The organism is Streptomyces sp. NRRL B-3229, from assembly GCF_000719505.1.
Taxonomy (GTDB): domain Bacteria; phylum Actinomycetota; class Actinomycetes; order Streptomycetales; family Streptomycetaceae; genus Streptomyces; species Streptomyces griseorubiginosus.
Window position 1 is genome coordinate 171,906 of the sequence record NZ_JOGP01000003.1, and the last position, 113,798, is coordinate 285,703.

Here is a 113,798-nt window from a genome sequence, read left to right on the forward strand (position 1 = left end):
GCTGCCGGACCGTGAACCAGACCCCCAGGTCGTGCGGGACCGAGTCGAAGCCGGCCGCGTGCACCAGCCGTGCGCCCGTCTCACGCGCGCGTGCGTCGTGCCGGACGTACATCAGGTCCACGAACTCCGGCTCCCCGCACAGGTCGAGATAGTCCGTACCGGCGTCCGCGCAAGCGGCGACGAGCTCCTCGCCGTACGTCAGATAGGGCCCCACCGTGGTGGCCACCACGCGCGCGTGCCCGGCGAGCGCGCGCAGCGAGCCCGGGTCGGACACGTCGGCGGTGAGGATCTCGACCTCGGTGCCCGCGGGCAGCCGCTCGCGCAGCGCCCGCAGCTTCTCCTCGCTGCGGCCGGCGATGGCCCAGCGCAGGTCCTTCGGGCCGTGCGCGGCGAGGTACTCCGCGGTGAGCGTGCCCGCGAAGCTCGTCGCTCCGAAGAGCACGATGTCGTAGGGACGGTCCGACCTCTTCAGCCTGCTCATGACACTCCTGGATCCGCCGCACGCGCCGTTGTCGGTGGCCGAGGCTAGCGTGAGGGGTGCGGAGCCCGAAGACGAGCCCGGAGGTGGGACGGTGGCCGTGCCCAGGAATGCCCTCAAAAAGTGGGAGAAAGTCCGCGAGTTCGCACTCGGGCTGCCCGGTGCCGCCGAAGAGTTCCCCTGGGGTGAGACCGTCGCGAAGGTCAACGGGAAGGTGTTCGTCTTCCTGGGGGTGAGCGACGGCAGTTACCCGATGGGCGTCACCGTGAAGCTCAAGGACGCGGAGGCCCACGCCCACGCGCTCACCTCTCCGGGTGCCGAACCCGCCGGGTACGGCCTCGGCAAGGCCGGCTGGGTGCGCGTCCCGCTCGCGGAGCAGGGTGCCCCGGCGGGGGAGCTGCTGTGCGACTGGGTCGAGGAGAGCTACCGTGCGATCGCGCCGAAACGGCTCATAGCCGAGCTCGACGGCGGATGACGGCTCGACGCCGATGACCGGCCGATAATTGGCTAAGCGCTTGCTCGTTCAAGTCTTGTGCCCGCTGGGGCCTGTTCATAGCATCACTGGTGTTACATCAGTTGTGTCATACCGATGGGGGCTGGATGACAACGGCGACGACGCCCGGGCGGCACGGCCCGCTCACCGGTGTGCGCGTGGTCGAGCTGGCCGGTATCGGCCCCGGCCCGTTCGCCGCCATGCTCCTCGCCGACCTGGGCGCCGACGTCGTCCAGGTCTGCCGCCCCGGCGGCAGCTCCCTCTCGATCGACCCCGCCTACGACATCACCAACCGCAACAAGCGGTCCGTGGTCGTCGACCTCAAGGCCCCCGACGGTCCCGCGCGCGTGCTCGACCTCGCCGCCCGGGCCGACATCCTCGTCGAGGGCAACCGCCCCGGCGTCGCCGAGCGGCTCGGCGTCGGCCCCGAGGACTGCCACGCCCGCAACCCCGCCCTCGTCTACGGCCGCATGACCGGCTGGGGCCAGGACGGCCCGCTCGCCCAGCGCGCCGGGCACGACATCGCGTACATCGCCCTCACCGGCACCCTCGGTCTCATCGGCGAACCGGGCCGTCCTCCGGCCGTCCCCGCCAACCTCCTCGGCGACTACGCGGGCGGCGCCCTCTACCTCGTCGTCGGCGTCCTCGCCGCCCTGCACCACGCGCGCGCGACCGGCACCGGCCAGGTCGTCGACGCCGCCATCGTGGACGGCACCTCCCACCTCGCCGCGATGCTGCACGGCATGACCGCGGCCGGCGGCTGGCAGGACCGGCGCGGCGCCAATCTCCTCGACGGCGGCTGCCCGTACTACGGTACCTACGAGACCGCCGACGGCAGGTACATGGCGGTGGGCGCCCTGGAGCCGCAGTTCTACGACCGCTTCCTGGACCTGCTGGGCCTGCCGGACTTCGCCGACGCCCGCAAGGACTGGACCCGCTGGGGCGACCTGCGCGGGGCGGTCGCCGCCCGCTTCAAGTCCCGTACGCGAGACGAGTGGACGGCCGTCTTCGAGGGCACCGACGCGTGCGTGGCGCCCGTGCTGTCCCTGCGCGAGGCCCCGCACCACCCCCACCTCGCCGCCCGCGGCACCTTCACCGACCATGACAGCATCACCCAGCCCGCCCCCGCGCCCCGCTTCTCCGCGACCCCCACGGCCGTGCGCACCGGGCCCGCCCGCCCGGGCGCCGACACCGCCGCGGTGGCCCGCGACTGGGATGCACCTGACCTCGCGAAGGGTCCCCTTCAGGAGCAGCCCAGGACGTCCCCGATGAAAGGCCCCGCATGAAGCGGCAGATCTTCGCCCCCGAGCACGACGCGTTCCGCACGACCGTGCGCGCCTTCCTGGCCAGGGAGGTCCTGCCGTACTACGAGCAGTGGGAGAAGGACGGCGTCGTTTCCCGCGAGGCCTGGCGCGCGGCCGGCAAGCAGGGCCTGCTGGGGCTCGCCGTGCCCGAGGAGTACGGCGGTGGCGGCACCGCCGACTTCCGCTACAGCGCGGTCCTCGCCGAGGAGTTCACCCGCGCCGGTACGCCCGGACTCGCCCTGGGCCTGCACAACGACATCATCGGCCCCTACCTCACCTCGCTCGCCACCGACGAGCAGAAGCGCCGCTGGCTGCCCGGCTTCTGCGACGGCTCCCTGATCACCGCCATCGCGATGACCGAACCCGGCGCGGGCTCCGACCTCCAGGGCATCCGCACGCGCGCGGAGGACCGGGGCGACCACTGGCTGCTGAACGGCTCCAAGACGTTCATCTCCAACGGCATCCTGGCCGACCTCGTGATCGTCGTCGCGAAGACCACCCCCGAGGGCGGGGCCCGGGGACTGTCCCTCCTGGTCGTCGAGCGCGGCACCGAGGGCTTCGAGCGCGGCCGCAACCTCGACAAGATCGGCCAGAAGGCCCAGGACACCGCCGAACTGTTCTTCCACGACGTGCGCGTGCCCAAGGAGAACCTCCTCGGCGAGCGCGACGGCGCCTTCGTGCACCTGATGACCAACCTCGCCCAGGAGCGCCTGAGCATCGCCGTCTCCGCGATCGCCGCCGCCGAACACCTCCTGGAGATCACCACCGCGTACGTCAAGGAGCGCGAGGCCTTCGGGCGGCCGCTCGCCACCAAGCAGCACATACGGTTCGAGGTGGCCGAGATGGCCACGGAATGCGCCGTCACCCGCACGTTCCTCGACCGCTGCGTCGAGGATCACTCGATCGGGCGGCTCGACGCCGTCCACGCCTCCATGGCCAAGTGGTGGGCGACCGAGCTCCAGAAGCGCGTCGCCGACCGCTGCCTGCAACTGCACGGCGGCTACGGCTACATGAGCGAGCACGCCGTCGCCAAGGCCTTCACGGACGGCCGCATCCAGACCATCTACGGCGGCACGACCGAGATCATGAAGGAGATCATCGGCCGTTCCCTGCTGGGATAAGAACCTTTTGCCCGGCTGACCCTCACCCCTGAAAGGCTTCCTCGTGAGCACCGAAGCGTACGTGTACGACGCGATCCGCACCCCGCGCGGCCGCGGCAAGGCGAACGGCGCCCTGCACGGCACCAAGCCCATCGACCTGGTCGTCGGGCTCATCCACGAGATCCGCACCCGCTTCCCGGGCCTGGACCCGGCCGCCGTCGACGACATCGTGCTCGGCGTCGTCGGCCCGGTCGGCGACCAGGGTTCCGACATCGCCCGGATCGCCGCGATCGCCGCCGGGCTGCCGGACACGGTCGCCGGCGTGCAGGAGAACCGCTTCTGTGCTTCCGGCCTCGAAGCCGTCAACATGGCCGCCGCCAAGGTGCGTTCGGGCTGGGAGGACCTGGTCCTCGCGGGCGGCGTCGAGTCCATGTCCCGGGTGCCGATGGCCTCCGACGGCGGCGCCTGGTTCAACGACCCGATGACCAACCTCGCCGTCAACTTCGTGCCGCAGGGCATCGGCGCCGACCTCATCGCCACCATCGAGGGCTTCTCCCGGCGCGACGTCGACGAGTACGCCGCACTCAGCCAGGAGCGGGCCGCCACGGCCTGGAAGGAGGGCCGCTTCGACCGGTCCGTCGTCCCGGTGAAGGACCGCGCGGGTCTGACCGTCCTCGACCACGACGAGCACCTGCGCCCCGGCACCACCGCCGACTCCCTGGCGGGGCTCAAGCCGTCCTTCGCGGACATCGGCGACCTGGGCGGCTTCGACGCCGTGGCCCTCCAGAAGTACCACTGGGTGGAGAAGATCGACCATGTCCACCACGCGGGCAACTCCTCAGGCATCGTGGACGGCGCCTCGCTCGTCGCGATCGGCTCCCGGGAGGTCGGCGAGCGCTACGGCCTCACCCCCCGCGCGCGGATCGTCTCCGCGGCCGTCTCCGGCTCCGAACCCACCATCATGCTGACGGGCCCCGCGCCCGCCACCCGCAAGGCCCTCGCCAAGGCCGGCCTGACCATCGACGACATCGACCTGGTCGAGATCAACGAGGCCTTCGCGGCGGTCGTCCTGCGCTTCGTCAAGGACATGGGCCTCTCGCTGGACAAGGTCAACGTCAACGGCGGCGCGATCGCCCTCGGTCACCCGCTCGGCGCGACCGGCGCGATGATTTTGGGCAGCCTCATCGACGAACTCGAGCGCCAGGACAAGCGATACGGCCTCGCCACCCTCTGCGTCGGCGGCGGCATGGGCATCGCGACGGTCGTCGAACGCATCTGACCCCCTCCCACGGATACGACGGATCACACGGAGCACTTCCACATGAGCACTCAGTCCACGACCATCCGCTGGGAACAGGACCGCACCGGCGTCGTCACCCTCGTCATCGACGACCCGAACCAGTCCGCCAACACCATGAACCAGGCGTTCCGCGACTCCCTCGCGGTGATCACCGACCGCCTGGAGGCCGAGAAGGACACCATCCGCGGTGTCATCATCACCTCCGCCAAGAAGACCTTCTTCGCCGGCGGCGACCTGCGCGACCTGATCCGGGTCACGCCCGAGACCGCGCAGGAGCTCTTCGACGGCGGCATGGCGATCAAGCGCAACCTGCGCCGCATCGAGACCCTGGGCAAGCCGGTGGTCGCCGCGATCAACGGCGCGGCCCTGGGCGGCGGTTACGAGATCGCGCTCGCCTGCCACCACCGCATCGCCCTGGACGCCCCCGGCTCCAAGATCGGCTGCCCCGAGGTCACCCTCGGCCTCCTGCCCGGCGGCGGCGGAGTCGTCCGTACGGTCCGGCTGCTCGGCATCGCCGACGCCTTGCTGAAGGTCCTCCTCCAGGGCACCCAGTACGCCCCGCAGCGAGCCCTTCAGAACGGCCTGGTCGACGACGTCGCGAGCACCCAGGACGAACTCCTCGCCAAGGCCCGCGCCTTCATCGAGGCCAACCCCGAGTCCCGGCAGCCCTGGGACAAGCCCGGCTACCGCATCCCGGGCGGCACTCCCGCCAACCCGAAGTTCGCGGCCAACCTGCCCGCCTTCCCGGCGAGCCTGCGCAAGCAGACCAACGGCGCCCCCTACCCGGCCCCGCGCAACATCCTCGCGGCCGCGGTCGAGGGCGCCCAGGTCGACTTCGAGACCGCGCAGGTCATCGAGGCGCGCTACTTCGTCGAGCTGGCGGCGGGACAGACGTCCAAGAACATGATCCAGGCGTTCTTCTTCGACCTCCAGGCGGTGAACTCCGGCGCCAACCGCCCCCAGGGGATCGAACCCCGCCAGGTCCGCAAGGTGGCCGTGCTCGGCGCGGGCATGATGGGCGCGGGCATCGCCTACTCGTGCGCCCGCGCGGGCATCCAGGTCGTCCTGAAGGACGTGACACCTGAGGCGGCGGCCAAGGGCAAGGCCTACTCGGAGAAGCTCTGCGCCAAGGCGGTCTCCCGCGGCCGTACGACCCAGGAGAAGGCCGAGGCGCTCCTGGCCCGCATCACCCCGACGGCCGACCCCCAGGACCTGGCCGGCTGCGACGCGGTCATCGAGGCCGTCTTCGAGGACACGGCGCTCAAGCACAAGGTGTTCCAGGAGATCCAGCACATCGTCGAGCCGGACGCGCTGCTGTGCTCCAACACCTCCACCCTCCCGATCACGGCCCTGGCCGAGGGCGTGGAGCGCCAGGGCGACTTCATCGGCCTGCACTTCTTCTCGCCGGTCGACAAGATGCCCCTGGTCGAGATCATCAAGGGCGAGCGGACGGGCGAGGAGGCGCTGGCCCGGGCCTTCGACCTGGTCCGGCAGATCAGGAAGACGCCGATCGTCGTGAACGACTCGCGCGGCTTCTTCACCTCCCGCGTGATCGGCCACTTCATCAACGAGGGTGTCGCGATGGTCGGCGAGGGCATCGAGCCCGCGTCCATCGAGCAGGCCGCGGCGCAGGCGGGCTACCCGGCGAAGGTCCTCTCCCTGATGGACGAGCTGACGCTGACGCTTCCGCGCAAGATCCGCAAGGAGACCAGGCAGGCGGTGGAGGAGGCGGGCGGCACCTGGACGCCCCACCCCGCCGAGGCGGTCATCGACCGCATGGTCGACGAGTTCGGCCGCACGGGTCGCAGCGGGGGCGGCGGCTTCTACGACTACGGCGACGACGGCAAGCGCGTCGCCCTCTGGCCGGGCCTGCGCGAGCACTTCACCCGCCCGGACGCGGAGATCCCCTTCCGGGACATGCAGGAACGCATGCTCTTCTCCGAGGCCCTCGACACGGTCAAGCTCCTGGAGGAGGGCGTCCTGACCTCGGTCGCCGACGCCAACATCGGCTCGATCTTCGGCATCGGCTTCCCGGGCTGGACCGGCGGCGTCCTCCAGTACATCAACGGCTACGACGGCGGCGCCGGGGCAGGTGTCGGACTGCCGGGCTTCGTGGCACGCGCGCGTGAACTGGCCGACCGGTACGGGGACCGCTTCACGCCGCCGGCGCTGCTGGTGGAGAAGGCGGAGAAGGGGGAGCGGTTCGGGGACGCCTGAGGTGTGGGGGCGAGTGCGGGCGCGTGGGGGGCTGGTCGCGCAGTTCCCCGCGCCCCTCGGTGGGTGACCCGGCCCTCTGCCGAGAGCACCGGTCGGCGACACGGGGTCCCCTTGCCCCCTCGTCCCCGCCTCCCCGAGGAGAGCTGCCGCGATGCGCAGGCCCTGGCGAGCGCGCCGCGATCCCGTCCGGTCACCCCGTCCCGCGGTCCATCTCCGCCGTCCACTCCCGCAGTTCCTCCTTCAATGACCGCTGAAAGGTCGTCAACAGGGCCTGGACGACCAGGGGTTCCATGTGCGCAGACAGCGACTTCACGTCCCGTGGGTCGCGCCGCGCCACCTCGCCGCGGAACAGCTCGGACAACTCGTGCGCGGCGGCCCGGGAATGCTCGATGAGCACCTTCCGCGAGGCCAGGATCGCCTCCTGCGACAGCGGCACGTCGAGCAGCCCGACGCCGAGCCGCAGCAGGCCCAGGTCGACCAGGCACGTGTCGCCGTCCCGCCGTACGACCCCCATCGCGGCGAGCCGTTCCACGTCGTCGTCGTCGAGCGGCCGCCCGGCCCGCCGCTGGAGCTCCTCCCGGGTCACCGGCTCCACCAGGTCGGGGGCCCAGGAGGCCACCACGGCCCGGTGGATCGCCAGGTCGTGGGCGCTCAGACCGGCGGGCAGCTGCTGCATGTACCGCTCGATCGCCGCCAGCGTCATGCCCTGGTGCTGGAGCTCCTCGATCAGCGCCAGTCGGGCCAGGTGCTCGCGGCCGTAGTGACCGACCCGGCGGGGGCCGATCACCGGCGGGGGGAGCAGCCCCCGTGTGCTGTAGAAGCGGACCGTGCGGACCGTGACCCCCGCCCGCGCGGCCAGCTCGTCGACGGTGAGGGCCGGCTCGGCGTCGTTCCGGGCGTCGTTCCCGGCGTCGGGGGAGGTGTCGGTCGTCATGTGCAGCAGTATCGCTGTCTCACCACTGCTGTGACATCCGCCACCGGTTGGGCGAGGGGTTCCCGGGCAGGTGATCGGTCGGTCCGTGCCCCCCGTCAGGAGGCAGGGGCCGACGCACGTCCGGACACCCGAGCGAGACCCGCCGGGGCGCACCAGAGAGTGGAACCACCTGTGAGCAAGGACGCCGCGCAACCGGCCACGGCCCCCGCCCGAACCACCCGCACCCCCGGGGCGCGGGTGCACGCCGACGCGGGCGACGCCGGCTACAGCAAGGACCTCAAGGCCCGCCACGTCAACATGATCGCCATCGGCGGCGCGATCGGCACCGGCCTCTTCCTGGGCGCCGGCGGGCGTCTGCACACCGCGGGGCCGGGACTCGCGCTGGCCTACCTGGTCTGCGGGATCTTCGCCTTCTTCGTCGTCCGCGCCCTGGGCGAGCTCGTCCTCTACCGCCCCTCGTCGGGCTCCTTCGTGTCGTACGCGCGCGAGTTCCTCGGCGAGAAGGGCGCGTACGTCGCCGGCTGGATGTACTTCCTCAACTGGTCGACGACCGGTATCGCGGACATCACGGCGATCGCGCTCTACACGCACTACTGGAGCCTGTTCACCGACATCCCGCAGTGGACGCTCGCGCTCGTCGCCCTCGCGGTGGTGCTGGCCGTGAACCTGATCTCGGTGAAGATCTTCGGCGAGATGGAGTTCTGGTTCTCGATCATCAAGGTGGCCACGCTCGTCGGCTTCATGCTGATCGGCATCTTCCTGCTCGCCACCCAGCACGAGGTGGGCGGCCGGACGCCCGGAGCGAGCGTGATCACCGACGGCGGGGGTGTCTTCCCGCACGGCCTGATGCCGGTCGTCCTCGTCATGCAGGGCGTGATCTTCGCGTACGCCGCGCTGGAGCTGGTGGGTGTCACGGCGGGCGAGACGGCGCAGCCGGAGAAGGTCGTGCCGCGCGCGGTGAACTCGATCATGTGGCGGGTGGGTCTGTTCTACGTGGGCTCGGTCGTCCTGCTGGCCCTGCTGCTGCCGGGTTCGCTCTACTCGGCCGACGAGAGCCCCTTCGTCACCGTCCTCTCGAAGATCGGTGTCCCGGCGGCGGGCGACGTGATGAACCTGGTCGTCCTCACGGCGGCGATGTCCTCCCTGAACTCCGGCCTCTACTCCACGGGCCGCATCCTGCGCTCCATGGCCATGGCGGGCTCCGCACCGAGGTTCACGGCGAGGATGAACCGCAGCCAGGTGCCGTACGGCGGGATCCTGCTCACCTGCGCGGTGTGCGTGCTGGGCGTCGGCCTCAACTACCTCGTGCCGAGCCAGGCCTTCGAGATCGTGCTGAACATCGCCTCGCTCGGTGTCATCAGCACCTGGGTGATCATCATGGTCTGCCACCTGGTCTTCGTCCGCCGGGCTCGCGCGGGCCTCCTGACCCGCCCCGCGTTCCGCCTCCCCTTCAGCCCGGTCACCGAGACCGCCACGATCGCCTTCCTCCTGGCCTGCCTGGGCATGATGTGGAACGACCCCGAGGTCGGCCGCAAGACCCTCCTCCTGATCCCCCTGATCGGCGCCCTCCTGCTCGCCGGCTGGTTCGCGGTCCGCCACAGGGTCCACTCCCCGCCCCCTCCCGCCCGGACGGACCACACGGCCTGACGGGGGGCCACTGTCAGTGCCGTCCCCTACCGTGGCGTCATGGGGGAGATCATCTACACCAGAGGAGACGCCACGGCCCCGTCCGTGAAGGGCGTCAAGCTGATCGCACACGTGTGCAACGACATCGGGGGCTGGGGGAAGGGGTTCGTGGTGGCGGTGTCGCGCCGGTGGCCGGAGCCGGAGGCCGCCTACCGCGCCTGGCACCGGGGGCGCGCGTCGAACGACTTCGGGCTTGGCGCCGTCCAGTTCGTGCAGGTGGAGCCCTATGTGTGGGTGGCCAACCTGATCGGCCAGCGGGGCATACGCACGGGCAGCAAGGGTGTCCCGGTCCGCTACGAGGCGATCGACGAGGCACTGGGGCGGCTGGCCGACAAGGCCCTGGAACTCGGCGCCTCCGTGCACATGCCCCGGATAGGGTGCGGGCTGGCCGGCGGAAAGTGGTCCCGTGTCGAGCCGCTGATCATGGCCCGGCTGGTCGGGCGCGGTCTCGCCGTCACCGTCTACGACCACGGTCAGGACGGGGCCACGGCGCTCGGCACATGACCGACTCCGGTGTCCGCGCCCCTCTTGCCACCGGCCGTCGGAGTCCAGGCCGGTGGAGGGGCGGCACCCGCCTCGACGCACGTCGAAGGACGGGGCCGCCCACCCGATCCGCGCTAGTCGGAGTGCACGTCGTTCGTCGCCGCGATCTTCGTCCACGACTTCGGCTGAACCGTGGCTCCCGCGGCTCCGGCGATGGACGCACCCCGCGCCGCCGGCGCCCCCGGCTTCGACGGCTGGAACAGCCACGTGTCGAACAGCGCGCCCAGCGGCTGACCCGACACCTCCTCGGCGTACTTCCGGAAGTCGGACACCGATGCGTTGCCGTAGGCGTGCTGTTGCGGCCACCCCTTCAGCACCGCGAAGAACGCCTCGTCACCGATCTCGTTCCGCAGCGCCTGGATGGCCAGCGCACCCCGGTCGTAGACCGCGATGTCGAACTGGTTCTCCGGCCCCGGATCACCCGGCCGCACCGTCCAGAACGCGTCGTCGGCCGGGTGCGAGGCGTACACGTAGTCGGCGAGTTCCTGTGCCGTCCCCTCGTCCTCGTGCTCGGACCACAGCCACTGCGCGTACCGCGCGAAGCCCTCGTTGATCCAGATGTCCTTCCAGCCGCTCACCGACACCAGGTCGCCGTACCACTGGTGGGCCAGCTCGTGCACGACCACCGAGGTGTTGGAGCCGTTCGCGAACTGGCGCGGGCTGTAGAAGGGCCGGGTCTGCGTCTCCAGCGCGTACCCGGTGTTCGTGTTCGGCACGTACCCGCCGAGCGCGTCGAAGGGATAGGGCCCGAAGTACGAGCTCAGCCAGTCGGCGATCTCCCCGGTCCGCTCGACACTCGCCCGCGCGGCGCCGTAGTTGGCACCCAGATCCTTGCTGTAGGCGTTGACGACCGGGATCCCGCCGTCGGTCGTGCCGGTCGTCAGGTCGAAGCGGCCGACGGCCAGCGTCGCCAGATACGTGGCCTGCGGCTTGTCGGAGCGCCAGTTCCAGCGCGTCCAGCCCAGGCGTGAACTCGTCGACTGGAGCGTGCCGTTGGAGATGGCCTGGCTGCCGTCCGGTACCAGGACCGATACGTCGTAGGTGGCCTTGTCGAGCGGGTGGTCGTTGCTCGGGAACCACCACCACGCGGCCTCGGGCTCGTTTGCCCCGACCCCGCCGTCCGGCGTGCGGTGCCAGCTGGTGAAGCCGTACGCCTGCTTCGACGACGGCACTCCGCTGTAGCGGACCACGACCGTGATCGCGGTGCCCTTGGCCAGTGGCGACTTGGGCGTGATCTCCAGTTCATGCTCGCCCGACGTGGTGAAGGACGCCTTCGTGCCGTTGACCCGCACCTCGCTCACATCGAGCAGGAAGTCCAGGTCGAACCGGGACAGATCCTGCGTCGTGCGGGCGAGGAGGGTCGCCGTACCCTCCAACTCATCCGTCGACGGCTGGTACTTGAGCCGCAGGTCGTAGTGCGAGACGTCGTAGCCGCCGTTTCCGTAGTCCGGGTAGTAGGGGTCGCCGATACCCGGCGCGCCGGGGGAGAAGCTCGCCGCCGACGCCGGGACCGCCAGCATCAGGGAGGCCGCCGCGAGGGCGCCCGGTGCGATGAGTCTGCGGTGCACGAGAACTCCAAGTCGTGGGGGGACCAAGTCGGTTCGCAGCCTATTCACCACCTGTGAGCTGGATGTGTCCACGACCACCCCTGTCACACGATCGCCATTCGGCCGACATGGTCTCAAGGGGCCCTCTTTTCCCCGGGAGTTGACCGCAGTAACGTCCGCGCATGCCGATAAGCACGCGCTTCACGATCTGGAGACCGCTCGCGACCGCCCTCGCGGCCACCGCCGCCCTGCTGGCGAGCTTTCTCGCACCCGCGACCGCACAGGCGCAGACAGCGCCACGCGAGAGCCGGCCCGTCTACTCCTACGAGCACGCGGTCCGCGAGGCCGTCTGGGTGGACACCCGGCTCGACGGCGACGGGGACGGGAAGTCCGACCGCGTCGCCGTCGACATCGTGCGGCCCCGCGAACCCGCCCAGAAGGGGCGCAAGGTCCCGGTCATCATGGACGCCAGCCCGTACTACTCCTGCTGCGGACGCGGCAACGAGAGCCAACTGAAGACGTACGACGCCAACGGACATGTCGTCCAGATGCCGTTGTTCTACGACAACTACTTCGTGCCCCGCGGCTACGCCTTCGTCGGCGTCGACCTGGCCGGAACCAACCGCTCCGACGGCTGTGTTGACGTCGGCGGCCGCTCCGACATCCAGTCCGCGAAGGCCGTCGTCGACTGGCTGAACGGCCGGGCCACCGCCTACACGACCCGCACCGGAACCCACAAGACCAAGGCCGACTGGACCAACGGCAAGACCGGCATGATCGGCAAGAGCTGGGACGGCACCATCGCCAACGGCGTCGCCGCCACCGGCGTGAAGGGCCTGAAGACCATCGTCCCGATCAGCGCCATCTCCACCTGGTACGACTACTACTTCGCCCAGGGCGCCCCGCTCTACGACTCCGGGCCCGACTGGCTCTCGGACTACGTCGACAGCCCCGACGCCCGCGCCAAGTGCGCCGCCGTCCAGCAGAAGCTCGTCGACCAGGCGCCCCGCACCGGCGACTGGACCCCGCTGTGGACCGAGCGCGACTACGTCAAGGACGCGCGCAAGGTCAAGGCCAGCGTCTTCCTCGTGCACGGCATGCAGGACCTCAACGTCCGTCTCCAGCACGTCGGTCCGTGGTGGGACGCCCTCGCGAAGAACGGCGTCCAGCGCAAGATCTGGCTCTCCCAGACCGGCCACGTCGACCCCTTCGACTTCCGCCGCGCGCAGTGGGTCGACACCCTGCACCGCTGGTTCGACCACGAACTCCTCGGCTACGACAACGGCATCGACCGCGAGCCCATGGCCGACATCGAACGCCACCCCGACCAGTGGGTCACCTCCAAGTCCTGGCCCCCGCGCGGGACTTCGGCCACCACGCTGCGCCCCGCGAAGGGCTCCCAGCAGGGCGTCGGCACCCTCGGCCTGACCAAGGCCAAGGGCACCGAGGTCTTCACCGACGACCCCGCGCTGAGCGAGACCGACTGGGCCGCCCGGATCGACACCTCGACCCCCGACAAGGCGGGCTTCACGACGGGAACCCTCACCAAGGACCTCCGGCTGTCCGGCCCCTCCGAGGTCACGGTCACGGCGACCCCGACCACCTCCACGGCCCACCTGTCCGCCGTGCTCGTGGACCTCGGCCCTGACACCATCCGTGACTACGCCGCCGGCGGGGAAGGCATCACCACGCTCACGAACCGCACCTGCTGGGGTGTCGGCACCACCGGTGACAGCGCCTGCTTCAAGGAGACCCGGGCGAAGACGACCGCCGTCGACTACACGGTGGTCAGCCGCGGCTGGGCCGACCTCGGCACCTACGCCGATGCCAGGAAGGGCGTCCCGCTCACCCCGGGCAAGGCCTACACCATCACCCTCGACCTGGGAGCCACGGACCACGTCGTGCCGGCGGGCCACCGCCTCGCCCTGATCGTCGCGGGCACCGACAAGGACCTCATCGACCCGCCGTCCACCCGGCCCACCCTGACGATCGACCTGGCCCGCACCTCGGCCCGGGTCCCGCTGGTCGGCGGCGCCGCCGCCTTCGCGCACGCCACGAAGGGCGCCCGGACCGCCGTTCCGCAGGAGGCCGGAGCGCTCGACGGTGTCCGGGCCCCGCGCACCGCCCACCGTGTCCCGGAGGGTGGATGAGCCGGCGAACAACCGGTGACGGAGCCGGACACCGGCTGGTGAACCGGCGCTGATCTGCGGCATCTGTGGTAGGTCCTGGGGAACTGTGTGAAAACAGGCGTATCCACCGCCCCAGGGGAAGGTGCCGCAGATGACTGAAGACCTGAAGAAGAGAGGTGGCCGGGAAGGTCCTATGGGCGTTCTCGGCCACCCGACCGACCGGGTGGTGTTCGGCGTCACCGCCGTCATCACCCTCGCCTTCGTGATCTGGGGCTGGGCGGCGACGGACTCCCTGGAGGACGTCTCCACCACGCTGCTCGACGGGCTGATCCACAACGGCGGCTGGGCCTTCATGCTGGCCGCCTCGTGCTTCGTGGTGTTCGCCCTGTGGCTCGCGATGAGCCGTTACGGCCGTATCCACCTGGGCGCCGAGGGCGAGGAGCCCGAGTTCAGGACCGTCTCCTGGGTCGCCATGATGTTCAGCGCCGGCATGGGCATCGGCCTGATGTTCTACGGCGTCAGCGAGCCGCTCTCCCACTACACGACACCGCCGCCGGGCACGGATCCCGCCAACTCCGGTGAACGCATGGAGACGGCGATGGCCACCACCCTCTTCCACTGGACCCTGCACCCGTGGGCGATCTACGCGGTGGTCGGCCTCGCCATCGCCTACAGCACCTTCCGCAAGCGCAGGCGCCAGACCATCAGCGCCGTCTTCACCCCCCTCATCGGGGAGCGGCACGCCAACGGCGCCGCCGGCCGGGTGATCGACATCCTCGCGATCATCGCCACCGTGTTCGGCTCCGCCGCCTCCCTCGGCCTCGGCGCCCTCCAGATCGGCTCCGGTTTCCAGGAACTCAAGTGGATGGACGACGTCAGCACCGGACTGCTCGTCGCGATCATCGCCGTACTGACCCTGGCCTTCGTGCTCTCGGCGGTCTCCGGCATCGAGCGGGGCATCCAGTGGCTGTCCAACACCAACATGGTGCTGGCCCTGGTCCTCGCGGTGTTCGTGTTCGTCGCGGGGCCCACGATCATCGTCCTCGACCTGCTGCCCACCTCGATCTTCTCCTACCTCGGCGACCTGCCCCAGCTGGCCGGCCGCACCGAGGCGAGCGGCGGCAAGGGCGTCGCGGACTGGCTCGGCAGCTGGACCGTCTTCTACTGGGCCTGGTGGATCTCCTGGACGCCCTTCGTGGGCATGTTCATCGCCCGCATCAGCCGCGGCCGCACCGTCCGCCAGTTCATCGGCGGGGTCATCCTGGTGCCCAGCACGGTCAGCCTGGTCTGGTTCGCGATCTTCGGCGGCACGGCCATGAAGCTGAAGGAGGGCGGCGCGCTCGGTGGCGAGGACACCCCCGAGGGCCAACTCTTCGCGGTGCTCCAGGAGTTCCCCATGGCCACCGTCACCAGCCTGCTCGTGATGATCCTGGTCGGCATCTTCTTCGTGTCGGGCGCCGACGCCGCGTCCATCGTGATGGGCACGCTCTCCCAGAAGGGCGCCCTCGAACCCGGCCGTTTCGTCGTCGTGTTCTGGGGCGTGGTCACCGGAGCGGTCGCAGCGATCATGCTGCTCGTCGGCAGCGGCCAGGGCGACGCCCTCACCGGCCTCCAGAACCTCACCATCCTGGCCGCCGCGCCCTTCGTCCTCGTCATGATCGGCATGTGTGTCGCCCTCATGCGGGACCTGCGCCGAGACCCGGTCATCGTGCGCGGCGAGATGGGCTCCGAGGCCGTCGAACTCGCCGTGATCGAGGGCCACCGCAAGTACGACGGCGACTTCGGGATCCAGATCGGCCCCGGCCCCGGCACCGAGACGGAGGGCGACCCGCTGGGCCACGACCACGCCTGAGAACGGCCGGTGCGCGGAGGGGACGGGCACGACGGCCTCGTCCGCGCACCGATGTCAGGGCCCCTCCCTCCGGTCCCCCTTCGACCACGCGTACGCCGCCCGCGCCCGGCCGAGCCCCCAACTCCTCCTCGTCGGGCGACCCCGGCGGCCCGGCCGTAGCGGAATGCCCCATGCCGTGCGCAGACCTGCCCAAAGCCGGGAATACTCACACCATGTCTGCCGCCTACGCGACCTTCGGCCTGGCACCGGCGATGCGTGCCGGTGGAGTCCTCGCCAACGGTGACTTCCAACTGCACCGCGACTTCGTGGACTTCATCGTCGACAGCCGCCCGCTCCTCTTCCAGCTCTCCGACCTCGACGCCGTCTCCCCCCTCGCCTCCGACGTGCCGCCCGCCATCTTCACCGCCCAGGTCCGCAGCCTCCTGGGCGAGACGGACGCCCCGCTGCCGGGCGGTCGTCACGTCATCTACGGCTGCCCCGAGTGCGAGGACCTGGCCTGCGGGGCCGTCACCGCCGTCATAGAGCGGGACGGCGACGACTTCATCTGGCGCGACTTCGCCTGGCAGACCGAGGAGACCGTGGACCTCCGCCTCAACGGCTACCACGGCATCGGCCCCTTCCGCTTCCAGGGCGCCGAGTACCGCGCGGCACTGGACTCCCTCCTCCAGGAGGAGACCCGGCGGGCCCGTCGCCGCGTCCTGCTCATCGGCGCCCGCGTCGCCGTCCTCGCCAAACTGGCCGCAGCCCTGCGCTCCATCGGCATCGGCGCCGACATCACCCACGGCGTGGGCGGGGTCCCCGCCGACGAACTGCGCGGCTACGGCGCCGTCGCCTTCGGCCGAGCGATCAGCGAGGAGGAACGTGCCGCCGTACGGCAGTCCTTCGCCCGCGCGGGCATCGACGTGGCCTACGTCGACGGCCTGGCCCCGATCGTCCCGCTGCTCGTGGCCCAGATAGAGCACGCCCTCGACCGCAGCCCCGTCGCACAGCGCCGACTGACCCGGCTGGTCGCCGCCGACGGCGAGGCGGGCGTCGAGGTCACCTCGCCGTGCCGGGTGCGGCTGACGGCGTACCGCCTCGACCGGCTCTACCGCACCCACGCCCAGGAAGTCTTCGACGGCGTCCTGGAAGCGGGCCGGCACCGGATCGCCCTGGACGCCAAGGCGGTGAAGGGAGAGTCCTTCGTGGTGGCACGGACCTCGGGAAGCGTCCTGGTGGAGGCGATGGCCCGGTGAGGAGGACAGGCGACGACCCTTGCGGAGCGCGGTAGACGGCCCGCTGAAATCCCGAGCGTCGGCCGTCCCGTACGGCCACTAGGATCGGCGGTCTGATGACTGCCACCCTCGTCGCCAAGAACCTCGCCGCCGGCCACGGCGACCGCTCCCTGTTCAGCGGGCTCGACCTCGTCGTCGCGCCCGGAGACGTCATCGGCCTGGTCGGGGCCAACGGCGCCGGCAAGTCCACGCTGCTCAGGATGCTCGCGGGCCTGCTCGCACCGGAGGAGGGCGAGCTCAGGCTCTCCCCGCCGACGGCGACCGTCGGTCACCTCCCGCAGGAGCCGGAGCGCCGCCCGGGCGAGACCGTCCGGGAGTTCCTCGCCCGCCGCACCGGGGTCGCCGAGGCCCAGCAGGTGATGGACGACGCGACCCAGGCCCTGGTCGACGGAGCCCCGGGCGCGGACGACGCCTACGCCACCAGCCTGGAGCGCTGGCTCGATCTGGGCGGTGCCGACCTCGACGAACGCGCCGAGGAGGTCGCCGACTCCCTCGGCCTCGCGGTTGACCTGGACCAGCCGATGACCTCGCTCTCGGGCGGCCAGGCGGCCCGCGCCGGCCTCGCCTCCCTCCTGCTCTCCCGCTACGACGTCTTCCTCCTGGACGAGCCGACCAACGACCTCGACCTGGACGGCCTGGAGCGCCTGGAGAAGTTCGTGAAGGGCCTGCGCGCGGGCACGGTGGTCGTCAGCCACGACCGCGAGTTCCTCACCCGCACGGTCACCAAGGTCCTCGAACTCGACCTGGCCCAGCAGCAGATCACCCTCTACGGCGGCGGCTACGAGGCCTACCTGGAGGAGCGCGAGGTCGCCCGCCGGCACGCACGGGACGACTACGAGGAATACGCCGACAAGCGGTCCTCGCTCCAGGACCGGGCGCAGATGCAGCGGTCCTGGATGGACAAGGGCGTCAAGAACGCCCGCCGCAAGGCGAGCAACGACAACGACAAGATCGGCCGGAAGTTCCGCAGCGAGGCCAGCGAGAAGCAGGCCGCGAAAGCCCGCCAGACCCAGCGCATGATCGAACGCCTCGACGTCGTCGAGGAGCCGCGCAAGGAGTGGGAACTGCGCATGGAGATCGCGGCGGCCCCCCGCTCGGGAGCGGTGGTCGCCACGCTGCGGGACGCCGAGGTGCGCCAGGGCGACTTCGTGCTCGGCCCGGTCTCCCTCCAGATCGACTGGGCGGACCGGGTGGCGGTGACCGGCGCGAACGGCGCCGGCAAGTCGACGCTGCTGGCCGCTCTGCTCGGCCGGGCGGCGCTGTCCGCAGGCCAGGCCGCCCTCGGCTCCGGCGTTCTGATCGGCGAGGTCGACCAGGCCCGCAAGCTGTTCCACGGCGAGGAGTCGCTGCTTGACGCCTTCTGCGCGGCCGTCCCCGACACCGAGCCGGTGGAGGTCCGCACCCTCCTGGCCAAGTTCGGCCTGAAGTCCGACCACGTCATGCGTTCGGCGGCGACCCTGTCGCCGGGGGAGCGGACGCGCTCCGCGCTCGCCCTGTTGCAGGCCCGCGGTGTGAACCTGCTGGTCCTGGACGAGCCGACGAACCACCTCGACCTGCCGGCGATCGAGCAGCTGGAATCGGCCCTGGACGCCTACGAGGGCACGTTGCTCCTGGTCACCCACGACCGCCGCATGCTGGACGCGGTGCGGGTGAACCGCCGCCTGGAGGTCGCCGACGGCAAGGTGACCGAGCGCTAGACCTGCCCGGAGCCGGAGCCGGAGCCGGAGCCGGAACCGGAACCGGAGCCGGGGCCCTCGGCCGTGAGGCGGCGGGCGAGCGAGGGATAGTCGACGACGAGTCCGTCCTCGTCGAACAGGAGGTCGCTGCGGAAGTCGCCGGAGGCGAACCGCACCCGCCCGCCCGTGTCCGTCCGTTCCAGATGGGTGTAGGTCTGCGACGACGGCCGTAGGGACAGCTCGGGCACCGACACCCACGCCATCACGAACTCCCGCTCCCCGGGCGCCCGATGGAGCCCGTGCCGCAGCACGGGCATGGCGTTGGTGAGCGGACACAGCCCCAGATCGCAGTCGAGCGCCCCGTCGAGCTCGGGCAGCGGCTGTCCGTCGGCGGCCCACCGGCCGTGTCCGTCGTGGGCCAGGTCCAGGGTGCGGGTCCCCGAACCGCTCTCCGCCGTGACCGCCAGCCGGCGGGTCACGAAGTCATCGCCGGTCTCGAGCTCGTACGAGATCCAGTACGGCTCGGGAGCGACCCCGACCGCTCTGCCCCGCGCCCGCAGCGAGCCCTCGCCGAACTCCGCCCAGGCGGTCTCGTAGCCCCGGCTCTCGAACACTTCCCAGGTGACGGTGCGCGAAGTGACCATGCCCTTCACCCTAGGCGCCCTTGACCCTGGCGCCCTTCACCCTCGGTGTGCGGGAGGCGGTGCGACCCTCCCGCACATGCCCGGTCGGGTCAGCGGCGGCCGTTCTTCGGATCGACGATCCCGGCCCGACGCAGGGCATCGGCCATCGCGCTGTTGGCCGGAGCGGGCGTCGACCGCTGCTGCTGGCGCGGCTGCTGCTGCCGCTGCTGGGGCGGCCGCCCGCCCCGCTGCTGACGGCGCTCCCCACCGGAGGGCTTCGCAGCCGCCTCGTCGTCGAGCCGCAGCGTCAACGAGATCCGCTTCCGCGGGATGTCGACCTCCAGCACCTTCACCTTGACGATGTCACCCGGCTTCACGACGTCCCGGGGATCCTTCACGAACGTCTTCGACAGCGCGGAGACATGCGCCAGGCCGTCCTGGTGGACACCGACGTCGATGAACGCCCCGAAGGCCGCCACGTTGGTCACGACCCCCTCCAGCACCATCCCGGCCACCAGGTCGGAGATCTTCTCGACGCCCTCCTTGAAGGTCGCCGTCTTGAAGGCGGGACGAGGGTCACGCCCCGGCTTCTCCAGCTCCTTCAGGATGTCGGTCACGGTCGGCAGGCCGAACGTCTCGTCCACGAAGTCCTGCGGCCTGAGCGACCGCAGCACGCCGGTGTTCCCGATGAGGGACGCGACCTCCTGCCCCGCGGTCTTCACCATCCTGCGCACCACCGGGTACGCCTCGGGGTGCACGCTGGAGGAGTCCAGCGGGTCGGAGCCACCGCGGATCCGCAGGAACCCCGCGCACTGCTCGTACGCCTTGGGGCCCAGCCGTGCCACCTTCTTCAGCTCGGTGCGGGAGGTGAACGGGCCGTTGGTGTCCCGGTGCGCCACGATGTTCTCGGCGAGCCCGGAGGTGATCCCGGAGACCCGGGCGAGCAGGGGAGCGGACGCGGTGTTGACGTCGACCCCGACACCGTTCACACAGTCCTCCACCACCGCGTCCAGCGAGCGCGACAGCTTCACCTCGGACAGGTCGTGCTGGTACTGGCCGACACCGATCGACTTCGGGTCGATCTTCACCAGCTCCGCGAGCGGGTCCTGGAGCCGGCGCGCGATGGAGACCGCGCCGCGCAGCGACACGTCCATGTCGGGCAGCTCCTGCGAGGCGAACGCGGAGGCCGAGTACACGGATGCGCCGGCCTCGGACACCATCACCTTGGTGAGCTTCAGCTCCGGGTGCTTGGTGATGAGTTCACCGGCGAGCTTGTCGGTCTCGCGGGACGCCGTGCCGTTGCCGATCGCGATCAGCTCGACGGCGTGCTCCTTCGCCAGCCGGGCCAGCTTGGCGATCGCCTCGTCCCACCGGTTGGCCGGGACGTGCGGGTGGATGACGTCGGTGGCGACGACCTTGCCGGTCGCGTCGACCACGGCCACCTTCACGCCGGTACGGAAGCCCGGGTCCAGGCCGAGCGTCGCGCGCGTGCCGGCCGGGGCGGCGAGCAGCAGGTCGCGGAGGTTCTTCGCGAAGACGTCGACCGCCTCGTCCTCGGCGGCCGTCCGCAGCCGAAGCCGCAGGTCGATGCCGAGGTGCACGAGGATGCGGGTCCGCCAGGCCCAACGGACCGTGTCCTTCAGCCACTTGTCGGCGGGGCGGCCACGGTCGGCGATGCCGAACCGGTGGGCGACGATCCCCTCGTACGACGAGGGACCGTCCGTGGGCTCCTCGGGCTCCAGGACGAGGTCGAGGACGTCCTCCTTCTCGCCGCGCAGCATCGCCAGGACGCGGTGCGAGGGGAGCTCCTTGAAGGGCTCGGAGAAGTCGAAGTAGTCGGCGAACTTGGCGCCCGCCTCCTCCTTGCCGTCCTTCACCTTCGCGACCAGGCGCCCGCGCACCCACATGCGCTCGCGCAGTTCACCGATCAGGTCGGCGTCCTCGGAGAAGCGCTCCGTGAGGATCGCGCGGGCGCCGTCGAGGGCGGCCTGCGGGTCGGCGACGCCCTTGTCGGCGTCGACGAACGCGGCGGCAGCGGCGAGCGGGTCGACCGTCGGGTCCCCGAGCAGGCCCTCCGCGAGCGGCTCGAGACCGGCCTCGCGCGCGATCTGCGCCTTGGTGCGCCGCTTCGGCTTGAACGGGAGGTAGATGTCCTCGAGACGCGCCTTGGTCTCCGCGCCCCGGATCTGCGCCTCCAGTTCGCCGGTGAGCTTGCCCTGCTCGCGCACCGAGTCGAGGATCGCGGTCCGCCGCTCCTCCAGCTCCCGCAGATAGCGCAGCCGCTCCTCGAGCGTGCGCAGCTGCGCGTCGTCGAGCATCTCGGTCGCTTCCTTGCGGTAGCGGGCGATGAAGGGAACCGTGGAACCGCCGTCGAGCAGTTCCACGGCCGCCTTGACCTGCCGCTCCCGTACGCCGAGTTCCTCGGCGATCCTGCCTTCGATGGATCCGAGGTGGGTGGACCCGCTGGACCCGGGTGTCGTCACGATCCGGTACCGCCTTCTCACTGAGGTTGCGCGGCAATTGTGGCAGGCGGCACCGACAGTCGGGGATCAGGGCGCGGTCGTCCCGGCCGCGGTCGTCAGGCCCTGCGACTCCTCGTCGAGCCGGACGCGCCGCCGAAGAGCCGGGCCAGCGCCCGGAAGGGCAGCGTCACGACGGTGGCGATGGCGCCACCGATCTGGCGCAGTACGTCTGCGATCGCGCGGAACATGTACTTCCCCTTTCCTCTCCCGGCCACCACGACCGGGAGAAGAACGGGTACCTCCGGGACGCCCCGGCAATCATCGTCGCCCGAAAAGTCCGGAAGTCCGGAAGTCCGGAAGTCCGGAAGTCCGGAAGTCCGGCAGCCTCGAAGTCCGGAAGTCCGGCAGCCTCGAAGTCCGGAAGTCCGGAAGTCCGGCAGCCTCGAAGTCCGGGCGTTCAGCGCTTGCCGATCAGGTCCGCCGGATACGCGCCCGCGGCCACCGCGGTCCGGGCGAACCCGCCCGCGAGCTCCGTCAGCCGCCGCACGCCATCGGCCCCGAGATGCTCGTACGGGGCCAGGTCCAGCCGGTCCGTCTCCGACTCGATCTCCTCGCGCAGCGCGGCACCCCGTTCCGTCAGCTCGCCGTCGGCGTCGAGGAGCCCGCGCTCCTGGAGCCGCCCGACGGCCGCGTCCCACTCCTCCCGGCTCCACCCACGCGTGGTGAACACCCAGGAGGGCGTCATGCCCCGGCCCGTCGCGGTGTGGGTGACCAGGGCCTCCAGGCCGTCGAGTTCCGCGGACATCAGGGCGGCGAGATGCCCGTCGCCCCGGTGCTCGCGCAGCAGCGTCGCCGCGTGCCAGAACGCCAGATGAGGTTCCTCGGGCACCGGCAGGTCGGCGTGCGCGGAGTACAGCGGGCGGGCGGCTCGCGAGCAGCCCTCGGCGGCGCGCAGCGCGAGCCGCGCGGCCTCGGCCATCTCGTCGCAGGCCAGGACCTCCTCGCCCAGCAGGCGGCGCAGTGTCGTGTCGACGGCACGCGCGCGTGCGGCCAGGACCTGCTCCGGCGCGGCGGTCCGCCACACCGCGGGCACGTGCTCGGCGACCAGGTCGTGCTTGTAGTTGTAGAACGCCGCCGTCACCGCCCCCGCGCCGACCGGTCCCAGCGCGGCGGCCCGCACCGCGAAGTTCACGGCCCTCGGATGGGTGACGCCCACCGAGGCCAGCTCCTTTCCCAGATCGGGGGAGAAGTAGTGCGTGGCGTGCAGCGAGTTGAGCGCGTTGTGGCAGCGGCGACCGGCACGGGGTTCCAGGGCGGCAGTAGTCATGCCCCGCAGGTTACCGACCGCTTGGTATCCACTTGTCGGGGGAGCGGGGCATGGCAGGAAAGGTGGGGAACTCGTCATTGCAGCCATCGCCGGCCACCCCAAGAATCGGAGGCATGGCCCAGCGAACCGTTCTCTTCGTCCTCTTCGACGGGGTGCAGAGCCTCGATGTCACCGGCCCCCTGGAGGTCTTCGCCGGCGCCGAGCAGCACACCCCGGGCACCTACCGCATCCGCACGGCCTCGCTGGACGGCGCTGCCGTGCGCAGCTCCAGCGGCCTGACCGTCGTACCGGACGAAGCGCTCGCGGGAGCGGACATCCCGCAGACCCTCGTCGTGCCCGGCGGCCAGGGCACCCGGCGGCCCGACGCCCGCCTCGCCGACTGGCTGCGGGAGCACGGGCCGCGGGCCGAGCGCCTCGTCTCGGTGTGCACCGGCGCCATCCGGCTGGCCGAGGCGGGCCTGCTGGACGGCCGCCGCGTCACCACCCACTGGGCGTACTGCGACAAGCTCGCCCGCGACCACCCGGCCGTCGAGGTGGACCCCGATCCCATCTACGTGCGCGACGGGCACGTCTCCACATCCGCCGGCGTCACCTCGGGCATCGACCTCGCCCTCGCCCTGGTCGAGGAGGACCTCGGCCGAGACGCAGCCCTCACCATCGCCCGCCACCTGGTCGTCTTCCTGCGCAGACCTGGCAACCAGGCCCAGTTCAGCGCCCAGCTCGCCGCACAGACCGCGCAGCGCGAACCGTTGCGCGAGGTCCAGCAGTGGATCACCGAGCACCCGGACGGTGACCTGAGCGTCGAGAGCCTCGCCGTCCGGGCCCGCCTCTCGCCCCGCCACTTCGCCCGCGCCTTCCAGACCGAGACCGGCATGACCCCCGGCCGCTACGTCGACCGGGTCCGCCTCGAACACGCCCGCCGTCTGCTGGAGGACACCTCCGACGGCGTCGAGGAGATCTCCCGCGCCAGCGGCTACGGCACCCCCGAGGGCATGCGCCGTGCCTTCGTCAGGGCCCTCGGCACGGCCCCGTCCGAGTACCGCCGCCGCTTCCACCCGGCCCAGTGAAAGGCCTCGCCATGCAGATCGCCGTCGTCCTCTTCGACCGCTTCACCGCCCTGGACGCCGTGGGGCCGTACGAGACCCTCGGCCGCCTCCCCGACGCGGAGACGGTCTTCGTCGCCGAACGGACCGGCCCTGTGCGCACCGACACCGGGGTCCTCGCCATCACCGCGGACAGGACGTTCGCCGAGGTGCCGAGCCCCGACATCGTGATCGTGCCGGGCGGCCCCGGACAGACCCCGCAGATGGAGAACACGGCGCTGCTCGACTGGCTGCGCACCGCGGACGCCACCAGCACCTGGACGACCTCGGTGTGCACCGGTTCGCTCCTGCTGGCCGCCGCCGGGCTGCTCGAAGGCCGCCGGGCGACCTCCCACTGGCTGGCCCTGGAGTACCTGGAGCGGTTCGGCGTCGAGCCCACCGGGGAGCGGGTCGTGTTCGACGGCAAGTACGTCACCGCCGCGGGCATCTCCTCCGGGATCGACATGGGGCTGACCCTGCTCGGCCGGATCGCGGGTGACGAACATGCCCAGGCCGTACAGCTGTTGACCGAGTACGATCCGCAGCCGCCCTACGACGCGGGCTCACCGCTGAAGGCTCCCGCGCACCTCGTCGAGGAGTTCCGCGCCAAGAGCCGCTTCATCCTGACGTAGTCCAGGTGAAGCGCGGCGCCCTGCGCTCCAGGAACGCGGCGACGCCCTCCGCGGTGTCGCCGCTGCCCCGCGCCTGTTCGGCCCAGTGCGCGTCCCGGTCCGTGCGCCCGTTCGCGAACTCCTTCGCCGCCGCCTGCGTCAGCTGCGACCGGGAGGCCAGGATCCGAGTGAACTCCCCGACGCGCTTGTGGAGTTCGCCCTCCGGCAGCACCTCGTCCACGAGACCGGTGCGCAGCGCCCGCTCCGCGTCGATCAACTCGCCCGAGTACAGCAGGTACTTGGCGGTCGCCGGACCGACCAGCGAGACCAGCCGCCGTGTCGAGGAGGCCGTGTACACGATCCCGAGCTTCGCCGGCGTCACCCCGAACAGCGCGCCCTCCTCCGCGAAGCGCAGATCGCACGCCGCCGCCAGCTGTGCCCCGCCGCCCACGCAGTGCCCCTGGATCGCCGCCAGCGTCGGCTTGGGAAAGGCCGCCAGCGCCTCCTCGGCCCGCACCGCGAGCCCCTGCGCCTCCTCGGGCCCCTCGCGCAGCGTGGAGATGTCGGCTCCCGCGCAGAACGTCCCGCCCTCCCCGGTCAGCACGAGCGCCCGCACCCCCGGGTCGGCGGCCAGGGTGTCGAGCAGCGGCGGCAGCGCCCGCCACATCGCGGCCGTCATCGCGTTGCGCTTGGCCGGATGGTGGACCACGACGGTGGCTACCGCGTCGGTGACGGTGTGCAGCAGCTGCGGCTCCGGGTACTCCATACCTCGGATGCTAGCCGTACCCCCCGACCGTACGATCAAGCCGGGGGCCGCAGCGCGAGGAGGCCCCGGATGGCAGTGAAAAGGGTGGACAGGACCGAACCGGCCCGGTTGAGCCGCGAGTTCGGATGGCTGGCGGCACTGGGCGTGATCCTGGTGCTCGCGGGGCTGGTCGGGCTCGTCTACACCGGGGTGGCCACGCTCACCTCCATGCTCCTGTTCGGCTGGCTCCTGCTGATCGGCGGCGTGGTCGGGCTGCTGCACGCGGTCCAGGCCCGCGACTCCGGCTTCTTCTGGCTCGGCGTGGTCGTCGCCGCCCTGAACATCGCGGCCGGCGTCGTCGTCATCGCCCGTCCGGACGCGGCGGCCGCGGCCCTGACCATGTTCGCCGCGCTGCTCTTCCTGACCGGAGGGGTGTTCCGGCTGGCCGGCAGCCTGGTGGTGCGCGGACCGCAGTTCGGCTGGACGCTCGTGCAGGGCGCCTTCGGCCTGCTGCTCGGCATCCTGGTGCTGGCCTCCTGGCCGAGCAGCAGCAAGTACGTGATCGGCTGCTTCTTCTCGCTCGCCCTGCTCTTCGACGGCCTCGGTCTCGTCGCCACCGGCTTCGGCGGCCGCAAGATCATCGGAATGGTCGCCGAGCGACAGGAAGCGCCAACTGAGCCGACAGAATCCGAGTAGTTCCGTGCGGAAACGGTCGCAGGTACTCGATATGCGCTGACTTCTGTTCAGCGCAGCGGGCCGGAGTGAGGCCCTGCCAACACTCGACGTGTGGTGACAATCGAGCGCAAGGGTGGCGACCGAAGAATGGACGACCATGGGCGTGGGTCCGGCCCTCGTCCAGCGGACAGCGGAGACGCCGGCAGAGAAGCGGACCACGGAGCAGACCCCCTCGCACCGGATCCCCACGGACCGGACGGCGCGGGACCGGCCCCTCTCGGATCAGCCCCACTCGGACCGGAACCTCTCGGACCGGACCTCTTCGCAGCGGCTCCGCCGGATCCGCTGCCTTACGAGGGCGTGTGGCGGTTCACCGCCCCCGCCGTCGACGCCTCCGTCCCGCAGGCGCGGCACGCCGTGCGGGACCTGCTGTACCGACAGGGCGTACCCGTCTCGCAGGACCTCGTCCAGGGCCTCCTGCTGATCGTGTCCGAGCTCGTCACGAACGCCGTCCGGCACGCGGCGCTGCTCTCGCCGATGCTCGCCGTGGAGGTGGCCGTGGGCGCCGAGTGGGTGCGGGTGTCCGTCGAGGACAACCACCCCTACCGGCCGACCGCCCTGGAGGCCGCGCACAGCGAGACCGGGGGCCGGGGTCTGCTGCTGGTGCGCGAGATCACCCGGGAGGCGGGCGGCGCCTGCGACGTCGAGCACACGGCCGGCGGCGGCAAGGTGATCTGGGCCGCCCTGCCGCTCACGACCGCGCCGGTGTCCTGAGGGCTGCTCCTGCGTACGGCCCCGGGGCGACGGCCGTCACCAGCCGGCCGACGGGCCCGTCAGCTCCCGGACCGCGGGCCGGGCCGCGTCGAGGACCGTCATGAACCACGAGGAGAAGGTGTCCTTCGCGTGCCGGTCCGCCAGCTCGGCCGGAGTCACGAAGGCGGTCGCGCCGACCTCCTCGGCGTCCGGGTCGAGCGGCGACTGCACCAGGCCGACGAAGAGATGGTTGTACTCCTGCTCGACCAGGCCCGAGTCGGGGTCCGGGTGGTTGTAGCGGACCGTGCCCGCCTCGGCGAGCAGCGAGGGGGAGACCCCCAGCTCCTCGTACGTCCGCCGGGCCGCCGCCGCGAAGGGCGCCTCGCCGGGGTAGGGGTGGCCGCAGCAGGTGTTGGACCACACGCCGGGGGAGTGGTACTTGCCGAGCGCCCGCTGCTGGAGCAGCAGCCGGCCGCGCTCGTCGAAGAGGAACACCGAGAAGGCGCGGTGCAGCTGTCCCGGCGGTTGGTGGGCGGCGAGCTTCTCCGCGGTGCCGATCGTCACACCGTGCTCGTCGACCAGTTCCAGCAGGATCGCGTTCGCGGCGCCGTTCGACGGAGTGTGCGTCGTGGTCGCAGGTGTGGTCGGCATACCCATCCTTCACATCGGTCTTCGCGCCCCAAGTGTGCCGCACCGGTCCGGCACTCCCGGCAGTTGATCGTGCCCGGCGCGGCGGGCGGGGAACCGCCCGGGGCGGGGCTGTGGGGTGGAGGACGCAAAGGTGCACCGGATCGCTGCGTTCCGTCAGAACAGGCGTTTCATGCACCGTACACGTGTGTTGGTGCTGCACGTGTACGGGTGACACGCGTGCGTCAGTGGCACAGATGCGCCTCGTGCTCCGCGTGCCCGACCGGCTCCAGTTGGAAGGTGCAGTGCTCCACGTCGAAATGGTCGCCGAGACAGCCCTGGAGCTCGTGCAGCATCTTCTCGTGACCGATCGCGCTGAGCACGTCGGAACGCACCACCACGTGTGCGGACAGCACCGGCATTCCCGAGGTGATCGTCCAGGCGTGCAGGTCGTGGACGTCCTCCACGCCGTCCAGGGCCAGGATGTGCGTGCGCACCTCGATCATGTCGACGCCCTTGGGCGCCGACTCCAGCAGGACGTCGAGGGTCTCGCGCAGCAGCTTCAAGGTGCGCGGCACGATCATCAGGCCGATGACGAGCGAGGCGATCGGGTCGGCGGCCTGCCAGCCCGTGGTCAGGATCACCACGGCCGAGACGATCACCGCGAGCGAGCCCAGCGCGTCCGCCGCGACCTCCAGGAACGCCCCGCGCACGTTGAGGCTCTCCTTCTGGCCGCGCATCAGCAGGGTCAGCGAGATCATGTTCGCGACCAGACCGATCGCACCGAAGACGATGGTCAGCCCGCCCTCGGTGGCGGCCGGCGTGACGAACCGCTGGATCGCCTCGTACAGGACGTAGCCGCCGACGACGAGCAGCAGCAGGCAGTTCGCGAGGGCGGCGAGGATCTCCGCGCGGGCGTACCCGAAGGTGCGGTTCCCGGTCGGCGGGCGGTTCGCGAAGTGGATCGCGAGGAGGGCCATGCCGAGGCCCAGCCCGTCCGTCGCCATGTGCGCCGCGTCCGCGACCAGGGCGAGGGAGTCCGCGACGATGCCGCCGACGATCTCGACCACCATGACGGTGAGCGTGATCGACAGCGCCACCCGCAGCCTGCCGACGTACGCCGCGGTCGCCGTACCGCCGGCCGGGGCATGCGAGTGCGCGTGGCCGTGATCGTGCCCTGCGCCCATGGAAGCCGCCTCCTGTGTCGATCCCGGACGATCCGTCCGGGATCACAGTGAACTACGGGTGGGGGGTATCGGGCAACGCGGCACTGAACACCGTTGTCATGTGCTCTGACCTGGGCAAACGATCCGCAGGTCAGGGGACCCTCACTGGTTGCGCGGCCTCTCTGGTGGTGCAGCCTCCTGCCGCCTCACCGGTGATGCAGCTGCCAGCCGCGCCAGGCGGAGTCGATCATCTCGCGCACCCCGCGGCGGGCGCTCCAGCCCAGCGCCTCGGCGGCCCGGGCGGCGGAGGCCACCGACACGGGGGCGTCCCCGGGGCGCCTCGGCTCCACGAGGGCGGGCCGGCGGTCCCCGGTCACCTCACCGATCGCCGTGACCATCTCGCGCACGGAAACGCCCTCGCCGCGACCGATGTTGACCGTCAGATCACCGCTCAGGTCACCCTCGGACAACCGCCGGGCCGCCGCGAGATGGGCCTCGGCGAGGTCGGACACATGGATGTAGTCACGGATGCAGGTGCCGTCCGGGGTCGGGTAGTCGTCGCCGAAGATGCGCGGGGCCTCACCGCGGGTGAGCCGGTCGAAGACCATCGGGACGATGTTGAACACCCCGGTGTCCGCGAGCTCCGGCGCGGCCGCCCCGGCGACGTTGAAGTAGCGCAGACAGACCGTGGAGATTCCGTGCGCCTGTCCCGCCGCCCGCACCAGCCACTCCCCGGCGAGTTTCGTCTCGCCGTACGGGTTCACGGGGGCACAGGGCGTCTCCTCCGTGATCAGTCCCACAGCCGGGTTGCCGTAGACGGCTGCCGACGAGGAGAAGAGGAAGCGCTCGATCCCGGCCTCCGCGACCGCCTCCAGCAGCGTCGCGAGGCCCCCGACGTTCTCCTGGTAGTAGCGGGTCGGCTGCGCCACCGACTCGGCGACCTGCTTGCGCGCCGCGAGATGCACCACACCCGTCACCGCGTGCTCGGCCAGCACCCGCTTCAGCAGGCCGCCGTCCAGCGACGAACCCCGGACCAGCGGCACCTCGGCGGGCAGCCGCGCGGGCACCCCCGCCGAGAGGTCGTCCAGGACGAGCACCCGCTCACCGGCCCCCGTCATGGCCCGCGCCACATGCGCCCCTATGTACCCGGCACCGCCGGTGATCAGCCACGTCATGGTCGCCCACCCTATGCCGAGGCCCTCGGGACCCGCCGAGCCCTCGGTGGCCGTGGCCTCCGTCACCTGCGATGTCCCGGATGTCCGCTCTGCGGGGCGCGGTTTGTGGGCGGGGGCCCGGATCACCGATGATGATCGCGGCAAAGGCCGGGGGAGGCGCTGTTGATCGACCCGTTAACGGGCGGTGAACGCAGCCTTCTTGGCATCCGATAGCCTCTGCCGACATGCCGCCCGCCTGGTCCACCCAAGGGGCGCCCCCATCGTGCACATGACCGGCGCCCGCGCGTCGGCACCCAGGGAGTGAGTTCGGTTGTCGACCGCCATCCTCACCGGTCAGCCGGTCCCCGGTTCGTCGATCGAGGCTGATCTGCGGTCCCTCGGCTTCGACGTGCTGATCGCCGCGGACGCCGCCGACGCCGAGCGACTGGTCGCCGAGGCGCCCGGCGACCGGCGCGTTGCCCTCGTCGACGCCCGGTTCGTCGGCCACGTGCACGCGCTGCGCCTGGGCCTCACCGACCCGCGCTTCTCCCTCGCCGCCGTGCCGGGTGCCGTCACCGCGCAGCCCGACGGCCGCGTGACGCTGACCCGGGCGCTGGCCCGCGAGAACTCCACCGGCGGCGGCACCGCGGTCGCCGTGGACAGCCTCCCCGACCGCATCGTCACCGCGCTGGCCGAGGACGGCGCCGACGTGCACCGCCCCGAGCTCGGCAGCCTGGTCGCCGCCGTCCCCGCCGACCCCCAGGCCCGCAACGAGGCACGGCAGGCCGTCGCGGAGGTCGACGACGAGGCCGTACGCCTGAAGTCGGCCGTGAAGTCCCGCGACGGCTTCTTCACCACGTACTTCATCAGCCCCTACTCCCGCTACATCGCGCGCTGGTGCGCCCGCCGGGGCCTGACCCCGAACCAGGTCACCACGGCGTCCCTGATCACCGCCCTGATCGCGGCGGCCTGCGCGGCCACGGGTACGCGCGGCGGGTTCGTCGCGGCCGGCGTGCTGCTGATCGCCTCGTTCGTCCTGGACTGCACCGACGGCCAGCTCGCCCGCTACTCCCTCCAGTACTCCACGCTCGGCGCCTGGCTCGACGCCACCTTCGACCGCGCCAAGGAGTACGCCTACTACGCCGGCCTCGCCCTGGGTGCCGCCCGGGGCGGCGACGACGTCTGGGCCCTGGCGCTGGGCGCGATGATCCTCCAGACCTGCCGGCACGTCGTCGACTTCTCCTTCAATGAGGCGAACCACGACGCCACCGCCAACACCAGCCCCACGGCCGCCCTTTCGGGCCGGCTCGACAGCGTCGGCTGGACGGTGTGGGTCCGGCGCATGATCGTTCTGCCGATCGGCGAGCGCTGGGCGATGATCGCGGTCCTCACGGCTGTCACCACCCCCCGGATCACCTTCTACGTGCTGCTCATCGGCTGCGCGTTCGCGGCGACCTACACGACCGCGGGCCGGGTGCTGCGGTCGCTGACGCGGAAGGCGCAGCGCACGGACCGGGCGGCGGGGGCGCTGGCGGATTTGGCGGACAACGGACCGCTGGCCGGACTCCTCGCCAGGGCCGGGCGCGCACCGCTCGGCGGGCCCCTCGTGGCGGCGGTGGCCGGCACGGTGATCCTGGCCGTGGCCCTCTTCTCGGGCGTCACCTGGGCACCCGTCGCCGGCGCCTTCGTCTACGCCGTCGCCGCCGGTCAGGCTCTCCAGCGCCCCCTCAAGGGCGCCCTCGACTGGCTCGTCCCCCCCCTCTTCCGCGCCGCCGAGTACGGCACCGTCCTGATCCTCGCGGCCAAGGCGGACGTGAACGGTGCCCTCCCTGCGGCTTTCGGCCTGGTGGCGGCCGTCGCCTACCATCACTACGACACGGTGTACCGCATCCGCGGCAACGCCGGAGCGCCCCCGGCCTGGCTGGTGCGTGCCGTCGGGGGTCAGGAAGGGCGGACGCTCCTCGTCACCGTGCTGGCCGCGGCCCTCACCGCCGCGCAGTTCACGGTCGCGCTCACGGTCCTGGCCGTGGCTGTCGCCCTGGTGGTGCTCCTGGAGAGCATCCGCTTCTGGGTGTCCGCAGGGGCACCCGCCGTACACGACGAAGGAGAACCCGCATGATCGGCCTCGTGCTGGCGGCCGGCGCCGGACGCCGACTGCGCCCCTACACCGACAGCCTCCCCAAGGCTCTGGTGCCGGTGGGCCCCGCGGGCATAGAGGGCGAACCCACGGTTCTCGACCTGACCCTCGCCAACTTCGCGGAGATCGGCCTGACCGAGGTCGCGGTCATCGTCGGCTACCGCAAGGAGGCCGTGTACGAGCGCAAGGCGGCGCTGGAGGCCAAGTACGGCCTCAAGCTCACCCTCATCGACAACGACAAGGCCGAGGAGTGGAACAACGCCTACTCCCTGTGGTGCGGCCGTGACGCCCTCAAGGACGGCGTGATCCTCGCCAACGGCGACACCGTGCACCCGGTCTCCGTGGAGAAGACGCTGCTCGCCGCACGTGGCGAGGGCAAGCGGATCATCCTGGCCCTGGACACGGTGAAGTCCCTGGCGGACGAGGAGATGAAGGTCGTCGTCGACCCCGAGCGGGGCATGACGAGGATCACCAAGCTGATGGACCCGGCCGAGGCCACCGGTGAGTACATCGGCGTCACCCTCATCGAAGGCGACGCCGCTCCCGAACTGGCCGACGCGCTGAAGACGGTCTGGGAGACCGACCCGCAGCAGTTCTACGAGCACGGCTACCAGGAGCTGGTGAACCGCGGCTTCCGGATCGACGTGGCGCCGATCGGCGACGTCCAGTGGGTGGAGATCGACAACCACGACGATCTCGCCCGCGGACGGGAGATCGCGTGCCGCTACTGACAAGGCTGATTCCCTCGCCCGTCGTCGTGGACATCCGCCCGGGTGCCCTCGACGACCTCGCGGGTGTGCTCGCCGACGAGCGCATCTCGCACTCCGGCAAGCTGGCCGTCGCCGTCAGCAACGGCTCCGGCGCCAGGCTGAGGGACCGGCTTGCCCCCGCCCTGCCCGGCGCCACCTGGTACGAGGTCGGCGGCGGCACTCTCGACGACGCGATCCGGCTGGCCGGCGAGATGAAGGCCGGTCACTACGACGCGGTCGTCGGACTCGGCGGCGGCAAGATCATCGACTGCGCCAAGTTCGCCGCGGCACGTGTCGGCCTGCCCCTGGTCGCCGTACCGACCAATCTCGCGCACGACGGCCTGTGCTCGCCCGTCGCGACCCTCGACAACGACGCGGGCCGCGGCTCCTACGGTGTGCCCAACCCGATAGCGGCCGTCATCGATCTCGACGTCATCCGCGAGGCCCCGGTGCGCTTCGTGCGCGCGGGCATCGGCGACGCGATCTCCAACATCAACGCGATCGCCGACTGGGAGCTCGCGAGCCGCGTCCAAGGCGAGAAGATCGACGGACTCGCGGCCGCCATGGCCCGCCAGGCCGGCGAGGCCGTGCTCCGGCACCCGGGTGGCGTCGGGGACAACGCCTTCCTCCAGGTGCTCGCCGAGGCCCTCGTCCTCACCGGTGTCGCGATGTCGATCTCGGGCGACTCACGACCCGCGTCCGGCTCGTGCCACGAGATCAACCACGCGTTCGACCTGCTCTACCCCAAGCGCGCCGCCGCCCACGGCGAGCAGTGCGGCTTGGGCGCGGCCTTCGCGATGTACCTGCGCGGAGCCCGCGAGGAATCGGCGTACATGGCCGAAGTACTGCGCCGGCACGGACTTCCGGTGCTGCCGGAGGAGATCGGCTTCACGTCCGCGGAGTTCGTGCGCGCCGTGGAGTTCGCCCCCCAGACCCGCCCCGGCCGCTACACCATCCTCGAACACCTCGACCTCAAGACCGACCAGATCAAGGACATCTACACCGACTATGTCAAGGCCATCGGTAGCTGAACTCCGTCCGGTCGTCCACCCCGCTGGGGTCAAGGACCGGCGCAGCGGTGAGCACTGGATGGGACGCCTCTACATGCGTGAGGTGTCCCTGCGGGTGGACCGCTACCTGGTGAACACCAGGGTCACGCCCAACCAGCTCACGTACCTGATGACCGTCTTCGGTGTCCTCGCGGCCCCGGCACTGCTCGTGCCGGGGATCCCGGGCGCCGTGCTCGGCGTGGTGTGCGTCCAGATGTACCTGCTGCTGGACTGCGTCGACGGCGAGATCGCGCGCTGGAAGAAGCAGTACTCGCTCAACGGCGTCTACATGGACCGCGTCGGCGCGTACCTGACCGACGCGGCCGTGCTCGTCGGCTTCGGCCTGCGCGCCGCCGACCTGTTCGGCAGCGGTCGTATCGACTGGCTGTGGGCCTTCCTCGGCACGCTCGCCGCGCTCGGCGCGATCCTCATCAAGTCCGAGACCGACCTCGTGGCCGTCGCCCGGCACCAGACCGGAAAGCCGCCCGTGCAGGAGGCCGCCTCCGAGATGCGCTCCTCGGGCATGGCGCTGGCCCGCAGGGCCGCCTCCCTGCTGAAGTTCCACCGGCTGATCCTCGGCATCGAGGCGTCCCTGCTGATCCTGGTCCTCGCTATCGCCGACCAGGTCCGCGACGACCTGTTCTTCTCCCGGCTCGGCGTCGCCGTGCTGGCCGGCATCGCGATGCTCCAGACCCTGCTGCACCTCGTGTCGATCCTCGCCTCCAGCAGGCTGAAGTGAGCACCGGCATGAAGGTCGGCGCGGTGATCATCACCATGGGCAACCGGCCCGAGGAACTGCGCGCCCTGCTCGACTCGGTCGCCAAGCAGGACGGCGACCCGGTCGAGGTGGTCGTGGTCGGCAACGGCTCGCCCGTCCCGGACGTCCCCGAGGGCGTCCGCACGATCGAGCTGCCCGAGAACCTCGGCATCCCCGGCGGCCGCAACGTCGGCATCGAGGCCTTCGGACCCAGCGGTCGAGATGTCGACATACTGATGTTCCTCGACGACGACGGCCTCCTGCCGAACCATGACACCGCGGAACTGTGCCGCGCGGCGTTCACCGAGGACCCGAAGCTCGGCATCGTCAGCTTCCGCATCGCCGACCCCGACACCGGGGTCACCCAGCGCCGGCACGTCCCCCGGCTGCGTGCCTCCGACCCGATGCGCTCCTCCCGGGTCACCACCTTCCTCGGCGGTGCCAACGCCGTGCGCACCCAGGTCCTCGCCGAGGTCGGCGGCCTGCCGGACGCGTTCTTCTACGCCCACGAGGAGACCGACCTGGCATGGCGGGCCCTCGACGCGGGCTGGATGATCGACTACCGGTCCGACATGGTGCTGTACCACCCCACGACCGCGCCCTCCCGGCACGCGGTCTACCACCGCATGGTCGCCCGCAACCGCGTCTGGCTCGCCCGCCGCAACCTGCCCGCCCCGCTGGTCCCCGTCTACCTCGGTGTCTGGCTGCTGCTGACCCTGCTGCGCCGCCCCTCGCGACCTGCCCTGAAGGCCTGGTTCGGCGGTTTCCGGGAAGGCTGGAGCACATCATGCGGTCCGCGTCGGCCCATGAAGTGGCGTACGGTGTGGCGGCTCACCCGGCTGGGCCGCCCCCCGGTCATCTGACAAGCTCGTATCCGAGAGCAGCCGGGCCGCACCGCGGCCCCACGCTCATGCCCTGCCTGTCCAGGCCGCGCATCTCGAAGACGAAAGTTACCCACCATTGAGTGAGACAACGCACGACGCCAAGGTCGCGACCAGCGCGCCCGTGTCGCCCGACCAGGGCCTCACGGCGGCGCAGCTCGCCGCGAAGTACGACCTGGCGGTGAGCGGCGCTCGACCCTCGCTCGTCGAGTACGTACGCCAGCTCTGGGACCGGCGTCACTTCATCCTCGCGTTCTCGCGGGCGAAGCTGACCGCCCAGTACAGCCAGGCCAAGCTCGGCCAGTTGTGGCAGGTGGCGACCCCGCTGCTGAACGCCGGCGTGTACTTCGTCATCTTCGGCGTGATCCTCGACGCCAGCCGGGGCATGTCGAAGGACGTGTACATCCCGTTCCTGGTCACGGGTGTCTTCGTGTTCACCTTCACGCAGAGCTCGGTCATGGCGGGAGTGCGTGCCATCTCCGGCAACCTCGGCCTGGTCCGCGCGCTGCACTTCCCGCGGGCCTCGCTGCCGATCTCCTTCGCGCTCCAGCAGCTCCAGCAGCTGCTGTTCTCGATGCTCGTGCTGTTCGCGGTGGCGGTCGGCTTCGGGCACTACCCGGACCTGTCCTGGGCGCTGATCGTGCCGGTGCTGGCCCTTCAGTTCCTGTTCAACACCGGACTGGCGCTGATCATGGCCCGCGCCGGTGCCAAGACCCCCGACCTGGCCCAGCTGATGCCGTTCGTGATGCGCACCTGGATGTACGCGTCCGGCGTGATGTTCTCCATCCCCATCATGCTGGCCGACAAGCCCCAGTGGGTCGCCACGGTGCTCCAGTGGAACCCCGCGGCTCTCTACATGGATCTGATGCGCTTCGCGCTGATCGACGACTACGGCGCCGAGAACCTGCCCGACCACGTCTGGGCGGCGGCGGGCGGCTGGGCCGCGCTGTTCGCGCTCGGCGGCTTCGTGTACTTCTGGAAGGCGGAGGAAAGGTACGGCCGTGGCTGACGACATCCGGGACGAGCAGAGGCCCATGGCCGTAGCGGAGACGCAGATCCCGACGGTGATCGCCGACGAACTGCACATCGTCTACCGCGTCAACGGCGCCAAGACGGGCAAGGGCAGTGCCACCGCGGCCCTGAGCCGCATCCTCAAGCGCGGCGAGGAGCGGGGCGTGCGCAAGGTGCACGCCGTGCGGGGCGTCTCCTTCGTCGCGTACAAGGGCGAGGCCATCGGTCTGATCGGTTCCAACGGCTCCGGCAAGTCGACCCTGCTGCGGGCCATCGCAGGTCTGCTGCCCGCCGAGAAGGGCCGCGTCTACACCCACGGCCAGCCCTCGCTGCTCGGCGTCAACGCGGCCCTGATGAACGACCTCACGGGTGAGCGGAACGTCATCCTGGGCGGTCTCGCCATGGGCATGTCCCGGGAGCAGATCAAGGAGCGCTACCAGGAGATCGTCGACTTCTCCGGGATCAACGAGAAGGGCGACTTCATCACCCTTCCGATGCGTACGTACTCCTCGGGCATGGCGGCCCGGCTGCGGTTCTCCATCGCCGCCGCCAAGGACCACGACGTCCTCATGATCGACGAGGCCCTGGCCACCGGTGACCGCAAGTTCCAGAAGCGCTCCGAGGAACGCATCCGGGAACTGCGCAAAGAGGCCGGCACGGTGTTTCTCGTCAGTCACAACAACAAGTCGATCCGTGACACCTGCGACCGCGTGCTGTGGCTGGAGCGCGGTGAGCTGCGCATGGACGGCCCGACCGAAGAGGTCATCAAGGAGTACGAGAAGTTCACGGGCAAGTAGTCCACCCCGCCCCGGACGAAAACGACCCCTCTGCTTGACCGGGCCCCGCCGGAACTGCTCCGGCGGGGCCCCGCGTCTGCAAAGGAAGCGTCAACTTGCGGCCCGCTTAGGAATCTTGGGGCCAATCGGTGTGTTGTTGTGATGCGCAGGACACCCCGACGATCCTCGGCGCGTTGTACAACGTAAGCTGTACCGGTGCCCAATCGCGGCAAGTGGGGCGATAATGCGCGACACCCGCGCACAGGGACACCGTGCGGAAGGCTGGGCGGCGTGTCCGAAATAGTGTGTATTGGGTCGGCGGTGTAGAACGGGAGATGTGACGGCAATGGCTTCGGAAACTCCCCAGCTCAGCGCAGCACGTGCCGTCCCCGCCCCAGGCAGGCAGCGATGACGGAGACCGGCACGACGCGCCCCGGAGCGACGGAGCGCGGAACGCTCGACAAGGCCGCGGCGGAGAACTTCCCCGTGGCCCCCTTCTTCCTGCCCAGGGACTGGCGCGCCGACCTCATGGCGGTCTACGGCTTCGCGCGCCTCGTCGACGACATCGGCGACGGCGATCTCGCCCCCGGCGGCGCCGACGCCCGGCTGCTGGGCGTGTCGCCCGAGGAGGCCGAGGACCGGCTGCTGCTTCTCGACGCCTTCGAGGCCGATCTGAACCGGGTCTTCGACGGCACTCCGCACCACCCCCTGCTGCGCCGCCTCCAGCCCACGGTCCGCCGCCGCGCACTGAGCCCCGAGCCCTTCCTCGGCCTGATCGCCGCCAACCGCCAGGACCAGCTCGTCACCCGCTACGAGACCTATGACGACCTGCTGGCCTACTGCGAGCTGTCCGCCAACCCCGTCGGCCGTCTCGTGCTCGCCGTCACCGGCACCTCGACCCCCGAGCGGGTCCGCCTCTCCGACGCGATCTGCACCGCCCTCCAGATCGTCGAACATCTCCAGGACGTCGCCGAGGACCTCGGCCGCGACCGGATCTATCTGCCCGCCGCGGACATGAAGCGCTTTCATGTCCAGGAGGCGGATCTGGCCCCGAAAAGCGCGGGCGCATCGGTGCGCGCTCTGGTTGCATACGAAGCACAACGCGCCCGCGAACTCCTGAATGAAGGCGCCCCCCTGGTGGGTAGCGTCCACGGCAGACTGAAGCTGCTGCTCGCAGGGTTCGTGGCGGGGGGAAGGGCGGCGCTCCGCGCGATCGCCGCCGCAGAACACGACGTACTTCCCGGCCCGCCCAAGCCCGGCAAGCTCCAGCTGCTGCGCGAGGTGGGCGTCGCTCTGCGAGGAGAGGGGTGATCCGGACCGTGGAGTCACCGTCGCACGTGTCCGCACCGGTACTCGCCGCCTACAGCTACTGCGAGGCAGTGACCGGACAGCAGGCGCGCAACTTCGCGTACGGCATCAGGCTGCTGCCGACGTCCAAGCGCCGCGCGATGTCGGCGCTCTACGCGTTCTCGCGGCGCGTCGACGACATCGGCGACGGCGCGCTGGCGCACGACGTCAAGGCCGCGAGACTCGAGGACACCCGGGCGATGCTGACCCGGGTGCGCGAGGGTTCGGTCGACGAGGACGACACCGACCCGGTGGCCGTCGCCCTCGCCCACGCCGCGGAGACCTTCCCGATCCCGCTCGGCGGCCTCGACGAACTGATCGACGGCGTGCTGATGGACGTACGCGGCGAGACCTACGAGACCTGGGACGACCTGAAGGTGTACTGCCGCTGCGTGGCGGGCGCCATCGGCCGGCTCTCGCTCGGCGTCTTCGGCACCGAACCCGGGGCGCGCGCCGCCGAACGCGCGCCGGAGTATGCCGACACGCTCGGTCTCGCGCTCCAACTCACCAACATCCTCAGGGACGTCCGTGAGGACGCCGAGGGCGGCCGCACCTATCTCCCGGCCGACGACCTCGCGAAGTTCGGCTGCTCGGCAGGCTTCAAGGGGTCGCAACCACCCGAGGGAGCCGACTTCGCGGGCCTCGTGCACTTCGAAGTGCGTCGGGCCCGCGCCCTTTTCGCCGAGGGCTACCGGCTGCTCCCCATGCTCGACCGGCGCAGCGGCGCCTGTGTCGCCGCGATGGCCGGCATCTACCGCCGACTGCTCGACCGCATCGAGCGCGACCCCGAGGCGGTGCTGCGCGGCCGGGTCTCGCTCCCCGGGCGCGAGAAGGCGTTCGTCGCGGTCCGCGGCCTGTCGGGGCTGGACGCCCGGCACGTGACGCGACAGACCGTCAGGAGGCGTGCCTGATGGGAGATGTGGACAATCCGGTCCAAGGTGATGCCGCCGGAGGAAAGTGGCACGCAACCCTCCGCTCGATCACGGCGTCCCTGACTGCGACGGTCGGCCGCGCGCCGTTCCCGCAGCACGGCGACCGCGCAGGGGAGGGGGTGCGATGACCGACGGGCAGCAACCGGCGCGGGACGCCGTCGTGATCGGCGGCGGGCTCGCCGGGATCACCGCCGCGCTCGCGCTCGCCGACGCCGGGGTCCGCGTCACCCTGCTCGAAGGACGGCCCCGCCTCGGCGGACTCGCCTTCTCCTTCCAGCGCGGTGACCTGACCGTCGACAACGGCCAGCACGTCTACCTGCGGTGCTGCACCGCCTACCGCTGGTTCCTCGACCGCATCGAGGGCACGGCGCTGGCACCCTTGCAGGATCGTCTCGACGTGCCCGTTCTCGACGCGGCCCGGCCCGCGGGCCGACGGCTCGGCAGACTGCGGCGCGACGCGCTGCCGGTGCCCCTGCATCTGGGGCGCAGCCTCGCGACCTATCCGCATCTCACGCTTGCCGAACGGGCCAGAGTGGGGCGTGCCGCGCTCGCGCTCAAGGGACTCGACCTCGCCGATCCGAGTCTGGACGCACAGGACTTCGGCAGCTGGCTGACCGCGCACGGTCAGTCGGCGCGTGCCGTCGAGGCGCTGTGGGACCTGGTCGGGGTCGCCACCCTCAACGCGGTCGCGGGCGACGCCTCGCTGGGGCTCGCCGCGATGGTGTTCAAGACCGGTCTGCTGTCCGACCCGGGCGCGGCCGACATCGGCTGGGCGCGCGTCCCGCTGGGCGACCTGCATGACCGGCTCGCCCGCAAGGCGCTCGACTCCGCGGGCGTGCGTACCGAGGTCCGAACACGCGTCACCTCCATCTCCACTGAGGACAACGGCACCTGGAGCGTCCAGGTTCCCGGGGAGACGCTCCGCGCGGACGCGGTCGTGCTCGCCGTGGCCCAGGGCGAGGCCGCTGACCTGCTGCCCGAGGGTGCGCTCGACGCCCCGGAAAATCTTCGGGAGATCGGCACCGCGCCCATCCTGAACGTCCATGTCGTCTACGACCGCAAGGTGCTCGACAAGCCGTTCTTCGCCGCCCTCGGCAGCCCCGTGCAGTGGGTCTTCGACCGCACCGACGCCTCCGGGCTGCGCGAGGGCCAGTACCTCGCCCTGTCCCAGTCGGCCGCGCAGGACGAGATCGACTCACCGGTGGCCGAGCTGCGCGAGCGGTACCTGCCCGAGCTGGAGCGACTGCTCCCGCTCACGCGCGGCGCCGGGGTCAAGGACTTCTTCGTGACCAGGGAGCGCACGGCCACGTTCGCCCCGACCCCCGGCGTCGGACGGCTCAGGCCCGGCGCCCGTACCAGAACCCCCGGCCTCTACCTGGCCGGCGCGTGGACCGCCACAGGGTGGCCCGCGACCATGGAGAGTGCGGTCCGCAGCGGTGTGAGTGCGGCGGACGCCGTACTGAGCACCCTGGGCCGGCCCCGCCCCGCCCACCTCTTCGACGTCGAGGAGGCCGCGTGATGCTCGATCAGCACGGCGCGACAGGCCCCAGCACCTCCGGCACCGCAACAAGAGGAGAGACTGTGCCCACTGTGCCCCCCGCCGAGACGGCTGCTCGGAGGACCGCGGTGGACGTGACCGCGCTCCTGGAGCGCGGCCGGACCCTGGCCACACCGGTGCTGAAGGCGGCCGTCGACCGCCTCGCGCCCCCCATGGACACCGTTTCCGCCTACCACTTCGGCTGGATCGACGCCCAGGGCAACCCCGCGGACGGCGACGGCGGCAAGGCCGTGCGCCCCGCCCTCGCGGTGCTCTCGGCCGAGGTCACCGGCGCCGCGCCGGATACCGGCGTTCCCGGCGCGGTCGCCGTCGAACTGGTCCACAACTTCTCGCTGCTGCACGACGACCTGATGGACGGCGACGAGCAGCGGCGCCACCGCGACACCGTGTGGAAGGTGCACGGCCCCGCCCAGGCCATCCTGGTCGGCGACGCCCTGTTCGCCCTCGCCAACGAGATCCTCCTCGAACTGGGCACCGTCGAGGCCGGCCGCGCCACCCGCCGCCTCACCACCGCCACCCGCGCCCTCATCGACGGCCAGGCGCAGGACATCTCCTACGAGCACCGCGACCGCGTCAGCGTCGAGGAGTGCCTGGAGATGGAGGGCAACAAGACCGGCGCCCTGCTCGCCTGTGCCTGCTCCATCGGTGCGGTCCTCGGCGGCGCGGACGACCGCACCGCCGACGCCCTGGAGAAATACGGCTACCACCTCGGCCTCGCCTTCCAGGCCGTCGACGACCTCCTCGGCATCTGGGGCGACCCGGTCTCCACCGGCAAGCAGACCTGGAGCGACCTGCGCCAGCGCAAGAAGTCCCTGCCGGTCGTGGCCGCGCTCGCGGCGGGCGGTGCCGCCTCCGAGCGGCTCGGTGAGATCCTCGCCGCCGACGCCAAGAGCAGCGACTTCGAGAACTTCTCCGAGGAGGAGTTCGCGGCCCGTGCCGCCCTCATCGAAGAGGCGGGCGGCCGCGAGTGGACGGCGGCGGAAGCCCGCCGTCAGCACACCATCGCCATCGAAGCCCTCGACGCCGTCGACATGCCCGAGCGGGTGCGGGAGCAGTTCACGGCGCTGGCCGACTTCGTCGTCGTACGAAAGAGATGATCATTATCGGCCGAATAACCCTCGCGTAGTCGCCGGCCGGTGCTGCGAGGAAAGGAAAGGCACCGGCCGACGGCGGACCCACAGCAGAGCACCACATTGCACACTGCACGAAGGGGAAGCCATGACAGCGACGACCGACGGAAGCACCGGGGCCCTGCCGCCCCGGGCTGCCGCGGCCAGCGAAACCCGTCTCCACACCCCCGTGGCGGCCGGGGTACAAGAAGCCGCCGTACGCGCCGTCCAGCGCGCCACCGACCACCTGCTCGCCCGGCAGGACGCCGAGGGCTGGTGGAAGGGCGACCTCGAGACCAACGTCACCATGGACGCCGAGGACCTGCTGCTCCGTCAGTTCCTCGGCATCCGCGACCAGGCGACCACCCGCGCCGCCGCCCAGTTCATCCGCGGCGAGCAGCGCGAGGACGGCACCTGGGCGAGCTTCTACGGCGGTCCCGGCGAACTCTCCACCACCATCGAGGCGTACGTCGCCCTCCGCATGGACGGCGACGCGCCGGACGCCCCGCACATGGCGAAGGCCTCCGCCTGGATCCGCGAGCGGGGCGGTATCGCCTCCGCCCGGGTGTTCACCCGGATCTGGCTCGCCCTGTTCGGCTGGTGGAAGTGGGAGGACCTGCCCGAACTCCCGCCGGAGCTCATCTACTTCCCCAAGTGGGTTCCCCTCAACATCTACGACTTCGGCTGCTGGGCCCGCCAGACCATCGTCCCGCTGACGATCGTCTCCGCGAAGCGCCCGGTGCGGCCCGCGCCCTTCCCGCTCGACGAACTGCACGCCGACCCGGCCGACCCGAACCCGGCCAAGCCGCTCGCACCGGTCGCGAGTTGGGACGGCGCCTTCCAGCGCCTCGACAAGGCGCTGCACCAGCTGCGCAAGGTCGCCCCGCGCAGACTCCGCAGAGCCGCCATGAACTCCGCGGCCCGCTGGATCATCGAGCGCCAGGAGAACGACGGCTGCTGGGGCGGTATCCAGCCGCCCGCCGTGTACTCGGTGATCGCCCTGCACCTGCTCGGCTACGACCTCGAACACCCGGTCATGCGGGCCGGGTTGGAGTCCCTGGACCGCTTCGCCATCTGGCGCGAGGACGGGTCCCGGATGATCGAGGCCTGCCAGTCCCCGGTGTGGGACACCTGCCTCGCCACCATCGCCCTTGTCGACGCGGGAGTGCCTGCCGACCACCCCCAGCTCGTCAGGGCGGCCGACTGGATGCTCGGCGAGGAGATCGTCCGGCCCGGCGACTGGGCCGTCAAGCGTCCCCAACTCCCGCCGGGAGGATGGGCGTTCGAGTTCCACAACGACAACTACCCTGACATCGACGACACCGCCGAAGTGGTCCTCGCGCTGCGCCGGGTCCGGCATCACGACCCCGAGCGGGTCGAGCGGGCCATCGGGCGCGGGGTCCGCTGGAACCTGGGGATGCAGTCGAAGAACGGTGCCTGGGGCGCCTTCGACGTCGACAACACCAGCCCGTTCCCCAACCGCCTGCCGTTCTGCGACTTCGGCGAGGTCATCGACCCGCCGTCCGCCGACGTCACCGCCCACGTCGTGGAGATGCTGGCGGTCGAGGGCCTCTCGCACGACCCGCGCACCCGGCGCGGCATCGACTGGCTGCTCGCCGAACAGGAGGCGGACGGCTCGTGGTTCGGGCGCTGGGGCGTCAACTACATCTACGGCACGGGGTCGGTGGTGCCCGCGCTCACGGCCGCCGGACTGCCCGCCGCGCATCCTGCGATCCGCAGGGCCGTCGCCTGGCTGGAGAAGGTGCAGAACGACGACGGCGGCTGGGGCGAGGACCTGCGTTCCTACCGGTACGTCAAGGAGTGGAGCGGTCGGGGTGCCTCCACCGCCTCCCAGACCGCCTGGGCGCTGATGGCGCTGCTCGCGGCGGGGGAGCGGGACTCGAAGGCCGTCGAGCGCGGCATCGAATGGCTCGCGAGCACCCAGCGTGAGGACGGCTCCTGGGACGAGCCCTACTTCACCGGCACCGGGTTCCCCTGGGACTTCTCCATCAACTACCACCTCTACCGGCAGGTCTTCCCGCTCACCGCGCTGGGCCGTTACGTCCATGGAGAACCGTTCTCCCGGACCGAGGCGCTCTGATGAGCGCCGGGCCCGCCACCGCCCCCCTGCTGATCGCCTGCGCCCTCGGCATCGAGCACCTCGCCCTGCGCACCGGCGACCGCGACGGGGCCGGCGGGCCGGTCACCGTGCTCCGGACCGGCATGGGGCCGAGGGCGGCCGACCGGGCCGTCACCGAGGCCCTCGCGGACCCCGCGCTCGACGGGGCCGCCGTCCTCGCCACCGGCTTCTGCGCGGGCCTCGCCCCCGGGATGCACCCCGGCGACCTGGTCGTCGCCGAGGAGACCCGGGATCCGGACGGAACCGTTCCCTGTGTGCAGACCGACCTACTCGTCAAGGAGCTCGTACGGGCCGTACCGGGACGTACCGTGCACACCGGACCCCTCACCGGCTCCGATCACGTCGTCCGTGGTCACGAGAGGTCGGAGCTGCTCGCGACCGGCGCGATCGCGGTCGACATGGAGTCCGCGGCCACGCTCCTGAGCGCCGTGCGCGCGGGCGAGCGCCCAGTTGCGGCCGTCCGGGTGGTCGTGGACGCTCCACAACATGAACTCGTCCGGATCGGCACGGTACGCGGTGGAATATCGGCCTTCCGCGTCCTTCGTTCCGTCCTTCCCGCTTACTACGAATGGCACCGTTCCTTGCTGCTCCCCAGGAGGTGAGCCAGATGGCCATGCCGCTGCGTCAGTCCATCAAGGTCGCTACATACTTGGCCGAACAGAAGCTCCGCAAGCGGGACAAGTTCCCGCTGATCGTGGAGCTGGAACCTCTCTTCGCATGCAACCTGAAGTGTGAGGGCTGCGGCAAGATCCAGCATCCGGCGGGCGTGCTCAAGCAGCGCATGCCGGTCGCGCAGGCCGTCGGGGCGGTGTTGGAGTCCGGTGCGCCGATGGTGTCCATCGCCGGCGGCGAGCCGCTGATGCACCCTCAGATCGACGAGATCGTGCGTCAGTTGGTGGCGAAGAAGAAGTACGTCTTCCTCTGCACCAACGCCATGCTGCTGCGCAAGAAGATGGACAAGTTCACGCCCTCCCCCTATTTCGCCTTCGCGGTGCACATCGACGGGCTGCGTGAGCGGCACGACGAGTCCGTGGCGAAGGAGGGCGTGTTCGACGAGGCCGTGGAGGCGATCAAGGAGGCCAAGCGGCGCGGCTTCCGGGTCACCACCAACTCGACCTTCTTCAACACCGACACCCCGCAGACCATCATCGAGGTGCTCAACTTCCTCAACGACGACCTCAAGGTCGACGAGATGATGATCTCGCCCGCCTACGCCTACGAGAAGGCGCCCGACCAGGAGCACTTCCTGGGGGTGGAGCAGACCCGCGAGCTGTTCAAGAAGGCCTTCGCGGGCGGCAACCGCAAGAAGTGGCGGCTCAACCACTCCCCGCTCTTCCTGGACTTCCTGGAGGGCAAGGTCGACTTCCCGTGCACGGCCTGGGCGATCCCCAACTACTCCCTGTTCGGCTGGCAGCGCCCCTGCTACCTGATGAGCGACGGGTACGTGCCGACGTACCGCGAACTCATCGAGGAGACCGACTGGGACAAGTACGGCCGCGGCAAGGACCCGCGCTGCGCCAACTGCATGGCGCACTGCGGTTACGAGCCGACCGCCGTCCTCGCCACCATGGGCTCGCTCAAGGAGTCGCTGCGCGCCATGCGCGAGACGGTCTCCGGAAACCGCGAGTAGTGCCATGACCGCCATTCCCTTGGGCGTCCCCGAGGTACCGGTCCGGCCGATCGCCGAGCGGCGCGTGTCGCGGCAGATCATGGTCGGGCCGGTGGCGGTCGGGGGCGGTGCCCCGGTGTCGGTGCAGTCGATGACGACGACCCGTACGTCCGACATCGGCGCCACCCTTCAGCAGATCGCCGAACTCACCGCGTCCGGCTGCCAGATCGTCCGTGTCGCCTGTCCCACGCAGGACGACGCGGACGCACTGGCGACCATCGCGCGCAAGTCGCAGATCCCGGTGATCGCGGACATCCACTTCCAGCCGAAGTACGTGTTCGCGGCGATCGAGGCGGGCTGTGCGGCCGTCCGCGTCAATCCGGGCAACATCAAGCAGTTCGACGACAAGGTGAAGGAGATCGCGCGGGCCGCGAAGGATCACGGCACGCCGATCCGGATCGGGGTCAACGCCGGGTCCCTGGACCGCCGTCTGCTCCAGAAGTACGGCAAGGCGACCCCGGAGGCGCTGGTGGAGAGCGCGCTGTGGGAGGCGTCGCTCTTCGAGGAGCACGGGTTCCGGGACATCAAGATCTCGGTGAAGCACAACGACCCCGTGGTGATGGTGAGCGCGTACCAGCAGCTGGCCGAGCAGTGCGACTACCCGCTCCACCTGGGGGTCACGGAGGCCGGACCCGCGTTCCAGGGGACGATCAAGTCGGCCGTGGCCTTCGGCGCGCTGCTGTCCCGGGGCATCGGCGACACCATCCGGGTGTCCCTGAGCGCCCCGCCCGCCGAGGAGGTCAAGGTCGGCATCCAGATCCTGGAGTCGCTGGGGCTCAGGCAGCGGCGCCTGGAGATCGTGTCGTGTCCGTCCTGCGGGCGGGCGCAGGTCGACGTCTACAAGCTGGCCGACGAGGTCACAGCGGGTCTGGAGGGCATGGAAGTGCCCCTGCGGGTCGCGGTGATGGGGTGTGTGGTCAACGGTCCCGGCGAGGCGCGGGAGGCCGACCTCGGCGTCGCCTCCGGCAACGGCAAGGGGCAGATCTTCGTGAAGGGGGAAGTCGTCAAGACCGTACCCGAGTCGAAGATCGTGGAGACCCTCATCGAGGAGGCGATGAAGATCGCCGAGCAGATGGAGAAGGACGGCGTCGCGTCGGGGGAGCCGGCCGTCACCGTGAGTTGAGCAGCACGGACCGAAGGGGGCCCGAGCGTGACCATTCTGGAGAACATCCGGGGACCACGCGACCTGAAGGCGCTGTCCGAATCGGATCTCGGTGAACTGTCCGAAGAGATCAGGGAGTTCCTGGTGCACGCGGTCGCCAGGACCGGCGGCCACCTCGGGCCCAACCTGGGGGTGGTGGAACTGACCATCGCGCTCCACCGGGTCTTCGAGTCGCCGGTCGACCGCATCGTCTGGGACACCGGCCATCAGAGCTATGTGCACAAGATCCTGACGGGACGTCAGGACTTCTCCAAGCTGCGCGGCAAGGGCGGCCTGTCGGGCTACCCCTCGCGGGAGGAGTCCGAGCACGACATCGTCGAGAACAGCCACGCCTCCACCGCGCTCGGCTGGGCCGACGGGCTCGCCAAGGCCCGCCAGGTGCAGGGCGACAAGGGACACGTGGTCGCGGTCATCGGTGACGGCGCGCTCACCGGTGGCATGGCCTGGGAGGCGCTCAACAACATCGCGGCCGCCAAGGACCGGCCGCTGATCATCGTCGTCAACGACAACGAGCGCTCGTACTCGCCGACCATCGGCGGCCTCGCCAACCACCTGGCCACCCTGCGCACCACTGACGGCTACGAGAAGGTGCTGGCCTGGGGCAAGGACGTACTCCTGAAGACCCCGCTGGTGGGCAACACCATCTACGAGTCCCTGCACGGGGCGAAGAAGGGCTTCAAGGACGCCTTCGCCCCGCAGGGCATGTTCGAGGACCTCGGGCTGAAGTACGTCGGCCCGATCGACGGACACGACATCGGGGCCGTGGAGTCGGCGCTCCGGCGGGCGAAACGGTTCCACGGGCCGGTGCTCGTGCACTGTCTGACCGAGAAGGGCCGGGGCTACGAGCCTGCCCTCGCGCACGAGGAGGACCACTTCCACACCGTCGGGGTGATGGACCCGCTCACCTGTGAGCCGCTGGCGCCGTCCAACGGGCCTTCCTGGACCTCGGTGTTCGGCGACGAGATCGTCGCGATCGGCGAGGAGCGCGAGGACGTCGTGGCGATCACGGCGGCCATGCTGCACCCGGTGGGGCTTGGGAAGTTCGCCGCGCGGTTCCCGGACCGGGTGTGGGACGTCGGCATCGCCGAGCAGCACGCGGCGGTCTCCGCGGCCGGCCTCGCGACCGGGGGGCTGCACCCTGTCGTCGCCGTCTACGCGACCTTCCTGAACCGCGCCTTCGACCAGCTCCTGATGGATGTCGCCCTGCACCGCTGCGGCGTCACGTTCGTCCTGGACCGGGCCGGGGTCACGGGGGTCGACGGGGCCTCGCACAACGGCATGTGGGACATGTCGATCCTCCAGGTCGTGCCCGGCCTCAGGATCGCCGCGCCCCGCGACGCCGACCAGCTGCGGGCGCAGCTCAGGGAAGCGGTCGCCGTGGACGACGCGCCGACGCTGGTGCGGTTCCCGAAGGAGTCGATGGGGCCCGCGGTCCCGGCCGTGGACCACGTGGGCGGCATGGACGTGCTCCATCGCGGGGAACGGCCCCAGGTGCTTCTCGTCGCCGTCGGTGTCATGGCGCCCGTCTGCCTCCAGGCGGCCGAGCTGCTGGAGGCGCGCGGCATCGACTGCACGGTCGTGGACCCCCGGTGGGTCAAGCCCGTCGACCCCGCGCTGCCGGGCCTCGCCGCCGAGCACCGGCTGGTGGCCGTCGTCGAGGACAACAGCCGGGCCGCCGGGGTGGGCGCCGCGGTCGCGCTGGCCCTCGGGGACGCCGAAGTCGACGTGCCCGTACGGCGGTTCGGGATCCCTGAGCAGTTCCTCGCACACGCCAAACGCGGCGAGGTGCTCGCCGACATTGGGCTGACGCCGGTCGAGGTGGCGGGGCGGATCAGTGCGAGTCTCGCCGTCAAGGACCAGGCAGACGTCAAGGAGAAGGAATGAGCACGGAGTTCGACCTCGGCAGACTCCTGGCCGAGCGCGGAGCCGAGCGGTACGAGCTGCACGGGAAGTACCTGAACCACCAGCTCCCGCGCATGCTGCACACCATCGGCTTCGACAAGGTCTACGAGCGCGGCGAGGGCGCGTACTTCTGGGACGCGGACGGCAACGACTACCTGGACATGCTCGCCGGGTTCGGGGTGATGGGCCTGGGGCGTCACCACCCAGTCGTCCGCAAGGCACTGCACGACGTCCTCGACGCCCAGCTCGCCGACCTCACCCGCTTCGACTGCCAGCCGCTGCCCGGACTGCTGGCCGAGAAGCTCCTCGCCCACAGCCCGCACCTGGACCGGGTGTTCTTCGGCAACAGCGGAACGGAGGCGGTGGAGACCGCGCTGAAGTTCGCCCGGTACGCCACCGGCAAACCGCGGGTCCTGTACTGCGACCACGCCTTCCACGGGCTGACCACCGGCTCGCTCTCGGTCAACGGCGAGTCCGGCTTCCGGGACGGCTTCGCACCCCTGCTGCCCGACACGGCCGTGCCCCTCGGTGATCTCGACGCCCTGGCCCGGGAGTTGAAGAAGGGCGACGTGGCCGCCCTGGTCGTGGAGCCGATCCAGGGCAAGGGGGTGCACGAGGCCCCGCCCGGCTATCTGCGGTCCGCGCAGGAACTGCTGCGCCGGCACAAGGCGCTGCTCATCGCCGACGAGGTGCAGACCGGGCTCGGGCGCACCGGGGACTTCTACGCCTACCAGCACGAGGACGGGGTCGAGCCCGACCTGGTCTGCGTGGCCAAGGCGCTCTCCGGCGGCTATGTGCCGGTCGGGGCCACGCTCGGCAAGGACTGGATCTTCAAGAAGGTCTACTCGTCCATGGACCGGGTGCTGGTGCACTCGGCGAGCTTCGGGTCCAACGCACAGGCCATGGCGGCGGGGCTCGCGGTCCTGTCGGTCATGGAGAACGAGCAGATCGTCGCGAACGCCCGCGCGACGGGCGAACTGCTGAAGTCCCGGCTGGCTGCCCTCGTCGACAAGTACGAGCTGCTCGCCGACGTCCGCGGCCGGGGCCTGATGATCGGCATCGAGTTCGGCAAGCCCAGGTCGCTCAAGCTGCGCGGCCGCTGGACCATGCTCCAGGCCGCGCGCAAGGGCCTGTTCGCGCAGATGGTCGTCGTACCGCTGCTCCAGCGGCACCGGATCCTCACCCAGGTCTCCGGCGACCACCTGGAGGTCATCAAGCTGATCCCGCCGCTCGTCGTCGGCGAGAAGGAAGTGGACCGGTTCGTCGACGCCTTCACCGACGTCATGGACGACGCACACAGCGGCAGCGGGCTGATGTGGGACTTCGGCAGGACGCTGGTGAAGCAGGCGGTGGCCAACCGCTGACGCCGGAGCGGGCTGCGGCCCATCGCCGGCGTGGCCGCCCGCTGACGTCGGCCGGTGTGCCTTTGCCTCTGAGGCAAGAAATTTGCCGCAGAGGCAAAGCTGCGGCTGAATGGAGGCATGAGCTCCCCGGAAGCCTTCACGGAGCTGCCCTCGGTGGCTCCTCAGCTTCGCGCGCTGCGCCGCCGCGCCTCCCTCACCCTGGAGGCCGCGGCCGCCGCCGCGGGGCTGTCGGCCGCCCACCTCTCCCGGCTGGAGACCGGGCAGCGCCAGCCCTCGCTGCCGATGCTGCTCGCGCTCGCCCGTATCTACGGTACGACGGTCTCGGAACTCCTCGGCGAGACGGTCGTCGACCGGGACTCCGTGGTGCGCGCCGCCGACATGGAACCCACCGCGGCCGGCGGCTGGACCTACTTCCAGGCCGGGGCGCCCGGCCGCGGCATGCAGGCCCTGCGGGTGCGCGTGCCGCACGGCTCCCAGGGCGACATCGTGCGGGTGCACCCGGGCGAGGAATGGCTGTACGTCCTGCGCGGACGGCTGCGCCTGCGCCTCGGCGACACCACGCACGGACTCGGTCCCGGCGACAGCGCGCACTTCGACTCGCTGACCCCGCACCGCATCGCCGCCCAGGATCCCGACGGAGTCGAGCTCCTGTTCGTCCACACCCTGTTGCAGAGTCCCACGGCCGCCCTGTGCCTGGGCCCCACCCCTGGAGAGACACCATGAGCGACATGGAGGAGAAGTTTCCCCGCGCCCTGTGGGTACGCCTTCTCATCTACCTGGCGGCCGGACACGTCTTCGCGGCCTTCCTCTACCTGCTCTTCGAGGTGGGCGCCGGACAGTGAAGGCCGTACGGCTCAGTCGAGCAGGCGCTCCCGCAGCCGCTCGCGGATCTCGGGGGTGAGGCCGAGACCTTCCTCCAGATAGGTGTCGACGCCGCCCCAGGTCTCCTCGATGGTCTCGAAGGCCGCCTCCAGATACTCGGCGCGCGCGTCGAACAACGGGCTGAGCAGCTCCATGACCTCGGGGGAGTACGCGTCGGCGGAGGTGCTGGTGCGGCGGACCTTGTAGCGGCGGTGCTTGGCGTTCGACTCCAGGTAGTCGGCCACGATCGCCTCGCGCTCCACGCCCACGGCGAGCAGAGTCACCGCCACGGCAAGGCCCGCGCGGTCCTTGCCGGCCGCGCAGTGCATGAGGGCCGGGACGCTGTCCTCGGCGAGGGAACGCACCACCTGGGAGTGCTCGGCGGTGCGCTCCTTGATCATCGTGCGGTAGGAGTTGGTCATCCGCGCCGCGGCCTTGCCGTCGCCCAGCAGCTCCCGCAGCTGCTCGATGTCACCGTCCCGGACCATCTTCCAGAACCAGGTGCCTTCCGCCGGGTCGCTCAGCGGCAGGTTCACATTGGTGACGCCCGGCAGCTCGACGTCGGGGCCCTCCAGCTTCTGGTCCGCCGCGTTGCGGAAGTCGAAGATCGTGTGCAGGCCGAGCGAAGACAGGAAGGCGGCGTCGTCCTCGGTCGCGTGCGCGAGGTGGCCACTGCGGAACAGCACCCCGTACCGCACCCGCCGTCCGTCCGTCGTCCGCAGTCCGCCCACATCACGGAAGTTGCGGACTCCGGCGAGCTCGGGTTCGGTCGACGGGATCTGCTGCGTCACGGGGGCTCCTCCCAGCCGGGCACCGTCGGCGCTGCTCGTCGACGGGCACGCTCTCGACCATACGACATGGCTTCCTGGGGCAATGAGTTGTCCACAGGCCTGGCAATCGGTCGTCCACAGGCGTTGCAGCAGGGGCCCCTGGCCATTGATGATGTTGCTGCCTGAGCGCACCTGTTGGCACCTGTTCGAATCTGTGAGGGGCACCACCATGCTGGAGATCGCCGAGAACGGCCGTACGTGGATTCTGTCCGGGCCGGCCAGCAGTTACGCCCTGCACCTCACCCCCGAGGACGAGCTGCTGCATCTGCACTGGGGGCCCCGGATCGCCCTCGCGGACGCCGAGGCGCTCGCGGTGCGCCCGCTGCCGGAGTACTGGCCCTTCGAGTCCCGGCTCGACGGGCGCGAGGAGTACCCGGTCGAGGGCGGCCCCCGCTTCACCCGCCCCGCCCTGTCCGTGCGCACCGAAGAGCGCCGCGGCACCGAGTGGACCTTCGAGTCCTACGACACCGAGGGCGACGAACTGCGGCTGCGGTTCCGCGACGGCGGCCTGGCCATCACCCTGCACTACCGGATGCGCCACGACGTCCTGGAGCGCTGGGTGACCCTGGACAACCAGGGCCCGGACCCCGTGGAGCTGCTGCGCGCCGACTCCGCGACCTGGACCCTGCCCGACCGCGAGGACGGCTGGCGGCTCTCCCAGCTGCACGGCCGCTGGGCCGCCGAGTCCCTGCTCACCCAGACCCCGCTCACCTACGGCGAGAAGGTCATCGGCAGCCGCCGCGGCCACACCGGGCACCAGCACCTGCCCTGGGTCGCGCTCGACACCGACGCCACCGAGGAGCGCGGCGAGGTCTACGGGGCCGCTCTCGGCTGGTCGGGGTCCTGGCGGATCGCCGTCGCCCAACTTCCCGACGCGCGCGTGCAGATCACCGGCGGTGCCGGCTATGACGAGTCCGGCCTGCTCAGCCTGGCCGGGGGCGAGTCCTTCACCACGCCCGTCTTCGCCGGACTCTGGAGCGACGGCGGTTTCGGCGGCGCGAGCCGTGCCTGGCACGCCTACCAGCGGGCCTACGTCATCCCGGACGCCGATCAGGACCGGCCGGTGCTGTTCAACTCCTGGGAGGCCACCAACTTCGACATCTCCGAGGAGCAGCAGCGGACCCTGGCCCACCGGGCCGCCGAGGCCGGTGTGGAGCTGTTCGTGGTCGACGACGGCTGGTTCGGCACCCGCACCAGCGACCGCGCCGGGCTCGGCGACTGGAGCCCGAACCCCGACCGTTTCCCTTCCGGCCTCAAGCCGCTCGGCGACTACGTGCACGCGCTCGGCATGCAGTTCGGCATCTGGGTCGAGCCGGAGATGGTCAACCCGGACAGCGAGCTGTATCGCGCCCACCCGGACTGGGTGCAGTACCAAGAGGGACGAAAGCGGACGGAGTTCCGCAATCAGCTCGTACTGAACCTCGCGCGTGAGGACGTCCGGGAGTACCTCTGGGAACAGCTCGACGCCCTGCTGTCGAGCGCCCCGATCGACTACGTCAAGTGGGACTTCAACCGCTGCTTCACCGACGCCGGCTGGCCCGGCGACCCCTACCCGCAGCGCCTGTGGGTGGACCACGTGCACGGCTTCTACGCCCTGCTGGACCGGCTTCGCGCGGCCCACCCCGGAGTCGCCTTCGAGTCCTGCTCGGGCGGCGGCGGCCGGATCGACCTCGGGGTGCTCAGCCGGACCGACCAGGTGTGGACCTCGGACAACACCGACCCGCTCGACCGTCTCGCCATCCAGCACGGCTTCAGCCAGATCCACCCCGCGCGCGTGATGGCCGCCTGGGTCACCGACAGCCCCAACACCCAGCTCAACGACCGGGTGAGCTCGCTGCGGTTCCGGTTCGTCAGCTCCATGGCCGGGGTGCTCGGGGTCGGGGGCGACCTCGCGGAGTGGACCGAGGAGGAGCTCGCCGAGGCCCGCCGCTGGGTGGACCTCTACAAGGAGATCCGGCCCGTGGTCCAGCGGGGCGACCTGTACCGGCTGCGTCCTCCGCGGGGCGGGCTGAGCGCGGTGCAGTACGTCCTCGGTGAGGAGGCGGTCGTACTCGCCTGGCTTCAGGCCCAGCACTACGGGGAACCCGTACCGGCACTGCGGCTGCGCGGACTCGACCCGACGGCGTCGTACGAATGCCTCGAAACGGGCGAAGTTCACCGAGGGGCCGTATTGCTGCATCACGGACTTCGCACCGGTCTGCGAGGTGACCTCGATGCGGCAGTTTTCCGGCTGCGCCGCATCTAGGGCTTCTGTCCGAATTGCTGGATTCCTTCCAACTCCTTCTGGAGTGCGGGGTCCTGGGAATTGCTGACGTGAGGAGCGTCATATCCGTGACGGTGTGTCGCACGTCATGTTCACGTAATTCTCAGGGCCCTCAAGGGGATTTGCGTGGGTGGTGGGCATTCGATTCACGCAGGGTGACCGGTAATTCCCATAAGGGATCAAGGGGAACGCATTCCCGGGGAACCGCTCACTTGTCCCTTTGCGTCTTGCTCGTTTACGTTCGCCACCGATCCGGTCGGACGCCCAATCCTGCCGCCGAACGGATTCCGCACACACTCACCCGTGACGGCAGGAGCGGGGGACCCACAGGCAGTACCGCCTGTTCCGGTCTCCGGAACAGGCTTGGGGTTTAGCCGCGTCCCGACGCGGCCGGGCATCTCCAGCTCGCACCCGACAGCTCACCTCGCAGGCGCCGGAGAGGAATTCGCCATGCCCGCGAAGGGTAAGCACCGCCGCCCGAAGTCCCAGCGCTTCACCCGCTCGATAGCCGTCGCCGGCACCGGAGGCGCCGCGCTCGCGCTCCCGCTGATGGGGGCCACCGGCGCCCATGCCGACACCTCGCAGTCGGTGCCCGAAAAGGCCGTTCAATCGCTTCCGGTCACGCAGAAGTCGGCTGAGAAGACCGCCGCCAAGAAAGACACCGCGAAGGCCTCGACCGTGCGCACCTATTCGGTGCGCGTCGGCGACTGCCTCTCGAAGATCGCCGACGAGCAGAATGTCGCCGGTGGCTGGGAGAAGCTCTACTCCGACAACCGTGAGGCCGTCGGTGACGACCCCTCGCTGATCCACCCCGGCCTGAAGCTGTCGATCGGCAAGAAGGCGGCCGCGGGCGCGGCGAAGACCGGATCCCCGGCCAAGTCGTCCGCCCCGAAGCCCTCTTCCCCGAAGCCGGAGAAGGCGGAAGCCAAGCCGGCGGCCGCGGCCAAGAGCTCCAGCACCGGCAGCTCCAGCGGCTACACCCTGCCGGTCACCGGGGCCACCATCGGCACCGGGTATCGCGTGGCGGGTGCCATGTGGTCCAGCGGCTACCACACCGGCGTCGACTTCGTCGTGCCCACCGGCACCCCGCTCAAGGCCGTCGCCGCGGGCACGGTCGTCTCCGCGGGCTGGGGCGGTGCCTACGGCAACCAGGTCGTCATCAAGCTGAACGACGGCTACTACGCCCAGTACGCCCACCTCTCGCAGCTCTCCGTGTCGGCCGGTCAGACCGTGTCCGAGGGGCAGCAGATCGGTCTCTCCGGCGCCACCGGCAACGTGACAGGGCCGCACCTGCACTTCGAGATCCGCACCACGCCGGACTACGGCTCGGACGTGGACCCGGTCGCCTACCTCCGCTCGAAGGGCGTCGCCGTCGGCTGACCCCGCTCCTGTGCCACCGAAGGCCGGACCCTGATCCCCGGGTCCGGCCTTCGGTGTTCCGTTCTCCGGGTTCCGCCTTCGGTGTTCCGTCCTCCGGATTCCGCCTTCGGTGTTCCGCCGTCCGGGCCGGCCGCTGAGTGTGTGCGCCTGGATGATCCTTGTATTGCGATCTTGTGGCGAGCGGCCTCGGGCCGTCGACAGCCGGGGGAGGGCGGGGACACAGTGAACTCCGTTGCCGCGTAAGCGCTTTCTGAAGCTCTTCGGAGGTCGCCGTGTCCCCCAGTCCCGCACCGCCACCGCGGCGGCCGGTGAGGACTCCTCTAGACCAACGGCGAGATCGTGTCGCTGCTGGGCGACGAGGAACCGGAGTTCCGCACGGCCTGGCTGGACTACGCGCAGTACTGCAACGACACCGACGCCCAGAAGCGACAACTCACCGGCTCCACCTGGAAGTCGACACTCCCGGCCGCCCATTGGCGGATCGCGGCGTACGCGGCTCGGCGCGAGAACGACCCGGCGCTCGCCACGCGCGCGTGGAACGAGTTGCTCACCGGCAACGACACCTGCTTCCCGTCCAAGCGACTGGAACCCGGTGGGATCAGGACTCCCGCGGTGCTGCGGGCCACGCGGGAGATCCCCTGGATCTCCACCAACTCCTCCGCCCGGTGGGCCCTCGAGGCGATCCAGAACCTGGCCCTGGCCGGAGACCGGATCCCGTCATGAGACGCCCGCTGCCGACCGCGGCCACTGTCGTGGGTCCGCTCGCCGTCTCGCAGCGCGACACGAAAGGAACCCCCTGACATGACGACCACCCGCAGAGCCTTCGGAGCCCTCGCCGCCGGTGCCGCCCTGGCCGCTCTCGGCCCCGCGGTCACCGCGAGCGCCTCGCCCGGCCACCGTCGCCTCATCGCCCACGACGACTTCCGCCACGGTCTCGGACAATGGGCCGTCGAACTGGAGCGGGGCGGCAGGGTCACCGCGCGGCGCGGGACCCTGGAGGTCGACGTGCCCGCCGGCGCGACGATCTGGTTCAAGCAGCCGCTCGAAGGACCGTACGTCCTCGAGTACACCGCGACGCCGGTCTCGGAGGGCGGCGTCAACGACCGGGTCTCCGACCTCAACAACTTCTGGAACGCGGTCGACGTCCGGTCCCCGCAGGACCTCTTCGCCACGCACCGCGGCGGGGCCCTCGCGGAGTACGACCACCTCACGACGTACTACGTCGGCTACGGCGCCAACACCAACACCACGACCCGGCTGCGCCGGTACGTCGGCCAGGCCGGGGTGCGGCCGCTGATCTACGACTACACCGAGCCATTGCTCGTCGCGAACCGGCCGAACCAGGTGCGTATCGTCTCCGACGGCTCCGGGGTGAAGTGGTGGAACAGCGGACGGCTCGTCTTCGACTACACCGACCCGGAGCCTTACACGAGCGGGCACTTCGCGTTCCGTACCACCTGGAGCCACTTCCGGATCAACGACTTCCGGGTGTGGCGGTCGCATCGTCAACAGCGGTGATCAGGGACCTATTCCTGGTTTGGCCAACACTTTAGGAGTGGCTTATCTCACCGCACGTCAAGGCCTTCCTACGGTCGCGTAGGTCACATTCGAAGGTGAATCATGCACTGCTGTGGCAGACGATTCGAAGAATGACAGCAGATCAGTGATCGGGTCGTACGTGGCGGTGGGGGACAGCTTCACCGAGGGCGTCGGCGACCCCGGCCCCGACGGGGCGTTCGTCGGCTGGGCCGACCGGTTCGCGGTGCTTCTCGCGGACCGGCGGCCCGAGGGCGAATTCAGGTACAGCAATCTCGCCGTGCGCGGGAAGCTGCTCGACCAGATCGTCGAGGACCAGCTTCCGCAGGCCGTCGAACTGGCGCCGGACCTGGTGTCGTTCTGCGCCGGCGGCAACGACATCATCCGCCCCGGCACCGACCCCGACGAGGTCGCCGAGCGCTTCGAGCGGGCCGTCGCCCGGCTCACCGAGGTGTGCGGCACCGTCATGGTGACCACCGGCTTCGACACCCGTGGCGTGCCCGTGCTCAAGCACCTGCGCGGCAAGATCGCCACGTACAACGGACATGTGCGGGCCGTCGCCGACCGGTACGGGTGCCCGGTGCTCGACCTGTGGTCCCTGAAGACGATCCAGGACCGGCGGGCCTGGGACCACGACCGGCTGCACCTGTCCGCGGAGGGGCACACGCGTGTGGCGCTCCGAGCGGGCCAGGTCCTCGGCCTCGAGGTCCCGGCCGACCCCGACCAGCCCTGGCCACCGCTGCCGCCGCGCGGCCCGCTGGACGTGCGGCGCGACGACGTCCACTGGGCACGGGAGTACCTGGTCCCGTGGATCGGCCGCCGACTGCGCGGGGAGTCCTCCGGTGACCACGTGACGGCCAAGGGCGTGCTGTCCCCGGACGACATCAAGACACGGATCGCTTCGGTGGCCTGAGGGCGGGGGTTCGGGGAGGGCGGGGCGACCAGGGGTCGGCGGAGCGCACGCCGGCTGACGGGACTTCCAGCGCGGCCCTGGCCGACCGGCGGGTGGTCTGCGGTGCCTGGGCCGGGTGACGGAGGGCGATCTACGCGCGCGCCTGTGTCTGGGCCGGGCGTCGGCGAGCGTGAGAGGCCTGCCGCGCGTGGGCCAGTCGGCGGCTGTGCCGGGCCAGGGCGGGACATCTGCGCGCCCGAGCCGGGGGAGTTCCACGGGGCCGGGCCGGGCCGGGCAGCGGTGACCGCTGGAGGTCCACGGCGCGTGGGCCGAGGGGCGGCAGCGTCTGGGCCGGGTGGGTGCGCGAGTTCTGCGCGCCCGGGCGCGGTGGGACTGTCCAAGCGGCCGGGGCGGGCAAGCAGCGACCGTTGTAGGTTCGCGGCGTTCGGGCCGGGCGGCCGCTGCGGCCGGGCTCGGTGGCGACGCGGGAGTTCTGCGGCGCCCGGGCCGGGTGGCGGGGACGGGTGGTTCGCGGTGTGCGGGCCCGTGGTTGCGGCTATGGCGTCAACGGCGTCCGGTCCAGGCCCAGTTCGCGGGCCAAGGCCTCGTCGACCCACTCCTGGGCGCGGGTCCGGGGGACCGCTCCGGCGTAGGACGTCAGCTGTACGGCCAGGCCGTCCAGGAGGGCCGTGAGGCGCAGGGCCGTGGCCTGGGGGTCCGGGCAGTGGAACTCGCCCGCCGTGACACCCTCGGCGATCACCTCCGCCAACGCCGCCTTCCAGCGCCGGTCGAGGTCGCGGGTGACCTCCTGGAGGGCCGGTTCGCGCAGCGCCACCGCCCAGCCCTCGATCCACAGCCGCCACCCCTTGGCCTGGCCCGTCGGGGCGTACCAGCGCACGGCCGAGCGGAGCCTGCGCAGGGCGCTGGTACGGCGGCCGAGAAGCTTGCGCAGATGCGCCAGATCGTCCTCCGCCGCGAAGGTGAAAGCGGCGGCGACCAGCTTCTCCTTCGTCGAGAAGTGATAGAGCACCAGGGCGTTGCTCACCCCGAGCGCCGAGGCCACGTCGGCGATCCTGACGGCCGCCACGCCCCGCGCCTCGATCTGCTCGATGGCCGCCCGCAGCAGCTCCTCGCGCCGCTCGGCCACTGTCAACCGCACTCTCGCCACGAGGTCACCCTAATCCGTCGGCCCGGAGCACACCGCCCGGCCGGGGTCAGGTCAGCGGTACCAGCCGAACCGCTCCGCGATCACCGGCAGCCGGTCCGCGACCAGCGCGTGAGCTGCGGCGCGCGGCGAGGTGCCGTCCGCCTCCGCCCGCCCCAGCATCTGCTCGACCAGGGCGCGCATGGAACGCCGTATGTGCGCGAAGGCCTCGTCCGCCTCCGCGCCGATGTCACCGAACAGGGTCCACCACCACCAGGCGTTCGTACCGGAGTTGACCACCACGTCCGGCAGCACGGTGACCCCGCGCGTGGCCAGCATCGCCTCCGCCGCGGGCAGGACCGGCATGTTGGCCGCCTCGACGATCCAACGGGCCCGGATCCGCGCCTGGTTGCCGGTGTCGATCGCGTACGAGACCGCCGCGGGCACCAGCACCTCCGCATCCGACGACAGCCAGGCCTCACCGGGCAGTTCACGGTCGGCGGGACGCAACACGGAGCGGTCCACGGTCCCGTAGGAGTCCCGCGCGGCGAGCAGCGCCTCGACGTCGAGACCGGCGGGATTGAGGATCGTGCCCTTGATGTCCGCGACGGCCACCACGGTGAGCCCCGCGCGGGTGAGGAAGCGGGCCGTGGCCCCGCCCATGGTGCCCAGCCCCTGCACGGCCACGCGCGTGCCGGCGTACGGCACCCCGGCCCGGTCCAGGGCCGCGAGCGCCGACTCGGCGACCCCGCAGCCGCCCGCCAGCTCGTCGAGACCGATGCCGTCCACCTCGACGGCGAAGGCGTCCGCGAGCCGTCGCCGGGCCGCCGTCGCGTCGTCGAGAAGCGGGTAGACCGCCTGGATCGAGGAGACCAGGCCGGCCTCGGCGGCCGCCCGGTCCACCAGGTCCTGGCTGAGGCCGAGGTCCTCGCCGGTCGTCCAGAGGCTCTCGACGTACGGCCGCATGGCGCGCAGGTAGCGCACGAGGAGCCCGTACGCCTCCGGGTCCCGGGGGTCGCAGTCGATGCCGCCCTTGGCGCCGCCCAGGGGGATGTACCGCGCGGCGGGGTCGTAGTGCAGCGCCTCCTTCATGGTCATGCCGCGGGCGAGCCCGGTGACCTCCTCCAGCGTGCAGCCCGGGCGCATCCGCAGACCGCCGCTGGCGACGCCCCGCACCAGCCGGTCGACGACCAGGAAGCCCTGGCGGCCGGTGACGTGGTCGGTCCAGGTGAGCGACAGCAGGGGGGTGGTCACGCGGGCTCCGGGCGGCTGGAGGGTTACTGAACGGGGAGTCAGTATTGGCATCGGGGTCCTTGCTGTCAACGTGAAGGGGCGTCCCCTGTCAACGTGAACCCCTCCTGCGGCGTCCTTACGCATGTGACCGGGCAGACCCCGGCACCGTCAGAGGGGCGGACCATAATGGATGCCTCAGCTTCTCCACCTGGAGGTACCGTGACCGGCTTCCGTTCCCTGAGCTCCGGGCTCCGCGCGGTGCAGCCCGCGGCCTTCGGTGCGGACCCGAGCGGTGAGCGCTTGGCGCGCATCCGCAGATCCCCCCACTTCAAGGACGGCGTCTTCCAGAACCCGGGCGGGAACCCCACGCGGATCCGGCCCGACGCCTCCCCGCTGGACTTCGCCAAGGTCTTCTTCGACAGCGACAGCCGGCCCCGGCGCGCTCCCGAAGGCCGGATCCCGGTGCACCCCACGACCCTCGCCGACCTCTCCAGGCCGCCCGCCACCGGGCTGCGGCTGACCTGGATGGGCCATTCCAGCGTCCTCGCCGAGATCGACGGACGCCGGGTGCTGTTCGACCCCGTCTGGGGCGAGCGGTGCTCCCCGTTCCCCTTCGCCGGACCCAAGCGGCTGCACCCCGTGCCGCTGCCGCTCGCCGCGCTCGGCCCGGTCGACGTGGTCGTGATCTCCCACGACCACTACGACCATCTGGACATGCCCACCATCAAGGCACTCGCCGGGACGGACACGGTGTTCGCCGTGCCGCTCGGGGTGGGGGCGCATCTCGAGCACTGGGGCGTGTCCGCGGACCGGCTGCGCGAGCTGGACTGGCACGAGTCGACCCAGGTCGCCGGACTGACGCTGACAGCCACGCCGGCTCGGCACTTCTGCGGACGCGGACTGCGGAACACCCAGCACACGCTGTGGGCCTCCTGGGTGGTCTCCGGCGAGGAGCACCGGGTCTACCACAGCGGTGACACCGGGTACTTCGACGGCTTCAAGGACATCGGCGCGGCCTTCGGGCCCTTCGACGCCACGATGATCCAGCTCGGCGCGTACTCCCACTTGTGGCCGGACATCCACATGACCCCCGACGAGGCGCTGCGATCCCATCTGGACCTCCAGGGCGGGGACGCGGCGCAGGGGGTGCTGCTGCCGATCCACTGGGGGACGTTCAATCTCGCGGCCCATGCGTGGGCGGAGCCGGCCGAGCGGACGATGCTCCTGGCGCACAAGGCCGGGGTCGCGATGGCCTCGCCGCGGCCGGGGGAGCCGTTCGAGCCGGGCGCGGTGCCGGTGGTCGACCCGTGGTGGCGCGGGGTGGCCAAGGCGCCTGTCGGGGGATGGGACGGGTTGCCCACGGCTGCGGGTGAGCCTGAGGTCGCGCTGGAGGCCTGAGGGCCCTGTCGGTCGAGCTCTGTTGCGAGGCTGCGGGCTGAGGCCTGAGCTCGGGTGGTGTCGGGGTGCCGGGGTGTCGGGTGCTCGTGGCGGTGATGATTCCGCCGGGGGCGCGCGGCACCCCTTTGTGATGCGCCCTTTCGGGTGTGCCCGGGGCGGCGGGCGGAGTCCCTCATGGACACGCTCAGTGACGTTCGGGAAGGCTTGGGCCAATGGTCCAGCAGGGCTTCGGCGAGCGGTCGTACTCGAAAAGGCGGCTGATGTGATGACCGGGGTGCGCGTACGCCCCACGGCCTCGTCGTGCGTTCCTGAACAGCCTTGACCAGGGCTGATCGGTATTCACTCGTTCGAGGCTGTCCGTCCGATCGGTTTGTCGGTCTGTCGTGCGAAGCCTCATACCAGAGTGGGAAGCCCGCCGGAGGACTTTGTCAACTGCCGCTCGCACATGATGCCTTGGCGACTACTGTGAGTGTCCACCGGGCGACGAGGGGCTGAAGTATTCGGTTCTCTCGACCGGTACGCCACGACGCATGCCCACGGTGGACCGCCGCGGGGGCGGGGAGGAGGGAGGGGGCGCAGGTGACCGACGAACGCGCCGCCTCACCCGTTCCCACGCCCCTCGCCCGGCAGCCCGCCGGGGCGCACGCCGCGGCCCGCCGGACCGGGCGGGTCAGCCCGGGGACCTCCGGCCGTCAGGACCCACGGACCACTCCAAGGACACCGATGTCTCACCTCCGTGCACCGGCCGCGCGCGCAGACCGCCGTGAGGGCGGGCGGCACGGCCGGCAGGTCGCCCGCCCCGCACCCTCGCTGCCGGAGACGCACATACGGCCGCAGTTGTTGCGCCTGGCCGTGCTCCCGCCGATCGCGGTGGCCCTCAGCGGCTGCGCGGCGGTCCTGTTCACCGTCCGCACCACGGGGGCACGGCCCGGACTCGTCCTGTGGGGTGTCCTCGGCGGCGCGCTCTCGGTGACGCTCGCGGGCATCCTGATCGCCGCGGTAGCGGCCGACCGTGCCGCCGCCACGGTGAGCGACCGGGTCGGCGCACTGCGCCGCAGCAGCGCGCGCCGCGAAGCCGAACTGCGTTCGCTGGTCGAGGGGTTGCGGCGCGGAGAGGTCCCGCCGGGGCGTGCTCCGCGCAGCGGTCCGGCCGAGGGCGCCGACGACTTCGAGCTGCTCGCGGCCGAGCTGGCGCGGGCGCACGACGGGGCCGTCACGGCCGTCGTCCAGGCCGCCCAGCTCTCCAGCCAGGCCGGCAGCGAACAGAAGCTGGAGGTGTTCGTCAACCTCGCCCGGCGGCTCCAGTCGCTGGTGCACCGGGAGATCTCGATTCTCGACGAGCTGGAGAACGAGATCGAGGATCCCGACCTGCTCAAGGGGCTCTTCCACGTCGACCACCTCGCGACCCGGATCCGGCGGCACGCCGAGAACCTCGCGGTGCTCGGCGGTGCGGTCTCGCGGCGGCAGTGGAGCAACCCCGTCTCGATGACCGAGGTGCTGCGTTCGGCCATCGCCGAGGTCGAGCAGTACTCGCGGGTCAAGCTGGTGCCGCCGATCGACGGCACGCTGCGGGGGCATGCCGTCGCCGACGTCATCCATCTGCTGGCCGAACTCGTCGAGAACGCGACGGTGTTCTCTGCGCCGCACACCCAAGTCCTGTTGCGGGCCAACCTGGTGACCTCGGGGCTCGCGGTCGAGGTCGAGGACCGTGGACTCGGTATGCCGGTCGCCGAACAGCAGCGGATGAACGCGCTGTTGACGGACCCCGATCAGGTGAATGTGGCCAGCCTGTTGGCGGACGGCCGCATCGGGTTGTTCGTGGTGTCCCAGCTCGCCAAGCGGCACGGGATCCATGTGCGGCTCCAGAGCAACATCTACGGCGGGGTGCAGGCCGTTCTCGTCGTCCCGCAGGCGCTGTTGGGCTCGGCGCCGGGGGCGGTGGGGGCGCAGCCCCCCGAGGGCGCGGTGTCCGGCGTCGGGGCGCCGCGGAGTCCCGGCCCACAGCGGCCCGGTCCGCAGGCACGACACCGGGGAGCGCCGGCGGAGCCGCGTCCCGGGGGTGATCCGAGTCGGCGGCAGTCCCAGGGCGCCGCGGGAGCGCCCCTCAACGGCCACACGACCCCGGCGGTGAACGGCGGGGCGGCGGGAACGCGGGGCGCGGAGGGCGGACGGACGGCGCCTGCCGAGGGAGAGGGCGACGGCGGCGGGCGTGGGCGGGGTGGAATTGCGTCGTCGCATGGCAGCGGGCGCGGGGCGGAGGGGGACGGGCGCGCGCCGGCAACTGGTGAGCGTGCGTCGTCGGACGCGCGTCGTGGAGGTTCGGGAGTGGCCGGCGGAGTCGAGGCCCCGGCCGGGAAGGGTGGTCCAGCGCAGGCCGGGGGCGAGTTCGCGCCGGGTGCGAGTGGGCCTGAGGCGAATGCGGGCGGGCGGGGGATTGAGGGTGCCGGGTCGGCCGCGAACGGTGCGGCCACCCCCGGAGGGAGCCTGACCTCGCTGGAAGGCGACGCGAGTGTGGCGCACGGCCGTGGGTCGGGTATCCGCGGCACGTCCGCCGATGTGAGTGGAGTCGGTTCCCAGGGGCACGGTCGCGCCGTCGGTGAGGGAAAGGGCGGGCGGCCCGCGCCCTTGCCAGTGCGGGGGGCACGAGCAGGGCGGCCCAATCCTGCCGACGCCGTGCCCGGCATCAAGCCTGCCGATCGGCGGCTGGTCGCGGAGCACGTCGGCGCGCCTCCGACCCCGCGTGCCGGGACCGTGCGGGGCACCATGGGCAAGCCGCAACTGCCCCGGCGCCGCGCCCAGGAGCACATCGTGCCCCAACTGCGCGGCGGGCCCGCGCCCAGGCAGGACGCCGAGTACCTTGCAGGCCATGACCCGGGGCTGATGGCCGCCTTCCAACGCGGGATCAGCCTCGCCGAGGCCCAGCAGCACCTGGAGTCGGACCCCGGCGAACCGGGACCGTCCGTACCCGTCGCTCCGCCCCACCTGGCGTCCGACCCCATGGGACCGGCGCACACAGCCGCAGGGCACATGGAGCCACACCCGGGGGGTCCGCTGCACACCGCTTCCGTCCCTATGGATTCCAGCCACACGGGTTCGGCGTACACGGCCGCCGCCTACATGGACCCCCTCTCCAACCTGACTGCCGCATCAGCGGAGTCAAGCCGCGTGACGTCCCCCGACCCCTCCGCCGCGTTCGAGTTCGACGTCAACCTCGGCCGTGGCAGGGGCCGTACAGACGCCACACCCACGACCGAGTCCGCCGCCCTGGACGTAACCCCCCTGGACGCAACCCCCCTTGACGTGACCCCCATGGAGCGGCCCCACATATCCGATCCGCACGGTCTCGGCCCTGACCACACCACCCCCCGGCACGACGGGAGCGCACCCGCCGGATGACCAACCCTGCGTTCACCTCACCCCCCAGCGCTCCCGCAGACCTTCGTACCTCAAGGAGTCGATCCACCATGGCGAGCGAAGCGCCGACCGGCCATGTATCCGACCTCGACTGGCTGATGAGCGGCCTCGTGCAGCGCGTGCCGCACACCACCAGCGCGGTCCTGCTGTCCTGCGACGGGCTCGTGAAGTCGGTCCACGGCCTCGATGTCGACAGCGCCGACCACATGGCCGCCCTGGCCTCCGGCCTCTACTCCCTCGGCCGTAGCGCGGGCGCCCGCTTCGGCGACGGCGGGGACGTCCGGCAGGTCGTCGTCGAACTCGACTCGACGCTGCTGTTCGTGACCACCGCCGGCTCCGGTACCTGTCTCGCCGTCCTGGCGGGACGCGAGGCCGACGCCGCCGTGCTCGGCTACGAGATGGCGATGCTCGTCAAGAGCGTCCGCCCCTACCTGGTGACCGCGCCCCGGCAGCACGCCGTCGAATCCCCGGCGATGAGGCCTTGAGCGTGGCGGCGGCCGGCGACGGGCCCTGGCTCGACGACGCGGCCGGGCGGCTGGTGCGGCCGTTCACGGTCAGCAACGGCCGCACCCGGCCGTCCGTCGCGCTCGACCTGCTGTCGCACGTGCGGGCCACCGGGGTCACCCCCATCGGCTACCTCGGCCCCGAGCACGCGCAGGTGCTCGACCTGTGCCGCGCGACCCTGTCGGTCGCCGAGGTCGCCGCCCATCTCAAGCTGCCGGCGGTGGTCACCAAGGTGCTGCTGTCCGACCTCGTCGACTGCGGGGCGCTGACCACCAAGCCACCCGAGTTCACCCACAACCCGACTGACCGGGCTCTTCTGGAGGCAGTGCTCGATGGACTACGACGACAGCTCTGACCCCTTCCCCACCGCACTGAAGATCCTGGTGGCGGGAGGGTTCGGGGTAGGCAAGACGACCTTCGTGGGCGCGGTCAGCGAGATCGCCCCGCTCAGCACGGAGGAACTGCTCACCACGGTCAGCGCCGCGACCGACTCTCTCGACGGCATCGAGAACAAGGTCGAGACGACGGTCGCCATGGACTTCGGACGCATCACGCTCGACCCGCAACACGTGCTGTACCTGTTCGGCACGCCGGGACAGGAGCGGTTCTGGTTCATGTGGGACGAGCTCTCCGAGGGCGCGCTCGGCGCGGTGATCCTCGCGGACACCCGCCGGCTGGAGGACTGCTTCGCGGCGGTCGACTTCTTCGAACAGCGCGGACTCGGGTTCATCGTCGCGATCAACGAGTTCGACGGCGGCTACCGCTACGACCCCGAGGAGGTGCGCGCCGCCATCGACCTCCCGCCGGAGATCCCGATCGTGCGCTGCGACGCCCGGATCTCCAGTTCCGGTGTGCAGACCCTGCTCACCCTCGTACGGCATCTCATCGCCCACAGCCCGGCACCCGCGCCGAGTCATGGCGCCCACATGTGAGCGCCCCGCGCCAATCAATGGCGCCCACATGTGACCCCCGCACACACCGCCACGGAGCCGCATATGACCGACGTCCACAGCGACGGAAGCCGCCCATGAGCTACGACCCACCACGCCCGGCCGGTCGACTGCTGCTCACCCCGGAGGACAAGGAGGCCCCGGACCGGGCGCGACGGCTCCGCATGCTGGGACTCGGGGAGCAGCCGGAGCCCGCGCTCGACGCCTTCGCCCGGCGGCTCGCCGAGCGCACGGGGGCGCCGTACGCGATGGTCAACTTCATCGGCGAGCAACGGCAGTTCTTCGCCGGGCTCAGGATTCCCGCGGCCCGTCCGCCATCCCCGGCGGACGGCGCCGAGGCCAGGCCGGAAGTGGGCCGCTACATGGAACGCGACCATGGGTTCTGCCCCCATGTGGTCGTCCGTCGCAAAGCCTTGGCCCTGGAGGACGTCCGTGACTACCCGCGCTTCGCCGGCAACCCGGTGGTCGACGAGTTCGGTATCCGGTCCTATCTGGGCGCACCGCTCATCGACTCCACGGGGATGGTCCTCGGCACGGTGTGCGTCGCGGACGTGGAGCCGCGGACCTGGGGCAGGCCCGGCCTGGAGACCATCAAGTCGTCGGCGTCCGAACTCATGGCACGGCTGGAGCAGGGGGTGGCCGACGGGCTCCCGCCGTGAACGGAAGGCGCCCGTGGCCCGCAACGCCGGTGAACGTCACACGCCTCCGCGCCAGATGTTGTCGAAGGCCGCCTTCTCGATCGCCCGCCGCTGCCGTACGGCCTCCAGTTCCATCACCGCGTCCCCGACGGCGGCCAGCACGGTCGTGACCGTCTCCCCGACGAGGTCCTCCTCGAACTCCGTGCCCTTGTCCTCGATCCCGGCGGCGGAAGCCAGGGCGGCGAAGACCGGTTCGCCCGAGTCCCGGCGTTCCTGTGCGGCGCTGCGGGCCGGGGAGTCGACCGGCACCGTGCGAGCGGAGAGCAGCGGAAAGCGGCGGCCGCGCGGGCGGCTGGTCAGTCCGACCTTCTCAAGGTCGTCGACGTAGGCCGTGGCGAGTTCGCGGCCCCGGCGCCACAGCCAGTCCTCCACCGTCTCGTAGGGCTCCTGCCGGACGAGCGCGGCGGTCGCCTCGTCGAGCAGCCGGTCTCCCGTCGTCGTCTCCGGTGCCGGCACGATCCGGTCGTCCTCCACGGTGATCGCCCCGGCCGCCACGAGGTCGAGCACCTCGGCCCCCGCGAGCACGAGCGACAGGTCGCCCTGCTCCACGGAGCGGCCGGGCGGCACGTCCAGGGCGACGATCGCGAGGTCCCGTGCGGTGGTCATGAGCGGCTCCACGTCTGTCGGCCGGGTGCGGGGCGAGGGTGCCAGGACCGCGGGTCCTTCCGTCCTCGGTCGATTCTCTCCGCGATCGGCCCCCGATGACCATGGGATGCGGGAATCCGCCTCGACGCGCAGCCGCACGCACCGGCACCCCGGGTCGTCGGCCGCCCTGACCCGGCCGTGTGCCGAGCGCCGACCGAGGTTCTCAAGACGCCGCCGGCGACCTCGGCCTCGACACCCCGGCCGCCCGGCTGCCGCAGGCATGAAGCCGAGCTGTGGGGCCGCTTAAGAAATCCTCGATGGACCAGGGCGGCGTCGTACGGCAGATTGCTGGGCGTTCCCACCCCTCGTACCCACAGGAGCCGTAGCGTGAAGGCGCTGGTCAAGGAGAGGGCCGAGCCCGGGCTCTGGCTCGCGGACGTCCCGGAGCCCGCCGTCGGACCCGGCGATGTGCTGATCAAGGTGCTGCGCACGGGGATCTGCGGCACCGATCTGCACATCCGGAACTGGGACGGCTGGGCCCAGCAGGCGATCCGCACCCCGCTCGTCCTCGGGCACGAGTTCGTCGGCGAGGTCGTCGAGACCGGGCGCGACGTCCAGGAGATCCAGGTCGGGGACCGGGTGAGCGGCGAGGGGCACCTCGTCTGCGGGAAGTGCCGCAACTGCCTCGCCGGGCGGCGGCACCTGTGCCGGGCCACGATCGGCCTCGGTGTCGGGCGGGACGGGGCCTTCGCCGAGTACGTGGCCCTGCCCGCGGCCAATGTGTGGGTGCACCGGGTGCCGGTGGAACTCGACGTGGCCGCGATCTTCGACCCGTTCGGCAACGCCGTGCACACCGCGTTGTCCTTCCCACTGGTCGGCGAGGACGTGCTGATCACCGGGGCGGGACCGATCGGCCTGATGGCCGCGGCGGTCGCCCGGCACGCGGGTGCCCGCAACGTCGTGATCACCGACGTCAGCGAGGAGCGCCTGGAGCTGGCCCGCAAGATCGGGGTGAGCCTCGCGCTCAATGTGTCGGAGGCACAGATCGTGGACGGGCAGCGGGAGTTGGGGCTGCGCGAGGGCTTCGACATCGGCCTGGAGATGTCCGGCCGCCCCGAGGCGCTGCGCGACATGATCGCCAACATGACCCACGGCGGCCGGATCGCGATGCTGGGGCTGCCGGCCGCGGAGTTTCCTGTGGACTGGGCCCGGATCGTCACCTCGATGATCACCCTCAAGGGCATCTACGGCCGTGAGATGTTCGAGACCTGGTACGCGATGTCGGTCCTCCTGGAGGGCGGCCTCGACCTCGCCCCCGTGATCACCGGCCGGTACGGCCACCGCGACTTCGAGGCGGCGTTCGCCGACGCGGCGAGCGGCCGCGGCGGCAAGGTCATCCTCGACTGGACCAACTGACCTAGGGACTGACGATGTTCGACTCCGTGCGCGACGACCTGCGCGCCACCCTCGACGAGATCCGCGCCGCCGGACTGCACAAGCCCGAGCGCGTGATCGACACCCCGCAGTCGGCGACCGTGAACGTCTCCGCGGGCGGCCGCCCCGGTGAGGTCCTCAACTTCTGCGCCAACAACTACCTCGGCCTCGCCGACCACCCCGAGGTGGTCGCCGCCGCGCACGCCGCGCTGGACCGCTGGGGCTACGGCATGGCCTCGGTCCGCTTCATCTGCGGCACCCAGGAGGTGCACAAGGAGCTGGAGGCCCGCCTGTCCGCCTTCCTCGGGCAGGAGGACACGATCCTGTACTCCTCCTGCTTCGACGCCAACGGCGGTGTCTTCGAAACCCTGTTGGGCCCCGAGGACGCGGTGATCTCCGACGCCCTGAACCACGCGTCCATCATCGACGGCATCCGCCTGTCCAAGGCCCGCCGCTACCGCTACGCCAACCGTGATCTCGCCGATCTGGAAAGGCAGTTGAAGGACGCCTCCGACGCGCGTCGGCGTCTGGTCGTCACCGACGGCGTCTTCTCCATGGACGGTTACGTGGCGCCCCTGCGCGAGATCTGCGACCTCGCCGACCGGTACGACGCCATGGTCATGGTCGACGACTCGCACGCCGTCGGCTTCGTCGGCCCCGGCGGGCGCGGCACCCCCGAGCTGCACGGCGTGATGGACCGTGTCGACATCATCACCGGCACCCTCGGCAAGGCCCTCGGCGGCGCATCGGGCGGGTACGTCGCCGCCCGCGCCGAGATCGTCGCCCTGCTGCGCCAGCGCTCACGGCCGTACCTCTTCTCCAACACGCTCGCCCCGGTGATCGCCGCGGCCTCCCTGAAGGTCCTGGACCTGCTGGAGTCGGCCGACGACCTGCGGGTGCGGCTGCGCGAGAACACGGCCCTGTTCCGTCGGCGCATGACGGAGGAGGGCTTCGAGATCCTCCCCGGCGACCACGCCATCGCGCCCGTGATGATCGGCGACGCCTCCCGGGCGGGCCGGCTGGCGGAGCTGCTGCTGGAGCGCGGGGTGTACGTGATCGGGTTCTCCTACCCGGTGGTGCCGCAGGGCCAGGCGCGGATCCGCGTCCAGCTGTCGGCCGCGCACTCCACCGAGGACGTGAACCGCGCGGTGGAGGCCTTCGTCGCGGCCCGCGCGGAGCTCGGGGACTGAGCCGGGCTCGGCACGTGAGCCGGGCTGGGCGGCTGCACCGGGCTCGGGGACTCAGCGGCCCCGAGCGCCGAGCCGGACCACGCGGGTGCATTTGAGACAATCAGTCGCATGATCGAAGCGCGGCGGCTCCACATCCTGCGTGCGGTGGCCGACCACCGTACGGTGACGGCGGCTGCCGCCGCGCTGTATCTCACGCCCTCCGCGGTCTCCCAGCAGCTGACGGCGCTGGAGCAGGAGACCGGCCACCGGCTCGTCGAGCGGGGCGCGAAAGGCGTACGGCTGACCGCCGCCGGCGAGATCCTGCTCAGCCACACCAACGCGGTCCTCGCCCAGCTGGAGCGGGCGGAGGCCGAACTCGCCGCGTACGGTGCGGGGGAGGCCGGCACGGTCACCGTCGCGTCCTTCGCGACCGGCATCGCGCTGGTCGTGGCGCCCGCGGTGACCCGGCTCGCCAGGACCGCCCCCGGTATCCGCCTGCGGGTCCAGGACGCCGAGGGCGACGCCAGCCTGCCGATGGTGCTGGACCGGCAGGTCGACGTGGCGGTCGCGGTGGAGTACCGCGGGGCCCCGCCGGCCGATGACCCCCGCCTGGCGCACGTGCCCCTGTACGCCGAGCCCTTCGACGCGGTCGTCCCGGCCGGCCACCGGCTCGCCGACGCGGGCGAGGTGCCGCTGGCGGAGCTCGCCAAGGACCCCTGGATCGGCCCCTACCCAGGCAACCCCTGCCATGACGTGGTGGTGCTGGCCTGCGAGAACGCCGGTTTCCAGCCCGGCCTGGAGCACTCCTCGGACGACTTCCGCGCGGTGGTGGCCCTCGCCTCGGCGGGCGCCGGGGTGGCGCTGGTGCCGCGCTCGGCGCTGCGCGGGATGGACCTCGCGGGGGTGGTCGTACGACCGGTGGACGGGCCGGCACCGACACGGCGGGTGTTCGCGGCGGTGCGGCGGGGGGCGGAAGACCATCCGCTGATCCGGCCGGTGCTGGAGGCGCTGGGCGAGGCGGCCGGGGCGTAGCCGCCGACTGAAAGCCTGACCGAGAGCTTGGCTGAGATCTTGGGGTGATGCGGGCGGCCGCGGAGCGCGCGGCGGCCGGAGATCTTGACTGAGAGCTCACGGAAACCTCCCTGTTTCATATCAGGGATAACGTCCCGGATATGAAACATGACGTGGTCCCGAGCGAGGTCGACTCCGTCGATGTCCGACTCGCCGCCCGGCTGGCCTTGCTGCGGGCCGAACGCGGCTGGTCCCTGGGGGAGTTGGCCGAACGCAGCGGAGTCAGCAAGTCGACTCTCTCGCGTGCCGAGCGGGCCGAGATCAGTCCGACCGCCTCGCTGCTGAACCGGCTCTGCGGGGTGTACGGGCGGACCATGTCGCAGCTGCTCAGCGAGGTCGAGGCCGAGCCCGCCCCCTTGGTGCGCGGCGCCGAGCAGACGGTGTGGGAGGACGCCGCCTCCGGGTTCGTGCGGCGGTCCGTGTCCCCGCCGCATCCCGGGCTGCGCGGCGAACTCGTCGAGGGGCGTCTCGCCGCCGGCGCCGACATCTCCTACGACCGCCCGCCCGTGCCCGGTCTCGAACAGCACATCTGGGTCCTGGCGGGCGCGCTCGACGTCACCGCGCAGGGAGCCGACCACCATCTCGACACCGGGGACTGCCTGCGGCTGCGGGTTTGGGGACCGACCCGGTTCCGCTGCCCGGGCCCCGACGCGGCGCGGTACGCACTGGCGGTGGTGCTGCCGTGAGCGCGACCCACCTGGACGAGGCCCAATTGACGGAACACGTCGAGGAGTTGGCCGAGCTGCTGGTCGACACCGTGGACGGCGGTGCCTCCATCGGATTCCTCGCGCCCCTCGACCGGGCCGTGGCCGTCGCCTGGTGGAAGGGGCGCGCGGCCGCGGTGACCGCCGGACAGCTGGCCGTGTGGGCCGCCTTCGACGACCACCGCGTGGTCGGCACGGTCAGTCTGGCCTTCCCCGACAAGCCCAACTCCCGCCACCGCGCCGAGCTGGTCAAGCTGATGGTGCACCGGAGTGCCCGTGGACGTGGTCTCGGTCGCACGCTCCTCGGAGTCGCGGAAGAGGCCGCCGCCGCGGCCGGCATCACCCTGCTCCACCTCGACACCGAGACCGACAGCCCCGCCGAACGCCTCTACGACTCGGCGGGCTGGGTCCGGGCCGGGGTCATCCCCGACTACGCGGCCGATCCCGGCGGAGCGCTGCGGCCGACGACGCTGTATTACAAGCGGCTGGGTGCGACCGCTCCCACCGGGTGATCGGCGCCCGCTCCCACCGGGTGGTCGGCGACGGCGGCCCCACCAGGTGATGGGCGAATGTCCTGCCAGGCGATCGGCGCCCCCTCCCACCAGGTGATTGTCAGTGCGGGCCGCTACCGTGCCTGTCATGCCGGACGCCGAAGACGTACGCAGTATCGCCCTGTCCCTGCCGGACACCACGGAGAAGATCGCCTGGAGCATGCCCACGTTCCGGGTCGCGGGTAAGATGTTCGCCACATTGCCCGAGGACGAGACCTCCCTCGCCGTGCGCTGCCCCAAGGAGGAGCGCGACGAACTGGTGCTGGCGGAACCGGGAAAGTTCTGGATCGCCGACCACGAGGCGCAGTTCGCGTGGGTGCGCGCCTACCTGTCCGCGATCGAGGACGAGGCGGAACTGAAGGACATCCTCGCCGACTCCTGGCGTCAGGCGGCCCCGTCGCGGCTGCTCGACGCGTATCCGGCGCTCGGGCTGCCGGACGAGCCCAGAAGGCGAGATCCCGTGCCCGGCCGGGACCAAGGCCGAGCGGAAACGGGTGCGCGACCATCGACCCGAGTGCGGTATGGTTTCTTTGCGCGTTCGGCCAGGGGAAACCCCAGGTCAGACGGGCACCGGGACGTGGCGCAGCTTGGTAGCGCACTTGACTGGGGGTCAAGGGGTCGCAGGTTCAAATCCTGTCGTCCCGACCAGCTTCACGCAGGTCGGAGGCCGTTTTCCCATTGATGGGAAAACGGCCTTTCCCATGCCACTTCCCATGGCCCTTTTCGTGGCCCTTTACATCTCTTGGATCTCTCAGTCCCGTCGGGAGCCGTCCGTGTAGAGCGGGAACGCCGCGGCCAGCTTCTCGACCCGCGTGCGCAGCTCGTCCGCGGGGCGTTCGCCCTTCAGGCACTCCGCGATGATGTCGGCGACCTCACGGAACTCCGTCTCGCCGAAACCGCGGGTGGCCAGGGCGGGGGTGCCGATGCGCAGCCCCGAGGAGACCATGGGCGGACGTGGGTCGAACGGCACTGCGTTGCGGTTGACCGTGATGCCGATGCGGTGCAACCGGTCCTCGGCCTGCTTGCCGTCGAGCTCGGAGTTCCTCAAGTCGACCAGGATCAGGTGCACTTCGGTGCCGCCGGTCAGGACGGTGATCCCGGCTTCGGCGACATCGTCGGCGAGCAGCCGGCCGGCGAGGATCTTCGCACCCCGCAGGGTGCGCCGCTGCCGCTCCCTGAACTCCTCCGAGGCGGCCACCTTGAAGGCCACCGCCTTCGCCGCGACGACATGCTCCAGCGGTCCGCCCTGCTGCCCCGGGAAGACCGCCGAGTTGATCTTCTTGGCCAGGTCGGCCCGGCTCAGGATCACACCGCCGCGCGGACCGCCGAGGGTCTTGTGGGTGGTGGTCGTGACGACATCGGCGTACGGCACCGGGTTCGGATGCAGCCCCGCGGCCACCAGGCCGGCGAAGTGCGCCATGTCCACCATCAGATACGCGCCCACCGCGTCCGCGATCCGGCGGAACTCCGCGAAGTCCAGCTGCCGGGGGTAGGCCGACCACCCCGCGACGATCATCTTCGGCCGGTGTTCGATGGCGAGCCGTTCGACCTCGTCCATGTCGACGCGGAGATCGGACTCGCGCACGTGGTAGGGCACAGCGTCGTACAGCTTGCCCGAGTAGTTGAGGCGCATGCCGTGGGTCAGATGCCCGCCGTGGGCCAGGTCGAGCCCGAGGATGGTGTCGCCGGGCTGCAACAGGGCGAACATCGCGGCCGCGTTGGCCTGGGCGCCCGAGTGCGGCTGGACGTTGGCGGCCTCGGCGCCGAAGAGCTCCCTGACGCGGGCGATGGCCAACCGCTCGATGACATCGACGTGTTCACAGCCGCCGTAGTAGCGGCTGCCCGGGTAGCCCTCGGCGTACTTGTTGGTCAGGACCGAGCCCTGGGCCTCCATGACCGCGGCCGGGGCGAAGTTCTCCGAGGCGATCATCTCGAGGGTGGACTGCTGGCGGTGCAGCTCGGCGCCGACCGCAGCGGCGACCTCCGGGTCGAGTTCCTCGAGCGGGAGGGAGAGGGAGGCGGTGGGCGTGGTGAGCGGCGTACTCGTTGCCATCTGTGCACCATTCTGAGAGTCAACTCATGGGCAACTGATATATCAACCTGTGCGGTAAAGTATGGGAGCTTGTGGGGACCGGTCAAGGGGGCATCCATGCAGCAGGTCGCGGCCGAGGCCGAGGAGCTGTCGCTCGCCGAGCGCGCGTACCGCGCCATCCGCGACCGGCTCGTCATGCTGGAGATCCGCCCCGGAGCGCCGATCAACGAGGAGCAGCTGGGCCAGTTGCTCGGCGTCGGCCGCACGCCGGTGCGCGAGGCGCTCAAGCGGCTCCAGTACGAACGCCTGATCACGACATACCCGCGGCGCGGCACCTTCGCCACCGAGGTCAACATCACCGACCTGGCACACATCTCCGAGGTCCGCCTGGAACTGGAGCCCCTGGCCGCCGCCCGGGCCGCGCGGCGCGCCACGGCCGGCGACCGGGCGCACCTGGCGGCACTGCGAGCGGAACTGGAGGACGGAGGCCTCGGCCGGGACCCCGCCGAGCTGATGCGGCTGGACCTCCGGGTGCACCGGGCCGTCTACACCGCCACGCACAACCCGTACCTGGAGGACACCCTCGTCCGCCACGACAACCTGGCCACCCGCATCTGGTGCCTGTTCGTGGACCGGCTGTCCGGCATGGCGGGACATGTCGAGGAGCACGGCCCGCTGATCGGGGCGATCGTGGCCGGGGACGCCGACCGCGCGGCACAGCTCGCCCGCAGCCATGTGGAGGGCTTCGAGCGGGCCGTGCGCGAGGCCATCTGAATCCGGCCCGTCCGCACCCGCCTCAGACGCCGGCCCCGTCGCCGTCGAGGTCGGTGCACTGCCGCACCACCCGCAGCTCGTCGCCCTCGAAGCGCATCTCGTACAGCTTCCCGCGCGCGTTCTCGAAGGGGCGGTGCAGGATCATCATCAGCCGTCCGTCGAAGGCCCGGAACAGCATGCCGTGCCCGCTGTCGTCCCGGACCAGCGGCCGCCGTTGCTCCCAAGGCCCTTGCAGCTCACCGGACTTGGAGACGGCGTAGGTCTGCACGTAAGCACCGCTGACGGTGCCGTCCGCACCCGCCGTGTTCTTCTCGTACGTGGACCAGAGCATGAGGAGGCCGCCGTCGGGGGTGCGATGGAGTTGGGGGCCGTCGGTGACGTAGGGCGCGAGCTGGTGCGGTACGCCCGCGGGGATCTGCTCACCGAGCCAGGACGCGTCCGAGCCCTTGAACAGGAAGACGGGGTCACCGATCGTCGTGGTGAGATCCGGAGCCAACCGGACGGCCTCCATGGTCCCGTCCACGGTCTGGAGCCACTCGTGCGCGTACACCATCCAGGGCTGCCCGGCCGGATCGACGTGGAGCGTGCCGTCGAGGGTCATGAGGTGCGCGGGCGGGGTGGGTCCGGTCGGGTCGACGACGGTGAAGGGGCCCAGCAGCGAGTCGGACACGGCGGTGACCGTCCCGCGTGCGTGGTTCGGCAGCTGGAAAGGCGTGCCCCACCGCCCGGCCGGCGGCACCGGCAGCGGTCGGCTCTCGTCGTGCAGGGTGGTGAACAGGTAGTAACGGCCGCCCCAGGCGTGCACCTCCGGCGCCCATCCGCCCTCCCGCGCCCAGAGCCCCTCCTGCTCGTCGGTCCGGAACACCACCACAGGCCGCGTCCACTCGCGCAGATCACGACTGCGGTAGACCATCGTCCCGACCCCCTCCACCCCCGACACCGACGGCTCGTTGGAGGTGAAGAGGTAGTACGTCCGCGTCCCCTCGTGGGCGACGACGAACGGATCGTGCAACGGCATGTCGGGCAGCCACAGGGGCTCGGTGTCGGTCACGGTCGCACGATACGTGGGTGTCGTGATCAGCCGGCCGAGAGGCTTGGGGTGGTCGCGCATGCGGTTCCCCCAGTGCATGCAGAGCCCCTGGCCGTCGTCCGTACCTGGTCCGGTCCGTACGACAGCGGGGCTCCGCGGCCCGTCACCCTGTGGCTTTCACCGGGGCAGACCCGGGTGAGACGGACCGCCACCGTCTCGCCGACCGTCACCTGCCGGCCGTAGTCCGGGCTGCTCGAAGGCGGCGTCGAGCTTCTTGACGTAGCCCTGGGGGCCGAACTCCACCGCGGAGACGGTGCAGGTGCCGGTCAGCTGGTTGCAGCCGCGGCCGTTGCCGCTGAGGTCCAGGGTCCACCAGTCGCCGTTCGCTCCGTCGACGGAGAGGGTGACCACCCCGTGAGTGTTCCCCCTGGTGAGATGACATGGGCCTCGTTCACCGACCCCGTGGTCACACGCATGCGTTCGCACACTTGTGCGTGTATTGCCGTCGGCGAGGCGAGCCTGTCAACCAGGGCGCTGTGCGACAACTGTGCTTCAGGTGTGATGAGTTGAGGTTTCAGCCAACCGGGCGCTGGAGGCGGACCGTCATCTCCACCCGTACGTCGTCCCCCGCGTCGAGTCCCTCCGGCTTGCGTACGGCGTTCTTGAGGGGGAGCAGGTAGCCGCCGTCCTTCGGGAAGAGCGAGGTCGTGAAGGTGGTCTCGCCGATGTGGGCCTCGACCGGGATCACGCCCCAGCCGTACGTGGCCGCCCTCGCCACCTCGCCGATGTCGGCGGACTCCTGGTCGGGCACCGGGACGAAGTAGTAGGGGGCCGGGCCGCGCCATTCGATCACCCGGCCGGTGAAGGTGAGCCGCATGGGTCCCCCGTCGGTTCGAAGACGTCAGGAGACGTTGTACCGCGCCGCGACGTCCGTGAGGTAACCCCGCAGCAGGATCTTCGCCTCTTCCAGCAGTGCCGCGTCCCCCTTGACGTCCCGGCGGAACGCCTCCTGCGCGAGGGCGTCGGCGGCGAGTACGGCCGCGTGGCAGACGCGGGCCAGGGTGTCGTCGTCCTCGGCGAGACGCAGGGTGAGCAGGATGCGGCGGATCCCGTCGGCCATCCGGCGCTTGTGCTCCCGGTCCGCGGCCCGGGTCCGCTCGGTCAGTCCGCTGCCGAACCACAGGGCGCGGAAGCCGTGCTCGGTGCGGTAGATCTCCGCGTACGCGTCGATGAGGACGCCGACCGGGTCCTCCCAGCGCTCGGTGGCCGCGGCCGAAGCGAGCGCGTCCATCGCCGCTTCCAGCTTCGCGAAGTAACCGGCCGCCAGCGCCTCGATGATCGCACCGCGGTCGGGCAGGTACTGGTACAGCGAGCCGACCGACACCCGCGCCTCGGACGCGATCCGGGTCGTGGTGAGCGCCTCCACGCCCTCCTCGACCAGGATGCGCTCCGCGGCGTCCAGCACCCTGGCCAGCCGGGCCCGGCTGCGGGCCTGCTGGGGGGTGCGGCGCAGGGAGGCGATCCAGGCGGCGGGGTCGGCGCCCGGGGCGGACTCGGCCACGGGACCACCTCCGAACGTGAACGTGACTTTGTTTCACGTTTAGGTTAGCGTCGCGCGCATGACCGACTCAAGCCCGGTGCTGAGCGAGGAACGGGTCGCCGTGGCGGCCGCCTGTCGCCGTCTGGGGGCCGAGGGCCTGCTCATCGGTACGGCCGGCAACGTCAGCGTGCGGGTCGAGGACCGGGTCGCCATCACCGCGACCGGAGCCGTCCTCGCCGAGCTCACCCCGGAGCAGGTGACCGTCGTGGACCTCGACGGCGAGATCGTGGCCGGAGACCTGCTGCCCACCTCGGAGCTCGACCTCCACCTCGGTGTCTACCGGCGCTACGGCACCACGGCCGTCGTGCACACCCACGCCCCGATGGCCACCGCCCTCTCCCTCGTCCTCGACGAACTGCCCTGCATCCACTACCAGTTGCTCGCGCTCGGCGGCACCGTCCGGGTCGCGCCCTACGCCACCTTCGGCACCCCGGAACTCGCCGAGTCGGTCCTCACCGCGCTGGAGGGGAGAGGTGCCGCCCTGATGGCCAACCACGGTGCCGTCACCCATGCCCCGACCCTCGACAAGGCCGTCGAGCACGCGCTGCTCCTCGAATGGGCCTGCGGTGTGTACCAGCGCGCGGCCGTCCTCGGGACGCCGCGCGCCCTCGACGAACAGCAGCAGATCGCGGTGATCGAGGCCGCCCTCGCCCGCAACTACGGCACCACGCAATCCGCTCAGGAGGGGAACAGATGAACGTCGTCACCATGGGTGTGCACGTACTGGACGTGCTGGTCCGGCCGGTCGAGGAGATACCCGAGGGGCAGGGCGCGACCCTGGTCGAGGACATCCGGATGACCGCCGCCGGCACGGCGGCCGGCACCGCCCTCACCCTCGCCAAGCTGGGCGCCTCGGTCCGCACCACCGGAGCGATCGGCACCGACCCCACGGGCGACCTGCTGATCCAGCTGCTGCGGAAGGCGGGCATCGACACCGAACTGCTGGTGCGGCGCCGGGACACCGCCACCTCCGCGAGCGTCCTGCCGATCCGCCCCAACGGCGACCGCCCCTCCCTCCACCTGCTCGGCGCCAACATCACCTACGGCCTCGACGACATCCCCTGGGACGCGGTCGCCGAAGCTAGCCATCTGCACCTCGGCGGACCCGAACTCATCGGCGCCGACGTCGCCGTCCGCGTCCTGGCACACGCCAAGGACCACGGCGTCGTCACCTCGGTCGACCTCCTCGCCCCGGGCTACCTCGGCACCTTCGACCAGATCGAGCCGCTGCTCCCGTACATCGACTTCCTGCTCCCCAACGACGACCAGGTCGTCGGCTTCAGCGAGGAGGAGGACCTCGTCACCGGCGCCAGGAAGTTCCTGGCCGGCGGGGTGGGCCTGGTCGCGGTCACCCGCGGCGGCGAAGGCGCCCTCCTGGTCACGGCCGAGGACACCGAGACGATCCCCGCCTTCGAGGTCGAGGTCGTCGACACCACCGGCTGCGGCGACGCCTTCTCCGCGGGCTTCCTGCGCGGGGTGAGCCTGGGCCGTACGCCCCGCGAGGCGGCCGTCCTCGGCAGTGCCGCCGCCGCGCTCGTCGCCCAGGGACTGGGCAGCGACCACGGGGAGTTCGACCTCGCGGAGGCCGACGAGTTCGCCATGACGAGCAAGATCCGCGCCTAGTCGGCACGGTGGGGAGGAGCGCGGAATGGGCGTGCGGCGCCCGGTGTTGCCGCAGCATCGAGTTCCGTCCGCACCGCCGCACTCCCGGGAGTACCCATGCCCCGCTCCGAAGCCCGCGTCGCCACCGACCGCCCGCACCGCTACGCCAAGCAGCTCGCCTCACATCTCGGGCGTCGCTCCACGACCAGCTGGGACGAGGAGAGCGGTGAGGGCAGCCTGCTCTTCCAGAACGGAGGCAGGGGCTCCCTCACCGCAACCGAGGGCGCGCTGCTGCTGACGCTGGAGACGGAGTCCGAGCACCTCGACCTCCTGGAGGGGGTGGTCGGCAGCCACCTGGTCCGCTTCGGCACCAAGGACGAACTCGTCGTCGCCTGGACACGGGACGGCGGCGAGCCGGGCACCACCCAGCGCAAGGAATCCGACTGAGCGGGTCAGATCACGCAGCCGACATGGGCCAGCGCCTGCTTGAGCAGCACTCCGTGCCCGCCGGGCATCTCGCTCTCCACCGCCGGTGACAAGGCCTCCTGCGGGCTGAACCACACCAGGTCCAGGGCGTCCTGGCGAGGTCGGCAGTCACCGGTCACCGGAACGACGTAGGCGAGGGACACCGCGTGCTGGCGCGGGTCGTGGTACGGCGTGACCCCGTGAGTCGGGAAGTACTCCGCCACCGTGAACGGCTGGAGCGAGGAGGGAATCCGGGGCAGCGCCACGGGCCCCAGGTCCTTCTCCAGGTGGCGCAGCAGGGCGTCCCGGACCCGCTCGTGGTGCAGAACGCGGCCGGAGACCAGGGTCCGGCTGACCGTTCCGTCGGGTCCGATGCGCAGCAGCAGGCCGACGCTGGTGACTTCGCCGCTGTCGTCGACGCGCACGGGCACCGCCTCGACGTACAGGATGGGCATCCGGGCGCGCGCCTGCTCGAGGTCGTCGGCGCTCAGCCAGCCGGGCGTGGTATCGGTCAAGTCAGACATTGCTAGATCATACTTTCCGGGGACGGCGGGCGCTCAGGCGCGCCCGCCTGGTGGGACGGGGGCGGGGCAGGAAGTCCATAGAGGCGACGGGCGTTGTCCCCGCTCGTCCAGGCCGCGAGGCGCACCGCGTCCGGCAGGCTCAGCTCGTCGGCGTCCACCCGCTCCTGGAGCAGCGCGCCCAGCCCCTGCCGGAAGGACAGCGCGCCGAGCAGATGGAACTCGGCCAGTCCGTACGCGTCCGAGCTGTACAGGAGCTTGCGGAACGGGGTGATCTCCAGCGCCTCCGCCAGGATCGCCCGAGACCGCGCCGGGCCGACATGGTGGAGGGTGAGACCGACGTCCAGGTACACCTGCTCGAACACCGCGGCGAGATAGGCGGCCTGCCGCTGGTACGGCCAGCAGTGCAGCAGCAGGACCGGTACGGTGCCCGCGGTCAGGTGCAGCCAGTCCGTGAGCAGGGTCGGGTCGACGCGGTGCATCCGGATGTCGCTGTCGCCGAACCCGGTGTGCAGCTGGAGCGGCAGGCCCAGGTCCACGGCGGTCCACAGCAGATGCCGTACGAGCACCGGATCGGCGAGTCGGCCACCGCGGGCCAGCCAGTCCCCGGCCGCGCGGGTGACCTCCTGCTCGGTGGGCCGGGCCGGGTCCAGGGCGAAGCCGGTGCGGTAGGCGGCGACCGACTTCACGGCCACCACACCGGGCCGTCCCACCGCCTCCAGGGCCGCCGCGCGGAACACGTCGGCGTACGACCGTGCCGTCACGCCCCGCGCCGCGACCGCCTCGGCGACGCTCTCCAGCCGGACGACCTCGTACGCCGTCCCGCCCGCCGCCTCCGCCAGCTGAGCCGGGGTGCTGAGACGTTCCGGCAGATATCCGGTGTCCACACAGAGGACGTCCGTGCCCGCGGCGGCCAGGAAGCGGCGGTCGACCTCCTGCACCCCGAGTTCGGCGCGCCGGGCCAGGTAGTCCTCGGGCGAGGCGTGGCGGGGCAGGTCCAGTACGGGCGCGCAGTGACGGCGGACCGCCACGCCGACCGGGCTGTCGAACGGGGAGATCCCGGGCCAGGCCGCGCCCTCGGTGAGCAGCGACTCGAAACCCTGGCGGTCGAGAGGGTCGGTGACGACCCCGTGGCAGTGGTGGTCCACGAGACGGGCGGCGGCGAGGGCCTCGTGGACGGGATGCGTGCCCGGACCCGGGGTGTGCTGGGGACGTCCGCTCATCTCAGTACTTCCAGCGGTACGCCGCCGCGATCTGTTCGTCGTCCAGGTCGGCCACGGCATCGCTCTCCCCGAAGCGCACGGCGACCACGGCGTCGGCGAGGGCCGGGCCGAGCGCGGCCCGCAGCCGTTCGTCGGCGCGGAACGCCCGTACCGCCTGGGACAGCGAGGTCGGCAGCCGGCGTACGCCCGCCGCGGCGGCCTGGTCGGCGGGGAGCAGGGCCGGATCGCCGGTGACCTCCCGGGGCAGCGGCATGGCCGAGGCCAGTCCGTCGAGACCGGCGGCGATCAGGCCGGTGAAGGCGAGATACGGGTTGGCGGCCAGGTCGACCGGCTTCAGCTCCAGGTTCGCGGACCGGTCGGTCAGGCCCGCCGTGCCGGTGACGATCCGGACGGCCGCCTCCCGGGTCTCCCGGCCCCAGACGCTGAACACGCCCGCCCACTGGGACGGTTTGAGCCGCAGATAGCTGGCGGGGCTCGGCGCGGTCAGGGCGGTGAGGGCGTGCAGATGGGCGAGCACACCCGCGATGAACGACTCCGCGTCCGCGGTCATGCCGTAGCGGCCCGTGCCGCCGGAGTGCAGGTTCACGCCGTCGCGCCAGGCGGAGAGGTGGAGATGGCCGCCGTTGCCGACGCCTTCCGCGAACACCGCCGGGGCGAAAGAGACGACGAGCCCGTGGCGTTGGGCCACCGCCCGGATCGTCTGGCGGACCAGCACACTGACGTCGGCCGCCGCCACCGGGTCCAGCGCGCTCGTCGAGATCTCGAACTGCCCGGCCGCGTACTCGGGATGGAGCTGCTCCACCTCGATGCCCTGCTGGGCGCAGGCCGCCAGCAGGTCGGCGGTGTAGTCGCCGAGTTCGACCTGCCGGACGGCGCCGTACGCCGGGCCCCACGCGGCGGGCTTGAAGTCACCGTCGGCCACCGGGCCCTGGCCCACCGCCCACTCGATCTCGACGCCCGCCCTGAAGGTGATCCGGTGCCGCTCGGCGGCCTCGGTGACGATCCGCCGCAGCACCGTGCGGGAGCAGCCCGGATGCGGCTCGCCCTCCTGGGTGATCCGGTCGACCGGCGCCCAGGCCCAGCCGGGCTGCCCGGCCAGGGCCACCAGCCGGTCGAGGTCGGGGTAGAGGCGCAGATCGCCGTCGGGGGAGCCCAGGGTGTCGGTGGTGACGATGGAGTCGTTCGCCAGGAAGGTGTCGAACACCGGTGACATGCCCACGCCCCAGGCCGCCGCGGCGGGCAGCTTGGCCGTCGGCACGGTCTTCACCCGGCAGACGCCCGCCGTGTCGACGTAGGCGAGGACCACACCGTGCACACCCTTCTTGGTGAGCTCCTCGCCCAGGACGGTCGCCCGGTCGACATCACCGGGACGTCCGCCGGGGACGGGGTCGGCAAGGGTGGTCATACGTCCTCCACGACGGGCTCGGCCGGATCGGATCCCGCGTCAGGGTTTCACGGCCACCGCGCCGTACTGCGGTACCACGGCCGGGGAGTCCGAGTCGGCACGCCACTGGGAGCACGAGACCAGGCCCGGTTCGAGCAGTTGAAGGCCCTCGAAGAAGGAGGCGATGTCCGCTCCGCTGCGGGCGGTGATCGGCGGAGTGGCGTTCTCGTTCCAGAACTTCATGGCCGGGATCTGGCCCTCGCCGCCCAGTTCGGGGTCGAACGTCGGGTGCGTCAGGGCGAGATGGCTGCCCGAGGGCAGCGCGGCCATGACCTCGCGGGCGATCCGGCGGGCCTCGTCGGTGTCGAGGACGAAGTTGAGGATGCCGAGCATCATCACCGCGACCGGCTTGCTGAAGTCCAGGGTCCGGGAAGCGCGTTCCAGGATGGTCGCCGGGTCGTGGACGTCGGCGTCGATGTAGTCGGTGACGCCCTCGTGGGTGCTGGTCAGCAGGGTGCGGGCGTGGACCAGCACGATGGGGTCGTTGTCGACGTAGACGATCCGCGCGTCGGGCGCGATGCGCTGCGCGATCTGGTGGGTGTTGTCCACGGTCGGCAGCCCGGTGCCGATGTCGAGGAACTGCCGGATGCCCTGCTCCTCGGCGAGGAAGCGCACCGAGCGGCCCAGGAACCAGCGGTCCGCGCGGGCGATCTCGCGGATGATCGGGAACATCCCGGCGACATGGTCGCCGACATGCTGGTCGACCTCGTAGTTGTCCTTGCCGCCGATCCAGTAGTTCCACACGCGCGCGTTGTGCGCCACACCTGTGTTCAGCCTCGCCGATACGCCCGACGGGGTGTGGCTCTCGCTCACGACAGTGCTCCTTCTCGTGCGGCCGTTGCCGCCATTGTGCCGCCCGATGATCAGCTTGTCCCGGAAACCGCGACCTGAACGCCCCGTCCGGGATGCTCCCTGATCCGCCGGCGGCGACACTGGCCGGGTACGGACCCCCCGGCGCGAGGAGTGCGCATGCTGCCCGGCTTCCTCACCAGGGCGTTCGGGGTGCTGCTCGGCCGGGAGGGACGCTCGCTCCATCTGAAGGCGGCGGGCGGTGCCACGGCCGTCCTGCTCCTCGTGATGCTCCTCGGCTCCTGGGCGGTCGTCGCCGCCGAGGAGGGGGCGCGGGGCGCCAATCTGACCTCGTACCCGAAGGCCCTGTGGTGGTCGGTCGAGACGGCGACCACCGTCGGATACGGCGACTTCTTCCCGGTGACCTGGTGGGGCCGGGTCACCGGCACGGTCGTCATGGTCGTGGGGATCACGACCTACGGCATGGTCACCGCGGCCCTCGCGACCTGGTTCGTGGCACGGGAGCAGAAGCGGCGGCACGGCCCCCACCAGCTCGGCGCGGAGACCCTGCACGCCGTCCACGAGCGCTTCGACCGGCTGGAGGAACTGCTGGGAGCGGCGAGGAGGAAGGACTGACCCGGACCCGGTCGGAGGAGGGCCGGCGCTTGAAGCCGTCAGCGCTTGATGCCGTCAGCGCTTGATGCCGACCGCCCCGTACAGCGACACCGGCTCGCCGTCCTCCCGCTCGTCCGGGCGCCACTGCGACAGGGACACGATCCCCGGCTCCAGCACCTCGAGTCCCTTGAAGAGACGGCTCATTTCGTCGTGCGTGCGCGCCACCAGGGTCACGCCCTTCGCCGTGTACGCCGCGATGCCCGCGTTCACCTTCTCCGGCTCGAAGTCCGCGGTCATCGCGGACAGCACCAGACAACTGCCCGGCGCCAGTGCGTCGACCAGCGTGGCCACCAGTTCCTCGGCGCCGTTCTCGGCGGAGACGAAGTGCAGCAGCGCGATCAGCGACAGCGCGACCGGCTGGTCGAAGTCGATCACGGCCGAGGCCCCTTGGAGGATCCGCTCCGGCTCCCGGGCGTCGGCCTGGATGTAGTGCGTCGCCCCCTCCGGCGTGCCGTGCAGCAGGGCCGCCGCGTGGGCCAGGACGATCGGGTCGTTGTCGACGTACACGATCCGTGCGTCCGGCACGGCGGACTGGGCGATCTGGTGCAGGTTGGGCTCGGTGGGGATGCCGGAGCCGATGTCGAGGAACTGCCGGATCCCCGCCTCCCGTACGACGACCCGGGTGGCCCGCTCCATGAACCGGCGGTTGGCACGCGCCTGCCGGGGGGCGTCGCCCTGGGCGGTGATCTGCCGTCCGAGTTCCTCGTCGACGGGGTAGTTGTCCTTGCCGCCGAGGAACCAGTCGTACACCCGGGCCGGATGCGGCCTGCTCGTGTCGATCCGCCGTCGGGCCGACTCGGTCCCGGTCACACACAGCTCCTCTGCTCGACAGGATGTGCGAGCAGTGTGCCACGACGACCCGGCTGCTCGGGACCGACTTCGGTCATGTCGGCGCCGATCACCGGATGCGTCAACCCGGCTGCTGGAACGGTGGGTTGGAGTTCGCCTGCGGATACGCACACGCGCCCGTGGGCGCCGTCGGGAGTTCCCGTACGGCGCGCACGGGCGCGTGTGCGCGGTTCTTCACCGCGTCCGTGGGGGCGTCACGACCTGAGGGGATCGTGTCCCACGGACATCAGCCGGTGCCTGCGCGGGCTGTCTTCGGCCACGGGCTCGTTCTCCACGTCGACCTCGGCCTCGACGGTCTCCACGACCTGGTACATCACCTCAAGGTCTTCGTCGGTCAGGTCCGTCCGCCGCTTCTGGAGGATCGCCAGGACATGCTGCCCGGTCGGCTCGCCGGCGTGCTCCGGCAGCGGTTCCGAGGACTCGACGGCGTCGCTCACCCGCAACCAGGCGGCGAGTTCCTGCGAGGTCATGTTCACCACGCGGTGGAAGTCCTCCCACAGCGCTTCGAGTTCGAGGGCGTCGGTCATCGCGGTGCGCCTTTCCGTGGGTGGGTGCGCCTTCGGCTCGCGGCTGGTCAGTCCCGGGGCCAGTTCTCGGCCTCGAACATCCAGCGCTGCTTCTCCAGCTCGGCCGTGATGCCGATCAGCAGATCCTGGGTGACCGGGTCGGCCTTCTCGGTGGCTTCGATGCGCTCGCGCAGCCGGCCGATCGCCGCCTCCAGCGTCTCGGCCACCAGCCGCACGACCTCGTCGTCCTTGATCCAGCCGCTCTTCGAGCCGGGCAGCGAGTACGCGGACGCGATCGTCTCCGGACGGCCGTCGGGCGGCAGCCCCAGGGCGGCGGAGCGCTCCGCCACGGTGTCGGAGAAGGTGCGCGCCGTCGCCACCACCTCGTCCAGTTGCAGATGGATGGACCGGAAACGCGGGCCCACGATGTTCCAGTGCGCCTGCTTGCCGATCAGCGACAGGCCGATCAGATCCACCAGGGTGCTCTGAAGGGCCTCCCCGGCCGTCTCGCGGGCCGAGTCGGACAGGGTGCTCTTCACCACAGTCATACCGTGCTCCTCCTTCGGGCATGGTCAGTGCCGGTACGGAGCAGCGCGTCGCGTTCCTGCTCGCAGGTGCCGCCCCACACGCCCGAGGTCTGCCCGGTGCTGAGCGCCCACTCCAGGCACTCGGGGCGGACCGGGCAGCGGGCGCAGACCTGCTTGGCCGCCGCGATGTCGCGCACGGCGGGCCCTACCGTGCCCACGGGGAAGAACAGCTCGGGGTCCTCGCCCACGCAGGCCGCTCGACGCAACCACTCCATGGGGGCGCGGGTGCCCCGGGCGTACTGGTGCAAACAGTGGCGTCTCGGAGTGTGAGCACGTCGCCGGGGAAGTCCGTCACATCCGCGAAGACCCGCGGTCCGGTCTTCCCGTGACCGCCTCCTGCCGGGCGGCGGGAGTGCGCCAACAGGACCACTCGGCGAGACGGCACTTACCGCGGCGGTTACCTGCACTTAGCATCGGTCTCCGCATGAACACGATGACGCTCTGGCACATCTCCGGCTGGGAGTTCGCCGCGCTCGCCGCCGCGGCCCTGCTCGTCGGCTTCTCCAAGACGGCCGTCAGCGGGGCCAACACGGTCAGCCTCGCGATCTTCGCCGCCGTACTGCCCGCCCGCGCCTCCACGGGTGCGCTGCTGCCGATCCTGATCGCCGGTGACGTGCTCGCGGTGCTCACCTACCGACGGCACGCCCACTGGCCGACGCTCTGGCGGCTGTTCCCGGCGGTCGCGGTCGGCGTGGTCGCGGGCACCGTGTTCCTGGAGTGGGCGGACGACGGGATCGTACGGACCTCGATCGGCGCGATCCTGCTGCTGATGGCCGGGGTGACGGTCTGGCGCCGCCGCACGGCCGACGCGGAGGAGGAACCCGACTCGGTCGCCACCCGCGCGGGCCGTGTCAAGGCCCGCTCCTACGGCGTCCTCGGCGGCTTCACCACCATGGTCGCCAACGCCGGCGGGCCGGTGATGTCGATGTACCTGCTGTCGGCGGGCTTCCGCAAACTCGGCTTCCTCGGCACCTCGGCGTTCTTCTTCCTCATCGTCAACGTCTCCAAGGTGCCCTTCAGCCTCGGCCTCGGTCTGATCGACGGCCACTCCCTGCTGCTCGACCTCGCCCTCGTGGTGTTCGTCGTACCGGGCGCGTTCATCGGCAAATGGGCGGTGAACCGCATCAACCAGCGCCTCTTCGAGCGGTTGGTGATCGCGGCGACGGTGGTGGGGGCCGTGCAGTTGCTGGTGCGGTGACGGGCGGGGGTGTTCGGCCTCGTACGCTGGCCGTCATGTCCCCCCACGTCCTGGTTCTCGGCGGCACCACCGAGGCGCGTGAGCTGGCCGCCGTGCTCGCCGGCCGGCCGGGAGTGCGTGTCACCACCTCCCTCGCGGGCCGGGTGGCGAGGCCGGGGGCGGTCGCGGGGGAGGTGCGGGTCGGGGGGTTCGGCGGGGCGGAGGGGCTCGCCGAGTGGTTGCGGGAGGAGCACGTCGACGCCCTGGTCGACGCCACGCATCCCTTCGCCCGCGGCATCACCGGCAACGCGGCCCGGGCCGCCGCGGTGACCGGCGTGCCCTCGCTGGTGCTGCGCCGCCCCGGCTGGCGCCCCGGCCCACGGGACCGCTGGCACCTGGTCGACTCCCTCGACGAGGCCGCGGCGGCGCTGCCCGGTCTCGGCCGACGCGTGTTCCTGACCACCGGCCGGATGGACCTGGCCGCGTTCGCCCCTCTCACCGGCCTCCACTTCGTCGTACGGTCGGTGGAGCCGCCCGAGCCGCCGATGCCGCCGCACGCCGAAGTCCTCCTGGCCCGCGGGCCGTTCACGGTTGAGGACGAGTCGGCGCTCCTGCGGGCCCACCGCATCGACGTCCTGGTGACCAAGGACAGCGGGGGAGCGGCCACCGCCGCCAAGCTCACCGCCGCCCGCGAACTGGCCCTGCCCGTCGTGGTCGTACGCCGACCGCCCCTGCCGCACGGGGTCACGGAGGTACCGGACCCGGCGGGAGTCCTGCGGTGGCTGGACCTCAACTCGCCGTGACCGAGGCCCGCATACGGTCGAAAGTGCGGAGCACCTCGTCGCGGTTCCGTGCCCGCTTGACCCACACGGGCAGCCGGGCGACGCAGGTCATCTTCCGGCCGTGCTCGTACCAGGGGTCCCGCTCGCGCAGCGAGGCGGCCACGAACCGCCGGATCAGGTCCGGATGCGCGAGGTCGTACGCCCACAGCTCCCCGTGCCGCGTTCAGGCACGCAGCCAGAGCGGGGGCCGGGAGCAGCCGTTCACGGTCCGGGACAGCCCCTCCAGGTCAAGCGGGCCGTCCACTCGAAGCGAGAGCCGAGTCGGTGAAGTCGTAGGCCTGCGAACCGGGGTCGTGAAACACGCGTTCCGCCGGGCACCCCGTTTTCAGGTGGTCGTGGTTGCCTCCAACTCCCTCGTGCGCTGCGGGAGTCCGGTGCTGAGGTCCTCGACGAGGAGACGCTTGGCGATCGTGTCCACGGCGGCGCGCAGGTCCGTGCCCGAGGGGCGGCCGATGTCCAGCTGCACCCGGTCCGCCAGCCAGTTGCCCCACGCGGCGCCGATGACCCGGGCCTCGCGCGCGCCCCCCTCGGTGTGCGAGAGGAGATGACCCGCCCGGGTCAGATAGCCCTCCTCGACCATCCGGTCGAAGACCGGCAGCAGCACCTCGGGCGGCAGATGCCGGCGCGCGGCGATCATGCCGAGGCTGGCGTGGCCGACCATCCGCGTGTGCAGCTCCACCTGCATCACCGCCCAGGCCCCGGCGATGTCCAGCCGGGTGTCGGAGTCCGCGATGATCCGGCGCGCGGTGTCGAGGTCGGTACTGCCGATGATCTTCCCCACGGTCGCCTCCAGCACCCGCTGCGAGTCCGCCCCGGACGGTGACGCGAACCCCTCGCCCAGGTCGGTCGAGCCGGCCCGTGCGCTGTCCCGCAGCTGGACCTGCTTGAGGAACAGGGCGACGACGAAGCCCAGCCCGGCCACCGGCACCGTCCACAGGAAGACGGTCTGGAGGGTCTGGGCGTAGGCGTCGATGATCGGTGCGGCGACGGCCGACGGCAGTCGGTGCAGGCCCTCCGGGCTGGTCGCGGCCCTGGTGACCGTGACCGGGTCCAGGCCGCCGCCGCCCGCCCGGACGGCGGAGGCGATGCCGTCCTTGAGGTTCGGGTTCAGGGTGTTGGTGTAGATCGTGCCGAAGACCGCGGTGCCGAAGGAACTGCCCAGCGTACGGAAGAAGGTGACGCCGGAGGTCGCGGTGCCGAGGTCGGAGTACTCCACGGTGTTCTGCACGGCGATGGTCAGCACCTGCATGCACAGCCCGATGCCGGTGCCCAGCACGAACATGTACAGGGACTCCAGCCAGGCGCCCGTGGACGACCCCATCAGGGACATCAGGAACAGCCCGAGCCCCATCACCAGCGAGCCGGCGATCGGGAAGAGCCGGTAGTGACCGGTCCTGCTCACCACGTTGCCGCTGGCCACCGACGCGATCAGCAGGCCGATCACCATGGGCAGTGTCCGTACGCCGGAGACCGTGGCCGAGTCGCCGTCGACGTACTGGAGATAGGTCGGCAGATACGTCATCGCGCCCAGCATCGCGAAGCCGACGATGAAGCTGAGGATCGAGCAGACCGTGAACACCGGGTTGTTGAACAGCCGCATCGGCAGCATGGGTTCGGCGGCCCGGGTCTCCACCCAGCAGAACAGCCCGAGCGCGAGAGCGCCGCCGACGAACAGGCCGATGATGACGCCGGAGCCCCAGGCGTACTCGTTGCCGCCCCAGCTCGTCGCCAGGATCAGGGCGCTGGCGCCCACCGCGACGAACGCGATGCCCAGGTAGTCGATCACCGGCCGCACGGCCGACTTGACGACGGGGATGGTGCGGGCGGCCGCGAAGACCACGATGATCGCGATCGGGACGTTGACGTAGAACGCCCAGCGCCAGGTCAGATGGTCGGTGAACAGCCCGCCCAGCAACGGGCCGATGACGGTGGCCACCCCGAACACGGCCCCGATGGCGCCCTGGTACTTGCCCCGCTCGCGCAGCGGGATGACGTCGGCGATCAACGCCATCGCCGTCACCATCAGACCGCCCGCCCCGACCCCCTGCATCGCCCGCCACGTGATCAGCAACGACATGTCGGAGGCGAGACCGCACAGGAACGAGCCCGTGATGAACACGATCGCCGAGACCTGGAAGACCACCTTGCGCCCGAACAGGTCACCGAACTTGCCGACCAGCACGGTCGAGACGGTCTCCGCGAGGAGGTACGACGTGACGACCCACGACATGTGCTGGGCGCCGCCGAGGTCCGAGACGATCGTCGGCAGCGCGGTGCCCACGATGGTCTGGTCGAGGGCGGCGAGCAGCATCCCCAGCATGATCGTCACGAAGACGACGTTGCGCCGGCGCGCGTCCAGCACGGGGGGCTGGTCGGCGGGGGCGGTGGCGGCGGGCGGTGCGGACTCCGCAGGGTGCTCGGCGACTGTCACAAGGGCACGATCACACCGCTGGGCCATCCGTGCATGCCGGGCGGTCCGCGCGGGTGCCTGCGTGCGGGCTCGGGGGTAACGGCCGCTCTCCCGTGTCCAGCCCTGCTTCTGTGTCTACCCCTGCTTCCGTGTCCACCTCTGCTTTCGTGTCCACCCTTGTTTCCGTGGCTACCCCTGCTTCGGGTGACGGCGGAGCAGATACGTGTCCATGATCCAGCCCTTGCGCTCCCGGGCCTCGGCGCGCAGCCGCTCGATCCGGGGGACGGCCTCGGCGATCGGTCCCGACGCGAGGATCTCGTCCGGTGTGCCTATGTAGGCGCCCCAGTAGATGTCGATGTCCTGGTCGGCGTAGGCGCGGAAGGACTGGTGGGCGTCGAGCATCACCACCACGTCGTCCACGCCCTCGGGGAACCCCTCCGCGAGGCGCCGGCCGGTGGTGATCTGGACGGGGCGGGCGACACGGTTCAGGCCGGTGCGGTGGCGGGCGACGAGCGCCGAGACACTGCTGATGCCGGGCACGACGTCGTAGTCGAAGGTCACCGAGCCGCGCTCAAGGATCTCCTCCAGGATGCCGAGCGTGCTGTCGTACAGCGCCGGGTCGCCCCACACCAGGAACGCGCCGCTCTCCTCCTCACCCAGCTCCTCGGAGATCAGCCGCTCGTAGATGTCGGCGCGGGCGCTGCGCCAGTCCCCGACGGCGGGGGAGTACGCGGAGCCGCCCGCACGCCGGTCCCGCTCCGGGTCCTGGGCCTCGACCACCCGGTAGGTGCCCTCGGGTACGTGCGTGTCCAGCATCTCCCGGCGCAGCTGCGTCAGGTCGCTCTTCACCTCGCCCTTGTCCAGGACGAAGAACACGTCCGTGCTCCGCAGCGCCCTGACCGCCTGAAGGGTCAGCTGCTCGGGGTTGCCCGCGCCGATACCGATGACATGAATCTTTCGCACCCCCCGAGTCTGCCGCACCCCACTGACAGGCAGGTCACCGCGTCGGGGCTTACGGGTGCGCGGGCGTTCGCGCGACGGGGAGGGGGCGTCCTGCCCGTGCGCCGGGTCACCGGGCTCCGCGGCACCGGCCGGTCTGCGCCGGGCCCGCGACCGGGGGCCCGGTGCTCCCGTGCCCCAGCGACGGCCACTTGGCGGTCCCCCTTCGCCACACCGCCGGGGCACGGGTTCCCCGCGTCACCCCGCAGCCGCGACGGGGACGGCAACCCGGCGGCCCAGCCCCCCGGACGCACCGCCGGGAACGGCTGTCCGGCGGCCCAGCCCCCCGGACGCACCGCCGGGCCACAGGTCCCGCCCCTCACCCCCGCAGCCGTGGACGGCGGGTCCGTGCGTCCACCGGTGCCGCTGTCCGTTCCACCTCCTCCGCCAGCGCCCGCGCCCACTGCGCGAGCCCGGCCAGGTCCATCTCGTACGGCCGCTGCCGCCCGGCCCCCGACGCCGCCCACTCCGTCACCGCCCCGGCCCCGCGCCGCAGCAGCCTCGCGCCGCCCGTGACGTTCCCGCGGGCCGCGTGCGTGAGGCCCACGGCTAGCTGGGCCAGCCCCCGCCACAGGCCGCGTTCCTCCTCGGGGCCCGACTTCCAGGCGTCCTCGAAGACCTCGTGGGCGTGGAAGGGCCGCCCGGCGTCCAGCAGGTCCTGGGCCTCGGTCACCGTCTCCTGCGGGGTGCGCACCAAGCCCTCCGGCTGCCGTGGGACGCCCTCGGAGCCGTACGGCAGCGGCCGCCCGAGCCCGTCCCGCGGCCGGGCGTTGCGCGCCCGCCCTTCCTCGTCCCGGTCCCGCGCGTCGCGGACCCGCCCCTCGTGGTCCCGGTCCTGTGCGTTGCGCGCCCGCCCGTCGTCGTCCCGGTCCCGTGCGTCCGCCTGGCGTCCTGAGGATGTACTGGCCATACGCCGATTGTCCCGCGCCCGGTGCCTGCTTCGGACGAGCCCCCGACGTGGGGTAAAGTTCTGTACGCGCGTTCCCGCGGTCACCGCGGGTCGGCACACCGGGACGTGGCGCAGCTTGGTAGCGCACTTGACTGGGGGTCAAGGGGTCGCAGGTTCAAATCCTGTCGTCCCGACGGTGCGAAGGGTCTTCGCGGGCGAGAGCCCGTGGAGGCCCTTTTCGTGTGGATGCCTCCGCCCGGCCCTGCGCAGGCGTGCGCGCCGAAGGGGGGCGCCTCGCGCGACGGGGCCGCTACCGGAGTGGTAGAAGCGGTCATGACCAACTCGCACTTCCCCCGCTGCTCCCGCTTCCCGGCCGGTGTCCGATGACCGAGGGCGTCGACACCCCCGACCGCCGGGGCCGCACCGGACTCGACCGCACCGGCCTGGACCTGACCGGCAATCCACGCGTCAGGGTCCGGGAGGTGACCCTGCTGTCCAGCCACTGGTACGTCGAGCGGGCCACGACCTTCGACATCCAGCACGCCGACGGCAGTTGGAGCACCCAGCAGCGCGAGACCCACGACCGCGGCAACGGGGCCACCATGCTCCTGTACGACAGGGCCCGCGAGACCGTCCTGCTCACCCGGCAGTTCCGCTACCCGGTGTACGTCAACGGCCACCCGGACGGACTGCTGATCGAGACCCCGGGCGGCCTGCTCGACGACGATGACGAGCACCCGGAGATCGCGGTGCGGCGCGAGGTCGTCGAGGAGACCGGGCACACCATCGGCGAGGTCCGGCACGTCTTCGACGTCTACATGAGCCCCGGTTCGGTCACCGAACGCGTCAGCTTCTACGCCGCCGAGTACGCCCCGTCGACCCGTACCCACGAGGGCGGCGGCCTCGACGAGGAGGGCGAGGACATCGAGATCCTCGAACTGCCCTTCCGCCAGGCCCTGGAGATGATCCGCACCGGGGAGATCGCCGACGCCAAGACGATCATGCTGCTCCAATGGGCGGCGCTGGAGGGCCCGTTCGCCAAGTGAGCGCAAGTGAGCACGCGGGCCCTTGACTTGAAGTGCGCTTCAAGATGAAGACTCCCGTGTGTGCCCCCGAGACGGGTACACATGGGAGGGAATCACCATGAAGTACCGCACCATCGGCACCGATCCGGCGACCCGCCGCGAGGTCAGCGTCCTCGCGCTCGGCGCGATGCTGTTCGGCTCACGGACCGACGAGAAGACCTCGTTCGCCGTTCTCGACCGCTATGTCGAGGCCGGCGGCACCTTCATCGACACGTCCGACAACTACGCCTACTGGGAGGACGGCGGTCAGGGCGGCCAGAGCGAGGAACTGCTCGGCCGGTGGCGGCGCAGCCGCGGCATCGGCGGCGAGGTCGTCATCGCCACCAAGCTCGGCGCCCGCCCGCTGGCCCCCGGCACGGGCTACGCCGACAACGCCGAGGGCCTGTCGGCGAAGGTGATCCGGGAGTCCGCGGAGCGCAGCCGGGAACGCCTCGGCGTCGACGAACTGGACCTGCTGTACGCGCACATCGAGGACCACGGCGTGCCGCTCCGGGAAACGGTCGAGGGGTTCGCCGCACTGGTGGCCGAGGGCACGGTGGGTCTGCTGGGGGTGAGCAACCATGCCACCTGGCGTGTGGAACGGGCCCGGGCGCTCGCGGCGGCGGTCGGACTCCCCGGCTACGAGGTCCTCCAGTACGCCCACAGCCACCTGCGCCCCCGTACCGACGTGCCCGAGCCCCTGTTCCCCGACGGCAGCCTCGGGCACGCGGGCCCTGACCTGCTGAGCTATCTGCGCGCGGAACCCGGGCTCACCCTGGTCGCCTACTCACCGCTGCTGAAGGGCGCCTACACCCACCCGGAGCGCCTCCCCGCGGACTTCGACCACCCGGGCACCGCGTCCCGCCTGAAGGTCCTGGCCGAGGTGGCGAAGGAGACCGGTGCGAGTGTGAACCAGGTGGTCCTGGCCTGGCAGATCGGCGGCGACCTGCCGATCGTCCCGCTGGCGGGGGTGTCGTCGGTGGCCCAGCTGGAGGAGAACCTGGCGGCGGTGGACCTGGAACTCACACCGGAGCAGCGGGCGCGGCTGGACGGGGTCCACTGAGCGGTCGGCTCACCCCTGTGTGCCGGTGAAGCGGTCGAGCAGTGCGTCCAGCCCCTCCGTCAGACCCGCCACCCCGCCCCGCTCGGCGAGGGTGGGGGCCAACTCCCGCAGGACGGGCAGTTCCCGGGCCGGCATGTGGTGCAGGCCGAGCCGGAACGCCGGATCCGACTCCTCGGGGTTGTCCACCATCGGCCGTAGCTCCACCGCCACATAGCCCAGCAGCCAGGAGGTGAACGCCCGGAAGGCCGCGACCGCCCCGGCGTCGTCCAGGCCGCTCTCCCTCAGCAGCGTGAGCACTCTCTCGTGATCCCTCAGCACGGCGAGCGGCCGGCGGGCCAGCGGGACGGCGAGCATGCGGGTGGCGAGCAGCGGGACGGCCTGGGGGTGGGCGAGGCAGACGTCGTACGTCGCCCGGGCCACGCGGTGCAGTCCGGCGCGCCAGGAAGGCGCCGCGGGCTCGCGGGCGAGCCGCTCCTCCAGTTCCAGGTAGAGGGCTTCCACCAGTCCGTCCAGCAGGGCGTCCTTGCTGTCGGCATAGCGGTAGAGCGCCATCGCCTCGACGCCGAGCTCGGCGCCGAGGCGGCGCATGCTCAGCGCCGACAGGCCCTCGCGGTCGACGAGTTCCAGGGCGCTGGCCAGCACGCGCTCCCGGCTCAGTCGGCCGTAGCGGCCGCGGTCGCCGGCGCGGCGTGCCGGGCCCGCCGCCGCCCGGGCACCGCCGCTCCGCTCCTCAGCCCGCTCAGCTGCCATGCCTCGCCTCCGGTAGGTCGCTCCGCGCGGTGCGTTCCGCCTGTGTTGACTCTACGCATGACCGGGGGCAGGGTGTACGTATACGGCGTAAATATACGCTTTCGGGACAGGAGGGTGCGGCTGCCCGCACGGAGCCCCGCCCCCGGGAGAGCCAGAGGTGGGAGCGCGAGATGACCGTCCATCGACTGCGGTCCCGGCAGGAGCAGCCAGACCACCGCAGGCCTTCCCAGGACCGCCTCGACCCCCTCGCGCGCGGCGCCGACGGGCCGGCGGGACCGGACCGGCGGGACGTCCCCTTCGCCACGACCTGGATCAGTCCGGAGGCGCGGCGGGCCGCGCAGAAGGTCCTCGCCTCCGGCTGGGTCACCACCGGCCGCGAGACCGCACACTTCGAGGACGACTTCGCGGCCTACGTCTCGGCCCCGCACGCCGTCGCGGTGAGCTCCTGCACGGCCGCCCTCGAACTGGCGCTGCGTGCCCTCGCGTTGCCGGCCGGCGCGCCCGTCCTGGTCCCGGCGCTCACCTTCTGCGGAGCGGCCCAGGCCATCCTCCACGCCGGACTGCGACCCGTCCTGGTCGACGTCGACCCCGGCACCGGAATGCCGACGCCCGCCACCGTCACCGCGGCGGCCGCCGCGTGCGGCCGGCCCGCGGCGATGATGGTCCTGCACTACACCGGCGCCCCCGCGCCCGTCGCCGCACTCGCCGAGGCCGCCGGACTGCCCCTCACCCGCGTCGTCGAGGACGCCGCGCACGCCCTGGGCGCCACGGTGGGGGAGCGTCCCGTGGGCGGCGTGTCGCGGGCGACCTGCTTCAGTTTCTACGCCACCAAGAACCTGCCGATCGGCGAGGGCGGCATGGTCACCACCGGCGATCCGCTGATCGCCGACCGGATCCGCCGCGCCCGGCTGCACGGCATGTCCGCCGACGCCTGGCGGCGCGCACTGCCCGGCGGCAATTGGCGCTACACCGTCGAGGAGGCCGGGCTCAAGGCCAACATGACGGACGTGCAGGCCGCCATCGGGCGGGCCCAGCTCCGCCACCTGGCCGCGTGGCAGGAGCGCCGAGACACCCTCGCCGAGCAGTACGCGGCGGCGCTGGCGGCCGTACCGGGCATCGAACCGCTGCGCTCTCCCGCGCCCGGCCGGCACGCGCGCCACCTCCAGGTCGTCCGGGTGCTCGAGTCGTACGGGACGAGCCGTGACGAACTCGTCGAGCGGCTGGCCGCGCACGGCATCGGCACCTCGGTCCACTTCATCCCACTGCACCACATGCCGTACTTCCGGCAGGCCGCGATCATCCCGCCGGGCGGCCTGCCGGGCGCCGACGCGCTGTTCCCGCAGCTGCTGTCCCTGCCCCTGTACCCGCACCTGTCCGAGCACTCGGTCGACCGCGTCTGCGCCCACCTCGCGCGGTACGCCGCCCGCACCCGCCGCCCCACCGGCCTGCGCACCCTGGTCATCGGCGCGGGCGAGGCCGGACGGGCGCTGGCCCGGGACCTCGCGCACACCCCGCAGTACGGGCTGGAACCCGTCGGCTTCCTGGACGACGACCCGGCCAAACGCAGGGCGGGCCTCGTCGGGGGCCTGCCCGTCCTAGGCACCCTGGAGGACACCGGCAGCCTCGTGCCGCTGCACCGGGCCGAGGCGGTGGTGGTGGCCATCCCGGGGCTGGCCCCGGCCAGGTTCCGCCGGGTGGCGCGGGCCGCCGAGGCCGTCGGGGCCAGCGTGCGCTACCTGCCGTCGTTCATCGCCGCGCTCCGGCGGGACGTGGTGGGCGACGACATGCGGGAACTGGACGTGCGCGCGCTGATCGGCCGCGCCGAGATGCATGTCGTCAGCCCCGAGGCCGGTGCCACGATCGCCGGACGGCGGGTCCTGGTCACCGGCGCCGGCGGCTCGATCGGCAGCGAGCTGTGCCACCAGGTCCGCGCCTTCGGCCCCAGCCGTCTGTTCCTCCTGGACCACGACGAGTCGAACCTGCACCGGCTCCAACTGGAGCTGCACGGCGACGCGTTGCACTCCGACGACATCGTGATCTCGGACATCCGCGACCGCCCCCGCATCGACCAGATCTTCCGCCGGCTGCGCCCCGAGGTGGTCTTCCACGCGGCCGCGCACAAACACCTGCCGCTGCTCGAACTGCACCCCTGCGAAGGCGTGAAGTCGAACGTGCGCGGCACCGAGAACCTGGTCCGGGCCGCCACGGCGGCCGGCACCGCGCGGTTCGTGCTGATCTCCACCGACAAGGCGGCCGACCCGGTGTCGGTGCTCGGCGCCACGAAACGGCTGGCCGAGCTGATCGTGCACTGCGCCCAGCGCAGCGCCCCGCCCGGGACCGTCTTCGCCGCCGTCCGCTTCGGCAACGTGCTCGGCAGCCGCGGCTCCCTGCTGTCGGTCGTGGCCCAGCAACTGGGCGCCGGCTCCCCGGTGACCGTCACGCATCCCGACGCGACCCGCTTCTTCATGACCGTGGAGGAGGCGGTGGGCCTGGTCCTGGAAGCGGCGCGCACGGCCCGCGGCGGCGAGGTGCTGGTGCTCGACATGGAGAGCCCGGTGCGGATCGTGGACCTCGTCCGCGGGTACGCCCGCTCCCTGCACGTCCCCGACGTCGACATCCGCTACACCGGCCTGCGTCCCGGCGAGAAACTCAACGAGACGCTGTTCGCCAGCGAGGAGCAGCACAGCCGCACCGCCCACCCCCGCATCCTCGCCGTCACCTCCCCGGACGAGCACACCGCCGACCTCGTCCAGCGCCTGCCCGAGCTGTACGCCGCCGCCGACAGCGACGACACCGACGAGGTGCGCCGCGTCCTCACCGACCTGCTGCCCGGCTTCCCCGCCCCGGCACCGGCCCCCGGGCCGCACGCCGGGCTGGCCGACCCGTACCCGGACGACTTCTGATGCCCGCGCCCCGCCGGTGGCCGAGCTGGGAGCCGAGACCGCGGATGCGGCGCCCCCGCCATCTGCTGCGGCGCTTCCTGGTGGCCGCCCTGGTCACCGTCATCGCCCTGCTGGGCCTCGGGGCGGGCGGCTTCTGGTGGGCCACCGAGCACTACGGCGACCAGGTCACCCGCATTCCCGACGCCTTCCCCGAGGGCCCCCGCCCGCCCAAGCCCCCCGGCCACGACGGCGGTACGACCTTCCTGCTCGCCGGCGTCGACAGCCGCTCCCGGCGTCCGACCACCGGCAGCGACGCCACCGGCCCGCTGTGGAAGTACGGTGCACAGCGCAGCGACACGCTCATGCTGGTGCACCTCAGCGGCGACGAACGCAGCGCCGCCACCCTGTCCCTGCCCAGGGACAGCTGGGTCCCGATCCCCGGTCACGGCTCGGCGAAGATCAACGCCGCCTTCTCCTGGGGCGGACCGCCCCTGCTCATCCGGACCGTGGAGCAGCTCACCGGCACCCGCGTCGACCACTTCGGCGTCATCGACTGGCACGGCTTCCGCGCCCTCACCGACGCCGTCGGCGGCGTCCCCGTCACCATCGACCGCGACACCTACGACCCCGAGCAGCACCGGCACTTCACCGCCGGCACCCACGTCCTCGACGGCGAGCAGGCCCTCGCCTACGTCCGCCAGCGGCACGGCCTGCCCGGCGGCGAACTGGACCGCATCAAACGCCAGCAGCAGTTCCTGCACAGCCTCGTCGGCCAGGTCCGCGCCGACATCAGCGTCACCGACCCGCTCGCCACCGACCGCATGCTCGACGCGATCACGCGCGCGGTCAGCGTCGACGACCGGATGTCCAACGGGGACCTGCGCGACCTGGCCCTCGGGCTGCGTCACCTGAACGCGGCGAACACCCGGTTCGACACCGCGCCGATCATCCGGTCGGACATGATCCGCGGCCAGTACGCCCTGATCCTCGACCGGCCCGCGCTGCGCGCACAGGTCCGCGCCCTCGAAGCCGGAGACCGCCCGGGAAAGGAACCCGCCACCGCGAGGAGGTAGTCCGTTGACCAGCGTGCCCACGAGGGCGACCAGGCGCGTCCTCGTCATCTGCCAGCTCGACGCCTACGCCAACGGCGTGAAGCCCGTCGAGATCCAGCGCTTCCTGCGGCAACGGGGGCACGACGTACATCTCGTCGACACCTACCACCTCAGCAGGTCCCGGCGCGCCCCGGCACGGCTCGCCGGCCGGCTCCCCGCGCCCGGCCTCCGCAAGGCCGCCCTCTACGCGACCGAGGCGACCTCGGCCGCGCTCACCCGGCGCTGGCGCTTCGGCCGACGGCACCTGTCCTACTACCTGCTCGTGGCCGACCACCGGCTGCGGCGCGCGATCCTCAGACGCGAGCTGCCCCTCGACGACTTCGACCTGGTGATCTGCGAGACCGTCTACGACGCCGGGGTGCTGACCGAGGCCACCTCGGCCCGCACGCTCTACGACGCCCCGGCCCCGTGGGCCGACGAGGTGTACTTCGACGGCAGGGTGACCGAACGGCAGCACCACAAGCTGCGGCGGCTGGAGACGGCCCTCTTCGAGGGCGTCGACCATCTGGCCCTGCACTGGGACTCGTACGCGCGCTACGCGGTCGAGCACTACGGGATCAGCGGGCGCAACCTGATGTCCCTCAACTTCGGCTGCGCTCCCTCGCCCCGGCGGGCGGAGTTCGCCGCGCCGCCGCGCATCGTCTACCTCGGCAACGTGACCGCCGGCTTCAACAACCCGGCCCTGCTCTCGCGCCTGTCCGCGCTGTACCCCCGCATCGACGTCTACGGCGGCCCCCCGCCCGATCCCGCGCTCGGCCTCCACTACCTCGGCTACGCCCCCTCGACCGACGTGCTGCGGAACTACCAGCTGGGACTGGTCACGTGCAGCGAGGACCAGCTGCGCCGGGAGGGGTTCTCCTCGAAACACGTCCAGTACCTGTCGTACGGCCTGCCCGTGCTGGTTCCCGCCTGGCGGCGCCATCTGGACCTGCTGCGCGGCTCGGTGGTCTACACCGAGGACACCTTCCGTGCCGTCGTCGAGGACCTGGGCGAGGAGCGCCGGTGGCGGGCGGTCAGCGACGAGGCGTACGCCCAGGCCGAGCGTCTGAGCTGGGACGAGACCCTGCGCCCGCTGGAACGCCTGCTCGGCGACGACCCCCACCCCTCCAGGGACTCGACATGGACCTGAACGCCTATCGCCGTCTGCTGCGCTTCCACTGGGTGGCGATCCTCCTGCTGACGCTCCTGGGCGCGGCCGCCGGGGCAGCGGTGGCCCAGTCGCAGTCGCCGGTCTACGCGGCCAAGGCCCAGATGCTGGTGACCGTCTCCGCCCCGGGGGAGGACTCCAGCCAGGCCTACCAGGGCGCGCTCCTGTCCCAGCAGCGCGCCAAGTCGTACACGACCCTGCTGACCGGTCAGTCCGTGCTGCGGCAGCTCACCGACCAACTGGGGCTGCCGTACTCGGTGGAGCACATGAAGAGCCACATCACCGCGGACAACCCGACCGACACCGCGGTCATCGACGTCACGGTGAAGGACCGCTCGGCCCAGCGGGCGCGGCAGATCGCGCAGGCGCTGGGACCGGCGTTCTCCAGGATCGTCTCGTCCGCCGAGAACTCCGGGCAGCTGGGCGACGGAAAGGCTCCCGTGATCAACGTCAGGACGCTGGAGCCGGTCCAGCTCCTCGACGGACCGGTCTCCCCGCACAAGAGCTTCGACATCCTCCTCGGACTCGCCGTGGGCCTGTTCCTCGGGCTCGTGTGGGCGGTCGGCCGTGAGGTCACGGACACCCGGATCCGGGACGTCCAGGACCTGGAGCAGAACACGGACGCCGACGTCCTGGGCGTCCTGCCCCGGGGCGGCCGGAACCGGGACCGGGAGTTCCGGACGGGGCTGCCCGACGCGCCGGTCCGGGCCCAGGCCTTCCGGTGGCTGGCCCTGACGACCGAGATCCCCGCCCGCGGACCCGGGGCCCGGGCGTACGTGGTGACCTCGCCCCTCGGCGGGGAGGAGCCGGCCGGCGTCGCCGCCGGGCTGGCGATCGCCCTGGCCGAGAACGGCACACGGACGATCGTGGTCGACGCCCAGCGCTCCCGCCCCCAACTGGCCGACCTGCTCGGCCTGTCGTCCCCCTGGGCCCTCACGGACGTCCTGGACGGCCGGGTCTCCCTCGACGAGGCCCTGCGGACCTGGCGCGACGACGTGCCGCTGCGGGTCCTCGCCGGGCGCGTCGCGGAACCCGGCTCCGAGGCCCCGCCGCTGCGCCAGGCGGAGGTCGCCGACCTGCGCGGCCGGCTCACCGCACGGGCCGACGCCGTGGTCTTCCTCGCACCTCCCGTGCTGACCCGCAGCGACGCGACCGTCGTGGCCCGGGCCGTGGGACAGGTGATCCTCGTGGCGGAGGCCAGGGTCACCCGCGTACCGGACTTCGTCCAGTCGGTCCAGCGCCTGCGCTCGGTCGGCGTCGGCGTGCTGGGCGCCGTGCTCAGCGGGGAGCGGGGGCGGCGCAGCAGGCCGTACGTTCCGGCGGTCTCCCCGCCCGCCCGCCTGAACGGGCGTGATGTGCGCCGTGAGGACCACGGCAGGTCCCACACGGCGGAATGGTCCCCGGGAAACGGCGCCGGGCCCCGGCGCGCCCCGAAGGCGGAACCCCGGTGAGGACGCACGGGACCCGGAGCGGGGCCGGCTCATGACGACCGCGCGCGCACCCGCCCGCCCGGCCACGGGGGCCGTTCCCGGGGCACGACCCCGCGTCCTGCTGACGCTGGTCCTGATCGCGGCCGCGATGCCGGTGCGCGTGCTGAGATCCGTGCCGGGGATCGACTCGGTCTCCCTGCTGGACATCCTGCTGGCCGTCGCCGCGCTGACCCTCTTCCTCGACCTGGCCCGCGCACCCCTGGACCTGGGCTACCCGGCACTCTTCGCCCTGCTGGGCGTCCCGGCCGTCGTCTGCGGCCTGTCGATGCTGTGGACGCAGGACCCGAGCGCGACCTTCCGCGCCACGCTCGTCTACGGGGAGGGCCTCGTCGCCTACCTCTTCGTCGTGCGGGAGCTCCGCGGCGCCTCACCGGGCCGCGTCATGACGTACATCAGGCGCTACGCCTTGCTGCTCGTCGTGCCCGCCGTGCTCCTCCTGCTGCACGTGCCCGGGTTCGGTCCCGAGGAGCCCGGGCTGCCCACCGACTCCGACCGCTACCTCTCGTACTACACGAGGCTCTCCCACCCCGCCCTGGGCCCCTCGAACAATCTCGCCACCGTGCTGGCCTTCTTCGTCCCGCTGCTGCTGTACTGGGGCCATGTGCGGCACGAGCGGCGGTTCACCGCGGCCGGATACGTCACGCTCGCCGCGGTCCTCGGCACGCTCTCCCGCGGGGTCGTCCTCGGGCTCCTGACGGCGGCGGTCCTGGCGGCCCTGGGAAACCTGCTGCGCAGCCGGCGGATGGGCGGCCGGGTGTTCGGGAAGGCCGTCGCCGCCCTGGTGGTGGCCGTGATCGCCGTCGCGCTGCTGTACCGGCTGCTCCCGCACACCCTGGTGGCCAGCCGGTTCAGCCCGGCCAACGTCCTCCTCCGTTCGGAGTTCGCCGTCGAGGCCGTGGAGAAGATCGCCGAGCGGCCGTTCCTCGGCTACGGCGGGGGAGCGGCCCCCGACGGCATGGCGAACCTGGCGCGGGTCCACGACACCTATCTCCAGCAGATGGTGTACTTCGGGGTCCTGCTGGGCGCCCTCGTCTCGCTCGTCCTGGTCGGGACGGCCGTGTTCTTCTTCTCCCGGTGGCGCACCAGCGGGCCCGCCCGGGTCGTCGGGTTCACGCTCATCGCCCAACTCGTCGTCTTCGCGGTCGAGTCGAGCTTCGAGGGCACGGTCCTGCGGGTGCTCTTCTACCTCTCCCTCGGGCTCGCCACCGCGTTGGTCCGCGCGTCCGAGACGGCCCCGGGCGGGCTGCCGCCCTCCGGCACAAGGAGCTGACGCCATGTCATGGAAGCGAAGGGCCAACGCGGGACTGCGGCGCGTCACCGGATGCGAGGTCCGGCGGGTGCCCCGGTCGGCCGCGGCCGCCTACCCCGCCGACTACGACGAGGAGGCGAAAGCGGTGATCGCGGCGGTCCGGCCGTACTCCATGACGCCTGCCGAGCGGGTCAACGCGCTGATCCTGGCGACCCGTTACGTCGTGCGTCACCGCGTCCCGGGCACGGTGGTGGAGTGCGGGGTCTGGCGGGGCGGCAGCATGCACGCCGTGGCCCGCACCCTTCTCTCGCTCGGCGCCGCCGACCGCGAGCTGTTCCTCTTCGACACCTTCGAGGGCATGCCACCGCCGACCCGGCACGACCGCAGACACGACGGGGAACCGGCCGACCGCCTGCTCGCCGACGCCGACCCGGACAGTCTGATCAGGGCCGTGGCGAGCCTCGAGGACGTCAAGTCGGGCTTCGCGCCGATCCCTTACCCGAAAGAGCGGATCCACTATGTGCGGGGCCTGGTCGAGGAGACCGTGCCCGAACACGCGCCCGAGCGGATCGCGATCCTGCGCCTCGACACGGACTGGTACGCCTCCACCCGGCACGAACTGGAGCACCTGTACCCGCGTCTGGTCCCCGGCGGAGTCCTGCTGATCGACGACTACGGCACCTGGCAGGGGTCACGCCGAGCGGTGGACGAGTTCCTGGAACGGACCGGTGAGCGGCTGTTGCTGCTGCGGATGGACGAGGGGCGGATCGCGGTCAAGCCCTGACGGCCGGCGGCTTGTCGAGCAACCGGCTCACTCCCCTTCCGCCGCCCCGTGGGACAGCGCCGCGCGGACCGAGCTCGCGGCGAACGCGCAGGTGCGCCGTACCAGGTGCCGGTCTGCCACGGTCATGGCGACCGCGAAGAGCGCCGCGGAGCAGCCGCCGCCCGCGAGACCGGACCACAGGGTGCCGCCACTCCGTGCGGACACCGCCCAGCCCACCGCGGACGCGCCCACGCCGACGAGGACGGGAGCGATGAGCGGGCGGGCCAGCCGCACGGGAATGCTGCGCGTGGTCGCCCTGCCGATCACCAGCGCCTCCACCACCCCCGCCGCGCACCAGCCGAGGCCCACGGACGCCACCCCGAGCGGCACGATCAGCGGCACGGTGACCGCGAACCAGGTCACCGCCTGGAGGAGGCCCGCCCGCAGCACGGTCCGCGCGTCGCCGAGCGCGTACAGGTAGCCCTGGGCGGCCACCGAGACCGACCCTCCCACCGCCAGCCCCAGACAGGCGCCGGGCACGGCCGCGGCGGCGTCCCGCCACTGGGGCCCGAAGAGGCCGGGCACCAGCCCCGGAGCGGAACCGGCGAGCGCGGTCAGCACGAAGCCCATGCCGACCGAGGTGATCTCGACGGCCTGCTGGACCAGGCGCGCGCTGCGGTCCCGGTCGGGGACCAGCCGGGACATCGTGGGGAACGAGACCCGCCACAGCGACTGAAGGATCAGGTACGGCACCTCCATCAGCCGCTTGGCCAGGGCCCACAGGCCGAGCTGGACGACCCCGCCGAGAGCCGCGACGCACACGTTGAGGAGCTGGTCGCGCAGCAGCCAGGTCGCGTTGACCGCCTGGAACCGCAGGCCGAACCCGACGAGCGGTCTGATGAGCCGGAACCTCGGCCGGGGCCGCACCAGCCCGTCGGGGCACACGAACGCCATCACCACCGCCCCGGTCAGGGCCCGGACCACGGTCGCCGTGGCGAGCCCCCACACTCCGAACCCGGCAGCCACGGTGCCGATCGCCCACCCCTGGTAGCACAGCACCTGGGACATCTCCACGACCACCAGCCGCCGGTACAGCAGGGCCCGCTCCAGCAGGATCCGGCCGGGGAACTGGAGGGCGACGAACGGCATGGAGGCGACCATGACGGCGGTCACCCAGGCGACCCGGCCGAGCGGCACGGCCACGGCCGCGGCGAGCGCCGTCATCGCCAGCGTCAGGCCCAGTTGCAGCGCGCTCAGGGCGCCGAGCTCCTCGCCGCTCGGGGGCTGCTCCCGCCGGATGAGCCCGGCGCCCAGACCGCCGTCGGAGACGAGCCCGGCGAACAGCACGAAGGACATGCCGACGGCGACCACGCCGAGGTCCCGGGGTTCGAGCAGCCGGGCCACGACCACGTTCCCGGCGAATCCCAGCAGCAGGATCACCAGGCCGCGGGTGCTGACGACGAAGACGCCCGCCTTGGCGCGCCGTTTCAGCTCGCTGCCCGTGAGGACCTCGTCCTCGCCGTGCCCTCGCCCGGCGCCCATGCCGACTTCAGCGGGTGGCCCGCCGTGCGCGTCGGCGGGCCAGCCGGGTCCTGATGCCGAACCGTCCGAGCTGGTGCCGGCCGTGGTCGTGGACGAGGGTCACCGCGTCGGCCCTGCGCCGGTCGAGAGCGGCGGCCCGCCCCTCGCGCAGCCGCAGCGGCAAGGCCGGCGGGTCCAGCCGGAGGGCGACGTCGGGCGCCAGGAGCAGCCGGGTCATGAGTGTGGAGTAGACGGTGTCCCGGGTCGCCCTGAGCCACGGTTTGGCCAGCACGTGATGGAGAAGGAAGGGCTCGGCTCCGTCGTCGTACCTGCACGTCAGACGGCCTCGGTCGACCAGCTCAAGGCCCGGGAAGGGCGGGTGGGGAGCCAGCCGGTGGTCGAGGGCGAGGAGTTCGTCGTCCTCGAACCGGGCCGCGAGCACCGCGTTGAGCACGTCCTGGTCGGCGAAGTAGAAGGGGTCGTCCAGGGTCGCGCTGCCGTATCTGCTGTGCGCGACGCCGATGGTCCGCTGCCCCTCGGTCCACGGTGGCAGGAGCCGTTCGGTCAGGGCATGCGGGTAGGCGAGGAAACCCGCGTTCAGATAGCGCCGGCGACGCAGGGGGCCGAGGCCAAGGGTGGTCTGCCACTCGGGGTGGAACCGGTGGCTGTTGGGCAGGCAGTCGACGAAGGCCACGATCCGTCCCTGCCGGGCCGCCTCGGTGAGCTCCGTCAGTGGCCGGGTGACGATGATGTCCGCGTCGATGAGGACCGCGACCTCCGCCGGGCGACGCAGGGGACCGTAGGGGGCGACGAACACGGCGGGCATGTCGGGCGAGGGCGGCTCCACGAGGACGACGTGGTCCGCGAGCATCTCCCGCTGCTCGGGCGACAGGCCGATGTCCACGACGACCAGGGGCTCCTCGTGGCCCGTCAACCGCAGGGAGTTGAGCAGCGCCACCAGCCCGGGGAAGAACCGCCGGTCGGCGACCGTGTAGAACGCCGTGCCCGGCAGTGGTACGGGGGAGTCGTCCACTGTTCGATTCTATGGCGGTATGAACCAACTGTCCTGTAGGCATAGAATTACATGATCCTCATGCGGTGGCCGGGCCTGTGGTCGATGCCACACGCGATGCCAATCCGCCGTCCATGCGCGGTGATTCGAGCGGATGTGTGCTTTCGTGTCGAGTTACGCGAGTTCCGGTAATCGGTTTGTCGACATATGCTCCGGGACCCGTCCGGCCGCATGGTGTTCAGGAGGTTTTCCCGTGGGCGTTTTTTCCGGGTCAGGATCGCTGTCCCGCAGATCGATGCTGGGACTGATGTCCCTGCCGTTGCTCGCGGCGAAGCCGCCGCGCCCCGCCAAGGGCGCGACGAGTACCGACGTCGTCCTCGTCGCCGACTATGCGACGCCCCAGCTCGCCGCGAATGCGGCCGCCGGCAAGCGGCTGCGTTTCCCGGCCGGCCGGACGTACCTCGTCGAAGATCTGCTGATTCCGGCCGGCTGTTATGTCGAGGGCAACGGTGCGGTCCTCAGGACCGCCAACGCGACCACCACGGACAGCAGCGACGACGGCATCCTTCGCGTGGGCGGAAACGGCGTCACCGTCGACGGCCTGAAGTTCGACGGGAACATACAGAACCAGAACGGCGTCTGGAACCAGCACCGCCACCAGATCAGGGTGCACGGCGACATCAGCGATGTCCTCGTCATGAACTGCGACTTCTACAACATCATCGGTGACGGCGTGTACATCAACGTCGGCTCCGCCGGAAACGCCGGGCACACCATCGAGGTCCGCGACTGCACGTTCACCGGGAGCAACACCAACCGCAATGGCGTCAGCGTCACCTCGGGAACGAACGTGCACATCCACCACAACACGTTCACCGACATGGCCCGCCCCGATATGCCGGGCGCGATCGACATCGAGCGGAACGCCGTCACCGACGTGATCTCTGACATCCTGGTCGAGTACAACACGATCACGCGGGCGGCCCTTTCGGGCACCGGCTCCCGGTACGGAATCCTGGCGGCCCTGTTCAATTGCGTGGGCACGAACATCGTGTTCCGGAACAACGACATCAGCGGTGCCGGGCTGAGCGCCGGCTGCCTGATCATCGGCGACAACAGCGGAACGCTGAACACGAGCACGGTCTCCGTCACGGCGAACGACATCCATGACGCCGGGGGCGCCGGAGTCGAGCTGAACTACGGCATCAGGCCCGACATCACCGAAAACCGGTTCACGAATCTCTCCCCGGCGATCCTGAACTACTTCTCCTACCTCGGGGACACCTCGGGCAACACGTTCACCAACGTCGCCACGCAGATCTCCTAGAGATGCGGTTGTCCCAAGCGGTTGTCTCCCCTTCCGTCCCGTGGTTATGGTGTACGTATACACCGTAAATATACAGACTTTCCCACCGTTTCGGGGTGAGGATCTGTGGATCACGGCTCGGACTGCTACGCGATCACCCCCTACGGCCGGGGTGCCGGAAGTTCGCGGGTCCGTGTCTTCGAGTGGCTCGACCGCATCGGCACGGACTTCGCCGTCGGCAGCTATCTCTCCCTGTCCGACGCCGCTCCGTCCCGCCTCCTGCGGCACCCGGTGTCGCTGGCCAAGGCAGAGCTGCGGCTGGCGGACGTCGTACGCGCCGGCCCCCGGCGTCTGCTGCTGCACCGTGAGGCCTCCCCGCTCAGCCGCGGCTGGTGGGAGCGGCGGCTCCTGAGGAGCGCGGAGTTCGCCGTCTACGACTTCGACGACGCCTTGCAGTGGGACCGGGGCGAGGGCGGTCTCGTCCGCAGACTCGCTCCCAAGGCGGCCAAGGCCCAGGTGGCCGTGGAGCACGCGGACCGGGTCATCGCGGGCAACGCCGTGCTGGCCGACTGGGCCTGCGAACGCCACCGTGACGTCGTGGTGATACCGAGCTGTGTGGCCCTCGGGGACTACGTGCCCAAGAGGTCGTACACGCTGCACGACCCGCCGCGGCTCGGCTGGATCGGCTCACCGCACAACGAGGCGTGTCTGCTGCTGATCTCCGGGGCGCTCCGGGAGGTCCACCGCCGGACCGGGGCCCGGGTCACGGTCGTCGGCACCACCACGCCCTCCCTCGGTGAACTGGAACGCCTCATCGACCGGATCGCCTGGAGCCCGGACAGCCAGCGGGAGGCCCTGGCCGCGATGGACATCGGGCTGATGCCGCTGGCGCCCACCGCCTACAGCCTCGGCAAGTGCGGCTACAAACTCCTCCAGTACGCCGCAGCCGGGCTGCCCGCCGTGGCGACCCCGCTCGGCGTCAACACCCAGCTGCTGTCCGAGTTCGGCATGCCCGCGCCCCGCGGCCGGGACGAGTGGACCGCCGCGGTCCTCGGGCTGATCGACTCGTCCGCGACCGTCCGGGCGGGGCTCGGTCGGACCGCGCGGGAGATCACCGGCCGCAGCTACTCGTACGACGCGTGGCTGCCCCGCTGGGCCGCCGCCCTGGAACTCGGGCCGGTGACCCCGTGACCGGCGGTGACCGGCCGGTGCCGACCGCCGACATCGTGATCGTCAACTGGAACACGGGCCGCTGCCTGACCGACTGCCTGCGGTCGATCGCCGCGACCGACAGGTCGCTGTTGCGGGTGACGCGGATCGTCGTCGTCGACAACGCCTCCACGGACGACTCCCTGCAAGGCCTCACCGCCGGTGACACCGTCGCCGGCGTTCCGCTCGACGTGGTGCGCAACGCGCGCAACCGCGGGTTCGCCGCCGCCTGCAACCAGGGTGCGGGCCGGGGGAGCGGCGACTTCGTGCTCTTCCTCAACCCGGACGCGCAGTTGTACCCCGACACCCTCCGGGCCGTCGGCCGATTCCTGAGGACGCCGGACGCGGACGGCTTCGGTATCTTCGGCGGGCTCATGGTGGACGAGCTGGGCCGTCCTCGGATCTCCTGCTCGCGCTTTCCCAGCCTGCGCATCTGGGTCGGGAAGATGACCGGCCTGGACCGGCTGGCCCCCGCCCTCTTCCCACCGCACCACCTCGGACCGCGGGAGCTGACCCGCTCGGGACCGGTGGACCAGGTGATCGGGGCCTTCTTCCTGGTGCGCCGCCCCCTGTACACCGAGCTGAACGGCTTCGACGAGCGGTACTTCCTCTACCTGGAGGACGTCGACCTCGCCCTGCGGGCCCGCGAGGCCGGCTGGCCCTCCTACTACCTCCGGCAGGCCCGCGTGCACCACGCGGAGAACGTCAGCTCCTCGCAACTCGGGCCATGGCGCCACTACTTGATGCTGTGCAGCCGCACCACCTACGCCTGCCTGCACTGGCCCAGGTCCCGGGCACGGCTGCTCACGGCACTGACCCTGTCCCTGGAGCCGGCCGCGCGGCTGACGGCCGCCGCCGCGCACGGCCGGTGGGCGGACCTGCGGACCACCGCGGCCGTCTACCGGCGGTACCTGCACTGGCTCCGCGCCGGCCGCCGCCGAGACCCGTCGGCACCGGAGATCCCCGACCCGCGCGAGGCCGGCCCGGCGCCGGACGGCGCGACCAGCAAAAGCAGCACGACCAGGAAAAGCGGCATGACCAGGAAAAGCGGCACGACCAAGAAAAGCAGCATGACCGAGAAAAGCAGCACGACCAGGAAAAGAGGCGGTCCGTCCCATGCGCACCGTTGACGAGACTCCCCCCGCCACCCTGCCCGCGACCGGCACGGTGCGGCTCCCGGCGGCGCGCCGGGTCCTCGACATCGCCGTCGCGCTGATCCTCCTCGTGGTGCTCGCGCCCCTGCTGGCGCTGCTGGCCCTGCTGGTCGCCGTGACGAGCGGTCGGCCGGTGCTCTTCCGGCAGCCGCGGACGGGGGAGGGGTGGCGGGAGTTCACCCTGTACAAGTTCCGCAGCATGCGCAGCGGCAGCGCAGGCCCCCAGGTCGCAGGCGGCGCCGACCCGAGGATCACGGCCACCGGCCGGCTGCTGCGGCGGCTCGGCCTCGACGAACTGCCGCAGCTGTGGAACGTCCTGCGCGGCGACATGACCCTGGTCGGCCCCCGCCCCGAGGTCCCGGACCTGGCCCGCCGCTACCCGCCCGAGCACCAGTGGGTGTTCCGGCACCGCCCCGGCCTCACCGGCCCCTGCCAGCTCCGCTCCCGCGCCTACGCCGACCAGCTCGACGGCCACCCGGACCCCGAGGCGTACTACCTGAGGGTCCTGGTGCCCCGGCGCACCGCCCTGGACGCGGAGTTCCTGGACCGGGCCACGCCCCGCAACGTCGTGCGGTACCTCGCCCGGACCGCCCTGTACGTGCTCCGCACCCCGTGGGACGAGACCCGGGAGCGCCGAGGGGGCGGATCCTGATGCGGGCCGTGGTGACCGGCGCGGCCGGGTTCATCGGCTCCCACCTGAGCGCTCACCTGCTGTCCCACGGGGACGAGGTCGTCGGAGTCGACGCCCTCACGGATTTCTACGACCCCGCCCGCAAACGGCACAACCTCGACCGGCTGCTGCGCCGGAAGGGCTTCCGCTTCCACCGCGGCGACCTGCTCGACCTGCCCCTGCGGCAGCTGTTCGCACACGCCGACGCCGTTTACCACCTCGCCGGCCAGCCCGGTGTCCGCGGCTCCTGGGGGCCCGAGTTCGCCGTCTACCTGGAACGCAACGTCCTGGTCACCCAGCGGGTCCTGGAAGCGGCCCGGGACACCGGGCTGCGGCGCCTGGTCTTCGCGTCCAGCTCGTCCGTGTACGGCGACGCCGAGGCCTACCCGACGCCGGAGACCGTGCGCCCCCGGCCGGTGTCCCCGTACGGCGTCACCAAGCTCGCCGCGGAGCAGCTGTGCGAGACCTACCGCACCGTCTTCGGCGTCCCGGCCGCCTCGCTGCGGCTCTTCAGCGTCTACGGCCCCGGACAGCGGCCCGACATGGCCTTCGCCCGCCTGGTCGCCGCCGCGCGCGCCGACCGTCCCTTCCCGCTGTACGGCGACGGCGGCCAGAGCCGTGACTTCACCTACGTCCAGGACGTGGTCGCCGCGATGCGCGCCGCCGCGCTCTCCTCCTGGTCGGGCGTCGCCAACCTCGGCGGCGGCAGCGAGGTGACCCTGCGTCAGGTCATCGACCTGCTGGGCGACCTGGACGCACCGGTACGGGTCGTACCGGGCCCCGCCCGTCCCGGGGACGCTCGTCGCACCGCCGCCGACATCACCCTGGCCCACGGCGCCTTCGCCTACCGCCCGGTCACGGGCCTGCGGGCCGGGCTCGCGGCGATGCTGCGCGCCGAGTCGTCGCCGGGGGCCGCGTCGCCGGTCACGACGGCCCCTGCGCCCCCCGGTAGTAGGCGATGATCTCCGCCTCCGTCATCTCCCGGTCCCGCCGACGTCCCAGGAAGTAGACCGCCGACGCGTCGTCCTGGGCGAAGTCCGGCGGTACGAGGTGGTCGAGGCCGCGCAGCCAGAAGAGCGCCGCCCTGGTCGCGCGGCCCGCGAGGGCGCTGCGGGTCAGACCCCGGACCAGGTGGTCCACGCTCCACAGCATCTGGGTGCCGGGGCCGGCGACGGGGCCCGCGGCGAGTTCCTCGAACCTCCGGAACAGATAGCGGTGGCCGCTGAGGGTGAAGCGCGTGAAGTCGTGGGCGCCCGCGTGGACCTGCTGCATGAACGGCGTCTCGGCATAGACCAGCCCGTCGTCCCGCAGTACCCGGTGGATCTCGGCGACCACCTGGGCGGGGTCCAGCACATGCTCCAGCACGGCCTGCACCAGCACCGCGTCGACACTGGACGTGCGCAGCGGGATGCGGTGGGCGTCGGCGACGAACTGGGTGGCCGGGCTGGTGACGATGTCGAACCCGATCACCCGCACGCGGGTGTTCCGGTAGACCGCCTCCACCCCGTTCCCGACCGTCGCCCCGCCCACGACGAGCAGCGTGGGCGCCGGGCCCGGCAGAGCGCGCAGGAGCAGGTCGATGTTGAGGGCAGCGACCCGGTTGGGCGGCTTGGCGATCCGCCGCAGCGGGGTGGGCAGGGCATCGGCCCCCCGGTGCACGTGCGCGGGGGACGCGAGGGCGGCGACGGCCTCCCGGTGCACCACGCTGTGCTCGAAGTCGACGAGCACGGGCGCTCCCGCCACGTGGGGAAACGCCGCGGAAGCGTGGTACGCGCAGTCCGGCGCGGCACACCGCAGCGCACCGGCTCCCGCTCCCGCACCGGCTCCCGCTCCCGCTCCCGCACCGTGTCCGGCTCCCGCACCGGGACCGGCTCCCGCTCCGGCAGCAGCGCCAGCTCCGGCCGGGTCGGCCTCCAGCCCGGCACGGCAGCGCGGGCATGCCAGCAGCGGCCTGATGTCGTCCAGTTCGGCCAGGACCATGCGCGCTCCTCGGACCCCGGGGATCACCGACGGCCGGTTCGGCGCCGGGTTCGCCATCTGACATCCTCGCCCGGATTGACCCGGATCGCCTGCC

Annotated in this window: 106 protein-coding genes, 2 tRNA genes, 2 pseudogenes and 1 riboswitch (1 of these 111 only partly in view); of the genes and pseudogenes, 74 read left to right on the forward strand and 36 right to left on the reverse strand. The window is 71.4% G+C overall.

Going from position 1 to position 113,798, the window contains the following annotated elements; genetic code table 11:
• Positions 1-481: the start of a saccharopine dehydrogenase family protein gene (locus IF54_RS0105710; protein WP_030315157.1), read on the reverse strand. It extends 698 nt beyond the left edge of the window; 481 of the gene's 1,179 nt are visible here — the first part of the coding sequence; it begins with the start codon at positions 479-481; its stop codon lies off the left edge, out of view.
• Positions 482-572: 91 nt separating this feature from the next.
• Here IF54_RS0105710 and IF54_RS0105715 point away from each other — a divergent pair, with 91 nt between their 5' ends.
• The 5 genes from IF54_RS0105715 to IF54_RS0105735 all read left to right on the forward strand — a co-directional run bounded on the left by IF54_RS0105715 (position 573) and on the right by IF54_RS0105735 (position 6,892).
• Entirely contained in the window at positions 573-953 is a 381-nt protein-coding gene (locus IF54_RS0105715; RefSeq protein ID WP_030315158.1) for an MmcQ/YjbR family DNA-binding protein, read from the forward strand.
• Positions 954-1,078: 125 nt separating this feature from the next.
• Positions 1,079-2,257: a CaiB/BaiF CoA transferase family protein gene (locus IF54_RS0105720; protein WP_037819359.1), complete on the forward strand. Its 1,179-nt coding sequence runs from the start codon at positions 1,079-1,081 to the stop codon at positions 2,255-2,257.
• The gene (locus IF54_RS0105725) at positions 2,254-3,396 is read left to right on the forward strand and encodes an acyl-CoA dehydrogenase family protein (RefSeq protein WP_030315160.1); all 1,143 of its coding nucleotides are present in this window, start codon (positions 2,254-2,256) and stop codon (positions 3,394-3,396) included. Before IF54_RS0105720 ends, IF54_RS0105725 begins: the two co-directional genes overlap by 4 nt.
• A gap of 43 nt (positions 3,397-3,439) precedes the next feature.
• On the forward strand, positions 3,440-4,654 hold the full coding sequence (locus IF54_RS0105730; RefSeq protein ID WP_030315162.1) for an acetyl-CoA C-acetyltransferase: 1,215 nt from the start codon (positions 3,440-3,442) through the stop codon (positions 4,652-4,654).
• Between the two features lie 42 nt (positions 4,655-4,696).
• Positions 4,697-6,892 carry a 3-hydroxyacyl-CoA dehydrogenase NAD-binding domain-containing protein gene (locus IF54_RS0105735; protein ID WP_030315163.1) on the forward strand — a complete coding sequence of 732 codons (2,196 nt, stop codon included), beginning with the start codon at positions 4,697-4,699 and terminating at the stop codon, positions 6,890-6,892.
• A gap of 190 nt (positions 6,893-7,082) precedes the next feature.
• Here IF54_RS0105735 and IF54_RS0105740 read toward each other — a convergent pair whose 3' ends face one another.
• Complete coding sequence (locus tag IF54_RS0105740) at positions 7,083-7,826, reverse strand: MerR family transcriptional regulator (RefSeq protein ID WP_037819362.1); 744 nt, start codon at positions 7,824-7,826, stop codon at positions 7,083-7,085.
• A gap of 171 nt (positions 7,827-7,997) precedes the next feature.
• On the opposite strand from IF54_RS0105740, the gene IF54_RS0105745 reads away from it, so the two are divergent.
• Positions 7,998-9,473 carry an amino acid permease gene (locus IF54_RS0105745; RefSeq protein ID WP_051735336.1) on the forward strand — a complete coding sequence of 492 codons (1,476 nt, stop codon included), beginning with the start codon at positions 7,998-8,000 and terminating at the stop codon, positions 9,471-9,473.
• Positions 9,474-9,512: 39 nt separating this feature from the next.
• A complete protein-coding gene (locus IF54_RS0105750) occupies positions 9,513-10,016 on the forward strand; it encodes a macro domain-containing protein (RefSeq protein ID WP_030315168.1) in 504 nt (167 codons plus the stop codon).
• Positions 10,017-10,129: 113 nt separating this feature from the next.
• Here IF54_RS0105750 and IF54_RS0105755 read toward each other — a convergent pair whose 3' ends face one another.
• Positions 10,130-11,623 (reverse strand): M1 family metallopeptidase, encoded by a 1,494-nt coding sequence (locus IF54_RS0105755; RefSeq protein WP_030315170.1) that lies wholly within the window; start codon positions 11,621-11,623, stop codon positions 10,130-10,132.
• A 161-nt stretch (positions 11,624-11,784) separates the two neighbouring features.
• Here IF54_RS0105755 and IF54_RS0105760 point away from each other — a divergent pair, with 161 nt between their 5' ends.
• From IF54_RS0105760 to abc-f, 4 genes are all read left to right on the forward strand, one after another.
• Positions 11,785-13,752, forward strand: coding sequence for a Xaa-Pro dipeptidyl-peptidase (locus IF54_RS0105760; protein WP_030315172.1), 1,968 nt, complete (start codon positions 11,785-11,787; stop codon positions 13,750-13,752).
• A gap of 130 nt (positions 13,753-13,882) precedes the next feature.
• Positions 13,883-15,583, forward strand: a complete 1,701-nt coding sequence (locus IF54_RS0105765) for a BCCT family transporter (RefSeq protein WP_030315175.1) — start codon at positions 13,883-13,885, stop codon at positions 15,581-15,583.
• A 212-nt stretch (positions 15,584-15,795) separates the two neighbouring features.
• The gene (locus IF54_RS0105770; RefSeq protein WP_030315176.1) at positions 15,796-16,818 is read left to right on the forward strand and encodes a hypothetical protein; all 1,023 of its coding nucleotides are present in this window, start codon (positions 15,796-15,798) and stop codon (positions 16,816-16,818) included.
• A gap of 95 nt (positions 16,819-16,913) precedes the next feature.
• Positions 16,914-18,554: a ribosomal protection-like ABC-F family protein gene (gene abc-f, locus IF54_RS0105775; RefSeq protein ID WP_030315179.1), complete on the forward strand. Its 1,641-nt coding sequence runs from the start codon at positions 16,914-16,916 to the stop codon at positions 18,552-18,554.
• Here the strand turns inward: abc-f and IF54_RS0105780 are convergent.
• From IF54_RS0105780 to IF54_RS0105795, 4 genes are all read right to left on the reverse strand, one after another.
• Positions 18,551-19,177 carry a putative glycolipid-binding domain-containing protein gene (locus tag IF54_RS0105780; protein ID WP_051735337.1) on the reverse strand — a complete coding sequence of 209 codons (627 nt, stop codon included), beginning with the start codon at positions 19,175-19,177 and terminating at the stop codon, positions 18,551-18,553. The genes abc-f and IF54_RS0105780 overlap by 4 nt on opposite strands.
• 89 nt (positions 19,178-19,266) lie before the next feature.
• On the reverse strand, positions 19,267-21,639 hold the full coding sequence (locus IF54_RS0105785) for a Tex family protein (RefSeq protein WP_030315184.1): 2,373 nt from the start codon (positions 21,637-21,639) through the stop codon (positions 19,267-19,269).
• Positions 21,640-21,734: 95 nt separating this feature from the next.
• Entirely contained in the window at positions 21,735-21,866 is a 132-nt protein-coding gene (locus IF54_RS43860; RefSeq protein ID WP_252100555.1) for an LPFR motif small protein, read from the reverse strand.
• A gap of 209 nt (positions 21,867-22,075) precedes the next feature.
• Positions 22,076-22,945, reverse strand: a complete 870-nt coding sequence (locus IF54_RS0105795) for an SCO6745 family protein (protein ID WP_030315186.1) — start codon at positions 22,943-22,945, stop codon at positions 22,076-22,078.
• A 113-nt stretch (positions 22,946-23,058) separates the two neighbouring features.
• Between IF54_RS0105795 and IF54_RS0105800 the strand changes: the two genes are divergently transcribed.
• Positions 23,059-24,012 (forward strand): GlxA family transcriptional regulator, encoded by a 954-nt coding sequence (locus IF54_RS0105800; protein WP_030315188.1) that lies wholly within the window; start codon positions 23,059-23,061, stop codon positions 24,010-24,012.
• Between the two features lie 11 nt (positions 24,013-24,023).
• Positions 24,024-24,659, forward strand: coding sequence for a DJ-1/PfpI family protein (locus IF54_RS0105805; protein ID WP_030315189.1), 636 nt, complete (start codon positions 24,024-24,026; stop codon positions 24,657-24,659).
• Here IF54_RS0105805 and IF54_RS0105810 read toward each other — a convergent pair.
• On the reverse strand, positions 24,646-25,404 hold the full coding sequence (locus IF54_RS0105810) for an enoyl-CoA hydratase/isomerase family protein (RefSeq protein ID WP_030315191.1): 759 nt from the start codon (positions 25,402-25,404) through the stop codon (positions 24,646-24,648). The genes IF54_RS0105805 and IF54_RS0105810 overlap by 14 nt on opposite strands.
• Before the next feature lie 69 nt (positions 25,405-25,473).
• On the opposite strand from IF54_RS0105810, the gene IF54_RS0105815 reads away from it, so the two are divergent.
• Positions 25,474-26,079 carry an HdeD family acid-resistance protein gene (locus tag IF54_RS0105815; protein ID WP_030315193.1) on the forward strand — a complete coding sequence of 202 codons (606 nt, stop codon included), beginning with the start codon at positions 25,474-25,476 and terminating at the stop codon, positions 26,077-26,079.
• A 126-nt stretch (positions 26,080-26,205) separates the two neighbouring features.
• Positions 26,206-26,832: an ATP-binding protein gene (locus IF54_RS39430; protein ID WP_030315194.1), complete on the forward strand. Its 627-nt coding sequence runs from the start codon at positions 26,206-26,208 to the stop codon at positions 26,830-26,832.
• Positions 26,833-26,868: 36 nt separating this feature from the next.
• Here IF54_RS39430 and idi read toward each other — a convergent pair whose 3' ends face one another.
• The 3 genes from idi to galE form a co-directional block, all read right to left on the reverse strand.
• Positions 26,869-27,462: an isopentenyl-diphosphate Delta-isomerase gene (gene idi / locus IF54_RS0105825; protein ID WP_030315197.1), complete on the reverse strand. Its 594-nt coding sequence runs from the start codon at positions 27,460-27,462 to the stop codon at positions 26,869-26,871.
• A 221-nt stretch (positions 27,463-27,683) separates the two neighbouring features.
• Complete coding sequence (locus IF54_RS0105830) at positions 27,684-28,625, reverse strand: cation diffusion facilitator family transporter (protein WP_030315199.1); 942 nt, start codon at positions 28,623-28,625, stop codon at positions 27,684-27,686.
• A gap of 185 nt (positions 28,626-28,810) precedes the next feature.
• The gene (gene galE / locus IF54_RS0105835; protein WP_030315201.1) at positions 28,811-29,779 is read right to left on the reverse strand and encodes a UDP-glucose 4-epimerase GalE; all 969 of its coding nucleotides are present in this window, start codon (positions 29,777-29,779) and stop codon (positions 28,811-28,813) included.
• 310 nt (positions 29,780-30,089) lie between these two features.
• Here galE and IF54_RS0105840 point away from each other — a divergent pair, with 310 nt between their 5' ends.
• The 20 genes from IF54_RS0105840 (at position 30,090) to IF54_RS39435 (ending at position 51,143) form a co-directional block, all read left to right on the forward strand.
• Complete coding sequence (locus IF54_RS0105840; RefSeq protein WP_030315203.1) at positions 30,090-31,877, forward strand: DUF5941 domain-containing protein; 1,788 nt, start codon at positions 30,090-30,092, stop codon at positions 31,875-31,877.
• Positions 31,874-32,626 (forward strand): sugar phosphate nucleotidyltransferase, encoded by a 753-nt coding sequence (locus IF54_RS0105845; RefSeq protein WP_030315204.1) that lies wholly within the window; start codon positions 31,874-31,876, stop codon positions 32,624-32,626. The genes IF54_RS0105840 and IF54_RS0105845 overlap by 4 nt, the downstream gene beginning before the upstream one ends.
• Positions 32,614-33,675: an iron-containing alcohol dehydrogenase family protein gene (locus IF54_RS0105850; RefSeq protein WP_030315205.1), complete on the forward strand. Its 1,062-nt coding sequence runs from the start codon at positions 32,614-32,616 to the stop codon at positions 33,673-33,675. The genes IF54_RS0105845 and IF54_RS0105850 overlap by 13 nt, the downstream gene beginning before the upstream one ends.
• The gene (locus IF54_RS0105855) at positions 33,653-34,432 is read left to right on the forward strand and encodes a CDP-alcohol phosphatidyltransferase family protein (RefSeq protein WP_078851893.1); all 780 of its coding nucleotides are present in this window, start codon (positions 33,653-33,655) and stop codon (positions 34,430-34,432) included. Before IF54_RS0105850 ends, IF54_RS0105855 begins: the two co-directional genes overlap by 23 nt.
• Positions 34,433-34,440: 8 nt before the next feature.
• The gene (locus IF54_RS0105860; protein WP_030315209.1) at positions 34,441-35,313 is read left to right on the forward strand and encodes a glycosyltransferase; all 873 of its coding nucleotides are present in this window, start codon (positions 34,441-34,443) and stop codon (positions 35,311-35,313) included.
• Positions 35,314-35,410: 97 nt separating this feature from the next.
• On the forward strand, positions 35,411-36,340 hold the full coding sequence (locus tag IF54_RS0105865) for an ABC transporter permease (RefSeq protein ID WP_030315211.1): 930 nt from the start codon (positions 35,411-35,413) through the stop codon (positions 36,338-36,340).
• Positions 36,341-36,365: 25 nt separating this feature from the next.
• Positions 36,366-37,139: an ABC transporter ATP-binding protein gene (locus IF54_RS0105870; protein WP_030315212.1), complete on the forward strand. Its 774-nt coding sequence runs from the start codon at positions 36,366-36,368 to the stop codon at positions 37,137-37,139.
• 387 nt (positions 37,140-37,526) lie between these two features.
• Positions 37,527-38,429, forward strand: coding sequence for a squalene synthase HpnC (gene hpnC, locus IF54_RS0105875; RefSeq protein WP_030315213.1), 903 nt, complete (start codon positions 37,527-37,529; stop codon positions 38,427-38,429).
• Positions 38,426-39,376, forward strand: a complete 951-nt coding sequence (hpnD, locus tag IF54_RS0105880; RefSeq protein WP_020135420.1) for a presqualene diphosphate synthase HpnD — start codon at positions 38,426-38,428, stop codon at positions 39,374-39,376. Before hpnC ends, hpnD begins: the two co-directional genes overlap by 4 nt.
• The gene (locus tag IF54_RS44135; RefSeq protein ID WP_420790354.1) at positions 39,376-39,525 is read left to right on the forward strand and encodes a DUF6380 family protein; all 150 of its coding nucleotides are present in this window, start codon (positions 39,376-39,378) and stop codon (positions 39,523-39,525) included. The genes hpnD and IF54_RS44135 overlap by 1 nt, the downstream gene beginning before the upstream one ends.
• A complete protein-coding gene (gene hpnE / locus IF54_RS0105885) occupies positions 39,522-40,916 on the forward strand; it encodes a hydroxysqualene dehydroxylase HpnE (protein ID WP_030315214.1) in 1,395 nt (464 codons plus the stop codon). The genes IF54_RS44135 and hpnE overlap by 4 nt, the downstream gene beginning before the upstream one ends.
• Positions 40,917-40,987: 71 nt before the next feature.
• Positions 40,988-42,052: a polyprenyl synthetase family protein gene (locus IF54_RS0105890; RefSeq protein WP_030315215.1), complete on the forward strand. Its 1,065-nt coding sequence runs from the start codon at positions 40,988-40,990 to the stop codon at positions 42,050-42,052.
• A 121-nt stretch (positions 42,053-42,173) separates the two neighbouring features.
• Positions 42,174-44,165 carry a squalene--hopene cyclase gene (gene shc, locus IF54_RS0105895; RefSeq protein WP_030315216.1) on the forward strand — a complete coding sequence of 664 codons (1,992 nt, stop codon included), beginning with the start codon at positions 42,174-42,176 and terminating at the stop codon, positions 44,163-44,165.
• Positions 44,165-44,806: a hypothetical protein gene (locus IF54_RS0105900; RefSeq protein WP_030315218.1), complete on the forward strand. Its 642-nt coding sequence runs from the start codon at positions 44,165-44,167 to the stop codon at positions 44,804-44,806. The genes shc and IF54_RS0105900 overlap by 1 nt, the downstream gene beginning before the upstream one ends.
• Positions 44,807-44,811: 5 nt before the next feature.
• The gene (hpnH, locus tag IF54_RS0105905) at positions 44,812-45,834 is read left to right on the forward strand and encodes an adenosyl-hopene transferase HpnH (RefSeq protein WP_020116602.1); all 1,023 of its coding nucleotides are present in this window, start codon (positions 44,812-44,814) and stop codon (positions 45,832-45,834) included.
• 4 nt (positions 45,835-45,838) lie between these two features.
• A complete protein-coding gene (ispG, locus tag IF54_RS0105910; RefSeq protein WP_030315220.1) occupies positions 45,839-46,996 on the forward strand; it encodes a flavodoxin-dependent (E)-4-hydroxy-3-methylbut-2-enyl-diphosphate synthase in 1,158 nt (385 codons plus the stop codon).
• A gap of 27 nt (positions 46,997-47,023) precedes the next feature.
• Positions 47,024-48,919, forward strand: coding sequence for a 1-deoxy-D-xylulose-5-phosphate synthase (dxs, locus tag IF54_RS0105915; RefSeq protein WP_030315223.1), 1,896 nt, complete (start codon positions 47,024-47,026; stop codon positions 48,917-48,919).
• Positions 48,916-50,301, forward strand: coding sequence for an aspartate aminotransferase family protein (locus IF54_RS0105920; protein ID WP_030315225.1), 1,386 nt, complete (start codon positions 48,916-48,918; stop codon positions 50,299-50,301). Before dxs ends, IF54_RS0105920 begins: the two co-directional genes overlap by 4 nt.
• A gap of 117 nt (positions 50,302-50,418) precedes the next feature.
• The gene (locus IF54_RS0105925) at positions 50,419-51,024 is read left to right on the forward strand and encodes a helix-turn-helix domain-containing protein (protein WP_030315226.1); all 606 of its coding nucleotides are present in this window, start codon (positions 50,419-50,421) and stop codon (positions 51,022-51,024) included.
• On the forward strand, positions 51,021-51,143 hold the full coding sequence (locus tag IF54_RS39435; RefSeq protein WP_020135411.1) for a DUF6126 family protein: 123 nt from the start codon (positions 51,021-51,023) through the stop codon (positions 51,141-51,143). The genes IF54_RS0105925 and IF54_RS39435 overlap by 4 nt, the downstream gene beginning before the upstream one ends.
• Positions 51,144-51,155: 12 nt before the next feature.
• On the opposite strand, the gene IF54_RS0105935 is transcribed toward IF54_RS39435, so the two are convergent.
• The gene (locus IF54_RS0105935; RefSeq protein WP_030315228.1) at positions 51,156-51,953 is read right to left on the reverse strand and encodes a tyrosine-protein phosphatase; all 798 of its coding nucleotides are present in this window, start codon (positions 51,951-51,953) and stop codon (positions 51,156-51,158) included.
• Between the two features lie 208 nt (positions 51,954-52,161).
• Between IF54_RS0105935 and IF54_RS0105940 the strand changes: the two genes are divergently transcribed.
• From IF54_RS0105940 to IF54_RS0105960, 5 genes are all read left to right on the forward strand, one after another.
• The gene (locus IF54_RS0105940; RefSeq protein WP_030315230.1) at positions 52,162-54,237 is read left to right on the forward strand and encodes an alpha-galactosidase; all 2,076 of its coding nucleotides are present in this window, start codon (positions 52,162-52,164) and stop codon (positions 54,235-54,237) included.
• A gap of 302 nt (positions 54,238-54,539) precedes the next feature.
• A riboswitch (cyclic di-AMP (ydaO/yuaA leader) is annotated at positions 54,540-54,701 on the forward strand.
• 4 nt (positions 54,702-54,705) lie between these two features.
• Complete coding sequence (locus IF54_RS0105945) at positions 54,706-55,635, forward strand: M23 family metallopeptidase (RefSeq protein WP_030315232.1); 930 nt, start codon at positions 54,706-54,708, stop codon at positions 55,633-55,635.
• A 339-nt stretch (positions 55,636-55,974) separates the two neighbouring features.
• Complete coding sequence (locus IF54_RS0105950) at positions 55,975-56,358, forward strand: hypothetical protein (RefSeq protein WP_030315234.1); 384 nt, start codon at positions 55,975-55,977, stop codon at positions 56,356-56,358.
• Positions 56,359-56,436: 78 nt separating this feature from the next.
• Positions 56,437-57,153, forward strand: coding sequence for a DUF6250 domain-containing protein (locus IF54_RS0105955; protein WP_030315235.1), 717 nt, complete (start codon positions 56,437-56,439; stop codon positions 57,151-57,153).
• Positions 57,154-57,298: 145 nt separating this feature from the next.
• The gene (locus IF54_RS0105960; protein WP_030315237.1) at positions 57,299-58,084 is read left to right on the forward strand and encodes an SGNH/GDSL hydrolase family protein; all 786 of its coding nucleotides are present in this window, start codon (positions 57,299-57,301) and stop codon (positions 58,082-58,084) included.
• 535 nt (positions 58,085-58,619) lie between these two features.
• On the opposite strand, the gene IF54_RS0105965 is transcribed toward IF54_RS0105960, so the two are convergent.
• Both IF54_RS0105965 and IF54_RS0105970 read right to left on the reverse strand, forming a co-directional pair.
• Positions 58,620-59,231, reverse strand: a complete 612-nt coding sequence (locus IF54_RS0105965) for a TetR/AcrR family transcriptional regulator (protein WP_199821182.1) — start codon at positions 59,229-59,231, stop codon at positions 58,620-58,622.
• 51 nt (positions 59,232-59,282) lie between these two features.
• On the reverse strand, positions 59,283-60,461 hold the full coding sequence (locus IF54_RS0105970; protein WP_030315240.1) for a glutamate dehydrogenase: 1,179 nt from the start codon (positions 60,459-60,461) through the stop codon (positions 59,283-59,285).
• A gap of 198 nt (positions 60,462-60,659) precedes the next feature.
• On the opposite strand from IF54_RS0105970, the gene IF54_RS0105975 reads away from it, so the two are divergent.
• From IF54_RS0105975 to IF54_RS0106000, 6 genes are all read left to right on the forward strand, one after another.
• Positions 60,660-61,838 (forward strand): MBL fold metallo-hydrolase, encoded by a 1,179-nt coding sequence (locus tag IF54_RS0105975; protein ID WP_030315242.1) that lies wholly within the window; start codon positions 60,660-60,662, stop codon positions 61,836-61,838.
• A gap of 723 nt (positions 61,839-62,561) precedes the next feature.
• On the forward strand, positions 62,562-65,234 hold the full coding sequence (locus IF54_RS0105980; protein WP_030315244.1) for an ATP-binding protein: 2,673 nt from the start codon (positions 62,562-62,564) through the stop codon (positions 65,232-65,234).
• Between the two features lie 68 nt (positions 65,235-65,302).
• On the forward strand, positions 65,303-65,737 hold the full coding sequence (locus IF54_RS0105985) for a roadblock/LC7 domain-containing protein (protein WP_030315250.1): 435 nt from the start codon (positions 65,303-65,305) through the stop codon (positions 65,735-65,737).
• A 2-nt stretch (positions 65,738-65,739) separates the two neighbouring features.
• Positions 65,740-66,111: a DUF742 domain-containing protein gene (locus tag IF54_RS0105990; protein ID WP_030315252.1), complete on the forward strand. Its 372-nt coding sequence runs from the start codon at positions 65,740-65,742 to the stop codon at positions 66,109-66,111.
• Positions 66,089-66,688 (forward strand): GTP-binding protein, encoded by a 600-nt coding sequence (locus tag IF54_RS0105995; RefSeq protein ID WP_030315255.1) that lies wholly within the window; start codon positions 66,089-66,091, stop codon positions 66,686-66,688. The genes IF54_RS0105990 and IF54_RS0105995 overlap by 23 nt, the downstream gene beginning before the upstream one ends.
• A gap of 95 nt (positions 66,689-66,783) precedes the next feature.
• Complete coding sequence (locus IF54_RS0106000; protein WP_030315257.1) at positions 66,784-67,365, forward strand: GAF domain-containing protein; 582 nt, start codon at positions 66,784-66,786, stop codon at positions 67,363-67,365.
• A 36-nt stretch (positions 67,366-67,401) separates the two neighbouring features.
• Here IF54_RS0106000 and IF54_RS0106005 read toward each other — a convergent pair whose 3' ends face one another.
• Positions 67,402-68,010, reverse strand: a complete 609-nt coding sequence (locus IF54_RS0106005) for a GOLPH3/VPS74 family protein (RefSeq protein ID WP_030315259.1) — start codon at positions 68,008-68,010, stop codon at positions 67,402-67,404.
• A gap of 366 nt (positions 68,011-68,376) precedes the next feature.
• Between IF54_RS0106005 and tdh the strand changes: the two genes are divergently transcribed.
• The 7 genes and pseudogenes from tdh (at position 68,377) to IF54_RS0106035 (ending at position 73,566) form a co-directional block, all read left to right on the forward strand.
• Positions 68,377-69,405 (forward strand): L-threonine 3-dehydrogenase, encoded by a 1,029-nt coding sequence (tdh, locus tag IF54_RS0106010; RefSeq protein WP_030315262.1) that lies wholly within the window; start codon positions 68,377-68,379, stop codon positions 69,403-69,405.
• A 14-nt stretch (positions 69,406-69,419) separates the two neighbouring features.
• A complete protein-coding gene (locus IF54_RS0106015; RefSeq protein ID WP_030315265.1) occupies positions 69,420-70,613 on the forward strand; it encodes a glycine C-acetyltransferase in 1,194 nt (397 codons plus the stop codon).
• Positions 70,614-70,721: 108 nt separating this feature from the next.
• Entirely contained in the window at positions 70,722-71,624 is a 903-nt protein-coding gene (locus tag IF54_RS0106020; RefSeq protein ID WP_030315268.1) for a LysR family transcriptional regulator, read from the forward strand.
• Between the two features lie 140 nt (positions 71,625-71,764).
• Positions 71,765-72,349, forward strand: a complete 585-nt coding sequence (locus IF54_RS0106025) for a helix-turn-helix domain-containing protein (RefSeq protein ID WP_030315271.1) — start codon at positions 71,765-71,767, stop codon at positions 72,347-72,349.
• Complete coding sequence (locus IF54_RS0106030) at positions 72,346-72,879, forward strand: GNAT family N-acetyltransferase (protein WP_030315273.1); 534 nt, start codon at positions 72,346-72,348, stop codon at positions 72,877-72,879. The genes IF54_RS0106025 and IF54_RS0106030 overlap by 4 nt, the downstream gene beginning before the upstream one ends.
• Before the next feature lie 127 nt (positions 72,880-73,006).
• Positions 73,007-73,291 (forward strand): annotated as a pseudogene (locus IF54_RS44140) (MmcQ/YjbR family DNA-binding protein); the annotation flags it as partial.
• A gap of 198 nt (positions 73,292-73,489) precedes the next feature.
• Positions 73,490-73,566, forward strand: a tRNA-Pro gene (locus tag IF54_RS0106035).
• Positions 73,567-73,669: 103 nt separating this feature from the next.
• Here the strand turns inward: IF54_RS0106035 and glyA are convergent.
• Positions 73,670-74,971 carry a serine hydroxymethyltransferase gene (gene glyA, locus IF54_RS0106040; protein WP_030315274.1) on the reverse strand — a complete coding sequence of 434 codons (1,302 nt, stop codon included), beginning with the start codon at positions 74,969-74,971 and terminating at the stop codon, positions 73,670-73,672.
• A 96-nt stretch (positions 74,972-75,067) separates the two neighbouring features.
• Here glyA and IF54_RS0106045 point away from each other — a divergent pair, with 96 nt between their 5' ends.
• Positions 75,068-75,724 carry a GntR family transcriptional regulator gene (locus IF54_RS0106045; RefSeq protein ID WP_030315276.1) on the forward strand — a complete coding sequence of 219 codons (657 nt, stop codon included), beginning with the start codon at positions 75,068-75,070 and terminating at the stop codon, positions 75,722-75,724.
• Between the two features lie 22 nt (positions 75,725-75,746).
• On the opposite strand, the gene IF54_RS0106050 is transcribed toward IF54_RS0106045, so the two are convergent.
• The 4 genes from IF54_RS0106050 to IF54_RS0106065 all read right to left on the reverse strand — a co-directional run bounded on the left by IF54_RS0106050 (position 75,747) and on the right by IF54_RS0106065 (position 78,315).
• On the reverse strand, positions 75,747-76,742 hold the full coding sequence (locus IF54_RS0106050; protein WP_107047799.1) for a glycoside hydrolase family 43 protein: 996 nt from the start codon (positions 76,740-76,742) through the stop codon (positions 75,747-75,749).
• A gap of 189 nt (positions 76,743-76,931) precedes the next feature.
• On the reverse strand, positions 76,932-77,165 hold the full coding sequence (locus IF54_RS42020; RefSeq protein ID WP_030315282.1) for a hypothetical protein: 234 nt from the start codon (positions 77,163-77,165) through the stop codon (positions 76,932-76,934).
• A 163-nt stretch (positions 77,166-77,328) separates the two neighbouring features.
• Positions 77,329-77,631 (reverse strand): DUF1905 domain-containing protein, encoded by a 303-nt coding sequence (locus tag IF54_RS0106060; RefSeq protein WP_030315284.1) that lies wholly within the window; start codon positions 77,629-77,631, stop codon positions 77,329-77,331.
• A 24-nt stretch (positions 77,632-77,655) separates the two neighbouring features.
• Positions 77,656-78,315, reverse strand: a complete 660-nt coding sequence (locus IF54_RS0106065) for a TetR/AcrR family transcriptional regulator (RefSeq protein ID WP_030315287.1) — start codon at positions 78,313-78,315, stop codon at positions 77,656-77,658.
• Positions 78,316-78,373: 58 nt separating this feature from the next.
• Between IF54_RS0106065 and IF54_RS0106070 the strand changes: the two genes are divergently transcribed.
• The 3 genes from IF54_RS0106070 (at position 78,374) to IF54_RS0106080 (ending at position 80,403) form a co-directional block, all read left to right on the forward strand.
• Entirely contained in the window at positions 78,374-79,051 is a 678-nt protein-coding gene (locus IF54_RS0106070) for a class II aldolase/adducin family protein (protein WP_030315289.1), read from the forward strand.
• Complete coding sequence (locus tag IF54_RS0106075) at positions 79,048-79,977, forward strand: carbohydrate kinase family protein (protein ID WP_030315291.1); 930 nt, start codon at positions 79,048-79,050, stop codon at positions 79,975-79,977. Before IF54_RS0106070 ends, IF54_RS0106075 begins: the two co-directional genes overlap by 4 nt.
• A 96-nt stretch (positions 79,978-80,073) precedes the next feature.
• Positions 80,074-80,403: a DUF2218 domain-containing protein gene (locus tag IF54_RS0106080; protein WP_030315293.1), complete on the forward strand. Its 330-nt coding sequence runs from the start codon at positions 80,074-80,076 to the stop codon at positions 80,401-80,403.
• A gap of 5 nt (positions 80,404-80,408) precedes the next feature.
• Here the strand turns inward: IF54_RS0106080 and IF54_RS0106085 are convergent, their stop codons facing one another.
• From IF54_RS0106085 to IF54_RS0106100, 4 genes are read right to left on the reverse strand one after another with little or no spacing between them, the layout of a single operon-like run.
• Positions 80,409-80,945: an NUDIX hydrolase family protein gene (locus IF54_RS0106085; RefSeq protein WP_030315295.1), complete on the reverse strand. Its 537-nt coding sequence runs from the start codon at positions 80,943-80,945 to the stop codon at positions 80,409-80,411.
• A gap of 2 nt (positions 80,946-80,947) precedes the next feature.
• Positions 80,948-82,165 (reverse strand): amidohydrolase family protein, encoded by a 1,218-nt coding sequence (locus tag IF54_RS0106090; RefSeq protein ID WP_051735338.1) that lies wholly within the window; start codon positions 82,163-82,165, stop codon positions 80,948-80,950.
• A gap of 1 nt (position 82,166) precedes the next feature.
• Entirely contained in the window at positions 82,167-83,570 is a 1,404-nt protein-coding gene (locus tag IF54_RS0106095; RefSeq protein WP_030315297.1) for a glutamine synthetase family protein, read from the reverse strand.
• Positions 83,571-83,609: 39 nt separating this feature from the next.
• A complete protein-coding gene (locus tag IF54_RS0106100; protein ID WP_030315299.1) occupies positions 83,610-84,422 on the reverse strand; it encodes an SAM-dependent methyltransferase in 813 nt (270 codons plus the stop codon).
• A 156-nt stretch (positions 84,423-84,578) separates the two neighbouring features.
• On the opposite strand from IF54_RS0106100, the gene IF54_RS0106105 reads away from it, so the two are divergent.
• Positions 84,579-85,034 carry a potassium channel family protein gene (locus IF54_RS0106105; protein WP_030315301.1) on the forward strand — a complete coding sequence of 152 codons (456 nt, stop codon included), beginning with the start codon at positions 84,579-84,581 and terminating at the stop codon, positions 85,032-85,034.
• Positions 85,035-85,088: 54 nt separating this feature from the next.
• Here the strand turns inward: IF54_RS0106105 and IF54_RS0106110 are convergent, their stop codons facing one another.
• The 4 genes from IF54_RS0106110 to IF54_RS0106125 all read right to left on the reverse strand — a co-directional run bounded on the left by IF54_RS0106110 (position 85,089) and on the right by IF54_RS0106125 (position 87,230).
• Entirely contained in the window at positions 85,089-85,883 is a 795-nt protein-coding gene (locus IF54_RS0106110) for an SAM-dependent methyltransferase (RefSeq protein ID WP_030315303.1), read from the reverse strand.
• A 233-nt stretch (positions 85,884-86,116) separates the two neighbouring features.
• Positions 86,117-86,449, reverse strand: coding sequence for a DUF3140 domain-containing protein (locus IF54_RS0106115; protein WP_030315305.1), 333 nt, complete (start codon positions 86,447-86,449; stop codon positions 86,117-86,119).
• A gap of 47 nt (positions 86,450-86,496) precedes the next feature.
• Positions 86,497-86,976, reverse strand: a complete 480-nt coding sequence (locus IF54_RS0106120; protein WP_030315306.1) for a Dps family protein — start codon at positions 86,974-86,976, stop codon at positions 86,497-86,499.
• Positions 86,973-87,230 carry a WhiB family transcriptional regulator gene (locus tag IF54_RS0106125; RefSeq protein WP_030315309.1) on the reverse strand — a complete coding sequence of 86 codons (258 nt, stop codon included), beginning with the start codon at positions 87,228-87,230 and terminating at the stop codon, positions 86,973-86,975. The genes IF54_RS0106120 and IF54_RS0106125 overlap by 4 nt, the downstream gene beginning before the upstream one ends.
• A gap of 209 nt (positions 87,231-87,439) precedes the next feature.
• On the opposite strand from IF54_RS0106125, the gene IF54_RS0106130 reads away from it, so the two are divergent.
• Positions 87,440-88,213 carry a sulfite exporter TauE/SafE family protein gene (locus tag IF54_RS0106130; protein ID WP_030315310.1) on the forward strand — a complete coding sequence of 258 codons (774 nt, stop codon included), beginning with the start codon at positions 87,440-87,442 and terminating at the stop codon, positions 88,211-88,213.
• A gap of 35 nt (positions 88,214-88,248) precedes the next feature.
• Positions 88,249-88,995, forward strand: a complete 747-nt coding sequence (locus IF54_RS0106135) for a cobalt-precorrin-6A reductase (protein ID WP_030315312.1) — start codon at positions 88,249-88,251, stop codon at positions 88,993-88,995.
• On the opposite strand, the pseudogene IF54_RS43235 reads toward IF54_RS0106135, so the two are convergent.
• From IF54_RS43235 to IF54_RS0106155, 4 genes and pseudogenes are all read right to left on the reverse strand, one after another.
• A pseudogene (locus IF54_RS43235) lies at positions 88,982-89,218 on the reverse strand (hypothetical protein); the annotation flags it as partial. The gene IF54_RS0106135 and the pseudogene IF54_RS43235 overlap by 14 nt on opposite strands.
• A gap of 141 nt (positions 89,219-89,359) precedes the next feature.
• Positions 89,360-91,465, reverse strand: a complete 2,106-nt coding sequence (locus IF54_RS0106145) for an MDR family MFS transporter (protein ID WP_030315314.1) — start codon at positions 91,463-91,465, stop codon at positions 89,360-89,362.
• 168 nt (positions 91,466-91,633) lie between these two features.
• A complete protein-coding gene (gene cobF / locus IF54_RS0106150; RefSeq protein ID WP_030315316.1) occupies positions 91,634-92,407 on the reverse strand; it encodes a precorrin-6A synthase (deacetylating) in 774 nt (257 codons plus the stop codon).
• A 355-nt stretch (positions 92,408-92,762) separates the two neighbouring features.
• The gene (locus IF54_RS0106155) at positions 92,763-93,353 is read right to left on the reverse strand and encodes a DUF309 domain-containing protein (protein ID WP_030315318.1); all 591 of its coding nucleotides are present in this window, start codon (positions 93,351-93,353) and stop codon (positions 92,763-92,765) included.
• 99 nt (positions 93,354-93,452) lie between these two features.
• On the opposite strand from IF54_RS0106155, the gene IF54_RS0106160 reads away from it, so the two are divergent.
• From IF54_RS0106160 to IF54_RS0106170, 3 genes are all read left to right on the forward strand, one after another.
• Positions 93,453-93,526 (forward strand) — tRNA-Pro (locus IF54_RS0106160).
• A 189-nt stretch (positions 93,527-93,715) separates the two neighbouring features.
• A complete protein-coding gene (locus IF54_RS0106165) occupies positions 93,716-94,378 on the forward strand; it encodes an NUDIX domain-containing protein (RefSeq protein ID WP_030315320.1) in 663 nt (220 codons plus the stop codon).
• Positions 94,379-94,475: 97 nt separating this feature from the next.
• Complete coding sequence (locus IF54_RS0106170) at positions 94,476-95,459, forward strand: aldo/keto reductase (RefSeq protein ID WP_030315321.1); 984 nt, start codon at positions 94,476-94,478, stop codon at positions 95,457-95,459.
• A 9-nt stretch (positions 95,460-95,468) separates the two neighbouring features.
• Here IF54_RS0106170 and IF54_RS0106175 read toward each other — a convergent pair whose 3' ends face one another.
• Positions 95,469-96,209, reverse strand: coding sequence for a TetR/AcrR family transcriptional regulator (locus tag IF54_RS0106175; RefSeq protein ID WP_030315324.1), 741 nt, complete (start codon positions 96,207-96,209; stop codon positions 95,469-95,471).
• A gap of 170 nt (positions 96,210-96,379) precedes the next feature.
• On the opposite strand from IF54_RS0106175, the gene IF54_RS0106180 reads away from it, so the two are divergent.
• Genes IF54_RS0106180 through IF54_RS0106205 form a run of 6 tightly spaced genes read left to right on the forward strand, consistent with a single transcriptional unit; the run spans position 96,380 to position 104,873 of the window.
• Positions 96,380-99,112, forward strand: coding sequence for a DegT/DnrJ/EryC1/StrS family aminotransferase (locus tag IF54_RS0106180; RefSeq protein WP_030315326.1), 2,733 nt, complete (start codon positions 96,380-96,382; stop codon positions 99,110-99,112).
• 44 nt (positions 99,113-99,156) lie between these two features.
• Positions 99,157-100,164: an LCP family protein gene (locus IF54_RS0106185; RefSeq protein WP_037819379.1), complete on the forward strand. Its 1,008-nt coding sequence runs from the start codon at positions 99,157-99,159 to the stop codon at positions 100,162-100,164.
• A gap of 4 nt (positions 100,165-100,168) precedes the next feature.
• The gene (locus IF54_RS0106190; protein ID WP_030315328.1) at positions 100,169-101,332 is read left to right on the forward strand and encodes a hypothetical protein; all 1,164 of its coding nucleotides are present in this window, start codon (positions 100,169-100,171) and stop codon (positions 101,330-101,332) included.
• Positions 101,323-102,801, forward strand: coding sequence for a polysaccharide biosynthesis tyrosine autokinase (locus IF54_RS43865; protein WP_030315329.1), 1,479 nt, complete (start codon positions 101,323-101,325; stop codon positions 102,799-102,801). Before IF54_RS0106190 ends, IF54_RS43865 begins: the two co-directional genes overlap by 10 nt.
• Positions 102,802-102,832: 31 nt before the next feature.
• Positions 102,833-104,110: an O-antigen ligase family protein gene (locus IF54_RS0106200; RefSeq protein WP_030315330.1), complete on the forward strand. Its 1,278-nt coding sequence runs from the start codon at positions 102,833-102,835 to the stop codon at positions 104,108-104,110.
• Positions 104,111-104,114: 4 nt separating this feature from the next.
• Positions 104,115-104,873 carry a TylF/MycF/NovP-related O-methyltransferase gene (locus IF54_RS0106205; RefSeq protein WP_030315332.1) on the forward strand — a complete coding sequence of 253 codons (759 nt, stop codon included), beginning with the start codon at positions 104,115-104,117 and terminating at the stop codon, positions 104,871-104,873.
• Between the two features lie 27 nt (positions 104,874-104,900).
• On the opposite strand, the gene IF54_RS0106210 is transcribed toward IF54_RS0106205, so the two are convergent.
• The gene (locus tag IF54_RS0106210; RefSeq protein ID WP_030315333.1) at positions 104,901-106,394 is read right to left on the reverse strand and encodes an oligosaccharide flippase family protein; all 1,494 of its coding nucleotides are present in this window, start codon (positions 106,392-106,394) and stop codon (positions 104,901-104,903) included.
• Positions 106,395-106,401: 7 nt separating this feature from the next.
• A complete protein-coding gene (locus IF54_RS39445; protein WP_037819381.1) occupies positions 106,402-107,406 on the reverse strand; it encodes a hypothetical protein in 1,005 nt (334 codons plus the stop codon).
• Positions 107,407-107,692: 286 nt separating this feature from the next.
• Between IF54_RS39445 and IF54_RS0106220 the strand changes: the two genes are divergently transcribed.
• The 5 genes from IF54_RS0106220 to IF54_RS0106240 all read left to right on the forward strand — a co-directional run bounded on the left by IF54_RS0106220 (position 107,693) and on the right by IF54_RS0106240 (position 112,686).
• Positions 107,693-108,712: a right-handed parallel beta-helix repeat-containing protein gene (locus tag IF54_RS0106220; RefSeq protein ID WP_159002074.1), complete on the forward strand. Its 1,020-nt coding sequence runs from the start codon at positions 107,693-107,695 to the stop codon at positions 108,710-108,712.
• A 105-nt stretch (positions 108,713-108,817) separates the two neighbouring features.
• Positions 108,818-109,882 (forward strand): glycosyltransferase, encoded by a 1,065-nt coding sequence (locus IF54_RS0106225; RefSeq protein WP_030315339.1) that lies wholly within the window; start codon positions 108,818-108,820, stop codon positions 109,880-109,882.
• The gene (locus IF54_RS0106230) at positions 109,879-111,030 is read left to right on the forward strand and encodes a glycosyltransferase family 2 protein (protein WP_051735339.1); all 1,152 of its coding nucleotides are present in this window, start codon (positions 109,879-109,881) and stop codon (positions 111,028-111,030) included. The genes IF54_RS0106225 and IF54_RS0106230 overlap by 4 nt, the downstream gene beginning before the upstream one ends.
• Positions 111,017-111,706, forward strand: coding sequence for a sugar transferase (locus IF54_RS0106235; protein WP_051735340.1), 690 nt, complete (start codon positions 111,017-111,019; stop codon positions 111,704-111,706). The genes IF54_RS0106230 and IF54_RS0106235 overlap by 14 nt, the downstream gene beginning before the upstream one ends.
• Positions 111,706-112,686, forward strand: a complete 981-nt coding sequence (locus IF54_RS0106240) for an NAD-dependent epimerase/dehydratase family protein (RefSeq protein WP_051735341.1) — start codon at positions 111,706-111,708, stop codon at positions 112,684-112,686. Before IF54_RS0106235 ends, IF54_RS0106240 begins: the two co-directional genes overlap by 1 nt.
• Here IF54_RS0106240 and IF54_RS0106245 read toward each other — a convergent pair.
• Entirely contained in the window at positions 112,649-113,704 is a 1,056-nt protein-coding gene (locus tag IF54_RS0106245; protein WP_078851886.1) for a class I SAM-dependent methyltransferase, read from the reverse strand. The genes IF54_RS0106240 and IF54_RS0106245 overlap by 38 nt on opposite strands.
• Positions 113,705-113,798 lie beyond the last annotated feature (94 nt).

Coding starts and splice junctions, on each gene's coding strand:
- IF54_RS0105720 (WP_037819359.1), top strand. CDS start 1,079: ATGACAACGGCGACGACGCCCGGGCGGCACGGCCCGCTCACCGGTGTG.
- IF54_RS0105725 (WP_030315160.1), top strand. CDS start 2,254: ATGAAGCGGCAGATCTTCGCCCCCGAGCACGACGCGTTCCGCACGACC.
- IF54_RS0105735 (WP_030315163.1), top strand. CDS start 4,697: ATGAGCACTCAGTCCACGACCATCCGCTGGGAACAGGACCGCACCGGC.
- IF54_RS0105740 (WP_037819362.1), bottom strand. CDS start 7,826: ATGACGACCGACACCTCCCCCGACGCCGGGAACGACGCCCGGAACGAC.
- IF54_RS0105750 (WP_030315168.1), top strand. CDS start 9,513: ATGGGGGAGATCATCTACACCAGAGGAGACGCCACGGCCCCGTCCGTG.
- IF54_RS0105760 (WP_030315172.1), top strand. CDS start 11,785: ATGCCGATAAGCACGCGCTTCACGATCTGGAGACCGCTCGCGACCGCC.
- IF54_RS0105765 (WP_030315175.1), top strand. CDS start 13,883: ATGACTGAAGACCTGAAGAAGAGAGGTGGCCGGGAAGGTCCTATGGGC.
- IF54_RS0105770 (WP_030315176.1), top strand. CDS start 15,796: ATGTCTGCCGCCTACGCGACCTTCGGCCTGGCACCGGCGATGCGTGCC.
- abc-f (WP_030315179.1), top strand. CDS start 16,914: ATGACTGCCACCCTCGTCGCCAAGAACCTCGCCGCCGGCCACGGCGAC.
- IF54_RS0105780 (WP_051735337.1), bottom strand. CDS start 19,177: ATGGTCACTTCGCGCACCGTCACCTGGGAAGTGTTCGAGAGCCGGGGC.
- IF54_RS43860 (WP_252100555.1), bottom strand. CDS start 21,866: ATGTTCCGCGCGATCGCAGACGTACTGCGCCAGATCGGTGGCGCCATC.
- IF54_RS0105795 (WP_030315186.1), bottom strand. CDS start 22,945: ATGACTACTGCCGCCCTGGAACCCCGTGCCGGTCGCCGCTGCCACAAC.
- IF54_RS0105800 (WP_030315188.1), top strand. CDS start 23,059: ATGGCCCAGCGAACCGTTCTCTTCGTCCTCTTCGACGGGGTGCAGAGC.
- IF54_RS0105805 (WP_030315189.1), top strand. CDS start 24,024: ATGCAGATCGCCGTCGTCCTCTTCGACCGCTTCACCGCCCTGGACGCC.
- IF54_RS0105810 (WP_030315191.1), bottom strand. CDS start 25,404: ATGGAGTACCCGGAGCCGCAGCTGCTGCACACCGTCACCGACGCGGTA.
- IF54_RS0105815 (WP_030315193.1), top strand. CDS start 25,474: ATGGCAGTGAAAAGGGTGGACAGGACCGAACCGGCCCGGTTGAGCCGC.
- IF54_RS39430 (WP_030315194.1), top strand. CDS start 26,206: ATGGACGACCATGGGCGTGGGTCCGGCCCTCGTCCAGCGGACAGCGGA.
- idi (WP_030315197.1), bottom strand. CDS start 27,462: ATGCCGACCACACCTGCGACCACGACGCACACTCCGTCGAACGGCGCC.
- IF54_RS0105830 (WP_030315199.1), bottom strand. CDS start 28,625: ATGGGCGCAGGGCACGATCACGGCCACGCGCACTCGCATGCCCCGGCC.
- galE (WP_030315201.1), bottom strand. CDS start 29,779: ATGACGTGGCTGATCACCGGCGGTGCCGGGTACATAGGGGCGCATGTG.
- IF54_RS0105845 (WP_030315204.1), top strand. CDS start 31,874: ATGATCGGCCTCGTGCTGGCGGCCGGCGCCGGACGCCGACTGCGCCCC.
- IF54_RS0105855 (WP_078851893.1), top strand. CDS start 33,653: ATGTCAAGGCCATCGGTAGCTGAACTCCGTCCGGTCGTCCACCCCGCT.
- IF54_RS0105860 (WP_030315209.1), top strand. CDS start 34,441: ATGAAGGTCGGCGCGGTGATCATCACCATGGGCAACCGGCCCGAGGAA.
- IF54_RS0105870 (WP_030315212.1), top strand. CDS start 36,366: ATGGCCGTAGCGGAGACGCAGATCCCGACGGTGATCGCCGACGAACTG.
- hpnC (WP_030315213.1), top strand. CDS start 37,527: ATGACGGAGACCGGCACGACGCGCCCCGGAGCGACGGAGCGCGGAACG.
- IF54_RS44135 (WP_420790354.1), top strand. CDS start 39,376: ATGGGAGATGTGGACAATCCGGTCCAAGGTGATGCCGCCGGAGGAAAG.
- hpnE (WP_030315214.1), top strand. CDS start 39,522: ATGACCGACGGGCAGCAACCGGCGCGGGACGCCGTCGTGATCGGCGGC.
- shc (WP_030315216.1), top strand. CDS start 42,174: ATGACAGCGACGACCGACGGAAGCACCGGGGCCCTGCCGCCCCGGGCT.
- IF54_RS0105900 (WP_030315218.1), top strand. CDS start 44,165: ATGAGCGCCGGGCCCGCCACCGCCCCCCTGCTGATCGCCTGCGCCCTC.
- hpnH (WP_020116602.1), top strand. CDS start 44,812: ATGGCCATGCCGCTGCGTCAGTCCATCAAGGTCGCTACATACTTGGCC.
- ispG (WP_030315220.1), top strand. CDS start 45,839: ATGACCGCCATTCCCTTGGGCGTCCCCGAGGTACCGGTCCGGCCGATC.
- IF54_RS0105920 (WP_030315225.1), top strand. CDS start 48,916: ATGAGCACGGAGTTCGACCTCGGCAGACTCCTGGCCGAGCGCGGAGCC.
- IF54_RS0105925 (WP_030315226.1), top strand. CDS start 50,419: ATGAGCTCCCCGGAAGCCTTCACGGAGCTGCCCTCGGTGGCTCCTCAG.
- IF54_RS39435 (WP_020135411.1), top strand. CDS start 51,021: ATGAGCGACATGGAGGAGAAGTTTCCCCGCGCCCTGTGGGTACGCCTT.
- IF54_RS0105940 (WP_030315230.1), top strand. CDS start 52,162: ATGCTGGAGATCGCCGAGAACGGCCGTACGTGGATTCTGTCCGGGCCG.
- IF54_RS0105945 (WP_030315232.1), top strand. CDS start 54,706: ATGCCCGCGAAGGGTAAGCACCGCCGCCCGAAGTCCCAGCGCTTCACC.
- IF54_RS0105955 (WP_030315235.1), top strand. CDS start 56,437: ATGACGACCACCCGCAGAGCCTTCGGAGCCCTCGCCGCCGGTGCCGCC.
- IF54_RS0105980 (WP_030315244.1), top strand. CDS start 62,562: ATGTCTCACCTCCGTGCACCGGCCGCGCGCGCAGACCGCCGTGAGGGC.
- IF54_RS0105985 (WP_030315250.1), top strand. CDS start 65,303: ATGGCGAGCGAAGCGCCGACCGGCCATGTATCCGACCTCGACTGGCTG.
- IF54_RS0105995 (WP_030315255.1), top strand. CDS start 66,089: ATGGACTACGACGACAGCTCTGACCCCTTCCCCACCGCACTGAAGATC.
- IF54_RS0106000 (WP_030315257.1), top strand. CDS start 66,784: ATGAGCTACGACCCACCACGCCCGGCCGGTCGACTGCTGCTCACCCCG.
- IF54_RS0106005 (WP_030315259.1), bottom strand. CDS start 68,010: ATGACCACCGCACGGGACCTCGCGATCGTCGCCCTGGACGTGCCGCCC.
- IF54_RS0106015 (WP_030315265.1), top strand. CDS start 69,420: ATGTTCGACTCCGTGCGCGACGACCTGCGCGCCACCCTCGACGAGATC.
- IF54_RS0106020 (WP_030315268.1), top strand. CDS start 70,722: ATGATCGAAGCGCGGCGGCTCCACATCCTGCGTGCGGTGGCCGACCAC.
- IF54_RS0106025 (WP_030315271.1), top strand. CDS start 71,765: ATGAAACATGACGTGGTCCCGAGCGAGGTCGACTCCGTCGATGTCCGA.
- glyA (WP_030315274.1), bottom strand. CDS start 74,971: ATGGCAACGAGTACGCCGCTCACCACGCCCACCGCCTCCCTCTCCCTC.
- IF54_RS0106045 (WP_030315276.1), top strand. CDS start 75,068: ATGCAGCAGGTCGCGGCCGAGGCCGAGGAGCTGTCGCTCGCCGAGCGC.
- IF54_RS0106050 (WP_107047799.1), bottom strand. CDS start 76,742: ATGCCGTTGCACGATCCGTTCGTCGTCGCCCACGAGGGGACGCGGACG.
- IF54_RS0106060 (WP_030315284.1), bottom strand. CDS start 77,631: ATGCGGCTCACCTTCACCGGCCGGGTGATCGAATGGCGCGGCCCGGCC.
- IF54_RS0106070 (WP_030315289.1), top strand. CDS start 78,374: ATGACCGACTCAAGCCCGGTGCTGAGCGAGGAACGGGTCGCCGTGGCG.
- IF54_RS0106075 (WP_030315291.1), top strand. CDS start 79,048: ATGAACGTCGTCACCATGGGTGTGCACGTACTGGACGTGCTGGTCCGG.
- IF54_RS0106080 (WP_030315293.1), top strand. CDS start 80,074: ATGCCCCGCTCCGAAGCCCGCGTCGCCACCGACCGCCCGCACCGCTAC.
- IF54_RS0106085 (WP_030315295.1), bottom strand. CDS start 80,945: ATGTCTGACTTGACCGATACCACGCCCGGCTGGCTGAGCGCCGACGAC.
- IF54_RS0106090 (WP_051735338.1), bottom strand. CDS start 82,165: ATGAGCGGACGTCCCCAGCACACCCCGGGTCCGGGCACGCATCCCGTC.
- IF54_RS0106095 (WP_030315297.1), bottom strand. CDS start 83,570: ATGACCACCCTTGCCGACCCCGTCCCCGGCGGACGTCCCGGTGATGTC.
- IF54_RS0106105 (WP_030315301.1), top strand. CDS start 84,579: ATGCTGCCCGGCTTCCTCACCAGGGCGTTCGGGGTGCTGCTCGGCCGG.
- IF54_RS0106115 (WP_030315305.1), bottom strand. CDS start 86,449: ATGACCGACGCCCTCGAACTCGAAGCGCTGTGGGAGGACTTCCACCGC.
- IF54_RS0106120 (WP_030315306.1), bottom strand. CDS start 86,976: ATGACTGTGGTGAAGAGCACCCTGTCCGACTCGGCCCGCGAGACGGCC.
- IF54_RS0106125 (WP_030315309.1), bottom strand. CDS start 87,230: ATGGAGTGGTTGCGTCGAGCGGCCTGCGTGGGCGAGGACCCCGAGCTG.
- IF54_RS0106130 (WP_030315310.1), top strand. CDS start 87,440: ATGAACACGATGACGCTCTGGCACATCTCCGGCTGGGAGTTCGCCGCG.
- IF54_RS0106135 (WP_030315312.1), top strand. CDS start 88,249: ATGTCCCCCCACGTCCTGGTTCTCGGCGGCACCACCGAGGCGCGTGAG.
- IF54_RS0106155 (WP_030315318.1), bottom strand. CDS start 93,353: ATGGCCAGTACATCCTCAGGACGCCAGGCGGACGCACGGGACCGGGAC.
- IF54_RS0106165 (WP_030315320.1), top strand. CDS start 93,716: ATGACCGAGGGCGTCGACACCCCCGACCGCCGGGGCCGCACCGGACTC.
- IF54_RS0106170 (WP_030315321.1), top strand. CDS start 94,476: ATGAAGTACCGCACCATCGGCACCGATCCGGCGACCCGCCGCGAGGTC.
- IF54_RS0106175 (WP_030315324.1), bottom strand. CDS start 96,209: ATGGCAGCTGAGCGGGCTGAGGAGCGGAGCGGCGGTGCCCGGGCGGCG.
- IF54_RS0106180 (WP_030315326.1), top strand. CDS start 96,380: ATGACCGTCCATCGACTGCGGTCCCGGCAGGAGCAGCCAGACCACCGC.
- IF54_RS0106185 (WP_037819379.1), top strand. CDS start 99,157: ATGCGGCGCCCCCGCCATCTGCTGCGGCGCTTCCTGGTGGCCGCCCTG.
- IF54_RS43865 (WP_030315329.1), top strand. CDS start 101,323: ATGGACCTGAACGCCTATCGCCGTCTGCTGCGCTTCCACTGGGTGGCG.
- IF54_RS0106200 (WP_030315330.1), top strand. CDS start 102,833: ATGACGACCGCGCGCGCACCCGCCCGCCCGGCCACGGGGGCCGTTCCC.
- IF54_RS0106205 (WP_030315332.1), top strand. CDS start 104,115: ATGTCATGGAAGCGAAGGGCCAACGCGGGACTGCGGCGCGTCACCGGA.
- IF54_RS0106210 (WP_030315333.1), bottom strand. CDS start 106,394: ATGGGCGCCGGGCGAGGGCACGGCGAGGACGAGGTCCTCACGGGCAGC.
- IF54_RS0106220 (WP_159002074.1), top strand. CDS start 107,693: ATGTCCCTGCCGTTGCTCGCGGCGAAGCCGCCGCGCCCCGCCAAGGGC.
- IF54_RS0106235 (WP_051735340.1), top strand. CDS start 111,017: ATGCGCACCGTTGACGAGACTCCCCCCGCCACCCTGCCCGCGACCGGC.
- IF54_RS0106240 (WP_051735341.1), top strand. CDS start 111,706: ATGCGGGCCGTGGTGACCGGCGCGGCCGGGTTCATCGGCTCCCACCTG.
- IF54_RS0106245 (WP_078851886.1), bottom strand. CDS start 113,704: ATGGTCCTGGCCGAACTGGACGACATCAGGCCGCTGCTGGCATGCCCG.